Here is a 115,343-nt window from a genome sequence, read left to right as displayed (position 1 = left end):
AAATTTTTCGTGAAAGTTGCCGACGGTCGCGTCGGCGTGACGACCCGTCACCTCGTCGGTATCGACGGGATTTTTGAAAATTTGAGGCTAGTGAACGAGCAATGGTCATGGCGTATCCCTTGACTATAACTTCTCAAGTCAAGCATAACACTACGATGCGATTGCCCCAGAATTTACTCATTATGAGCCAGAGACTCTTGAATTGTGACTGCATTGATTTTTTCAACTTTGATCTTGGTTGGTTCTATATACTCAGTAACTTCCGATTTTTTATAAAGTGAGGGGCTAGCTGAAGAGAAATAAATAATGCACACAGCACCGGCAATTATTGTGTTAGTCAACAACCACACGAGAATATAACAATTTCTTTTTTTGTTAATATAGCGTTTTTCTTTCTTGCTGACGTTGTCTACGTCAAAAATCTTATCGAGATCATTTTTATTTAATAGATCCTTGTATCGATTCCTTATATCAGCATATTTCCCAAGTAATCTATCCCTATCTGAATTAATCTCGAATATAGAAATCAATAAATAGATGAAAGATATTGCTATTAAAAGCATACTGACAACAAACACCTCGAAACTAAATGCACCTTCTATAGTTCCTTTATTCACAACTCTTAATAAAAAGACAGTTATGAAGAATGTTGTGAATGTCCATAGGCCAGTCTTAAACATTGAAAACATGTTTTTAGTCATTTCCAATGCTTTATCTGACTGATTTTGTATGAATTCTGAAATCTTATTCTTAATTTCGATGTATTGTTTAACATTATCTTTAAGGTATAGGTCATAGCCGGACTGTACAGAATTAGCCGCTCCACTTTCAATTGAGAGTAGAGTTTCATTCTCTAAATGAATAGATAAGACATTTCGAGCTAAACCGATTTTATCGGTATAGTTTCCCTCTAGAAAGGTCCATTCATAAATACTGCTTAACTCCTTGGAGTTATGCGCAATCAATTGGTCCAGACTTACTGTCTCAGACAGTAATTTATAACCTTTAAGACGATACTTCAAAGTATTATCAGAAATGGATGAAAAGTCTGACAAATAAACAATCAAGAGTGCATTAAATAAACCATTAAAGTAATGCCCTAGTTCTGCATTACTATCAATGCAAACCTTGAAGTCATCAGGTATGAAACAAAATTGTGCTGCATTAGCAAAATGCCCACACTTATCTCGTTTTTCTATTCGTGTAGCTCGGTCATGTACATATATTTTTGATAAAAAAGCATCATTATTTTCTGGTAATGACGGATAGACAGGTATAAATCTGATTGACTCTGTAGAGAAGTAATCTATATCCTCCCAAACATTAATATTTAAAGGGGATGATAAATCAAATTTACACCACGCCTCTAAACTTTCTTGTAAAGTTAATGTGCTTATGTGGCGGACAAATATTTCAAAGTCAAATATATCAAAATGTTTTGACAGGTCTTTATCAACTCTTAACTCAACACCTATATCTTCATCATGTAAATAGGATAGATGCTCAATAATTGAATCTGTTTTATGAGATAAGTTTTCGGTATTCTCCGATAATATTCTGACGGGTTCAGCAGTATTAACTGTTATCGTTAAATTCACACCAAGAGCATCTAGCCTCTTAAGAATAACCTCTAAATCATCATTCAGCTTATCTAGAGGTGATGATGATGAATTAAATGTATATTTAGCCTCGTATAAACAAAAGTTTTCTACGACACTAATCTTATTTATCTCACCAAATAACTCTAGTATCCGTTTGACGATAGACATTATTTTTCCTCAGAGGTTTTAAATTCCTCATATCCCTTATCAGTGTAAATCTTAATGAATTTACCTTTTTCATCTTTGCTTGCAGAAATTCGTGATTTTAAATCTTTTACTTCACCATTTATTCGTAATTCAAAGTTACTATCTAGCATAACCTTTCTAACAATTCTAGCCCTAATCACACTTGGCTCTAAGTCAAACTGTGTATCAAAAGGTCGAGGTGATGTTGTTGGTAGTGCTTCAAATTTTTCTACAAACGAACCAAACTTAGCCTTAAATTCTTCTGTTTCAGGTTTGTGAGATTTTACTTTATTAACAAGATCGTCATAGGCCAATGAGCTTTCATTTCTGAAATGATTGATTATATCATTTCTTAAGAACCAATAGTCTACCGGAGATACATTCTTTACTTCTTTGGAGAGCAAGTTATCGATAGCAGCAAAAGCATTTTTAGTATTTGTTTCAGAGTCCTGTAACTGCTCTGCAACTAGAAATGATAGATACCAGTATTCCGTAATTGTTGCTTTACTGTCTGATACAATAACTTCATCTACGGTAGATTCAGAATTAAATGTAATTACCGCCGTTTTCTGTAATCTGTCTTTAGATGTAGGTAAGCCAGATTTCAAAGAAAGATTAACTTCATCAAGGTAATCACTATTATCAATTTTGATAAGAACAAACTTCAGGCATCCATCGTGTTTAACTTTAAGCTGTAATAATCCACCAGCTTTAACGTTGGTCATTTGCTTGATTTTATCCTGCACTGTAATTTCGACATCATACAATTTACGTGCAATTTGATTCGATTTGGCTTTCCAGTCTGCCCCTTTTGATAAGGTCACAAGTGATGATGCAACCAGTTCATCCATGTCTTTAAATTTAAAGAAACGGCTACGAGGGCTTTCTAACAGGTCTTTCAAAACAAGTTCAGTATACGTTTTTAATCCTTCCGCAGTACCATCCAACGCCATAGGCACTGGTCCAGCAGATTTGACATCAACCTTATGTAACGAATATTCAAGTACTTCTAAATTTTCCATAGATAGAGGCAACCTAGTAACTGAACGGAAACACTGTCTTCACATAGAGTGATAATACACTCAAGATGCTGTAATCTTACAGATAATTCAATTCAAATGATAGAATTCTGACCCAATTGAGATCCTCTGACCTGAATCCATTTATGCAATCATAAGCAATAAATCGACACAAAATCGTTGACATTTCGACGCTTTCAACAATGTTTCAAAAGTTGCTGGCGGTTGCGTCGGCGTGACGACCGTCACCTCGTCGGCATCGACGCGATTTTTCGAGCTTTTGGCAAGAGTTGTGTTATCTGTGACAGATGCTGGTGATGGTCAGAGTAGGCTGTTACACATAATTATTTCAGATTCCAAGCCACCAGCACCGACACTATTTTTCCAAGTTCTAACGACAATAGTCTCTGCGTTCAAGATACGGGAGTGCTCTACTCGTGATCCCCCAGTTTTTCGGGGGATTGTCTTTCTAGGGTATCTGGAGAAGAGCGTTCCTAACCCGAAGGTGAACTTCTGTGGGGAGTTGTTTGTTTGCTAGAAGTTTCAAGTAGCTAGATGGCAGCGACGGATTGGGGACAATAGTTCCTTTGGCTGTGATGTGGAACTGCTTGCTGTCAAGTAGCCGATGTAGGTCTGCCCGGAGGAGGATTGCATTCTCCAATACCTCTTTGCCCCCATCAGCTGCGGAAATTATGTGTGCTGCATCGATAACCTCCGGCAGTTCCTCACCAGTGATAGCGCACTTTCTGTCTAAAGCTAACAATGCATTACGAAGTCGTTGTTGCTCACGTTTGATCCTGCTTACGGTTTCACGCTTCTTCACTTCTATCAGGTCTTGTTCAATACGGGTCCATTCAACGGAGCCGTCCCACTTTTTTGAGTGTTCGCCTTTCCATGTGGCTCTACCGGATTGCTTTTTAAGGTCTATTTCGATCAAAGACTCCCCCCAAAATTCTAGGTATTCCTTACCAGCAAAAGAGGGGTTGTTGGCTTCAAAGTATGACAGGGTGAGCTCGGCTCTTGTTCCCTCAATGTCCCAGTGCGGATCTACATTGAAAACGCGCAATTCGCCGGTGCTGTGGTCTACATCCAGGGTTTGCTTTACATGCGTGTCAAAGGGGTTTTGAAAATCTAGTCTGATCCACTCAGTACTAAACATCCATGGAATTGAGATGCCATGAGAAATCATTGATCGTGTTTCCTAATTGCTTAAAGCCTAGCTCGACCGTTGCTTTGCCAAAGCTATGAGGAGGGGGCTGGAACGCTTGGTCAGAGCACATGGTTGGAAGCATACCACTTTGTTGATAGCGATTTCTTCGCAAATTCAGATAGTAAGGACGATATCCAACGCGATTTTACTTAGGGATTTGTAGGCTGATTTTTTCCAAACAAACGGAAAATGCCGACGGTCGCGTCGGCGTGACGACCAGTCATCTCGTCGGCACCGACGCGACTTTGCACAACTCCGAGCAAACTCAGCCACAGCCCCAAAGACCGGATATGCCCCAGAGGCTGCTCCGGCCTTACCGCTAACCATTCCTCTTCCCTTGTCCCTCCTGAGCGTCTCCATCTTTCAATCCGCGTTATCTGTACGCCAGAGTCGCCTGCTCCGGTCTGACCATCCCCATGGTCTCTCAGCAGAAAGACCGGAAGCTGTGACCGGAGGTGTTGTCAGGGGGGGAGTTTACGTCAGGGAAGGGATAGGTTCTGCACGGGCAAATCCTTGAACAAATCACCTGCCGAGCTGACCGGATAGGGACCGGAGTAATCGTTAGTCGAATTTGAGTTGAGAAAAAACAGAGAGAGTAGATAGTTCACTGCGAGGGGATGTGCAAGAGCATGCGGGAAGGGATTGTAGACTCAGCTTGAAACTATGAAGAGCAGATATGAAAAAGCCCAGCCAAAAGGCTGGGCTTTAAAATGTGGCTCCCTCGACAGGACTTGAACCTGTGACATACGGATTAACAGTCCGCCGTTCTACCGACTGAACTACGAGGGAATTGGCTCCTCCAACTGGACTCGAACCAGTGACATACGGATTAACAGTCCGCCGTTCTACCGACTGAACTATGGAGGAATCACGTCTCTCACAAGACGGACGGCATAATAATGAGGGGGACGCTGGCTGTCAAGGCGCTGGGGAAATGGCACCATCATGTGAGCATTTTCAATACAATCAGAGGCTTAAATAAGCAAAACCCCTAAAGCGCCAAGCTGGAGAGGAATAAAACGAGAGAAATGCGTATTTCGCCATGAAAAGGGGGGAAAGGGGCGGGAAAGAGCGGTAACTTGATCCCGATCCTCGCCAATGAAGGGGAATCGGCGTATGGTGCAACCATTCCATCGTCGCGCCGACCCTGCTGCCGACGCCCTGATGATTCGGGTACCGGTACTGACCGGTGTATTGTTCTCTTCTGGTATTTCACGTCGATGCATAATCAAGCACAGCTACAGAGTGTGAGGCTAGGTGTTGCCCTTCGCCAAGCCTGTTTTAATGAACCTTATAGTCTGACCCGTCTGGGGCGTGATGTGGTGGCAGGCATTACTGTCGGCATCATCGCCATTCCGCTGGCCATGGCGCTGGCTATTGCGAGTGGTGTGCCGCCTCAACATGGTCTTTACACCGCAATCGTCGCAGGGGTAGTGATCGCGCTGACCGGTGGCTCGCGTTTTTCCATCTCGGGACCGACCGCCGCCTTCGTGGTGATCCTCTATCCGGTGGCCCAGCAGTTTGGCCTCTCCGGCCTGCTCATGGCCACGCTTATCTCCGGCATCTTCTTGGTGCTGATGGGGGTGGCGCGTCTGGGTCGTCTTATCGAATACATCCCCAACTCGGTGACCTTAGGTTTTACCGGGGGGATCGCGATTGTCATCGCCACGTTGCAGATCAAGGATTTCTTTGGCCTGAATGTGGCCGATATGCCCGAAACCTACCTGGGTAAGGTGGAGGCGCTGGCCCATGCCTTACCCACTTGGCAGTGGGGGGACTCCCTGGTCGGTGTGGTCACGCTCCTGGTGTTGTTGCTGTGGCCGCGACTTAAACTGCCGGTGCCAGGCCATTTGCCCGCCGTGCTGGTGGGGGTGGGTCTAGGTTATGGCCTGCACTTGGTGGGGATCGATGTCGCGACCATTGGTTCGCAGTTTCACTACACCCTGGCAGATGGTTCCCAGGGCAGCGGCATTCCACCGATCGCGCCCGAGCTGATCCTGCCTTGGTCACTGCCGGGGCCAGATGGTCAGCCGGTGGTGTGGAATCTTGCCACGCTGGAGCGCTTGTTGCCGGCCGCCTTCTCCATGGCCATGCTGGGAGCCATCGAGTCGCTGCTGTGCGCCGTGGTGCTCGATGGTATGACTGGCCGTAAGCACAGCTCCAATGCCGAGTTGGTGGGGCAGGGGATAGGCAATATCATGGCTCCCTTCTTTGGGGGGATCACCGCCACCGCCGCGATTGCGCGCTCAGCCGCCAACGTGCGTGCCGGCGCCACCTCGCCCATCTCAGGTATTATCCATGCCCTAGTGGTGCTGGCGGCCATTTTGGTGCTGGCGCCTTGGCTCTCTTGGTTGCCACTTTCGGCCATGGCGGCGCTGCTGCTGCTGGTGGCATGGAACATGAGTGAGGCACATAAGGCGTTTGATCTCATCCGCCGCGCCCCGCGCTCCGATGTACTGGTGCTGCTGGTATGCCTATCGCTGACCGTTATCTTCGACATGGTCATTGCCATCACCTTCGGCGTGATCCTGGCTTCGCTGCTGTTTATGCGTGAAGTGGCCAAGATGACCCGCTTGCACAACCTGACCGATGATCGTCGCCACGCCCATGCCGTGCCGGAAGGGGCCTTGCTGTATAAGATCAACGGGCCACTCTTCTTTGCCGCCGCCGAGCGGGTGTTCGGTGAGCTGATGAGCCTGATTGAGGGGCATCAGGTGCTGGTGTTGCAGATGGAGGCGGTCACTGTGCTCGATGCCGGTGGGCTGTCTGCCTTCTTGCAGTTTGAAAAGCAGTTAGCCAAGCAAGGAGTTGAGCTGCGGGTGGCCGAGTTGCAGTTCCAGCCGCTCAAGACCATGGCGCGGGCCAAGGTGCACCCGGTACCGGGCAAGCTCTCTTTTTACCCGACGCTGGAAGAGGCGCTGCTGGGCGGCGAGTAATCAAGGATGTGGGGTTTTTGCCCAGATGGCATGGTTTTTGAGCGAACGCGCCATTAAAGGCAAAATTGTGTTGACCCCACCTCTCTCATCCCCTACATTACGCCCCGTTCCGACGCACAGCGCGGTGCCGTGGAGATTGACCACGATAATCACAATCGACAATTTGGTGAGGTGTCCGAGTGGCTGAAGGAGCACGCCTGGAAAGTGTGTATACGGCAACGTATCGAGGGTTCGAATCCCTCCCTCACCGCCAAATGATAAGCCCAAGCAATTCAGTTGCTTGGGCTTTTTCTTTGTTTGCGATTTTATTATGTCATCTGATGTTGGCCGGTTCGGAACTATTCCTACCCCGTGGGGCTATTGGGTCGGCCGTCACCTACGTACCTAAGCCGTCATCATTGGCTTCAACTTGTCTGGCTGGCGCACAGGCTGCCCGATGAACTGATTCATGACGTTCACGTTAGCCAAGGCCTTGCCCATCAGCGCCTTGTAATTTCTTTGGTTCAGTGTCTGCCCAATGCATTGCTTGAGCCGGTATGCGGTCACCTCGGCTATCGGGCGTTGGTCAGAGCCGGAGCCTTTCTGGCCGATGGCATCCATGATCAGAGTTACTGCGCCAAGGCCCGCTTTTTATGCCTGTGCTCTTACCAAAGGCCGAACAGATTGCGGCCGGCCAGTGCACACCAGACGACGCCGTTGAGCGCCAGGGTAAGGAAGACCGCGGCCGAGCCGAGATCCTTGGCACGGCCAGAGAGCTCGTGGCGCTCATGACCGATGCGATCCACCACGGCTTCGATGGCGGAATTGATGATCTCGACGATGACCACCAGCCAAGCCAGTGCGATCAGCAGCAGGCTTTGTAGCAGGTCGTGGCCGACCACGAAGGCGAGCGGGGTCAACAGTAGAATGAGGATCAGCTCCTGGCGAAAGGCGGCCTCATGCCGCCAGGCTGACCCCAATCCCTGCATGCTGTAGCCGGTCGCGTGAATCACCCGGGTCAATCCCGTGGCGCCTGGCTTTGCCATCTTGCTCTCCTTTGTAGTTTCGATGTGGACGGCCGCCATCTTGGCATGGCCGGCTTAAGACTCTATTAAGCAGAGACGACACAGGGGAGCCGAGGCTCCCCTGTGTATGAATGTTGCGCTTAGCGCAGGATCATCTCGTCACGGCCCGGGCCGACGGAGACCATCGGCACCGGCACTCCGAGCAGCTCCTCGATGCGCAGCACGTACTTCTGAGCAGCCAGCGGCAGATCTTCAAAGGTGCGGCAGCCGGTGATGTCTTCGCTCCAGCTCTCCATCTGCTCGTAGACGGGCTTGAGGGCCGCCGTCTGCGGCCAGATCGGGTTCTCGGTATGGGCCCCCTCGTAGGCCACGCAGATCTTCAGATCCGGCAGGCCGGTCAGGCAGTCCAGCTTGGTCAGGGCCACCTCGGTGGCGGCTTGCAGCTCGACCCCGTTCTTGGTGGCGACGGCATCGAAGTAGCCAACGTCACGGGGGCGACCGGTGGTGGCGCCGAACTCGTTGGCGATCTTACGGAACTCGTCCTGGTTCTCCATGGCGGTCAGCAGGGTACCGGTACCGACGGAGGTGCTGAACGCCTTGGCGACCGCAATGACGCGCTCCGGACGCAGACCCGGCAGGCCGCCACCGATGCCGGCATAGGCACCGGAGACGTGGGAGGAGGTGACCCAGGGGTATTCGCCATAGATAAGGTCACGGCCGGCGCCAAGTTGGGCTTCGAACAGCAGGGTCTTGCCTTCAGCTTGCAGCGCTTTGAGCGGCATGCTGACGTTGCAGACTGAATCTATCCAAGGGGCGGAGACTTCCAGCAGCCAGTCGGCCATCTCTTGGGCACTCTGGGTGAACTCGAAGCTCGGGTAGAGGGCCTTGAGTTGCGGCAGTTTCCAGTCGAGGAAGAACTGGATCCGCTCGACCAGCACGTCAGGCTGTTTCAGCCAGCCCACCAGGATCGCCTTTTTCATGACCCGATCACCATAGGCCGGGGCGATGCCCTGACGGGTGGAGCCATAGGCGCCATCACCCAGACGCTGCTCTTCCAAGGTATCTTCCATGGCGTGCAGCGGCAGGCACAGGGTGGCACGATCGGAGATGGCGAGCTTAGGCGTCACGCCGGAGGCCTTCACTTCGTCGAGTTCGACGGTGAGTTTCTCGGGGCTGATCACCATACCGGGGCCGAGTACGACCAGGCAGTCCGGATTGAAGACACCACTCGGAACCTGGTGCAGCTTGAAGGTGCCCAGCTCGTTGACGACAGTGTGCCCGGCGTTGTTACCGCCCTGGAAGCGGATGCTGGCACCGGCTTGGCCGGCCAGATAATCCACGATGCGGCCCTTGCCTTCATCACCCCAGTTGGCTCCAACCACCACGATAGACGACATGCTGCTTTCTCCTAAAACGTGACACATCAAAACACGAAGTCTTCATCCTAGGTGCCCGGCAGGAATATGAAAAGTTAATTATCTTTATTCCTCCGATAAGCAACTCATATAATGAGAGCTGGCGCACGACCCGGTGACTCTTCATGCTCGACATCAACTGGCTCAATACCTTCGTTACGCTGGCGCGGCTCGGTCACTTCGGCCATGCCGCCGCCGAGCTGCACATGACCCAACCCAATGTGAGCCTGCACCTCAAACGTCTAGAAGAGGCCACCAAGGTGCGGCTCATCGAGCGCAGCCCGTTTCGCCTGACCCAGGCGGGTGAACGTTTGCTGGTGAGCGCCCAGCGCACCCTTAGCGAGTTGCAATTGTGTCAGTCCGATCTCAATGCGCTGGGGGATCTGGCGCAGGGCACCATCACCTTGGCGGCGAGCGATATCATCTCGCGGCTGCTGCTGATCCGCCCCTTTCAGCGTTTCAAGCAGGCCTATCCCGGCATCGATCTGGCGCTGTTTAATACCACCTCGGATCGCTCCGCCGAGCTGGTGCGCAGCGGCCGCGCCGATCTCGGCTTCGTGCTGGAGCAGCGGCAAAACGACTCGCTGCACTTTACTGCCCTGCGTGAGGTGGGGTGGTGCGCTTTGGGCGAGGGGCTCGACGAGGAGGAGCCGACCCTGATCCTGCTCGGCCACGATACCCGCACCCGGGCCTTACTCGACCCGGCGCTGCCGCAGCTTGGGCGCTACCGGGTGATGGAGGTGGGCAGTGTCGATGCCCAGCTCGACTGGGCCGAAGCGGGGTTCGGGGTGGCGGTGGTGCCTGATTTTGCCCTGCTGCGACGACGTGATGGCACGGTGCCGGTACGCCGGTTGGTTGAGTTTCCGACCGCCAGTCTCGGCTATATAGTGCGGCAGAACCAGATCCTCTCGCGTGCCATCAAGGCGCTGCTCGGTTGGGTTGAAGAAGAGATTGCGAGCCGCATGCCGGCCCCGTGATAAACAAACCGGCCCATGGCCGGTTTGTTTATCTTATCTGGGAACTGGCGGCTCCAGATGAGTTGTGGGAGGGAACGGCAGCTGAGCTTGCCGGCGCCGCACTGACCGCTTGAGACGGACGCGTGGTCTTGGGGGGCGTGCCGGCCAGAAAGGCGGCGCTACCCGGGTGGAAGGGGAGGAAGGCATTGGCCAGCATCTGTTCGCGCCGCAGGTGGGCAAACGCCGGGTGCAGCCGCTTGAACGCCTCGAACTGATTGAACACCTCCTCATCGATCCGATAGACCAGGGTGGCCGGCAACTGCTGACGGGCCACCAACAGCGCTGTGGTGCCAAAACTGGTCAGCGCCTGATCCTGCATGCGATAGAGGCCACCTGGGATCTGCACCTTGCTGTAGTAGGGGAAATTAGCGAGCAAGGTGTTGATGGCATCGCCCTCCAGCGGCACCAGTTTGGCGTTGCACTCGGTCACGGCCTCGGTCACGGTCTGGTTAGGGTGGGCGGCGACCATGAAGAAAGCATCCGTCTTGCCACTGCACAGCGCCTCGACCCGCTCGGCCGCCTTGCTTTCATCGACGGCGGCAAAGGTGTGGGCATCCCAGCCGAGCGCGGCCAGCAGGGCGTCGACGGTGGCCCTGTCCCCCGAGCCGGGGTTGCCGATGCCGACCCGCTTGCCTTTGAGATCCTCCACTTGCTGGATGTCGCTGTCACCGCGCACCACCAGATTGAGAGGCTCGACATAGAGCGAGAAGAGGGTGGTCATGTCGCGCAGCGGCTTGCCTGCGTACGCCCCCTGGCCGCGTACCGCCTCCCACAATAGATCCGATTGCACGAATGCCAGTTCGATCTCTCCCTTGGCCAGCAGCGACAAGTTATCGCGCGAGCCCCCTGTGCTTTCCACGGCGCAGCGGGTAGCGCTGTTTTCATCGCGGTTGAGCAGACGGCAGATGGCACCGCCAGCCGGGTAGTAGACGCCGGTGACGCTGCCGGTGCCAATGGTGATGACGCCGGGCTGCTCGTCGGCCTGAACGGGCAGGAGCGTGCTGAGCAGCAGCGGCAGGAGAAAGGTCGGTAATTTCACTGTGGTGTGGCCTCGCAGGCAAAACCCGGTTTCAAACTCTAGCCAAGGCCGGATAGCGAAGCAATCCGGCCTTGGCATCATCCCAGATGGGCCAACATCGCCTGCTCCATGCGCGCCAACGCCTGTTGCAGACGGGCGCGGGGGCAGCCGAAGTTGAGGCGCACACACTGGCCATCGCCAAACTGGGCGCCCGGCGAGAGGCCGACCCCGGCCTGCTCGAAGAAGGCGATGGGATCGCCTAGGCCAAGCGCCGTGACATCCAGCCATGCCAGGTAGGTGGCCTGATGGCGCGCCAGTCTGACACCTGGCCAGCGGGCCACCGTCTGCTCGATCAGGGCCAGGTTGCCGCGCAGGTAGTCAAGCTGGGCATCTAGCCACGCCTCGCCGCTCTCATAGGCGGCCTCGGCGGCCACAAACCCCAGTAGGTTGACGTCGGCACTGATACCGCGCATCGCCTGTTGCAGTTTGAGGCGCAGCCGCTCGTTGGGGATCACCGCAAACGAGCAGCACAGGCCGGCGATGTTGAAGGTCTTGCTCGGCGCCATCATCACCGCGCTGCGCTGGGCGGCCTCCTCGCTCAGGGCCCCGTAGGGAATGTGGCGGGCATCCGGGTCGAGGATGAGGTCGCAGTGAATTTCGTCGGAGCAGACCACCAGATTGTGGCGCGCGGCGATGGCATCAATGGCGGCCAGCTCGTCGCGGGTGAAGACGGTGCCTCCTGGGTTGTGCGGGTGGCACAATAGCAGCAGATCGGCGCCCGACGCCTGCAACTCGAGCTCGTCGAGATCGAGCACCCAGCGCCCAGCGACTTCCTGCATCGGCACCGTGAGCAGCGGACGCTCGTTAAATCCCGGCGCCTGCAAGAAGGGGTAGTAGACCGGCTTGGGCGTGATGACGCCACGGCCAGGGGCGGTCCAGGCGCGGCAGGCCAGGTTCAGCCCCGGCACGACCCCCGGCAGAAACACCAGCCACTCCGGCTCGATGTGCCAGCCATAGCGATCGGCCAGCCGGTTGATGATGAGTTCGATGAGGCGAGGGGAGGGGCGTGAGTAGCCAAAAATGCCGTGAGCGACACGCTGGGTGAGGGCCTCGATGACGCCGGGGGGGGAGAGAAAGTCGGTATCGGCCACCCACATGGGCAACACGTCACGACCCTTGTACTTGTCCCACTTCAGGCTCATGGTGTTGCTGCGATCAATTTCCTTATCAAAATCAAACATATCTTCATTCCGCGCTCGGTGTTTGTCCGCTCCACTCTACGGGGCAGGAGGGGGGAGGGCAAGGGGCGCGGCACAATTGACAGCGGGGGGAAATGCCCTCATAAAGCGAACTCCACGCCATTCATCCTCACGCTAGATGTGCCCATGAAACTTGTCTCAGCCCTGCGTCGCGGCAGCGATCCCGTCTCCCTCTCCTTTTTGGGAGTCACCTTTACCACCGGCATGGCGGTGGCCTTGCAGGTGCCGACCCTCTCCCTGTTTCTGGCCCAGGAGGTCGGGGTGCGCCCCTTTCTCATCGGCCTTTTTTACACCATCAACGCCGTGGTGGGGATCTTGGTCAGCCAATGGCTGGGGCAACGCTCCGATCTTCGTGGCGATCGCAAGCAGCTGATCCTGATCTGCTGCGGTGCCGGCGTGCTGGTCTCGCTGCTGTTTGCCTTCAACCGACATTACTGGCTGCTCGCCTCGCTCGGGGTTCTGCTTGGCAGCATCGCCGGTACTGCCAGTCCCCAGCTGTTTGCTTTGGCCCGTGAGCACGTGGATCGAGAGGGGCGCCGCGCCGACATGTTCAGCTCGGTGATGCGGGCCCAGTTCTCGCTGGCCTGGGTCATCGGCCCGCCGCTCGCCTTTGCTATCGCCATCGGTTACGGCTTCTCCTTCATGTATCTGGCCTCGGCGCTGGCTTTTCTGGTGTGCTGCGCCATTGTCTGGCGCTGGCTCCCCTCACTGCCGCTGCCGGCACCGCTCGGCGACCGACCCAAAGTAAGCAGTTGGCGCGATCGGGACGTGCGGGCGCTGTTTATCGCCTGCACCCTGATGTGGACTTGCAACAGCATGTACCTCATCAACATGCCGCTCTACATCACCCGCGAACTGGGGCTGGAGGAGCGTCTGGCGGGCCTGCTGATGGGCACGGCGGCAGCGCTGGAGATCCCTTTCATGCTGCTGGCCGGTCACTACACGGCGCGCTTTGGCAAGCGTCCCATGCTGCTGCTGGCGGTACTGGCGGGGGTTATCTTCTATGGTGGCCTGCTGTCGCTGACCGGGGAGCGCACCCTGCTGATGCTGCAACTGTTCAACGCCATCTTCATCGGTATCGTGGCGGGGATCGGCATGTCCTACTTTCAAGATCTGATGCCGGGCAGGGCGGGGGTGGCCACCACCCTCTTTACCAACAGCATCCGCACCGGCTCCATTCTGGCCGGCGCCATCGCCGGTCTGGTGGCCGAGTGGTGGAGCTTCCACGGGGTGTTTGTGGTGGCGGCCGGCTTGGCGGTGCTGGCCCTGCTCGGCTGCTTGCGGGTGCGTAACGTCTAGTGCGGGTATTCGCTGCGCAGCAGGCGCAGCAGCAGCTCGGCCGCCGGGCCCAGCTTGCTGGGATCGGGGGTCAGCAGGTAGGTATAGAGGCGTCGCTCGCTCCCTTCCACCGGGTGCAGTTGGTGCAGTGAGCCCAGCTCCAGCTCAGGTTGGATCAGATGGTGTGGCAGCCAGCCATAGCCGAGCCCCTGCCCGATCAGGGTCAGCGCCTCGGTGTAGTGGGTGACGGTCCAGGCGGTATCGCTGTGGCCCCAGTCGACGGCGCGGTGGATGGGGGGATGCAGCGCCAGCTCCGTGTGGTTGGCCAGATCGTTCACGCTCAGGTTGTCAGCCCGCTCGGCCAGAGGATGGGTTGGGGCGCAGACCGGGATCAGCAGCACTTCGTCAAGAGGTAGGCCGCTCTGATCGCCCGGCAGGTGTTCGGTCATCATCAGATCGCCCGGTTGCATGGCACTGAAGTGGCAGTGAATACGCTCGAACAGGTTGATGCGGCACCCGCGCGAGCGCGGGGCGAAGCGCGCCATGGCGCGGTAGAGCCGCTCGCGGGGTTGCAGTGCCGAGAGGTAGAGATTGATCTGCGGCTCCCACTGGCGCTCCAGATTCTGCGCCAGCCCTTCCAGCTCCTCCATCTGGGTGAGCAGTTGGCGCGAGCGCTGCAAGAAGAGCTGGCCGGCCGGGGTCAGCACCGCTTTGCGCCCGCGCACCTCAAGCAGGGCGACACCGAGGGATTGTTGCAGCTTGGCCACCGCATGGTTGAGGGAGGATTGGCTCTTGCACAGCGCCTCGGCGGCCTGGGTATAGCCGCCGAACTCCACGACGGCTTGGAAGATGCGCCACTGCTCGATGGTACTCTTGGGGCGAAACATAGGGTTACCTGACAAGAACTGTGCCTCAAGCATATCAAATGCCGGGAGGGAGCAAGGGGGCGGGCGACAGGAATGCTCGCGCCGTCACACCCTCGTCATTTCGGCTGTGCCACGAAGGTCTTGCCGCTCTGGCCACGGCTGTCTTTGCCCATCAAATAGAGATAAAGCGGCATCAAGTCGGCCGGCGTTTTGAGGCTCATGGGATTTTCGGCCGGGAAGGCGCTGGCCCGCATCTTGGTGCGAGTGCCGCCCGGGTTGATGGTGTTGACGCGCACCCCTGTGTGTTCCAGCTCGTCGGCCAGCACCTCCATCATCCCCTCCACGGCAAACTTAGAGACGGCGTAGCTGCCCCAGTAAGCGCGCCCCTTGCGGCCCACGCTCGATGAGGTGTAAAGCAGCACCGCCTCGCCCTGCGCCTTGGCGGTACGGCGCAGCAGTGGCAGCAGCGCCTGGGTCATCAAGAATTCGGACTTGACGTTGACCTGCATCACCTCGTCCCATTCGTGCTCCTTGATCTGCTCAAAGGGGCAGAGGGTGCCGAGCTGGCCGGCATTGAACAGCACGCCGTCGAGGCGGCCAAACTGGCGCTCGAAGGTGTCGGCCAGACCGCGGTAGTCGGCGGCCTTGGCGTGCATCAGATCGAGCGGCACGATGGCCGGCAGCGGCCCGCCGGCGGCCTCGATGGCGTCGAAAGTGGCTTCGAGCTTGGCCACGCTGCGCCCGAGCAGGATCAGGGTCGCGCCGTGGGCCGCATAGGTGAGGGCGGCCTCGCGGCCAATGCCGTCACCGGCGCCGGTGACCAGAATCACCTTGCCTGCCAGCAACTGCGGCGCTGCATGATACTCCAGCATGATCTTTTAACTCCTGTTTCGGGCGGGGCGAACCGGGCCAGTGTACTGATCCGCGCGCCGGCTTGACCAGTGCCTGGCATCAAAAAAGTGAAGGGAATTGAGGAGTTGTGTCATCATTCATCCCCATGAGACCCGCATTGAGAGACAGATGAACTGTCCTGGAGGAGAGAGTGGATTTTCTGAGTGAATATGGCCTGTTCCTGGCCAAGACGGTGACCCTGCTGCTGGCCCTTGGCGTGGCCGTGGTGCTGCTTACCCTGGCCGGCCGTGGTAGCAAGGGGGGCAAGGGGCAGCTGGACGTGACCGATCTCAGCGCCGATCTTGACGAGACCCGCACCCGTCTCAAGGCGCTGCTGGTGGGCAAGGAGGAGCGCAAGGCGCTGGAGAAGCAGCGCAAGTTGGAGGAAAAAGCGCGTAAAAACGACGATCCGCGCTCGCGCCTGTTTGTGATCGACTTCAAGGGGAGCATGGATGCCCGCGAGGTGAGCGGCCTGCGTGAAGAGGTGACCGCCATCCTGGCGGTGGCGACCCCGCAGGACGAGGTGCTGGTGCGCCTCGAATCGGGGGGCGGCGTGGTGCATGGCTACGGCCTGTGCGCCTCCCAGTTGCAACGCATCAAGAGCCATGAGATCCCGCTGACCGTGGCGGTCGACAAGGTGGCGGCCAGCGGCGGTTACATGATGGCCTGTGTGGCGGATCGCATCCTGGCGGCGCCGTTTGCCATTGTCGGCTCTATCGGTGTGGTGGCGCAGCTGCCCAACTTCAACAAGCTCTTGAAAAAGCACGATATCGAGTTTGAGATGCACACCGCTGGTGAGTACAAGCGCACCCTGACCCTGTTTGGCGAAAATGACGACGAGGGAAGGGAGAAGTTCCGTGAGGAGTTGGCAGCCATCCACGCACGTTTCAAGGCGTTCGTGCAGCAACACAGACCGGCGCTGGAGATCGACAAGGTCACCACGGGCGAGCACTGGTTGGCCAGCCAGGCCAAGGAGCTGGGGCTGGTGGACGAGCTCAAAACCAGCGATGACTACCTGATGGAGAGCGCCCGAACCCGCCGCGTGCTGGCGCTGCACTATCGCACCCGCAAAGGGCTGCTGGCGCGCCTTGGCAAGCAGGGGGCGGAAGGGGCGATCGAGGGGGCCAGTCGGCTGCTCGCTCGTCAATCGCCGTGGCAATGAGCCGCGTTATGCCTAAAAAGAACCCGCCATCGGCGGGTTCTTTTTCATGGGCTCAGCGCTGGAAGGGATAGACGGTGCCGAGTTTCAGGATCTGGGTCAGCTCGTCGAGGGCGGCGCGCGATTCGTGAACTAGGGCCGGGTCGCGTAGATCGTCGAACGAGAGGCGATCGCGGTAGTGCTGGTCGGCCCACTGGTTGAGGCGCACAAACAGCGCCTCGTTGAGCAGGCAGGCTGGATTGACCGCGGCCAGCTCCTGTTCGCTCAGGGCCACGCGCAGGCGCAGGCAGGCCGGGCCACCGCCGTTGCGCATGCTCTGCTTCACGTCCATGAAGTGCACCTGGCGGATCGGGGTACCCTGTTGCACCAGCTGGCCCAGATAGGCGGCTACCGCCGGTGTGTCGCGGCACTCGGTGGGGGCGATGATGGCCATCTCCCCCGAAGGGAGGGTGAGGATCTGGGTATTGAACAGGTAGGAGCGCACCGCGTCTTGCAGCCCCACTTCGGCGCTTGGCACCTCAATCAGGTGCAGCTCCCCCTCACCAAACTTGCGGCGCACCTCGTCCAGGGCCCCTTGCGTATCGAGAAACGCCTGCTGGTGGTAGAAGAGCACATTCTGGTTGCCCACCGCGATCACGTCGTTGTGAAACACCCCCTGATCGATCACCGCCGGATTCTGCTGGATGAAGACGCAGTGCTCCTCATCGAGCCCGTGCAGGCGAGCAACGGCCTGGCTGGCTTCCAGGGTTTGCCGCGCCGGGTAGCGGGTCGGGGCCGGGCGGGAGAGATCGAAGGCGCTGCGGCCATAGACGAACAGCTCTACCCCGGCCTGACCGTAATCGCGGCACAGGCGGGTGTGGTTGGCTGCCCCTTCATCCCCGAAGTGATCGTTCTCCGGCAGGTGCGGGTGGTGGCAAAAATGCGTCTCCCCAGGGAAGACGGCGCGAAGGATGCGACCGGTTACCTCGGGCTCGAGGGAGCGGTGGAACTTGTTGGTGAGGTTGGCTGGGGTAAAGTGGACGCGGCCATCCTGAGTGTCGGCGCTCGGCGATACGGTGGCGGCGTTGGCGGTCCACATGCTCGACGCCGAGTAGCAGGCGGCCAGCACGGCCGGGGCCTGGGCGGCCGCCTGCGCCAGCACGCTGGCATCACTACCACTGAAACCGAGGCGGCGCAGGGTGGCGAGATCCGGGCGCTCCTGGGGGGCCAATACCCCCTGAATCATGCCGAGCTCGGTCAACGCCTTCATCTTGGCCAATCCCTGCTTGACCGCTTCGCGGGGGTTGGAGGCTTCGTTCGCATTGTTTTGCGAGGCGACGTTGCCGTAGGAGAGACCGGCATAGTTGTGGGTGGGGCCGACTAGGCCGTCAAAGTTGACCTCGAAGTGCTTCATGCCATACATCCTTTTATGTGTGCACCATGGGGGCGAACGTAGTCCATTTCCCCATGAATGGGGGAATCGGCATCATCATATCCTGTTTTTTTATGATTGTAACAAGTTGATAACTGATATAACGCTCTATTGGCACTTCGGTATAAAAAGTCGGCGTTACTGACGAAACGGGAAAAAAGAGGTTGCCACCGGGGGCTTGGCTTCGCATTAATAAATATAAGTAAGGCGCTGAAGGCGAACCTTAGGGTTTGCTTTTTGCCCTTAAATCTCTTATACAGCCCCACAAAACTGCAGGCCCCCCCGACGGGGCGATAGGAAACGAGTCACAGCATGGGCAAATCACTGGTCATCGTGGAGTCTCCGGCCAAGGCCAAGACTATCAACAAATATCTGGGTAAGGACTACGTGGTGAAATCCAGCGTGGGCCATATCCGGGATCTGCCGACTGCCGGCAGCGGCTCTAGCGAGCCGAAGAAACCGGCCGTGCGCGGCGTCAAGCTGAGCGAGGCCGAGAAGGTGGCCAAGGAACGCCGTGCCCTGTTCAATCGCATGGGGATCAACCCCGAGCACGGCTGGGATGCCCACTATCAGATCCTGCCCGGCAAGGAGAAAGTGGTCTCCGAGCTGCAAACCCTGGCGGCCAAGGCCGACACCATCTATCTCGCAACCGACTTGGATAGAGAGGGGGAGGCGATCGCCTGGCACTTGCGCGAGGTGATTGGCGGTGATGACAGCCGCTACAAGCGGGTGGTGTTTAACGAGATCACCCAGAGCGCCATCAAGGAGGCCTTCTCGCAGCCCTCCGAGCTCAACATCGACCGGGTCAATGCCCAGCAGGCGCGCCGTTTCCTCGATCGCGTCGTGGGTTACATGGTCTCGCCGCTGCTGTGGAAGAAGCTGGCCCGTGGTCTCTCCGCCGGCCGCGTCCAGTCGGTGGCAGTGCGCCTCATCGTCGACAAGGAGCGCGAGATCAAGGCGTTCGTGCCGGTCGAGTTCTGGGATCTGCACGCCGATCTGCTGACCGGTGACAAATCGGCCCTGCGCATGGAGGTGCTCAGCCACCTTGGCAAGGAGTTCAAGCCGGTCACCGAGGCCGAGACGCAAGCCGCCGTCGCCGCCATCAAGGGTGCCCCCTTCGTGGTGCACAGCCGCGAAGACAAGCCGACCGGCTCCAAGCCTTCGGCGCCTTTTATCACCTCGACCCTGCAACAGGCGGCTTCGACCCGCCTCAGCTTTGGGGTGAAAAAGACCATGATGCTGGCCCAGCGCCTCTATGAGGCCGGCTACATCACTTACATGCGTACCGACTCGACCAACCTGAGTCAGGAAGCGGTGAGCGCGGTGCGCGACTTTATCGTCACCCAGTACGGCCAGCCCTACCTGCCGGCCGAGCCGAACCTGTACGGCTCCAAGGCCGGTGCCCAGGAGGCGCACGAGGCGATCCGTCCTTCCGACGTGAACGTCAGCGCCAGCGATCTGGAGGGGATGGAGGCTGATGCCCACAAGCTCTACGACCTCATCTGGCGTCAGTTTGTGGCCTGCCAGATGACCCCGGCCCAGTACGACGCCTCCACCCTGACGGTGCGGGCCGGTGACTACGAGCTCAAGGCCCGTGGCCGGATCTTGCGCTTTGCCGGTTGGACCAAGGCGCTGCCCCCCATGGGGCGCAAGGGTGAAGACATTCAACTGCCGGCGGTGGAGCCGGGCGAGGTGCTCGAGCTGGTTAAGCTCGATCCGCGCCAGCACTTCACCAAGCCGCCCGCCCGCTTCACCGAAGCGGCCCTGGTGCGCGAGCTGGAAAAACGCGGTATCGGCCGTCCTTCCACCTATGCCTCTATCATCTCCACCATCCAAGACCGAGGCTATGTGCGGGTCGAGAACCGCCGCTTCTTCGCCGAGAAGATGGGGGAGATCGTCACCGATCGCCTGGTCGAGAACTTCGTTGAGCTGATGAACTACGAGTTCACCGCCCGCATGGAGGGCAAGCTCGATGAGATCGCCGAGGGGCAGAGCGAGTGGAAGGCGGTGCTCGATGCGTTCTATCGCGAGTTCACCGAGGAGCTGGAGCAGGCCGGCAAGCCCGACGAGGATGGCGGCATGCGCGCCAACCAGATGGTGCTGACCGACATCGCCTGCCCGGATTGCGGCCGCCCCATGGGCATTCGCACCGCCACCACCGGCGTGTTCCTCGGCTGCTCCGGCTATGCCCTGCCGCCCAAGGAGCGTTGCAAGAAGACCATCAACCTGGTCAGCGCCGACGAGTTCGTCTCGGCCGGCGAGGAGGAAGAGGCCGAAACCAACGCCCTGCGCGCCATGCATCGCTGCAAGATCTGCGGCACTGCGATGGACTCCTACATCATCGACGAGACCCGCAAACTGCACGTCTGTGGCCGTAACCCGGACTGCGAGGGCTACGAGGTGGAGCAGGGGCAGTTCAAGCTCAAGGGCTACGAAGGCCCCTCTATTGAGTGCGATCGCTGCGGCGCTGAGATGCAGCTCAAAAATGGTCGCTTCGGCAAGTACATGGGGTGCACCAACCCGGAGTGCAAGAACACTCGCAAGATCTTGAAAAACGGTGAAATCGCACCGCCGAAGGAAGATCCGGTACCGCTGCCCGAGCTCAAGTGCAGCCAGTCCGACGCCTACTTCGTGCTGCGTGACGGCGCCGCCGGTCTGTTCCTGGCTGCCAGCAGCTTCCCCAAATCGCGCGAGACCCGCGCCCCGCTGGTGGAAGAGCTCAAGCGCTTTCGTGACCGCATCTCGCCCAAGCATTACTACTTGGCCGATGCACCGGCCTATGATGGCGAAGGGAATCCGGCCATCGTTCGCTTCAGTCGCAAGACTAAGGAGCAGTACGTGATGACCGAGGTGAATGGCAAGGCGACCGGCTGGACCGCTCACTTTGAGGGTGGTCGCTGGGTTGAGAGCCGTAAGGGGAAATAACCCGCTGCCCGACGGTGAACTGTGTGGAGGCTCCCAAAAGGAGCCTCTTTTTTTTCCTATACTAGCCCCGGGCCAGGAGGGCCTGCTGTTGAGGAAAGATGATATGGATATTCACGAGATCCGCCCAGGCATGTATTGCCAGACCCGTGAAGGGGCGGCTTGGGTGCTGGAGGTGGATCGCCAGAACCGCCTGGTGCTGTTGCAGCGCGAAGATGAGACGATACCGGTGCAGGTTCGCAGCGAAGAGATCCTGATGACCGATCTGCGCTGAGAAGTGTTACCAAAAAAAGAAGCCGCCCATGGGCGGCTTCACTGTTTGCGAAGAAGGGATCAGGCCGCGCTGCGCTCTGGCTCGAATCCCGCTTCTTGCAGGGTGCCTTCGCTCTTGGAGACCACGCTGGCGGCGATGGCATTGCCCAGCACATTGGTGGCGGAGCGGCCCATATCGAGGAAGTGGTCGATACCGAGCAGCAGCAGGATGCCCGCTTCCGGGATGTGGAACTGGTTCAGGGTCGCGGCAATCACGACCAGCGAGGCGCGCGGTACCCCGGCCATCCCCTTGGAGGTGACCATCAGCAACAGCAGCATGGTGATCTGCTGGCCGATGGAGAGCTCGATGCCATAGGCCTGGGCGATGAACATGACGGCGAAGGTGCAGTACATCATGGAGCCGTCGAGGTTGAACGAGTAGCCCATGGGCAGCACAAAGCTGGCAATGCGCTTGGAGCAACCGAACTCCTCCAGACGTTGCAGGGTCTTGGGGTAGGCGGACTCGGAGCTGGCGGTGGAGAAAGCCAGCAGGATCGGCTCACGGATCAGGCCGAGCAGCACCAGGATGCGGCGGCCGATAAACAGGCTGCCGAGCAGGGTTAGCACCAACCACAAGGTGCCGAGGGCCAGATAGAACTGGCTCATGAAGGTGCCGTAGGTGGCCAAGATAGTGAGCCCCTCCTTGGCGACCATGGCGCCGATGGCAGCAAACACCGCCAGTGGGGCGAAGTTCATCACATAACCGGTGACTTTCAACATGATTTCGGCGGCGCTGTCCATGACGGAGACCACCGGCTTGGCGGGATCACCGATGGCGGCGGCGGCCAGCCCGAAGAACAGGGAGAACACCACGATCTGCAAGATCTCGTTGGTGGCCATGGCTTCCACCACGCTCTTGGGAATGGCGTGGGAGACAAAGTCCTTCAGACTGATGGCGCCGGCGCTGATACCGCTGGAGCTGGCGCCGTCAGGCAGACTCAGATTGAGACCCACGCCCGGCGAGAGCAGGTGCACCATGATAAGGCCCAGGGTCAGCGAGAGCAGGGAGGCCATCATGAACCAGCCCAGGGTTTTGATGCCGATACGACCCACGGTGCGGGTGTCACCCATTTTGGCGATGCCGACCACCAGAGTGGTGAACACCAGAGGGGCGATGATCATCTTGATGAGACGCAGGAAGATATCGGTCAGTAGCGTGATGTTCTCGGCGAAGCTGGTTGCCAGTTCGGGGGTTAGCCAGCGCAATCCTTGGCCGGTAACGATCCCCAGCACCATGGCGATGAGGATGGCGATCGTCAGCTTATTCATTTTCATGTGAGGCTCCATTTACAGCAGGCCGTTCAGGGTCTTCTTTTGTGCCCAGCTTCGGCAGTCTATCCAGCTGGCTATGCCGCCGGAAAGCAGCAGAATGCCCAATATACACCGCTAAATCCAGCGGGTTTTAAGGGAAAAATTTAAGCGTGATCTGCTTGGTATAAGGCTGTTTTTAGGATGAAAACGGAGTGTTCCCAGGCTGTGTTGCAACTGAAACAGAAGGTTGTGCTGGCAGCGCGACCCAGCGGCGAGCCTGCCGTATTCTTGTACGGCAATGTTAAATGCTTGGGGGTCAAGGGAACGCGTTTATGAATTAATCAAGGTCGGGAAGCGGCAAATATGGCGCCTCACAGAGAGAGGAAAAAAAGAACCAGAATGGGGCCGAGTAGGCTCAGTATGAAGCCGGAAACGACCGCCACAGGCACCACGGCGATCCCGCCCGAACGCTGGATCACCGGCAGGGTGAAATCGAGCGAGGTGGCACCGCCATAGCCGATGGCGGCTGAGGGGTGACGGCGCATCAGCACCGGAATGAGCATGATGGCCAGCAATTCGCGGCCGAGATCCCCGAGAAAGGCCGCCGAGCCCATCACGGGGCCGAGGGCGTCGCTCACGAGAATGCCCGAGAGCGAATACCAGCCAAAACTTGAGGCCAGCGCCAGTGCATCGAAGGGGGGAAGGTCGAGCAACAGGGCGGCCAGCAGGGCACCGGCCCAGCTGCTCACCATGACGCACAGCGCAATGCTCATGCCCCAGCGGTTGAGCAGGATCTGGCGCAGGTGCATGCCGGAGTTGCGCATCTGGATGCCGATGAGCAGCAGTAGCAGCATCAGTGCCCATTCGCTCCACTGCTCGATAGGCAGCGCGCTCAGATCCAGCAGCAGCCCCATGAGAAAGCCCCCCAACACCACCAGCGCCAGTTGCAATGATTCGGCCATCATCTTGAGCTTGCTCGGTTGTGGGCCGGCAGATTCCTGCGGCGCACCACCACGGCGGCGATCCAGCCACCACAGCGCCGCCAGGTTGGCCAGCGTGATGCACCCGAGCATCACCGCAGAGACATTCAGGATCACCGCCATGTTGCTGCCCAGATTGTCTACACCCGCCAGACTCATCCCCATCAGGGCCAGGATCAGGTAGACCATCTTGCTGAGCGTACCTTGGATGAGTTGCAACACAGAGCGACTACGAACAGGAATGAGGTAACCGACGAAGAGGGGAAGCAGGATCAGCAGGGCATTGAGCAACATGGAAGAAACCATCGACGAAACGGAAAAATCACCCCCTATGCTGCCTGCCATCGATGTTAAGCGCAAATTAAATCCCGATCTTCCCCGGACAGGGGCGGATTTAAGGGGGAAAGAGAGTCATACGGAGTTTAATTGACCTGATAGAGAAGGAACTTGCTGTGAGAAAAGATGCAATTTGTGTTTTTGCCGGTTTTTTCACTGCATACTCTTTTATTCCATATGAAATATGGCATTCTTCGCTCTTGTTGGTAGAGGGTATGCTCTACCGATGAGATATTGTTATGCATTTAAAGCGAATTTAATTCTAAGTTGTTTCTCTTTTTTAGTCTGTTTTGGTGGTCAAACCGCTTGGATATTGTGTTTTAAGCACGCCGATGTTAATTTCGCAGTATACCGCCCGCTGTTGCGTTTTTGTTAATGCGGGTGTCTGGCCAAGATGGCCTGCTAGGGACAGCTAATAGGGTTCTAATGGATGAGCGACGTTGCCGCACTAGAAGTTCGTGATCTTCACAAGTATTTCGGGTCTCACGAGGTGCTCAAGGGCATCAGCCTGACGGCCAACAAGGGGGATGTCATCTCCTTGGTCGGCTCCTCCGGTTCGGGTAAATCCACCTTTTTGCGTTGCATCAATCTGCTGGAGACCCCTTCGTCGGGCTCAGTGGCGCTGCATGGCGAGCTGATCCGCATGAAGAGTCTGCGCAGTGGCGAGCGGGTGGCGGAAGACATGCGCCAAGTCGAGCGCATTCGCAGCCGCCTTGCCATGGTCTTTCAGAGCTTCAACCTCTGGTCACACATGACCATCATGCAAAACATCATCGAAGTGCCGATCCAGGTGCTCAAGGTGCCGCGTGCCGAGGCCATTGCCAAGGCCGAGCATCTGCTCAACCGGGTCGGCCTGTGGGAGCGGCGTGATTACTATCCCGGTCACCTCTCCGGTGGTCAGCAGCAACGTGCGGCGATTGCCCGCGCGTTGGCGGTCGACCCTGAGGTGATGCTGTTTGATGAACCCACTTCAGCCCTCGATCCCGAGCTGGTGGGCGAGGTGCTCGGTGTGATGCGCGAGCTGGCCGAAGAGGGGCGCACCATGCTGGTGGTGACCCATGAGATGGCGTTTGCCCGCGACGTCTCCAACCAGGTGTTGTTTTTGCATCAGGGCAAAGTAGAAGAAGAGGGCAATCCCAAGGAGATTTTTGCCCACCCCAAATCGGAACGCTTCAAGCAGTTCATATCCTCCATCTACTGATATCCCGGTTTTGCAGATCAAGGAGAGTGCAAGATGATGAAGAAAATGGTTCTGGCTGCCGCCGTGCTGGCGGTCATGGGCTCCTCCAGCGTCATGGCCAAGGAGTGGAAGCAAGTGCGTATCGGAGTCGAGGGGGCCTACCCTCCCTTCTCCTGGACTGAACCCAATGGTGAAGTGAAAGGTTTTGACATCGACATCGCCAACGCCCTGTGCGAGGAGATGAAGGTCAAGTGCACCCTCATCAAGCAGGATTGGGACGGCATCATACCGGCGCTGCTGTCGCGCAAATTTGACGCCATCATCGCCACCATGGACATCACCGAAGAGCGGCTGAAGAAGGTCGATTTCACTCAGAAGTACCAGCATATTCCGGCCCGTTTCGCCGCCAAGAAGGGGAGTGAGCTGAAGCTCGACAAGGCCTTCATGAGCAGCAAGACGGTGGCGGTGCAGCGCGCCACCTCGATGGATACTTACATCACCGACAACTTCCCCGAGGCGACCATCAAGCGCTACGGTACCGCTGATGAGGCTTACTTGGATCTGAAGTCGGGCCGTGTCGACTACGTGCTGGCCGACTCTGCGGCCATCACCGACGGCCTGCTTAAGAAGGAAGGGGGCGATGCCTTTGAGTTCATCGGGCCCAAGCTGACCGATCCCAAGTGGTTTGGCCAAGGAGCTGGGATTGCGGTGCGCAAAGCTGATAAGGATCTCAAAGAGAAGTTCAACCAGGCGATCCTGGCCCTGCGCGCGAACGGCAAGTACAAGGAGATCAACGACAAGTACTTCGACTTCGACGTCTACGGCGAATAAGCCGGATTCATCCGCTGTGTTCGGGCCCGCAGAGCGGGCCCGAAATCGATGGAGCGACTCATGCTGGATTTGAAAGGATATGAAGGCTCCCTGCTGGAAGGCGCAGGGGTCACGTTGCAGGTGGCGCTGGCCTCACTGCTGCTGGCCATGCTGCTTGGCATGCTGGGGGCCCTGGCCAAGCTCTCGCCCTATCGCTGGGCGCGCGGCATTGCCGATCTCTACACCACCATCATCCGCGGCATCCCCGATCTGGTGCTGATGATGCTGCTTTTTTTCGGCGGTCAGGTCTTCATCAACTTCGTGCTGACCTGGATCAACGAGAGCTATAACGCCTGGCTGCTCAAGAGCAACCCGAACCAGGAGTGGATCTCCCTGGTGCCCGATTATATCGACATCAGTCCGTTTGCCGCCGGGGTGGCCACCATCGGTTTCATCTTCGGCGCCTACATGGCCGAAACTTTCCGCGGCGCCATTCTGGCGGTCGACAAGGGCGAGCTGGAGGCGGCCCGCGCCTTTGGCATGCGGGCCCATCAGGTGTTCGTGCGCATTCTGTTCCCCCAGATGATGCGCCACGCGTTGCCGGGATTTGGCAACAACTGGCTGGTGCTGCTCAAGACCACGGCGCTGGTCTCGATCATCGGTCTCGACGACATGGTGAGAAAGGCGTCATTGGCCGCCGGCTCGACCCAGCTCCCCTTTACCTTCTACATGGCGGTGGCCCTCATCTTTTTGGTGTTCACCGCCGTTTCCACGTCGCTGCTCAAGTGGGCTGAGCGCCACTACGCCATCAAGACGAGGTAAGCCATGGATTTTTCGATCATTCTCGATGAGTGGCCCACCTACTGGCAGGGGCTCTATACCACGGTGGGGCTGGTGCTCGCCTCGCTGATCTTGGGTCTGGCGCTGGCGGTGCCCCTTGGGGTGCTGCGCACCAGCCGCAACTGGTTCATCCGTTTCCCGGTGTGGGCCTACATCTACTTCTTTCGCGGCACCCCGCTGCTGGTGCAGCTTTTTATCATCTACTACGGCGCCGCCCAGTGGGAGTGGCTGAAAAACAGCGCTGCCTGGGAGCTCTTCTCTCAAGCCTGGTTCTGCGCCCTGCTGGCGTTCACCCTCAACACCGGCGCCTATACCGCCGAGATAGTGCGTGGGGCGGTGAGCAACATGCCCAAGGGGCAGATCGAGGCGGCACTGGCCTTTGGCATGAACCGCTGGCAGACCCTGACCCGGGTGATCCTGCCCAACTCGTTCCGGCGTGCCCTGCCGGCCTACAGCAACGAGGTGATCTTCATGCTGCAAGGCTCGGCGGTGGCGGGCATCATCACCATCGTCGACTTGACCGGTGCCGCCCGTATCGTCAACTCCCGCTACTACAGCCCGTTTGAGGCCTTCATTACGGCCGGCCTGCTCTACATGGCGTTGACCTTCGTCATCGTCTGGCTGTTCAAACGGCTCGAAACCCGCTGGCACGCCCATCTCAAGCCACGCAGCCTCTGACGTAAGCATCACCTCAAGAGCGCCCATCAGGGCGCTCTTTTTTATGGTCGAGGGGGGCCGAGATAGACGTGGTCATGAAAGCTGTAGACCCAGTGGGGGCGGTAGACGGCGAGCAGGGTCATGGCCATGCCGTTGAGCAGCGCCTCGGGAAAGAGCAGTAACGGCCAGATGGTGAGGTAGTCGTCAGCGATCGTTTGCCAGGGATAAGCCCCGCTCATCCCCGTCCAGAGCGCGGTGGCCAGCAGCTTGACTGAGATGGCGGCGGCACCCCCGAGAAAGGCGGCCACAAACAGGTAGACAAACAGGTGGCGTGGCAACCAGGCCCAACTGGCTAGAAACAGCAGCTCGGTGGCCAGTATCGGCAGCAGCACCCCGAGTAGGGCGTGGCTGCCGAGCAGGGACCAAGGCACGCTGCCACAGGTGGTGAGGGTGAGCAAGGCCAGGCTGCCCGCCACCAGCGCCAGGCGCCAACCGAGCAGCAGGGTGAGGGCGGTCAGGCCGAGAAAATGCACCTCGAGTCCGGTATGCAGGCCGGCGCGCAGCCACCACAGCGGCAGCAGCGCCAGGGCGGCGCCGAGCAACAGATGCTGATAGAGGGGGGTGGCGAGCAGTTGTCGCCAGCGGGAACCACGCTGGCAGGCCAGTAGAATGGCCAGCCACAGCAGCAGGGCGGTGAATTCTGCATCGCTCATGAGCGGGCCCTTGCTATTTAAAAAACCTTGCTATCTAAAAAAACAGGGCGCCATAAGGCGCCCTGTTGTTATCAATATTTTACGTTGGGGTGGTACTTACTGAGGATCCCCTGGATGCGATCCATGGTCTCCTTTTTGGGCGGCTTGATCCCGTTGAGATCATAGGTGTCGCCCAACACCTCCCACTTGTGCTTGCCCAGCTCGTGATAGGGCAGCAGTTCGATCTTCTCGACGCACTCGCCGAGCGAGGCGATGAACTGACCCAGCCCCTCGGCACTTTCGTCATCGTCGCTCCAAGTCGGCACCACCACGTAACGGATCCACATCTTCTTGCCTTTCTGGGCCAGATAGCGGGCAAATTCCAGGGTGTAGCGGTTGCTGACGTGGGTCAGCGGGATGTGTTTCTCGTCGTTGATCTGTTTGATGTCGAGCAGCACCAGATCGGTGACGTCGAGAACGGCGTCGAGTTGGGCGTCGTAGTTGCGCACGAAGCCGTTGGTATCGAGGCAGGTGTGGATGCCTTCTGCCTGGCAGGCGGCAAACAGCTCGGCGACGAAGGCCTGCTGTAGCATGGCCTCACCGCCCGAGGCGGTAACCCCACCGCCCGAGGCATTGATGAAATGGCGATAGCTGGTGATGTCCTTCATTAGCTCGGGGACGGTGACCTCGCGGCCCCCTTCCGTGTCCCAGGTGTCGCGGTTGTGGCAGTACTTGCAGCGCATCAGACAGCCCTGCATGAAGACGATAAAACGGATGCCGGGACCGTCCACAGTACCGCAGGTCTCCACCGAGTGGATTCGACCAATCACAGACATATTGCGCTCCTGATAGTGTTGCTGGCGGCCATTTTATGCCAAAAGGCGGCGCCGATCACCCTGCTGTGGGGCAATCGGCAAGGAAGGCCTCCAAAGCCCGCACCGGCAGCGGCCGGCAGCGCAAGTACCCCTGGAAGTGCTGGCAGCCGATATCGGCGAGGATGGCGAGCTGATCCGGCTCCTCAACCCCCTCGGCGATCACGGTGAAATGGAACACCTTGGCCAGCTCCACCACGGCGCGTACCAGGGCCCTATCCTGCTCGCTGTGCACCAGGGTCAGGATGAAGGAGCGATCGAGTTTCACCTCGTTGGCCGGCAGATCGCGCAGGTAGGCGAGCGACGAGTAACCGGTGCCGAAGTCATCGATAGAGATGAGCACCCCGAGTGATCGCAGACGGCGCATCCGCTCTATGCTCTCCTCGCGGTGCTCGAGTACCACCGACTCGGTGATCTCCAGCATCAGGCGCGAGGGGGACAGACCCGTGTCGCGCAGCACGTATTCCACCTGTTGCAGGAAGGCAGGGTTGTGGAACTGGCGGGCGCTGACGTTGACCGAAAGGTGCGGGATGGCCACTCCCCGACTCAGCCAGTGGCTGAACTGGGCGCAGGCACTTTTGAGCACCCAGTAGCCGATGTCCTCAATAAGCCCGCTCTCCTCGGCCACCGGAATGAACTCACCCGGCGCCACCATGCTGCCATCGGCGCGTTGCCAGCGGATCAACGCCTCGATGCCGGTCAGCACGCCGTTGTCGACCCGGAACTGGGGCTGGTAGTGGAGCTGAAACTCGCCGCGGCGCAGGGCATCGCGCAGTTGGTTGCTGATGGCCAGCCGGCTCTTCTCCTGCTCAGCCATGTGATGGTTAAAGAAGGCGTATTGGCCGTGGCCGTTGCGCTTAGCCATGTGGGCGGCGGTATCGGCCTGCTGCATGACCACCAGATGATCGCGCTGCTCGGGGGAGAACAAGGCCACCCCGAGGGAGGCGCTGCAATGCAGCTTGTCGTGGCCGACATTAAACGGCTGGCGAAACAGCCTGATCACCTCGCGGGCAAAGTGTTCGGCCAGGATCTTGGCGGCAACCTGCCCCTGGCCGAGATCGGTGAACAGTAGCTGGAACTCATCCCCCGAGCTGCGTGCCAGCAGCAAGTTCTCTTGAGGCAGCTCGCGCAGCCGCTCGACCACCGCCAGCAGCAGCTCATCGCCGCGCTGGTGGCCGAGGGAGTCGTTGACCGACTTGAAGTTGTCGAGATCGATGTAGAGCAAGGCTCCCCATTGGCGGTTCGGCTCCTGTATGCGCTGTTGCAGCCGGGTGAGCATGCTGCGGCGATTGAGCAGGCCAGTCAGATCGTCATAGTAGGCGAGGCGCTCGATGTGTTGCTGCGCCTCCCGCTCCTCGGTGAGATCGTGGAAGCTGCTGACGTAGTGGGTCAGGCGGCCGGCGGCGTCGAACACGCCGCTCACCTGTAGCCGCACCGGGAAGAAACGTCCCTCGTGGTTGAGGCACTGCTCCTCGCCTTCCCAGAAGCGTTGCTGCTCGATGGCTTTGGTGATGCGGCTGGCCAGATCGTCGCCATAGTAGGGGGGGCGCAGCAGGCGGATATGCTGACCTACCACCTGCTCGGGGGGGTAACCCGTGGTGCGGGTGAAGGCCCGATTGGCCTTGAGGATCTGGCCGTTGGCGTCGCACACTACCATAGCGTCGTGGGTATCGAAGGCCACTTCGGCCAGGCGCAGCGCCTCCTCAAGCGACAGGCGCTGCATCTCGATGGCGAGGCGCGGTGCCAGCTCGCTTAGGCGATCGAGCAGGGGCAGGGGATCATCGAGGGTGTCGAGCGGCAGCAAGGTGAGCTGGCCGAGCGGCGTGCCGTCAGGTAGCAGCAGCGGCACGCCGATGTAGGCGGGGGTACCAAAGGCGAGCAGTTGGTGCGCCTTGGGATAACGGGTGGCGAGGTTATCCAGATAGAGGGCCTGGCCGCTTTGGTAAATGTCGTGGGCAGGGCCCGGCTCGAGGCGCTGCGGCAGCGAGCTGTGGGGCTGCCCTTCCAGCTCGACATAGCGCGGGATCAGCCACAGCTCCTCGCCACGGCGCTGATACTCGCCGACCCAGCCGGCGCGCAGTGGCAACTGCTGGCGGCACCACTGCAACAGGGCGCGGCAATACTCCAGACCCACGTGCAGCGCCAAGGGATGGGTATCGCTACTCGCCTCCTCAGTGTCGTTCTGCGCGGCGGGTTCGCTGGTGGGCGGTTGCCATTGGCCGAGCTGCTGGCTGCAAAAACGGGCCAGTTGCAGCAACTCTTCCCCAAGCGGCATGGGGTCGAGGTACTCGAGGCTCAGCATGCCGAGCAGACGATCCCCTTCGCGCAGCGCCGCGTCGAGACGGGCGGCCACCCCGTGGCTGGCCAGATAGTGATGCTGCGCCAGCATGGGTTGGTGGGCGCACTCGGAGAAGCTCAGCGAGCCGCGGCTGCGCAACGTACGCAGATAGCGGCTGTCGGCCTTGATGGGGAAGAGGGGGCCCTTGACCCCGAGCTGGTAGATGGGGGTGAGCAGATCATGGCTGTCAAAGTGCCACAGGATCAGGCGGTCAGCCTGGCTGCCTTCCCACAAGGCTTGCAGCATGGCGCCGTATTCGGCGCGGCTGGCCAGTTGGCCGAGGCGCGGCAGCAGTAAGGAGAGATCGGGCGGCGTATGGGGGCGCCCTATTTGCAGACAGATAAGCCAAAAGTGGCCCTGCTCGGGCGAAAGAGAGACCCGCCACACCTGTCCCAAGGCGCGGATGGTCAGTTGGCCTCCCTGGCCACTGGCGAGCTGGGATTCGATAGGTTCCCTTAATGACTTCGGCAGTTGGGCCGGCCAGGGGGAGCGCGGCTCATCGAGCCAGTAGAGCGGTGTTTGCATCACGTCCGTCAGGGCGACCAGCCGCTGTGAGCGCACATCGAGGCGAAAAAACAGTGGCATGGGGCGCACGGGCAACGGCAGAGTGAGGGCGGTAGACGACATGACCCGGTTAACATCCTGTTGGCAGAGAGGGCGCGCGCCAAAGAATACTCCAAATGCCCTTGAAACAAAAATTCATTGAAATCTAAATTAGAAAAAGCTAATTTTCACTGCATCATACTGGAAAAGGAGCCTTCACCATGACCCGCATCCTGATCGTCGGCGGCGTAGCCGGCGGCGCTTCGGCCGCCGCCCGTGCCCGCCGCATGGACGAACATGCCGAGATTATTCTGTTCGAACGCGGCGAGTTCATCAGCTTTGCCAACTGCGGTCTGCCTTATCACATCGGCGGCGACATTCCCTCCCGCGATGCCCTGCTGTTGCAAACGCCATTGAGTTTCAAGCGCCGCTTCAACGTCGAGGTGCGGGTCTTCAACGAGGTGGTGGCCATCGACCGCGCCGCTCGCACGGTGCGGGTGCGCGATCTGGCGCGCGGTGAAGAGTACGAGGAGCGCTATGACAAGCTGCTGCTGAGCCCCGGCGCCGCGCCGATCCGCCCGCCGCTGCCGGGCATCGATACCGCAGGCGTCTACACCCTGCGCAACATCCCCGACATGGATCGCATCCTCGCCGCGCTGACCCATGAGCCGCCGCGCCACGTGACCGTGGTCGGGGGAGGCTTCATCGGGCTTGAGATGATGGAGGCGCTGCACCAGCGCGGCCTGTCGGTGACTCAGCTTGAGCTCTCGGATCAGGTGATGGCACCGGTCGACCGAGAGATGGCCGCCATGCTGCACGAGCGCATTCGCGAGGCCGGTATCGATCTGCGGCTGCGCACCGGGCTCAATGCCATCGAGGCGCAGCCCGAGGGGGCGGCGCACCGCTTGCTGCTGCAACTGGGGGAGGGGGCCACGCTGGAAACGGATCTGCTGATCCTCGCCATCGGGGTCAAACCCGAGACCCTGCTCGCCGCCCAGGCCGGGCTGGAGCTGGGGCCGCGCGGTGGCATCAAGGTGGATGCCGCCATGCGCACTTCGGATCCCGATATCTTTGCGGTGGGGGATGCGGTGGAAGAGGTCGACTTTGTCACCGGTGACGCCGCCCTGATCCCACTCGCCGGCCCTGCCAACCGTCAGGGGCGTATCGCTGCCGACAACATGTTGGGACGTGCCGAGAGTTACAAAAAGACCCAGGGCACGGCGATCTGCAAGGTGTTCGATCTGGCGGTGGCCAGCACCGGGCTCAATGAGAAGCGCCTCAAGCAGCTCGGCATGGCCTATGAGAAGGTTTATGTGCATCCGGGCAGCCACGCCGGTTATTACCCCGGTGCCCATCCGGTCAGCCTCAAGCTGCTGTTCGCCCCCGATGGCCGCATCCTCGGCGCCCAGGCAGTGGGTAAAGATGGCATCGACAAGCGCATCGACGTGCTGGCGGTGGCCCAGCGGGCCGGCATGACGGTGTTCGATCTGCAAGATCTGGAGCTGACCTATGCGCCGCCGTTTGGCTCGGCCAAGGATGTCATCAACATGGCGGGCTTTGTGGCGAGCAATCACCTCAAGGGGGATTCGCCCATCTGCCACGTCAGCGACGTGCTGGCGCTGCGCCCCGATCAGCGGGTACTGGATGTGCGCAATCCCGCTGAGCTGGAGCGCCTCGGTGCCATCCCCGGCGCCATCAACATCCCCCTCGACGAGCTGCGCGGCCGTCTGGACGAGCTGCCCAAGGACAAGGAGTTGATCGTCAGTTGCCAGGTGGGGCTGCGTGGCCACGTGGCAAGCCGCATGCTCCAGCAGCACGGTTTTCGGGTGAAGAACCTCTCCGGTGGCTTCAAGACCTGGCTGATGGCGACCGCCGAGTAAGCGTGGTTCGTGAGTGGTAAAAAAGAGGGAGGGCATGGGCCCTCCCTCTCTTTTTATCAAGGATGCGGACTGAGTTCTCGGCACCGCAGAGCCAACAGGGTAAGCAGCATGGCCACCGTGGCCAGTGCCGCCATACCGAGATAGGTGGTGGCAAAGCCGAGTGAGAGCTCCTCCCTGGCATAACTTGCGATCGAGCCGGGGGGCAGGGGCAGGTGAAACAGGATGGCGCACAGGGCGACTCCGAGCGCCCCGCCCAGTTCGCGGCCGAAGTTGAACAGGGACATGCCGATGCCGCGATCTTGGGGCAGCAGGGCATTTTGCACCACCACAGAGAGCGCCGGCAGGGTGAGCCCGAGCCCGAGGCCGGCCAGCACCAGTGTCAGGGCGGCTGCCTCGCCGAGGTGGATCAGCCACAGGGCCAGCGCCGCCAGGGCAAACCCCGTCAGCACAAACCCCTTGTAGCGACCCCGGCGGGCGATCAGCTTGCCGGCGCTGAAGGCGCCCGCTGTGATGCTGGCCATGAAGATCACCATGGTGCGACCGCTCTCGGCCGGGCCCATGCCCTCCTGCCATTGCATTTGCAGCGGCAGGTAGACCAGCAGGGCAAACATCAGCATCTGGGCGATGAGGATCAGCAGCACGCTCACCAGATAGCCGCTCTGGTGGGCGAGCTGGGGCGGCAATATGGGGTCGCGGGCCCGCCGCTCTCTGAGCAGCAGCAGTGTCAGGGCCACGGCCAGCGCGCCGGCGAGCCAGCGTCCCGGCAGCGGCGCATCGGGTGAGAGCAAAAGCAGCAGCAGGGTGGTCGAGAGCATCAGCAGCAGGGCGCCAGGCCAGTCGAAGCGGCGGGCGTGGCGCTCATTGAGGTGGCCGAGATGGCAGTTGACCAGCCACAGCGCCAAGGCCCCGAGGGGCAGGTTGATCCAGAACACCCAGCGCCAGCTCAGGTGTTCGGCAAAGTAGCCCCCCAGCAGGGGGCCGGCAATGCTCGAGACCGCATAGACCGCTGAGATGTAACCCTGGTAGCGGCCCACCTCGCGCGGGGGAATGGTGTCGGCGATGACGGTGAAGGCGAGCGCGATGAGCCCGCCACCGCCGAGCCCTTGCAGCACCCGGGCGGCCAGCAGTTGGGGCAGGCTTTGGGCCAGGGCGCAGGCTAGCGAGCCGGCCAGAAACAGCCCCAGCCCGATGTTGAGCAGGCGCAGCCGGCCAAATTGATCGCTCAGCTTGCCATAGACGGGCAGCACGGCGGTGGCCGCCAGCAGATAGCTGGTCACCACCCAGGTGAGGGCGGCGCCAGCGTTCAGGGCTTGGCCGATGAGGGGGAGCGGGGTGGTGACGATGCTCTTTTCAAGCGAACCGAGGATGATGACCAGCGCGACGCTGGCAAAGACGGTCTTGGGGGACATGCCGGCTCCAGGTGGCAAGAGAGGGGGACGCGGTGTCGGCAAGGTAGCACATCTCAAGAGGCAGTGAGCTGGCGCAGGCTGCCAAGGCGCGTGAAGCCGTGGCGGCTGCGCGGGTGATGAAAATGGCTGCGCTTGATGGGCAAAAAGGCCAGGGCCGCCAGTTGCGCCTGCCAGGGGCCCTGGTAACCGCGCAGGGCATGCAGCATCGGCGCGGCCGGCAGTTGAGTACTGACCGAAAGGCACAGTGGCACGCTGACGCACTCGGGGCCCATCAACTGGCCGAGGGTGGCGTGGGCAGCGAGAAAATGCTCCAGCACCGCCAGCTCGGCATAGCCGGAGTCGAGCATGAGCAGCAGCGCCTCGAGGCGGGTGTGAAACGCCGCGAGGGTAGAGCGAAATCCTTGGCGCTGGCGCAAGGCGAGCAACTCGCTCATCGGCAGTGCGGCCAAGGTGCGCGGCACCGGCAGGGCGATCTCAAGCAGGAAGCAGTCCTGGCCGCCCCTGTGGTGATAGCGCGACTCGAGCAGGTGCAGCAGGCGGTCGAGGTAGTCGTGATCGGTGATGAGCACGCCCTCGTTGGCCAGCGCCCAGTCGCGCGCCAGCCGCATCGAGAGCAGGTTGGCCAGCCGGCGCGCCATCAGGATGCCGCCGGAGGTGGCGCTGGCAAAGCCCGCCTGTACGCAGAAGCGGTGCAGGGGTTCAAGGCCGGCCTGGGCCGGGCAGAAGCAGTCGTGGTTGCGCCCCTCGCGCCAGCGCGCGATCAGCTCGCGGTTGCCAAAGACCTTGTGGCGCTCGAAGTCGGGGGCGAGCAGGGCCTCAAGCTGGGTGATGGCCGAAGGAGCGGCGCGCATAAAAAAGTCGGCACCGGGGGATTGGCCCAGCAGGTCGCTGCCCCGCAGGCGCTCTAGCGCATCATGCAGTTCGCCGCTCTCGCTCACGGTGAAGACAAAGGCGAGCCGCTCCAACCAGAGCAGGGCGAATTTCAGCCAGAGCTCGTCCCGGACCTCCATGCCCGGGTAGTAGAGAAAGGTCTTCATGACGGTGTCCGGTGCGTGCGCGAGGGTTGCACTATAACGATTCGCTTTCGCAGCGGCAATTTCATGGGGAAGCGGCGGCCGATAGGATGAGCGCAAGCGTATTTTTGCCAGCGAAAACGGCGCTGGCCGCTCAAGAAATGGCCGCATTGGTGCTAGGTGATGGGCGGCTCCTTTGCTATAATCCGCGCCCTTGTTTCCCGCTCACCCGAGTTAATTCATGAAGTTCATCATCAAGCTGTTCCCGGAAATCACCATCAAGAGCAAGTCGGTTCGCCAGCGCTTCATCAAGATCCTGCAAGGCAACATCCGCAACGTGCTGCGCCGCTTCGACGAAGACGCCCGGGTGCGCATGGATTGGGACAAGCTGGTGGTGAGCTCGCGTAACGATCAATTCCGCGATCAGGCCATCGATGCGCTCGCCTGCATTCCCGGTATTCAAGCCTTCCTCGAGGTGCAGGCCAGCAAGTTCACCGACCTGCACGACATCTTCGAGCAGGTCAAGGCCGTGTGGGGCGAGCAGCTCCAGGGCAAGACTTTCTGCGTGCGCGCCAAGCGCCACGGCAAGCACGAGTTCTCTTCGCTCGAAGTAGAGCGCTACGTCGGCGGCGGCCTGAACCAGCACTGCGAGAGCAACGGCGTGCGCCTGAAAAACCCGGACGTGCAGATCAACCTCGAGATCGACGGCGAGGAGCTGTTCATCGTCAGCGCCATCCACCAAGGGCTCGGCGGCATGCCGATCGCCACCCAAGAAGACGTGCTGAGCCTGCTCTCTGGCGGTTTTGACTCCGGGGTGGCCTCCTACCAGTTCATCAAGCGTGGCTGCCGCGTGCACTACTGCTTCTTTAACCTCGGTGGCGCCGCCCACGAGATCGGGGTCAAGCAGGTGGCCTACCACCTGTGGAGCCGCTTTGGCTCGTCGCACCGGGTGCGTTTCACCGCGGTGGACTTCGAGCCAGTGGTGGCTGAGATCCTCGAGAAGATCGACAACGGCCAGATGGGGGTGGTGCTCAAGCGCATGATGATGCGCGCCGCCGCCAACATCGCCGACCGTTTCCAGATCCCGGCCCTGGTGACCGGCGAGTGTGTGGGTCAGGTGTCGAGCCAGACCCTGACCAACCTCAATGTCATCGACCGGGTGACCGACAAGGTGATCCTGCGCCCGCTCATCACCTGGGACAAGCCGGACATCATGAACCAGGCGCGCAAGATAGGCACCCTGGAGTTCGCCGAGACCATGCCCGAGTACTGCGGCGTCATCTCCAAGAAGCCGACCGTGAAGGCGGATCTGGCGCGTATCGAGGCCGAGGAGCAGAACTTCGATTTCGCCATCCTCGATAAGGTGGTGGACGAGGCGCGCTACCTCGATATTCGCCGCATCGGTGAAGAGACGGCCGAGCAGGTGCAGGAAGTGGAAACCACCGCCGAGACCGGTGACGACGAGGTGATCCTCGACATCCGCTCCATGGATGAGCATGAAGAGAAGCCGCTGGTCGTGGCCGGGCGCGACGTGCTGCACGTTCCCTTCTTCAAGCTGGCCACCGCCTTTGGCGATCTGCCCAAAGAGAAGACCTACCTGCTCTATTGCGATCGCGGCGTGATGAGCAAGTTGCAGGCGCTCTACCTCAAGGAGAAGGGCTTTGACAACGTCAAGGTCTACCGCCCGTAACGGAGCGCAGCAGAAAAAACCGGCCAGCAGGCCGGTTTTTTTATGGGCCCGGATCAGATCGCCTCGCGCCAGCGCTGGGTGCGGCGGCGCAAGGCCCGCCCGATCAGCAGCTCGAGCAGCTTGACGCCGGCGGCGGCCAGGGTGATGAGGGTCGCCATGGCGGCGGCGGCCGCCGTGTTGCCCGAGTCCTCCATGTTGAGCACGGCGACGGCGGCCAGCACGCTGTCGCTCGAGTAGAGGAAGATCACTGCCGAAGTGGTGGTCATGGCGTTGACGAACAGGTAGACGACGATCTCAAGCAAGGCGGGCAGCATGGCCGGCAGGGTGATCTTCAAAAAGGCCCGGCGCAGCGGGATGCGCAAGGAGAGGGCCACCAGCTCCAGCTCGCGTGGCAGTTGCTTGAGGGCGGTGAGCGCCGTCATGTGGCCCACCGTGTAGTAGTGCACCACGCAGGAGAGCACCAGCAGGATCAGGGTGCCATAGAGCGCCGAGAGGGGGTTGCCAGGCTGGTTGAAAAAGAAGATGTAGCCAAGCCCAAGCACCATGCCGGGCACCGCCAGCGACAGCATGGCCAGCAGGTGGAAAAGTTGGCGCAGCGGGGCGAAGTGGCGCCCCTTCTCTTGGGCCCAGGCGAGCAGCACGATAAGGCCGGTGCCGGTCAGCGCCGTGAGGGCGCCGAGCTTGAGGGTGTTGGCAAACGGAAGCCAGCCATAGACGCTGTTGGCATCGAAGCGGTAGTGGTCGAGGCTGAGCGTCAGGTTGTAGGGCCAGAACTGCACCAGCGAGCCGTAGACCGCCATGCCGAGCAGGGCGAGAAAGGCCAGCGCCCACAGCGAGCACCAGAGCAGTGCCAGGGTGTCGCGGACCCGGTGCGGAGCAGGCTGGTAGGGGACGGAGCGGGCACTCACCTGCTCCTGCATGCGCCGGCGCACCCGGTGCTCAAGCAGGAAGCTCAGCAGGGCCGGCAGCAGCAGCAGCAGGCTGGCCACGGCCCCCAGCGAGAAGTTTTGCATCCCGATCACCTGACGATAGATGTCGGTGGCCAGCACGTTGAACTGGCCCCCGATCACCTTGGCGACCCCGAAGTCACAGATGGCCAGGGTGAACACCGCGATGGCGGCGCCCAGCAGGCCATAGCGGGCCCCTGGCAGGGTGACGGTGATGAAGGTGCGCAAGGGGGAGGTGCCGAGAACCCGCGCCGCTTCATAGAGGCGGGCATCGCTGTGGCCAAGGGCGGTCACCAGGATCATCAGGGCGTGGGGAAAGCACCAAAAGCCCAGACCTATCACGATGCCAAGCGGCCCATAGATGCTCTGCCCGCCCAGCAGATCCCGCGCCATCCCCTGATTACCGAACCAGTAGACCAGGCTGATGGCGGGCAGCAGGGAGGGCATCAGGATCGGGATAAGACCGATCAAGCGAAACAGCCCCTTGGCCGGCATGCAGGTGCGCGTTAGCGCGTAGGCATAGCCAAAGGCGATAGTGACCACCAACACCGTGATGATACCGCCGAGCCACAGGGTATTGCCGATGGCGCGGTTGAGGGCGGGCTCGGCCAGGTAGTGGCGAAAGTTGGCCACCCCGACCCAGACCCCTTCGGCGTCTTGCAGGCTCTTTTGCAGCATGGCAAGCAAGGGGCCGAGCAGGCCGAGACAAAGCAGCAGGGTACCGAGCAGCAGCAGGGCGAGCAGGCCGAGGCGCTCGCCGCTGAGCAGGGCCGGCAGGCGCCCCTTAAGGGCATGCAACGTAAGCGGCGTGCGCTGGCGGGCGCTGAGGGTGCTCGTCATACCGCCTCCTGGGCAAAGGCCTGCATGGCCGAGGCGGGCCAGCCGAGATGGCAGCGACTGCCCACCCGGCTGTGGCGAGCCTCGTCAAACGGCCGCTGCACCGTGATGCGCTGGGGGCCGCAATAGGTGTCGGCCCGGCAGTGCAGGCGCAGGGCTGCACCGAGAAACTCTACCTGCTCGATGACGGCAGGGATGCCGCCTTCGGCATCGAGGGTGATCGCCTCGGGACGGATGGCCAGCTCAATGCATCCCCCGGCTCTGGCCTGGTTGGGCAGGGGCAGGGGATGGGAGCCGAGGCGCACCTCGCGCTCACTGAGCACCAGTGCCTCGAGAAAGTTCATGTTGCCGACGAAGCTCGCGACAAAGCGACTGGCGGGGTGATGGTAGATCTCGCTCGGGGTGCCGACCTGCACCACCTGGCCCTGCTCCATCACCACGATGCGATCAGCCATGGTCAGGGCCTCCTCCTGATCGTGGGTCACCATGATGGTGGTGATGCCAAGGCGCTGTTGCAGGGCACGGATCTCGGTACGCAGATGATGGCGTACCAGGGCGTCGAGGGCTGACAGCGGCTCGTCGAGCAGCAGCAGACCTGGCGAGAGGGCCAGGGCGCGGGCCAGCGCCACCCGCTGCTGCTGGCCACCCGAGATCTGGCTCGGGTACTTGTGGGACTCCCGGCTCAAGCCCACCAGACTCAACCACTCGGCGACCCGCAGGGCGACCTCCTCGCGCGGCAAGCCCCGGTTCTCGAGGCCAAAGGCGATATTTTGGGCCACGGTCAGGTTGGGAAACAGGGCGTAAGACTGAAACACGATGCCAAAATCGCGCTGCTGGGGCGGCAGTTGGGTGATGTTACGGCCATCTTGGTGGATGCTGCCGGCATCGGCCAGATCGAGGCCGGCGATGGCGCGCAGCAAGGTGGTCTTGCCACAGCCGGAGGGGCCGAGAAAGCAGATGAACTCCCCTTTCTCGATGGAAAGCGAGATGCTTCGCAAGGCCTGGAAGGCGCCAAAGTGCTTGTCGAGATACTCGATATGCAGATAGGAGTGGGTCATGGTGTGGACTCGCAATGCTTTTGGTATATACCAGTTTGCATTTGCCGTGTGACATCGGCATGACAGGCAGGAAGAAAAAAGGCCGGACAGGCCGGCCTTTTCATCACTGCTTGGCTTCTGATTTACCGTCGAAGCGCTGGGTCCACTCCTTGAGGATGGTGTCGCGTTCACTGGCGGCCCAGGCAAAGTCATTGTCGATCATCTGCCCCTGAATGTCGGCCGGATAATCGGCGCGTGCGATGGCGGCCTGCGGCACGGCCACCACGGCAAACGACTTGGCATAGAGGCGGTTGGCCTGCTCCGAGACGATGAAATCAAGCAGCTTGCGGGCCGCCTCCGGCTGTTTGCTGGCGCTCATGAGGGCGGCTGCCTCCATGTCCCACCCCGAGCCTTCGCTTGGGAAGATGACATCGATGGGGGCCCCCTTGGCCTTGAGGCTGGTGGCCGGGAAGTCAAAGGAGATGCCGATCACCGTCTCGCCGCTGGCGGCCAGCTTGCAGGGGGCGGAGCCCGAGTGGGTGTAGCGATCAATGTTCTGGTGCAGGGCGTCCATGTATTGCCAGCCGGCTCCTTGTGGCATGGTCTGTAGCCAGCCAGCCACGCTCAGAAAACCGGTGCCCGACGAGGCGGGGTTGGGCATCACTATCTTGCCGCGGTATACGGGCTTGGTCAGATCGGCCCAGCTAGTCGGGGCAGGAATGCCCTGCTTCTCGGCTTCCACCTTGTTAAAGCAGAGGGCACTGAAGAAGGCATCGAGACCGACCCAGTGCGGCTCGGCGCGGCTGTCACGGAAACGGCTATCGAGCTTGTCCAGCCCCTTGGGGGCATAGGCGGCCAGCATGCCCTGCTTGTCGAGTTGCAGCAGGCTGGTGGCGGCCAGCCCCCATACCACGTCGGCCTTGGGGTTGGCCTTCTCGGCCAGTAGGCGGGCGGTCATCACGCCGGTGGAGTCGCGCACCCACTTGATGCGGATCTCCGGTTGCTGGGCCTCGAACGCCTGCTTCAGCTCGGCCAACTGCTCCGGCTCGAAGGCGGTATAGACAGTCAGGTCGGTGGCCGCCTGAGCGGTAAATGCGGCCAGTAGACTGGCGGCAAGTAGGGTTCGTTTCATCCTTTTCTCCTGTAATTGGTCTAAACCAGATGGCATGGAGAGGCTAGCGATCGGCGATGACAGCGGGGTGACAGGGGGATGACCAAACCATGAAGGGTCACTCGGCGGTGTCGACCTCGATCTCCAGGCTATCGTGGCGCCAGTACTCGAGATCCACATCAAGCACTTGGCCGTGCTGATCGAAGTTGAGCCGCTCAAGGCGCAGCGCCGGCAACCCCGCCGTGGCGCCGAGCAGACGGGCCACCTCGTCGGGCAGGGCGGTGGGGTGGAAGGTGAGGCGCATGCGGGCGTAGTCGAGACCATAGTGCTCGCGGTAGATCTCGGTCAGGCTGCCGGCAAGATCCAGCTCCAGCAGACCCGGTACCCGGGTCGGTAGGCAGTGGTTCTCGCAGTAGCAGACGGCGCGGCCATCGGCGAAGCGCAGCCGGCGCAGCAGGTAGACGGTGTCGAGCGGCCTGAGCCCGAGGCGCTCGCGCAAGCCGGGGGGGACGGGGATGGCGCGTTTTTCGATGAGTTCGGTGCGCGGCACGCCCCCCTGCTCGCGCACTATCTGGTGGAAGTTGCTGGTATGGCGCGGGTTGAGGCGCAGCCTTGGCGGGGTGACAAACCAGCCGCGTCGGTCGGCGCGATAGATGAGGCCGCTCGACTCCAGTTGCACCAGTGCCTCGCGGATGGTGACCCGAGTGGTGGCAAACAGTTCGCACAGTTGGCGCTCGGAGGGGAGGCGGGTCAGGCCACCGGCCAGGATCTGGCTGCCCAGTTCGTCCTTGATACGCAGGTATTGGGGTTTGTTCATGATGCTCCTGAAAGGTGGTCGAGACCAGAAGGGCCCGGCGGCGGCCCGGCCTCCCATTATAGCCACCAAGATGAATTTTTTGTTGCACGTGGCCGCCCCCCTTTGACCCCACGCCCCCCTTTCACCACAATGCGCAGAGTTTCTGGTCTATACCAACTAGGAGTCTGTCATGACCGAGATCCCCGCTGCCCGTCCCGCCGTCGACTATCTGTTGCTTACCCCGGGCCCGTTGACCACCACTGCCACGGTGCGCGCCGCCATGCTGCAAGACAGTTGCACCTGGGACAGTGATTACAACCTGGGGGTGGTCGAGCCGGTGCGCCGCGAGCTGGTGCGCTTGGCAACGGCTCGCCATGGCGCCGACTACAGCTGCGTGTTGCTACAGGGGAGCGGCACCTATGTGGTCGAATGTGTGCTCGGCTGCGCCATCGGCAAGCAGGAGCGGCTGCTCATCATCAACAACGGGGCCTACGGGGCCCGCATGGTTGAGATGGCCCGCCTGCTCGGCCTCAACCATCTCGAGATCGACTGCGGTGAGACCCAGCGCCCGAACTTAGCCGAGATAGAGCAACAGCTCATCGCCCACCCCGACATCACCCACCTGGCCATGGTGCACTGCGAGACCACCACCGGCATGCTCAACCCGCTCGACGAGGTGGCGGCCCTGTGCCGCTTGCGGGGCATCCGGTTGATTGTCGATGCCATGAGCAGCTTTGGTGGCATTCCGATGGACATCGGCGAGCTGGGGGTGGAGTTTCTCATCAGCTCGGCCAACAAGTGCATTCAGGGGGTGCCGGGGTTTGGCTTTGTCGTGGCTAGGCGGCGTGCGCTTGAGGCGTGTGCCGGCCGGGCGCGCAGCCTCTCGCTCGATCTGCACGGGCAGTGGCACGCCATGGAGACCCAGGGGGGTAAGTGGCGCTTCACTTCGCCAACCCATGTGGTGCTCGCCTTTGCTCAGGCCCTGCGCGAACTGGAGCTGGAGGGGGGAATCAGCGCCCGCCACCGACGCTATAGCGAGAATCAGCAGCGGCTGGTGGAGGGGATGGAGCGGCTCGGTTTTCGCCCGCTGCTGGCCCGCCACTGGCATTCGCCCATCATCACCGCCTTCCACTCGCCGACCCACCCAGGCTATCGCTTTGCCGATTTCTATCAGGCGCTCAAGGGGCAGGGGTTTGTCATCTATCCGGGCAAGGTCTCTCAGGCCGATTGCTTTCGTATTGGCAACATAGGCGACGTTTCCCCTGCGCAGATCGATGCCCTGCTGGCGGCGGTAGCGAAGGCGTGTGAGCAGATCATGGCGTAACCCCTTTCGCCGGCCCAGGCCGGCATCTATCCGTTGGAGAAGACGATGAACAACCAGATTGAAGCCCTGATCCTCGACTGGGCCGGTACCGTGGTCGATTTTGGCTCCTTTGCCCCGACCGCCATCTTCGTGGAGGCCTTTGCCGAGGCGTTCGATTTTCCCATCTCGCTGGCCGAGGCTCGGGTCCCCATGGGGCTGGGCAAGTGGGATCATATCCATACCCTGGGCCAGCTGCCCGAGGTGGCGGCGCGTTGGCAGGCCCGCTTTGGCCGTCCCATGGGGACAAGTGACGTGGATTTCATCTACGCCACCTTCATGCCGCTACAGATAGAGGCGGTCGCCCGTTACAGCGCCCCCATCGCCGGGGTGCTGCCGGTGCTGGATCGCTTGCGCGAAAGGGGGATGAAACTGGGCTCCTGCTCCGGGTATCCGCGCGCCGTGATGGAGGCCTTGGTGCCGGCGGCGGCGGCCCATGGCTATCGCCCCGATCACTGGGTGGCCAGCGACGATCTGCCGGCCGGAGCCCGCCCTGGCCCCTGGATGGCGCTGGAAAATGTGGTGCGCCTTGGCATCGGAGATGTGGCCCACTGCATCAAGGTGGATGACGCGATTCCCGGTATCGAGGAGGGAAAGAGGGCCGGCATGTGGGCCGTGGGTCTAGCCCTCTCCGGCAATGAGTTTGGCGCCACCTGGGAGGCGTATCAGGCCATGAGTCCGGAAGAGGTAAGTCAGCGCCGTGAACGGGCGAGCGAGCGCCTCAAGGCGGCGGGGGCGCACTACGTGATAGACACCTTGGCCGATATCGAGCCGGTGATCGCCGAGATAGAGGGGCGGTTGGCGCGCGGCGAGCGTCCCTGAGCGGTCCCTAGAAAACCCCTCGCCCGGCGAATGCCGGGCGAGGGGTTTTTATGATTAGTGGACTTGCTCGTTGGGGCAGGGGACCGGGGTGAAGGCCATGGCCCCGGCACAGCGCCAGCCCATCTCGGCATTGCGCATCTGCCACAGGTTGTTTTGGCGGTAGAGGGTCAGGATGTAGAGCATGTCGCTCTGGTGGCTGCTGAGGGCGACCGAGAGGATCAGGTCGTTATCGAGTTGCTGGGCCTGGATCCGGCTGGGGAGATCGCGATTGATAAAGCGCAGCGCCACCTCGCGATAATCGTTGACCCATCCCTGACGGTGCGAGCCGGCTTCCTGGATCTGCTGGTTGAAATGCTGTACCGGCGCAGAGGCGAGCCGGCCGATCAACAGTTGGGATTGGGCATGGCATCCGGCCGATAGCAGCAGCAGGGAAGTGAAGAGACCTGATTTGAGCATCTGGGGTTCCGACTAGCAATAACCACAACCTATGACACCAGATCCTGCTCTTTGGTTCAATCCTGGCGACGCTCCAATGAGAAGGTAGGCAGAGAGAGGTGCCAATAAATAGCGGCCACCCGCAGGCTGAACACGGCGCCGATGCAGATGAGCATGGCCGACAGCCGATCCAGACCAAGGTGCAGCGCCAGGGAGTAGAGGATGCCGCCGAGGATGCAGGCGGTGGCGTAGATCTCCTTTTGCAGCACCATGGGCACCTCGCGGGCCAGCACGTCGCGGATCACCCCGCCGGCGACCCCGGTCATGGTGCCCATCAGGACGGCGATGATCCCAGAAGTACCGAAGTGGAGCGCCTTCTGGGCGCCGATCATGGTAAACAGGGCCAGCCCGAAGGCATCGGCCACCGGCAGCACATACCAAGGGAGACGGCGCGGCAGGCGCACCAGCCACATGCCAAAGAAGGCGGTGGCGAGCACCACCCAGATATAGAGCGGATCGCGCACCCAGAACACCGGGGTGGCGCCGAGGATCATGTCGCGGATGGTGCCACCACCGATAGCGGTCACTGCGGCCAGCACCAGCACGCCAAAGCCATCCATGCGCATACGACCGGCCACCAGTACCCCCGAGAAGGCGAACACGGCGGTGCCGAACATGTCACAGGCATAAACAATCTGATCCACTAGGGTCGTCATCGAGAGACTGCTCACACTCAAAGATTGGGCGGCGATTGTAGGGGAGGCAGCGCCGGCTGCCAACGGGGAGTGCAGGAATCGAGAGCGGCGCCACGATTTTTGTGCTGGCGCCGGGCTCAAAGGGGCTCAATCGGCCGTTCTGAGCGGGTGTTTGGCCTTCACCCAGCCCTGCCAGTCACCGGTCAGGTGATAGATCTGGGTGAAGCCTTGCTTCTCCAGCTGGGCCTCGACCAGGGCGGCGCGCCGTCCGCTGCGGCAGTAGACCACCACCGGCTGATGCTCGAATCCCTTGAGCTCACTTAGCCGGGTGCTGAGCTGGTCGCTTGAGAGGTTGCGGGCGCCGGGAATATGGCCTGCATCGAACTCGGCGGCGGTGCGCACGTCGAGCAGCAGGGGAGGGCGCTCCTTCTGCTGCCAGGCCAGCAGGGTCTGCGGGTCGATGGGGAGCGCCGCCAACGCGGGGGCGCAGAAGAGCATAAGAAGGGCAATGAGGGGACGCATGAAGGCTCCTTTAACGGTGGCGGACGGCATCGATGGCCTGACACAGTGCCTCGACGGCATTGAGGGCGCGCGGGGTGAAGCGGTGCAGTTGGTCGGGATTGACCAACACCAGGGCATCGCGGCGCACCGCCTCGAGCATAGGCCACTGGCGCCAGTGCTCCAACACCGCCTTATGTTGGCTGCCGGCGACAATCAGCTGCGGATTGGCGCGCAGCACCTCCTCCATCCCAATCTGCGGATAGGGGCTGGCCGCCTCGCCCACCACGTTGTTGCCACCGCACAGGGTGATGGCTTGGGCCGGCCAGGCGATGCCGCTGACGCTGGTGAGCGGCGGATTCCACAGCTGGTAGAAGACCCGCACCGGCTCCTTCTTGCTGTAGCGCTCGCGCAGTTGGGTCAGCCGGGCATCGAAGGCGTCGGCGGCGGCATTGGCCTGTGTCGTGACCCCCAGCAACTGGCCGAGGGCGCGCATCTCGCCGGAGAGAGAGGCAAAATCAGTGGGATCGGAATAGAAGACGGGCACGCCGAGGCGGGTCACCGGCTCGAGCATGCGGGCTTGGGCCGAGCGCCATGCCACCACCAGATCCGGTTGCTGTGCCAGCAGCGCCTCACTGTTGATGCTGCGGTAGTTGGCCACGTGGGGCAGCCGGCGCGCCTCGGGCGGCGTGTCGGAGGCATCATCGGTAGCGACGATGCGATCGCCGGCGCCGATGAGATAGAGCAGCTCAGTAATGTGGGGGGTGAGACTTACGATGCGCTGCGGTGTGGCGCCGGCCAGCGCACTGAACAGCAGCAGCAGGGGCAGCCATTTAGACAAACTCACCTCCCAGGGTGAGCAACAGGGTCAGCAGTAGCCAGCCCCAGCCTATCATCTGTAGCCGCGCCAGAGCGCGTGCTGGCGTGCTGGCCCTGGGTTCATCCCCCTCGCCGAGCACGGGGAAGCGCAGCTTGTCGCCGGCGTAGAAGCGCGGGCCGCCGAGGCGCACCCGCAGCCGGGCGGCCAGCAGGGCCAGCAGCACACCACCGGCCGGGAAGGGCCAGCGCAGGCCGCCGCGCGCCACCCGTCCCATGCCGCGTCCGGCCAGCAGGGGCAGCGCCAGCAGCAAGGCCGGCAGGGTGGCCAGTGCCTGGTAGAGGCGCGCTACCGGCAGGCCGAAGTGGGCAAAATCGGGCTCTTTGGGAGAGAAGGCTTGGGTCAGCAGGGAGGTAAGGCGCCACAGGAGTGCTCCCTGCACCCCGGCCAGCAGGAAGCCAAACAGGGGGCCGGCCCACTGGGCCACCAGACGCAGAGCTACCGTTTCGGTCACCGCCTTGCTTACCCCAAGGGCCGAGAGGCGCTCGGTGCCGCGTTTGAGCCAAGGGGCTGCCTGCAAGCGGGCCAGGGGTAGGGTCTCCCCTTGCGCCAGTTGGCGGTTGGCCTGCGCCAATTCACGCAAGGGGCGCGACTCGATCAGCAGCAGCAGGATCAGCAGATCGAAGAGGGGCTCAGAGAGGGCGAGATTACGCACCGACCAGAGCAGGGCCGCACACGGTAGCCACACCACCAGAGTCGCCAGTAGGCCGGAGCGTTGCTGCACCGCAGGGGTTCCGTCGGGACGGCGCACCTTGTGGCCAAGGCGGGTGAGCAGGGGCACCAGCGCCGACAGGCGCAGGTGCGCGGGCCATGGCAGCAGCGCCTCGAGCAGGGCCGCCCCGACGAGGATGGCGGCCGGGGTGGCCGCCAGGTGCTCAAGTGGGATCACAGCTTGGCGAGCAGCGCCAGGATCACTTCGGCAGAGTGCTGGCCGGCCACCTCGATGAAGGCATCGAAGGACTCCACCTGCTCCTTGCCGGCGATGTCAGACATGGCGCGTACCACCAGATAGGGGACGCCGAACATGTGGCACACCTGGCCGATGGCGGCCCCTTCCATCTCGACCGCCAGCATCTGCGGGAAGTCGGCGCGGGCCTTGGCGATGGCGTCGGGCTTGCACATGAACTGATCGCCAGTGCAGATGAGGCCGACCAGGCTCTGGTGCTTGCCCTGCTCGCGGATGCTCTCGGCGGCCAGCGCCATCAGCTTCTCATCGCACGGGAAGGCGGCTGGCTGCTGGGCCATCTGGCCCATCTCGTAGCCGAAGGCGGTGACGTCCACGTCGTGAAAGCGCATTTCGCTGGCGATCACCACGTCACCGATGTGCAGCTCCTGGGCGAAGCCGCCGGCGGAGCCGGTGTTGATGACGTAATCGGGGGCGAACTTCTCGATGAGCAAGCTGGTGGCCACGCTGGCGGCCACCTTGCCGATGCCAGAGCGGGTCAGGATCACCTCATGGCCGGCCAGTTGACCGCGGTAAAACTCGCAGCCACCCACCTTCAGAGTCTCGAGCCCTGCCAGCTGGCTGCGCAGCAGCGCCACTTCCTGCTCCATTGCCCCGATAATGCCTACTTTCATCGTCAACCTCGTCGTCATGGCCGTGTGGCCGGAAAATCTGGCGGCCATGATAGCAAAGGTTGGGTCGGGCGCCGAGTCCTGCCGGCGGGGTTAGCGCGGCGTTTCTGGCGTGCTGCCTGGCTCACGGATCTGATGCAGATGCTCGCCACAAGGGAGCGTACAGCCGCAAGGGCGCAGCGGCGCCTCTTCTTGCTTGCCACGGGAGAGATAGCGCTGGCGCGACCAGAGCAGCAGGAACAGGGCGGCAAACAGGCCCAGTGTGGCCGCCAGCGACCAGAGGAGCGTCATGGGGCCACCTTGCGGCGCAGGGGGATGAGTGGGGTGGCCGCGCGGCTGGCGCAGCAGTGGGTCTTCGCGTGGCACTCCCCATCCTGTCCTCCGCATTCGTGCGCCGCACCCTGATGGGAGGTGCAGTTGCGCTGCTGTTGTTGCCGGGAGGGGGCCCCCTGGCTGGCATCGCTCAGGCGCTCCCATTGTTCTGAGACACCCTGCCCCGGTTGCCAGCCACGCTCGGCACGCAGCACCACCAGGCCGGCGGCGAGCATACGCGCCAGCATCTTTTCACCGATGCGGCGCACCACCAAATGAGTGACGCCGCGGGCGATCAGTTGCTCGGGCAGGGCGCGCCGTCCTTGGCAGCCGTCGCCAGCCGGGTTGGCGAGCTGGCCGAGCAGACGACCGCTCTGATCTTGCAGTACAAATTCGGGGGCCTTGGCGCAGTGGGGGGTGAGGCGCAGGGCCTCGGTCGGGGTAGCGATGAGCATGTGGGCTCTCCTTATAAATAGCATATGCTATTTATAAGCCGGTTCGGGGTTCACATGCAAATAAAAAGCCCGCCAAAAAGGCGGGCTCGGGGGGAGGGCGTTAGGCGACGGGGAGCTGGTGGGAGGCGATGATCTCCAGCACGCCGTTGATGATGAACTGAACTCCCATGCAGACCAGCAGAAAGCCCATCAGGCGCGAGATGGCCTCGATACCACCCGGGCCGACCAGCCGCATGATGGCGTCGGAGCTGCGCAGACAGCCCCACAGGATCAGGCTGACCGAGAGAAAGATGAGCGGCGGTGCGGCCAGCAGTACCCAGGGCTGGTAGGCGGTGAGCTGATCGACGGTCGAGGCCGAGCTGATGATCATGGCGATGGTGCCGGGGCCGGCAGTGCTGGGCATTGCCAGGGGGATGAAGGCGATCTCCTTGGGGGCCTCGGCCTGTTCAGTGGCCACCTTGGGTGGGGGGAACAGCATGCGAAAGCCGATGAAGCTGACGATGAGGCCGCCGGCGATACGCAGGCCGGGGATCGAGATGCCGAAGGTGCTCATCACCATCTGGCCGGCGTAGTAGGCCACCATCATGATGATGAAAACGTACAGCGAGGCGCGCCAGGACTGGCGATGGCGCTCCTGATAGGACATGTCGCCACATAGGCCGAGCATGAGGGCGACCGTGGTGAGGGGGTTGGCCAGCGGCAGCAATACCATCAGGCCGAGCCCGATGACTTTGATGAGATCCAGCATGAACAGTTGTCTCAAGCAGTGGTGGGGGAGCAAAAGGGGGCATTCAAGCACACCCCGCCTGACTAGGGTCTGAATTGATCGCGAAATAAAAAAGGCCAGGCAGATGCCTGGCCTTTTGGGAGCAGAGCTTACACCTTGAGGTAGTCGAGGATCCCCTCGGCGGCCTTGCGCCCCTCGTAGATGGCGGTCACGACCAGATCCGAGCCACGTACTGCGTCGCCACCGGCGAACACCTTGGGGTTGCTGGTCTGGAAGGCGAACTCAGCCTGCTCCGGCGCCTGGATACGGCCACGGCTGTCAAGGCCGATGCCGTGCTGCGCCATCCAGGGGGAGGGGCTCGGCTGGAAGCCAAACGCCATCACCACCGCATCGGCGGCCAGCACCTGCTCGGAGCCGGCGATCACCACGGGGCTGCGGCGACCGTTGGCATCGGGGGCGCCGAGCTCGGTGCTCACCACCTTGATGCCGCAAGCCTGCCCGTCGGCATTGAGCTCGACTCCGACCGGTTGCAGGTTGAACATGAACTCCACCCCCTCTTCGCGGGCATTTTGCACCTCGCGCTTGGAGCCGGGCATGTTCTCTTCGTCACGGCGATAGGCACAGATGACGCGGGAAGCGCCCTGGCGGATGGCGGTGCGCACACAGTCCATGGCGGTGTCACCGCCACCGAGCACCACCACCTGCTTGCCGGCGAAGTCGATGTAGTCGCTTGGGCTCTTCTCAAAGCCGAGCAGCCGGTTGGCGTTGGCGATGAGGTAGGGCAGGGCGTCGTAGACCCCAGGCGCCGTCTCGTTGTCAAAGCCGCCCTTCATGTAGGTGTAGGTGCCGACCCCGAGGAAGACGGCGTCAAACTCGGTCACCAGATCGCTGAACTGGACATCCTTGCCCACCTCGACCCCGAGGCGGAACTCCACCCCCATCTCGGTGAAGATCTCGCGCCGGCGCTGCATCACCTCTTTTTCCAGCTTGAAGGAGGGGATGCCGAAGGTGAGCAGGCCACCGATCTCCGGGTTGCGGTCAAACACCACAGGGGTGGCGCCGCTGCGCACCAGCACGTCGGCACAGGCCAGCCCTGCCGGGCCGGCACCGATGATGGCAACGCGCTTGCCGTTCTTGACCACCTTGGAGAGATCGGGCTTCCAGCCCATCTCGAACGCCTTGTCGGTGATGTACTTTTCGATGTTGCCGATGGTGACGGCACCGAAGCGATCGCTCAGGGTGCAGGCCCCTTCGCACAGGCGATCCTGCGGGCAGACCCGGCCGCATACTTCCGGCAGGCTGTTGGTCTGGTGAGAGAGCTCCACCGCCTCCAGAATGCGCCCCTCGTTGGCCAGCTTCAGCCAGTTGGGGATGTAGTTGTGCACCGGGCACTTCCACTCGCAGTAGGGGTTGCCGCAGTCGAGGCAGCGATCTGCCTGCATCTGCACCTGGCTCTGGTTGAACGACTCGTAGATCTCCACAAATTCGATCTTGCGGATCTTGAGCGGCTTCTTCGGCGGGTCGACCCGCTGCACATCAATAAATTGGAATACGTTCTGGCTCATTTCATTGTTTCCTTACATCGCCGCCTTACATCGCCTGAACACGGAGTTCTGCACTCGACCGACTGGTGTGACCCAGCAGTGACTTGACGTCGCTGGACTTGGGTTTGACCAAGCGGAACTTGGGCACATAGGCGTCGAAATTCGCCAGGATCTCCTCGGCGCGGTGGCTGCCGGTCTCATTGAGGTGCGCTGTGATGATGCCGCGCAGGTGCTCCTGATGGATGGCCAGATCTGCCACCTCCAGCAGCTCGACCAGCTCCGGGTTGGTGCGCTTGGCAAAACTGCCGCTCTCGTCGAGCACGTAGGCGAAACCGCCGGTCATGCCCGCCGCGAAGTTGACGCCGGTGTCACCGAGGACGGTGACGATGCCGCCGGTCATGTATTCGCAGCCGTTGTCGCCGATCCCCTCGACCACCGCCAGGGCACCGGAGTTACGCACCGCGAAGCGCTCGCCGGCGGTGCCGGCCGCAAACAGCTTGCCACCGGTGGCGCCATAGAGGCAGGTGTTGCCGATGATGGCCGCCTCGTGAGACTTGAACGACACGCCGACGTGGGGCTTGATCACCAGCTTGCCGCCGGTCATCCCCTTGCCCACGTAGTCGTTGGCGTCACCGGTCAGGATCATCTCGAGACCGCCTGCGTTCCACACCCCGAAGCTTTGGCCGGCGGTGCCGTTGAAGTGCACCTTCACCGGATCGGCTGCCATCCCCTGGTTGCCGTGGCGTTTGGCAATCTCACCCGACAGGCGGGCGCCCACCGAGCGATCGGTGTTGCGGATGTCGTAGCGGAACTCGCCGCCGGACTTGTTCTCGACCGCCTGCAACAGATCCTCGACCATGCGCAGGTTGAGCGGCCCCTTGTCGAAGGTGTCGTTGGTCTGCTGGCAGAACAGGGACGAGCCCGGCACCGGCACCGGTTTGGCCAGGATGCCGGAGAGATCCAGCTTGCCGTGACGGGCGGTGATGCCCGGCAGCACTTCCAGCAGATCGGTGCGACCGATGAGGTCGGTCAGCTTGGCGACCCCAAGCTCAGCCATCAGCTCGCGGGTCTCCTCGGCGATGAAGCTGAAGTAGTTCATCACCATCTCCGGCAGGCCGATGAAGTGCTCGCGGCGCAGCTTCTCATCTTGCGTCGCCACCCCGGTGGCGCAGTTGTTGAGGTGGCAGATACGCAGGTATTTGCAACCGAGCGCCACCATGGGGCCGGTACCGAAGCCGAAGCTCTCGGCGCCGAGAATGGCCGCCTTGATGATGTCCAGACCGGTCTTGAGGCCGCCGTCCACTTGCAGGCGCACCTTGTGGCGCAGGCCGTTGGCGACCAGGGCCTGCTGGGTCTCGGCCAGCCCCAGCTCCCACGGGGAGCCGGCGTACTTGACCGAGGTGATTGGGCTGGCGCCGGTGCCGCCGTCATAACCTGAGATGGTGATGAGGTCTGCATAGGCCTTGGCCACGCCGCAGGCGATGGTGCCGACACCGGGCTCGGAGACCAGCTTGACCGACACCAGGCAGCTCGGGTTGATCTGTTTGATGTCGAAGATGAGCTGGGCCAAGTCTTCGATGGAGTAGATATCGTGGTGCGGCGGCGGGGAGATAAGGGTTACCCCCGGCACTGAGTAGCGCAGCTTGGCGATCTGCGCGGTCACCTTGTCACCGGGCAGCTGGCCACCTTCACCCGGTTTGGCGCCCTGGGCCACCTTGATCTGCACCACGTCGGCGTTCATCAGGTAGTGCGGCGTTACCCCGAAGCGGCCCGAGGCCACCTGCTTGATGCGCGAGTTCTTCTCAGTACCGAAGCGGCGCGGATCCTCGCCACCCTCACCGGAGTTGCTCTGACCGCCGAGGCGGTTCATGGCCACCGCCAGCGCCTCGTGGGCCTCGGGGCCGAGGGCACCGATGGACATGGCGGCGGAGTCAAAGCGCTTGAACAGCGCCTGCGCCGGCTCCACCTGCTCCACGGGCAGCGGGGTTTGACCGGTTTTGAGCACCATCAGGTCACGCAGGGTGGCCACCGGGCGCTCGTTGACCAGCTTGGCGTACTCCTTGTAGTCGGCATAGTTGCCAGAGCGCACCGCCTCTTGCAGGGTACGCACCACGTCCGGGTTATAGGTGTGGTACTCGCCACCGTGCACAAACTTGAGCAGGCCGCCCTGATTGAGGGGCTTGCGCTCAATCCAGGCGCGCTGGGAGAGGTTGTGCAGATCTTGCTGGATGTCGGCAAAGTCGGCGCCGGCAATCCGGCTCGAGACGCCGCGAAAACACAGATCAACGATGGACTTGGAGAGACCGACGGCCTCAAACAGTTGGGAGCAGCGGTAGCTGGCCACCGTGCTGATGCCCATCTTGGACATCACCTTGTAGAGCCCCTTGTTGATGCCGTTGCGGAAGTTCAGCATGGCATCGCGCAGGCTCATCTTCAGCACCCCTTCCTCGACCTGCTTGGCTAGGGTCTCGTAGGCGAGATAGGGGTAGATGGCGGTGGCGCCAAAGCCGAGCAGCACGGCGAAGTGGTGCGGGTCGCGGCAACTGGCGGTCTCAACCAGGATGTTGGCATCGCAGCGCAGGTTGTTGTCGACCAGGGTGCGCTGCACCGCACCCACCGCCATGGCGGCCGGAATGGGCAGGGTATCGGGGGAGATGTCGCGATCTGACAGCACGATCAGCACCACGCCCGAGCTGGCGGCCGCCTTGGCCTCTTCGGTGACGCGCACTATCGCGGCCTCGAGCCCCTCTTCGGGACGGTAATTGAGGCTGATCACCTGGTGGCGGTAGTGTTCGCTCTCGAGCGCCTTGAGCTGGTTGACGTCGGAGTAGAGCAGCACAGGGGACTGGAACAGCACCCGGTGGGCATGACCGAAGGTCTCGTTGAAGACGTTTTGCTCGCGACCGATACAGGTGGCCAGCGACATGACGTGGTTTTCCCGCAGCGGATCGATGGGCGGGTTGGTGACCTGGGCGAACATCTGACGGAAGTAGTCATAGAGGTTGCGCTGGGTGCCGGAGAGCACCGCCATCGGGGTGTCATCCCCCATGGAGCCGACCGCCTCCTGACCGTTCTCGCCGAGTACGCGGATCACCTGGTCTAGCTCCTCATAGGAGTAGCCAAACAGCTTCTGGTAGGTCTTGAGGATGTCATTGTCAAAGGTTCGGGCGCCGGTCTGGCTGTCGTCCATCTGCTCGAACGGCACCAGGCGCGTGCAGTGCTTGCCCATCCACTCTTTATAAGGGTGGCGGCTCTTGAGGTCGTCATCGATCTCGAAGCTGGTCCATACCTTGCCGTTGTAGGTGTCGACCACAAACAGTTCGCCCGGGCCGACCCGGCCCTTCTCCAGCACTTCGTCTGGGGTGTAGTCCCAAGTGCCCACTTCGGAGGCCAGCGTGATGAACTTGTCCTTGGTGATGACATAGCGGGCCGGGCGCAGGCCGTTACGATCCAGTGCGCAGGTGGCGAAGCGGCCGTCGGTCATGACGATGCCGGCCGGGCCGTCCCACGGCTCCATGTGCATGGAGTTGAAGTCGTAGAAGGCGCGCAGATCCTCGTCCATGTTGGGGTGCTTCTGCCATGCAGGCGGGATCAGCAGGCGCATGGCGCGGAACAGGTCCATACCGCCTGCGAGGAACAGCTCCAGCATGTTGTCGAGGCTGGAGGAGTCGGAGCCGGTGGTGTTGACGAAGGGAGCTGCGTCTTGCAGATCGGGGATCAGCGGGGTGGCAAACTTGTAACCACGGGCCTTGGCCCACTGGCGGTTGCCGGCGATGGTGTTGATCTCGCCGTTGTGAGCCAGGTAGCGGAAGGGCTGGGCCAGCGGCCAGCGCGGGCTGGTGTTGGTGGAGAAACGCTGGTGAAAGACGCAGATGGCCGACTGCATGCGGATATCGGCAAGGTCCAAGTAGAAGCGCGGCAGATCCACCGGCATGCACAGGCCTTTATAGACGGTGACCAGATTGGAGAGGCTGACCACGTAGAAGTAGTCATCCTTGACCCGTTGCTCGATGCGGCGACGCACGATATAGAGACGGCGCTCCAGATCCTTCATCACCCAGCCCGGGGGGGCGTTGACGAAGACCTGTTCGATGCTCGGCAGGGAGGCCTTGGCAATGTCACCCAGCACGTTGGTGTCGATAGGCACCTTGCGCCAGCCAACTAGGCTGAGGGTCTCTTTTTCCAGCTCTTCCTCGATGATGGCACGGGTCTGGGCGGCCAGCACCGGATCGGGGTTGATAAACAGCATCCCGACCGCGTATTTGCGGCCCAGGTGCCAGCCCTGCTCCTGCGCGATGGCGCGAAAGAAGCTGTCGGGCTTTTGCAGCAGCAGACCGCAGCCGTCGCCGGTCTTGCCGTCGGCGGAGATCCCGCCTCTGTGCTGCATGCGAGCCAATGCTGACATCGCGAGGCGGACAAGCTTGTGGCTGGCTTCCCCTTCCATGTGGGCCATCAGGCCGAAGCCACAGTTATCCCTCTCCAGCTTTGGATCATATAGTGACATTGCATTTCTCCCTTGCTCGGCCTTGCTCCGCAAACTGCATAAATTGCGAATGGCTCTTGTGGTTCCGTCTGCCTAAAGTGGCGAACGTTCAAACTAAAGGGATTTTTAACCAAGGTCAATCGACGAATTACGCTCTTTTTGTTGTTACAACTGAATAACAAAAAACCTTGAAAAACGTTTTTTTGGGTAGTAAATCCCAGATGATTTTGTTTTTATCGTTTTATTTAGTTTAATGCTCTGTATTTGAGCGGGGCGGTAACATAGGCTGTGGCGCTCTTGCAATGTAGTAAAATTACGCCTCAAGCCCCGGCTAATCCCGTTCCGATCACACTTTTAACGCGCTGGCTCCCAATCTGTTTGAAACTCTCCAAAAATTTTAAAAAATAAAATAAAACATATATTTATTGATGATTCATTCCGGTTTTTAGGGGAGGAAAGCGGCGAAAAAATGGTAAATGTGATGACTCAAAATTCTATTTTTTAGAGTGATTATGCACCATGTTCGGCTGCGGAGGAGTCCCTGCTTTGATCCAGCTCAGCATGGACGAATGTGAAGGCAGTACAATGCGCCTCCTGCAATCGAGGAGGCTGTATGCAGCTACACGAACTGGTCAACACCCTGGGTCAGGATCTCAAGCGCCGTCATGGTCAGAAGATCCACAAGCTGACCCTGCATGGTGCTTTCACCTGCCCGAACCGGGACGGCACGCTGGGCCGCGGAGGATGCACCTTCTGTAATGTGGCCTCCTTTGCTGATGAACAGGCGCAGCATCTCTCCATCGTGCAGCAGTTGGCGGCGCGCCGTGATGAGGTGACCCGCGCTCGCCGCTATCTGGCCTATTTCCAGGCCTATACCAGCACTTATGCCGAAGTCGAATATCTGCGCGCCATGTATGAAGAAGCATTGCAGTCCGCTGACATTGCAGGCTTGTGCGTCGGCACTCGGCCCGACTGCGTGCCTGATGCGGTGCTCGATCTACTGGCCCACTATCAGGCTCAGGGCTATGAGATTTGGCTTGAGCTGGGATTGCAGAGCGCCCATGATGCGACGCTCAGACGCATCAACCGTGGCCATGACTTTGCCGCTTATGTGGATACGGTGCAGCGCGCCCATGCCCGTGGCATCAAAGTTTGCGCGCACCTCATCGTCGGTCTGCCGGGTGAGCGGGCCATGGACAGCCTAGTGACGTTGAAGCGGGTCGTTGAGCAAGGGGTGGCCGGTATCAAGTTGCACCCACTGCATGTGGTCGCGGGCAGTACCCTTGGCAAGGCATGGCAGGCGGGCAGGCTTAGCGTGCTGACTCAGGAGGAGTATGTTGAGGCGGCGGTGGCCATGATCCAGCACACGCCGCCCGAGGTGGTGTATCACAGGGTGTCTGCTTCGGCGCGCAAACCTACCTTGCTGGCCCCTGAGTGGTGCGAGAACCGCTGGAGTGCGATGACTGCGATTGCAGCTGAACTGAACCTGAGTGGAGCACAAGGTTGTGCTATTGGACGCGTTTTTTTGAATTGTGAGAATGAGATCACATCGATTTAAGAGATGTCCGACTTGCGTGATGGTCTTGTCATTAAGCCTTTGTTATAGTTTTTTCGATTAATATCACGCTGAATTATTAGAGTAATTCTCCCATTTTTATATTTATATGGCCGTTTCTGCCGCTATAGGCATGATGTTGGCAATATATACTGAAAATACAGCATTGAGCAGGGATCGGGACCAGGATGCAAGCAGGTATGGCGCAGCAAGATGAGCTTTTGGAGGCTCTGGTTTTCCTCACCCGTTTCTATGGGGTACCCAACAGCCGCGATGCGCTGGTGACTGGGCTTCCCCTGCCATCTGGTCGTCTCAGTCCTGCTTTGTTCCCCCGTGCCGCCGAACGAGCCGGGCTGGCTGCGCGCCAGGCCTTGCAGCCATTGGCTCAGCTTTCTCCTCTTTTACTCCCCTGTGTGCTGCTGCTGCGTAGCGGCGGCGCCTGTATTCTGGTCGAGTGGGACGCCGAGCAAGGGCGTGCCAAGGTGATTTTTCCCCAGGCCGGTGATGCCGAGCAGACCCTCTCGGCAGGCCAGCTGGAGGAGGAGTACAGCGGACAACTTTTCTTTGTTAAAAAGCAGTTCCGCTTTGATGCCCGCTCGCCCAAGGTGCTGGAAACTCGGCACGGCCACTGGTTCTGGAGCACCTTGCTTGAGTCACGCGGCATCTACCGCGATGTGCTGGTAGCATCAATCCTCATCAACCTGTTTGCCATTGCTAGCCCGCTGTTCACCATGAACGTCTATGACAAAATTGTCCCTAACTTGGCCTTCGACTCGCTCTGGGTGCTGGCGGTGGGGGCCGTGGTGGTGTTCACGTTTGATTTTGTGATGCGCCAGTTGCGCAGTTATTTCATCGATGTGGCGGGGAAAAAGTCGGACATGCTGCTGTCGGCCAAGATCTTCGCCAAGGTGATGGGAATGCGGATGGAGGCGCGGCCTGCCTCGACTGGCGCCTTTGCCAAGCATTTGCAGGAGTTCGAGTCGATACGCGAGTTTTTCACCTCGGCCACGGTGTCGACGCTGATCGATCTGCCCTTTGCGTTTTTGTTTCTGTTTATTATCTGGATTTTCGCTGGCCCCATGGTGGTGGTACCCCTCGTGGCCATCGTGATCCTGGTCATCTACAGCATCTATATCCAGTCTCCGCTCAAACGCAGCATCGAAGAGGGCTCTAGGTTGGCGTCGCAAAAGAATGCCAACCTGATTGAGAGTATTGCCGGCCTCGAAACGGTGAAGATTTTCGGTGCCCAGAGCCTGTTTCAGTATCGCTGGGAGCAGGCCGTGGCCCATATCTCGACCTGGGGGGTGCAGACCCGCCGTATCACCAACACCATGTCTTCCCTAGCCAGCTACATCCAGCAGATGGTCACCGTCGGGCTGATCATCGTCGGGGTTTATCAAATTTCCGATGGGAATGTGACCATGGGGGGAATGATCGCGGCGGTCATGCTCTCTAGCCGTGCGATTGCGCCCATGGTGCAGCTCTCGGTGCTTTCCACTCGCTACAACCAGGCCAAGTCAGCGCTGCAAATCCTTGAGCAGATCATGGCCTCGCCCGATGAACAGGAAGAGGGGAAACAGTATGTACATCATCCCGTCATCGAGGGGCTGATCGAGTTTGACAATGTCTCTTTCAAGTATCCGGGGATGGAAACCAGCACCCTGCACAACATTAATCTGCGTATTCAACCCGGTGAGAAGGTGGCCATCATAGGGCGAATTGGAGCCGGTAAGACCACGCTCGAGAAGTTACTGATGGGGTTATACCGCCCCTCTGATGGCTCGGTTCGGCTCGATGGTTATGAGCTGGATCAGATCCCCCCCTCAGTGCTGCGCCGTAACATCGGTTGCGTACCGCAGGATGTGACCCTCTTCTTTGGAACCGTGCGTGACAATATCATGCTGGGCAACCCGCTGGTTGATGATCAGCAGGTGTTGCGCGCCGCCAAACGGGCCGGGGTCACCCAGTTTACTAACCAAGATCCCAACGGCTTGGATAAGCAGATCGGTGAAGGGGGACGTCAGTTATCCGGTGGTCAGCGCCAGGCGATCGTGCTGGCCCGTTCGCTGCTTAATGACCCCCCCGTCATGGTGCTTGATGAGCCCACGTCCAACATGGATAACCGCTCCGAGTTGCAGATAAAGAACGAACTCGCCCGATTGGGCAGTGAGACCACCTTACTGCTCATCACCCATAAGACCTCCATGCTGGATGTCGTCAATCGCGTCATCGTCATGGAGCAGGGGCAAATCGTGGCTGATGGCCCCAAGGAGCAGGTATTGCAGCAACTGCGTGAGGGCAAGGTGCGGGTGCGGGGGGAAGAGCAATGAATAAACCGATCTTGCCGCCACCGGAACATCTGGATTTCGTCGATGATGGCTCCGCGGCGGTGCTGCTCTCGACCCCGACCCGAGCCAGGGTTCTGCTCTGGTGCAGTTTTGCTTTTTTCGTCTCGGCTATTGTGTGGGCGGCATGGGCAAAATTGGATGAGGTGACACAGGGGCAGGGAAAGGTGATCCCGTCGATGCAATTGCAGGTCATCCAGAATCTGGAAGGGGGGATCGTCAAGGAGATCCTGGTTAAAGAGGGGCAGATCGTTGAAAAGAATCAGCCTTTGCTACGCATTGACGATACTCGTTTTCGCTCCGATTTTCGTGAGCGTGAACAGGAGGTGGTCACGCTCAAGGGGGATGTGGCTCGCCTGCGCGCCGAGATAGCCAGCGTCAAGGTCAATACTGCGGCTGATGTGCCCTGGCGTGATCAGGTCAAGGTCGAACCCATTGCCATCGAGTTTCCAGAAGGCTTCGAGAAGGTCTTTCCTGATAGAGCGGCTCGCCAGGTCTCTGCCCGGGATGAACGGCTGAATAATCTCTCCAACCAACTCTATATCCTGGGGCAACAAATCGAGCAGAAAGAGCAGGAGATGATTGAGCTCAATGCCAAGATCAAAACCGTTGGCCGTAGTGTGGATTTGGCCCGCCAGGAGCTCAATATCAGCCGTCCTCTCGCCAAGGAGGGGATTGTCCCCCAGGTTGAACTTATCAAGCTGGAGCGACAGGTTAACGAGATGAAAGGGGAGCTGGAAGCAAACCGGCTGTTGATCCCCAAACTGAACTCAGTCCTGCGGGAGACGGTGCTCAAGCGCAATGACATTGCACTCAAATACCGAGCTGACTCTCAGACGGAACTCAACCAGCAACAGGCCAAACTGAGTCAGCTTTCCGAAGGGCAGGTTGGCTTACGCGATAGGGTGGATCGCACCATAGTGGTTGCCCCACTCAAGGGCACGGTTAAGGCCATCAAGGTCAATACCGTCGGGGGGGTTGTTCAACCTGGCATGGATATGATGGAGATAGTGCCGCTGGAAGACACCTTACTGATTGAATCTAAAATATCTCCTAAAGACATAGCCTTCATCCGCCCCGGGCTGGATGCTGTGGTGAAGTTTACTGCCTATGATTTCACCATCTACGGTGGGTTGAAGGGCAAGGTGGAACAGATAAGTGCAGACTCCATCCAAGATGAAGATGGTAATACCTTTTATCTGGTGAGAGTTCGTACCGACAAGAGTTACTTGGGCGATGAGCAAAATGCACTTCCCATCATCCCCGGTATGTTGGCCAGTACAGACATTATTACTGGTAAGAAGAGTGTCCTCGAATATCTACTCAAACCCATACTGAGAGCGAAACAGACGGCACTGAGGGAACGATAGTCAACAACACAGTACAACGACATGACTGGAGATATCATGAAAAAGACGGTTGTTGCGATGTTAGTCGGTGGGGCCATGATGCTACCTGCCTTCCTGCAGGCTCAGACCTTGGAAGAAGCAGTGGCTCAGTCCCTGACTACACATCCTAAGATCAAGGAAGCCTTTGATCTCTATCAGGCGCGTATGTATCAGCATGATGGGGCCAAAGCCGGTTACTACCCTACCGTTGACCTGACGGGCGGTGTTGGTTACAGCGATGTCGACAATAACACGACCCGCAATGGTGCTGGAAACCCCAATGTGGATGCTACCCAGACGCGTAAAGAGGCCGGTATCAGTCTGCGGCAGATGATATTCGATGGGTTTAATACCAGCAGTAATGTGGCTCGAACTGAGGCTGAAGCGGGGGCCCAGCGGTTGGCTCTGGTTTCGGAAGCGGAAAACACGGCGTTGCGCACCGCTGAGGTATATATCAATATGCTGCGCCAGCAGGAGATCTTGGAACTTTCCAAGCGTAATCTGGAAGTTCATGAGCAGATCAAGTCTGACATCACCAAGCGAACCACGTCGGGACTGGGCTCTACCGCTGACCAGACTCAGATTGAAGGTCGCGTTGCCAGAGCCTATGCCAATATGGCAGCCGCAGAAAATAACTATCGCGATGCCGAGAGCGAATTCATCCGTGTGGTTAATATGCAGCCTAAGGATTTGGTGCAACCTGTTCCTGATGGAAGTAAGTTACCTGCGTCGTTGGATGGGGCTCTCAAGATTGCGACCGAGCAGCACCCGACACTGCTCTCCTCACTGCAAGATATTGAGGCGGCAAAATATCAGCATGAAGGCGCCAAATCCGGTTTTTACCCGAATGTCGCATTCGAGGTGAACCAGAATTGGAATGATGATGTAGGTGGGGTTAACGGGCGTGACGATGAGCTGACCGCCATGGTGCGCATGCGTTACAACTTGTTCCGTGGGGGGGCCGATGTCGCCGAGACTAAGGCCACCTCAGCGCTCTACTCTCAAGCGAAGGATATTCACATGAATGCCTTCCGTCAGGTAGAGGAAGGTACCCGTTTAGCTTGGAATGCCAAGGAGTCACTCGCCAAGCAAAAAGAGTATATTCAGCAGCACGTGGATGCGAGCTATGAGACTGTACAAGCCTATAAGAAACAGTTTGGGCTAGGGCAACGAACGTTGCTGGATGTGCTCAACACGGAAAACGAACTGTTCGAAGCAAGACGTAGCTATATCACTGCTGAATATGACGCCTTACTTGCCGATTATCGGGTCATGAATGCAATGGGAAGCCTGCTTGATGGCTTGCAATTCAAGAAGCCGGGCGAATGGTTGGCAGCGAAAAACTAAGTGGTATCAAGAATGGGGCGTACGAGATACGCCCCACTATTTTAAATTATATCAAGAGAGCTCGAGTTCTTGCCCTATCGCCATTATCTTATGCGAAAAGTGCGCAGTTACTGGTGGTGTCTGCTACTGGTATTGCCATGTCTAGTCCCGGCAGATGGGCGCCTCTCTGCTGATGATCAGCGCATGATAAAACGGGCTGAGCAGGTTTATGGGGTAAGGGCGGCACAAAGAGTGAGCGCTTGGCGCATGCTGGCTGAAGAAGGGCGGCGTTCTGCTTGGACTGAGCGGCAACGATTACAGAAAGTTAACACGTTTTTTAATCAACTTCAGTTTGTTGATGACAGTCGGTTGTGGCAAAAAAATGATTATTGGGCAACGCCATTGGAGTTTCTTGGCGCTGCTGGCGGTGACTGTGAGGATTTCAGTATCGCAAAATATTTTACGCTCTTGGAGTTAGGGATCCCAGATGAAAAAATGCGAATGGTTTATGTAAAGGCGTTGAGATATAACCAGTTTCATATGGTCGTTGCTTATTACGAAACACCAAGCTCTGTTCCTGTTATTTTGGACAATCTGATCCCAGATATACGGCCAGCAACGGCTCGCAATGATCTCATACCAATATACAGTTTTAATGGTCAGCACCTATGGCTGATGAAGGCTCGTGGTCAAGGTGAGATGGCTGGTAATGCATCACGGCTAGGCTCGTGGAACGAGCTGAGAAATCGTATGACAACAGGGAAGCTGGCACTACCTAAGCTTCGCTTGGAATGATACTCATGGAGTTGAATGAAAACTATGACCTTGTACAGACAACTGCTCGCCACAATGTTATTACTTTTTGGTCTATTGTTTCTCGCATCATACTGGGTTCAGTTCAACTCTACACGCAGTTATCTGGCGCAGCAGCAAGAGACCACGGTTATCAACACCGCGACTTCACTAGGCTTGGCGCTGACACCTTACCTTGAAACGGGTGATAAAGTCGGGGCCGAGTCAGTTATTAAAGCGGTCTTTGATGGTGGTTATTATCGTCAGATCCGCCTTGATCTATTGGCCTCTAATAATTTTATTGAGTTGAATAATACGACCAATATTAATGGCGTTCCCTCTTGGTTTGTCGGAATGAAACTTTTCCCTGACGTTTCTCATGAGTCAGTGTTAACTTCAGGCTGGTTACAGTTAGGTAAGCTGAGGGTTGTTGGCCATCCTGGGCAGGCATATTATGAACTTTGGGCTGGTATGAGTGAACTTGCCAGCTGGTTTTTAGTTGGGTTTCTTGTTACCGCATTACTCTTGATGCGAGCCTTACATTATCTACTTCGTCCATTAGAGCAGATCCGGAAACAGGCTGTTGAAATTGAGCTTCACCATTTTGGTCATTCAATACCACTGCCTAGAACGTTTGAATTACGTCAAGTTGTTCAGGCAATAAATACTCTTTCTAGTAAATTGGCAGGTCAATTCAAAGAGCAGGCTGAAGAGGCTGAGAAGTTAAGAGAAAGAGCTTATCTTGACGCTGTTTCGGGGTTAGGTAATCGAGCATATTTTGTTTCTCAAGTTAATGCGTGGATTGCTGAATCAGGACAAGGCGGGCTCTTGTTGATCGCTGTTGACTTGCTTGATGATATATACAGGGAGGAAGGATTCTCTGCTCGAGATAATATGGTTAAATCGATAGCCACTATACTTAAAGAGCTTATTCAAGTCAAAACTGATAGTGCTATTGCTAGAATTTCCGCAACAGAATATGCAGTTCTTTATCCAACAACGGAAAAAAATGAGTTGTTAACGTTGGCCGATAAAATTAACGAACGCATCATGGATTTAGTCGTTAATCCAATAGATGAGGGGCACCCTCTTTCTGTCATCGGTGTCGTTATTCGAGAGTGTAATGAAGATTTGCCAACTCTTCTGACTAAGGCTGATAATGCACTAGGCCGGGCTCGTAATGAGAGACGTGGAGCTATCGTTGTATCAGGTGATGATAGTACTAATGTAATGGGGCGTATGGCTTGGCGTGATTTAGTGCAGGAAGCTATTCGTGACCAACTACTACGCTTTAAGGCTCAGCCCGCTTGTCGTTTTGGTGATGGAGCTATTATTCACGAAGAGTTATTCACATTCATACATAAGAATGAACAAGATTTTTTTGCGAGTCAATTCATGCCAGCCATAGAGCAATTTAAAATGGGCTGTGATTTTGATCAAGCGGTGCTTACCATGGCATGTGATATTTTAGCTCGTCACACTGACTTGCATCTTGCAATTAATTTAATGCCAAATAGCATTGTATCTGAAGATTTTATAAAGTGGATCGATGGCCTCTTGGATAAAAAAGTCTCTTTAAAAGAGCGTCTGGTATTTGAGATCCCAGAAAGTGTTATTATGAAGCATCAATCTGAAGTTTCATTATTTGTTAAAATATTAAAGGATAAGGGGTTCAGTTGGGGGGTTGACTATTATGGTCGGCACTTCCACTCCCTTGGGTATTTAGAGCTGTTGCAGCCATCCTATGTAAAGGTTGATCATGGTTATACTAGTCAGATCCTTGAAGAGGGGGCTGACACTGCGTTTCTTGCTGCGGTATGCCGTACGGCCCGCAATGCGGGGGCCACAACGATTGCGACGAGAGTAGAGAGCGATGCTCAGGTTCAAGCTCTTGCCAAGTTGCATATAGATGGTTATCAGGGGTTTGTCAGAGCTGCACACCCTTTGAGTTAAATAAACAAAATAGAATAAAAAACGCCTTCGGGCGTTTTTTTTATTACTTTGTTAAGTCAAATGCTGTTTATGCTAACACGTCAATTCATAAAGTAATCCATAACAACATGATTTTTAATATGTTTTTTTACTATTTATTTTCTTCTCTATCGATGCCCATCTTGCGACTGGCTGTTCGATAAATTGATAAGGTTGTTTAGGTTGAGGTTTTCTACTTTTTAGTCTGGAGCGATTGAAAGCTGATAGGAGATCCACCGTGCGTACTCAAAAAGTAGAAAACACAGCGACCGTCACTGAGATCCAAGGACAGGCATGGGTCATGGCAGGCAACACCCATGGGAGTCAGATAAAGAAGGGTGATGTTTTGCAAAAAGGTGCCGTGATTGAACTGGCTGATGACGCGAAAATATTGTTGGCCCCAGTCGATCATGAGAATACCCCTCAGGAGCATGCTCCAGTAGAGCAAGCAATTGTTCCATCTCAGGAAGGGGCTTCCCAAGAGAACGGCGGTCAAACGGCGCAGGCAGCACCGACAAGTGATATTGCCGCATTGCAACAAGCAATATTGCAAGGTGTGGATCCGACTCAAGCATTTCAAGCCTCAGCGGCGGGTGGTGCGCCGGCTGCGGGACCTGGTGGCGGTGGTATTGGTGGTGTGGCCGGTTCCAGCGGGAACGGTGGTTTTGTGGTTATCGACCGCGTCGGTGATGCCACGATTGCAGAAGCGGGGTTTGATACAACCTATGGAACAGTACCTGTAATCGATCAGACCATCGATGCTAGCCCAATCTCGGATAATCAACTCTCTGATGGCAATGAAACGGTGACTGTTATTGAAGGGGAGAGTGTATCCGGTAATGTGCTCGATAATACGGTAAATCCGGATGGTCCTGATGAGTCAAGCGTACTGACTTACAACTGGGGGATTAATGTTGGTGTGCCAGCTGGTGTGCCTGCTACCCTGACAGGAATTGGTACGCTCATCATTAATGTTGATGGCTCTTTTACGTTTACTCCCGTTCCTAACTATGATGGCGACATCCCGTCCATCAGTTATGTCGTTTTTGATGGAGTAGCTCAAGTTGGGTCAACGTTGACGATTGTTATTGACCCAATAGATAGTCCCGTATCTATTAATAGTGAAGACCTTACGGTTAGTGAGAGCCATCTTCCCGATGGTTCTGATCCTAACCAAAATCAACTTAGCCAGAGTGGTGTTTTTACCTTTAGTGCGCAGGATGGGGTTCAAACCTTGTCTGTGGGTGGCACATTATTAATTAGCAATAATTCGGTTGCTTCCCTACCGATATCCATAACCACTCCTCTTGGAAATACGCTGGTTATCAATGCTGTCAATTTCAATGCCATTACTGGGCAAGGTTCCGTTTCTTATACCTACACTTTGCTTGATAGCGAACAGCATACGCAACCAGTTAGTGATTCGCAGTTACAAGAAACACTGAGCGTAGTATTGACCGATGTGAATGCTGATACCTCTAATGCTACTTTAAATATCAATGTTCTCGACGATGCCCCCTCTTTAAATATCATCGTCAATTCTCCAATCATAAATGGTTTGATGATTACCCTGGATGAAACTCAGGGTAACAGTGATCATTATGCTACTGGGGAGAATAACGATAGTTACGTTAATGACGATAATGGTCACTTGGCACAAGTAACGACAACTTTTAATGGTGGTCTGCTGGCGTTGTTTTCCATCGGTGGCAGTTATGGCGCGGACGGGGCTGGCAGCCTCAGCAGCAGCCTACGTCTGGTGGGGATCCCCACCGGCGGCACGCTCGCGACGACCTTATCGGCGACCAACGGCGGGCCCATCCACTTGGCGATGGCGGGCAATGACGTGGTCGGGCTGGACAGCGACGGGCACGTGGTGCTGCGTCTGGCCATCGTGGACGTGGGCGAGGGGGTGTACCAGCTGCAGACCACCCAGTACGAGGCGCTCGATCACGGCGACAACGCCACCTTTGACGAGGCGGTGAGCCTGCTGCTGGCGGTGGGGGGCAGCCTGAGCCTGCAATACAGCGTGACCCGGGTGGACGGCGATGGCGACAGCATCACCCGCAGCGCCAGCATTCCGCTGGTGACGGCGACCGACTCGGTGTTCAGCTTTGACGACGACGGCCCGACCCAGAGCGTGGCGGTGGCCGGGCAGGCCGACCTGGCGGGGTTGGCGGTCAACCTGGATGAGACACAAGGGGAGAGCGATCACTACGCGAACGGGGAGAGCCCCGACAGCTACAGCAACGACGACCACGGCCACTGGGCGCAGGTCACCACCACCCTGAGCGGCGGCCTGCTGGCGCTGTTCAGCGCCAGCGGGGAGGACGGGGCGGACGGGGCTGGCAGCCTCAGCAGCAGCCTGCGTCTGGTGGGGATCCCCACCGGCGGCACGCTCGAGACGACCTTATCGGCGACCAACGGCGGGCCCATCCACTTGGCGATGGCGGGCAATGACGTGGTCGGGCTGGACAGCGACGGGCACGTGGTGCTGCGTCTGGCCATCGTGGACGTGGGCGATGGGGTGTACCAGCTGCAGACCACCCAGTACGAGGCGCTCGATCACGGCGACAACGCCACCTTTGACGAGGCGGTGAGCCTGCTGCTGGCGGCGGGGGGCAGCCTGAGCCTGCAATACAGCGTGACCCGGGTGGACGGCGATGGCGACAGCATCACCCGCAGCGCCAGCATTCCGCTGGTGACGGCGACCGACTCGGTGTTCAGCTTTGACGACGACGGCCCGACCCAGAGCGTGGTGGTGGCCGGGCAGGCCGACCTGGCGGGGCTGGCGGTCAACCTGGACGAGACGCAAGGGGAGAGCGATCACTACGCGAACGGGGAGAGCCCCGACAGCTACAGCAACGACGACCACGGCCACTTGGCGAAGGTCTCCACCACCCTGAGCGGCGGCCTGCTGGCGCTGTTCAGCGCCAGCGGGGAGGACGGGGCGGACGGGGCTGGCAGCCTCAGCAGCAGCCTGCGTCTGGTGGGGATCCCCACCGGCGGCACGCTCGAGACGACCTTATCGGCGACCAACGGCGGGCCCATCCACTTGGCGATGGCGGGCAATGACGTGGTCGGGCTGGACAGCGACGGGCACGTGGTGCTGCGTCTGGCCATCGTGGACGTGGGCGAGGGGGTGTACCAGCTGCAGACCACCCAGTACGAGGCGCTCGATCACGGCGACAACGCCACCTTTGACGAGGCGGTGAGCCTGCTGCTGGCGGCGGGGGGCAGCCTGAGCCTGCAATACAGCGTGACCCGGGTGGACGGCGATGGCGACAGCATCACCCGCAGCGCCAGCATTCCGCTGGTGACGGCGACCGACTCGGTGTTCAGCTTTGACGACGATGGCCCGATCCAGAGCGTGGTAGTGGCTGGGCAGGCCGACCTGGCGGGGCTGGCGGTCAACCTGGACGAGACACAAGGGGAGAGCGATCACTACGCGAACGGGGAGAGCCCCGACAGCTACAGCAACGACGACCACGGCCACTTGGCGAAGGTCTCCACCACCCTGAGCGGCGGCCTGCTGGCGCTGTTTAGCGCCAGCGGGGAGGACGGGGCGGACGGGGCTGGCAGCCTCAGCAGCAGCCTGCGTCTGGTGGGGATCCCCACCGGCGGCACGCTCGAGACGACCTTATCGGCGACCAACGGCGGGCCCATCCACTTGGCGATGGAGGGCAATGACGTGGTCGGGCTGGACAGCGACGGGCACGTGGTGCTGCGTCTGGCCATCGTGGAGGTGGGCGATGGGGTGTACCAGCTGCAGACCACCCAGTACGAGGCGCTCGATCACGGCGACAACGCCACCTTTGACGAGGCGGTGAGCCTGCTGCTGGCGGCGGGGGGCAGCCTGAGCCTGCAATACAGCGTGACCCGGGTGGACGGCGATGGCGACAGCATCACCCGCAGCGCCAGCATTCCGCTGGTGACGGCGACCGACTCGGTGTTCAGCTTTGACGACGACGGCCCGAGCGTGGTGGTCAGCCTCAATACCGGCGCGGTGGTGGCCCTCGATGAGAGCGCCACCAGTAGCCAAACCAGCGGCATCGATACCCTGACCTACCCCAAGGGGGACGATTTCCACGTCGCGGGCAATGGTGTCATCAGCAAGGCGACCAGTGGCGCGCCGATTGTGACCGTGAGCTCGGAGGCGTATGGCGCGGACGGCCCGGCGGCCCTCCATGCCAGGGTGTTCGAGTTGGTGGTCAACAACAGCAACTCGGGCCTGAAGGTGACGGACGGCTCGCCCATTACTCTGCAACTGCTGAGTAACGGGGTGGTCATCGGCATCGTGGCGGGGGGCGCCTTCAATGGTCAGGTGGCGTTTGCAGTGAACATCAGCGCCACAGGTGTGGTGGCGGTCGAGCAGTACCTGTCGCTGCAACACCCGCTCTCGGCAGATCCGGACGACACGGTGTCGCTGCTGGCTGGCGCCCTGGGGGTCAAGGTGACACTGACCGACGGGGACGGTGATCAGGTGGCCAGCAGCGTCGATATCTCGGGCAGTGTGCGCTTCGACGACGACGGCCCGAGCGTGGTCAAGCCCGATACAGCGGTGATGATGAATGGTGTGGGCAGTGCTTCTTTCTTGCTCGATCTGGATGGTGCAGTGGTCAACAACTATGGTGCCGATGGCGGCAGCCTGCGCTTTAGTTCGAGTCTCAATGGCGCCAATAGTGGCCTGACTTCGGGTGGGTTACCGATCACTTATACCCTCTCGCTGGATGGGTTAACCCTGACGGCGGCTACGGGGGCCGGCACAACGTTTACCGTTGTACTTAATCCTGCTAACGGTACTTACACCGTTAATATGGTGGGCTCGGTAGATGGTGGCAGCACCAGCGTAGACTTTGATAATGGGGGGTATAACTTCGTCGGTGGAAACACGGCATGGGCGGGATTTGTGACTGCCGCGAATGATGACAGTAAAGATCTCCTGCTTACCCCTATGGGGGATGGCACCGTCAATACCACGGCCTCGACTGGCGGTATCGGTGGCGGGGCCTCAGTCGGAGATGGGGAAGCCATGCGAGTGGATTTTGTCGTCGACTTAGCGGGTTCCCCCAGCAGTGGGGGTAGTGGTTATCTTGACCCAACGAATCACACCCATAGCTTCGATGGTCACTATAACGTGAATGGTGGCTCTGCCCTTTTTACCGGCATTAAGGCCGAGGGAAGCTCGGTCAAGGTCATCGCGCGTCAGGATACCAATTCGCCTAGCTCGGTGAATAACGTCATCGGTGACGGAATGATGGAGTCTCTGACCGCGATTGCGATTGCCTATGGCGGGTTTACTCAGATCGTGAGCCTCTCTGGAGGGTTAAGCCAACCCGTGACGGTTGGCGGCCATAACTTTACGGTCACCTTCAGCGATGCAGACCCCGGGGCTGGAGTGACCTATGTGGCGACCGTGGATGGGGTGAATGATGGAACTCGACTCTCGGCTTATACGGCCGATGGCTATAACAGCCTTGAGTTCCACTACGCGGGTGGCAGCGACTTTAAAATCGGGGATTTCGGTACATCCATACCGACTCCTGGATTACCGGTTAGCTTCGATCTCGGTCTGGCTGTGACGGATGGGGATGGCGATGTCGCCAACTCCAGCCTGAATATCAATCTAATGCCGGATCCTCCCTTCACGGTTGATATGCATGGCGCCGACAGCGATACGGTGATTACGTTGACCGGGAGTCAGCTCGATGCCATCGGCTCTGTTCATGATGACACCATCACGGGGAATAGCCTCGACAACATACTGTTTGGAGGCGACGGAGACGACATCCTCAAAGGGATGAGCGGTGCAGACAAGCTGATCGGTGGTGCTGGCAACGACACGCTGATAGGAGGGATCGGGGCGGATATCCTGACGGGGAACAGCGGTAGCGATACCTTCAAATGGGGGAGCAGTGATGCCAGTGCCGGAGTGGATATCATCAAAGACTTCCAAGTTGGCATCGGTGGCGATGTGTTGGATCTTAGCGATCTGCTCAGTAGTGAGCATGCGAATGCCGCATCACTGGATCTGTATTTCACCTTCAGCCAAGGGCCGGGAAGTGGCAAGTCGACCCTGACTATCGATATGGATGGCAGTGGAGGCGGTATGACGACCCAAACCATCCAGTTCGATAATATCGATCTGACCATGAATGGAACCCGCACCGATCAACAGATCATTGATGATCTGCTGGCGCAGGGTAATCTGAAGGTCGATCCGTAACAAAAGTGGGGGCTTTGCCCCCCACTTTTTGAGAGAAGACAGAGAGTATGGCGCTCGCTAGAATGCGGATGCTTGGAGGAGAGATGATGGATCGGCTAAGTTGGGTTGAAATTGATGGTGTGAAATATAGCTGGGATGGCAATCAAATCGATTGTTATGGCCAGTTTGGTTATCATTCGACCTTGGCCGGTCATCGCCTCGAACGGCTCGAAATAGAGAGCTCGACAGGTGAGCCGGCAGGAACGCTGGATGTGGATTTTGCAACAGGTTCTCTGGCGTTTTTGCCCGCACTGGGCTCTGAGCTGACCACCCAATCCATCCTCGTTGGCTCCGATCTGGGAGAGAGTGAAATACCTTTGGTGAATTTGGCCGATCCAAAGTGGAGTGATTTACTCAGCCAGAGCGATGAACTGCTGATTTGGGAACCTCAAGCGGAGGTCAGTGCTGTGGCTCCTCACAGCAGCCAGTTCCTGTCGTGGGAAGCGTTCGGCCTCATAGAAGGGACGGATGACTTGATGGGGGCAAACCCTGTGTCGGCGAGTAGCAACGGTATGGATGATGTCATCTTGCTGGGAGAGCTGGATAATGGTTACATTTCCCTCGATATACCGCCTCCCTATCACGACGTTTAGCACAATGTCATAATCGGACCTCGACTCATTTCCTCTCGAGGCCTGTCATGCGCAAGCACCTTCTTTCCCTTTCTTTTCTGGCGATGAGCCTGCCGGCGTTGTCTCTGGAAGCTCCAACCGCTCCTCACATTATTGTCAATGGTATGGCTGAATATAAGAGTGAGCCCGATATGGCGACGCTCTCTGTGTCGGTGAGTGCCTTGCAAAAAGAGGGACTCAAGGCCAAACAGCAGGTTGATAGTAAGGTGGCGGCCTTCTTTAGCAAGCTTGAAGCAATGGGTATCGAGCGTAGTGATGTCGAGGCCGGTAATCTGGTGGTGTCACCGGAATATCAATATGAAGCGAATAAACGCCCCCAACTCATCGGGCATCGTGCTCAACGTCAGTTGGCAATCAAGCTTTACCAGATGGATAAGCTGAGTGAACTAATTGATACCGCATTGGCGGCCGGGCTCGAGTCGGTTTCCCAAGTGGTGTATGGCCTTAAGAATGCACAGGATGCAAAGGATAAAGTGCGTCTCGAAGCGGTGAATGATGCAAAGCATAAGGCTGAAATGCTGGCACAAAGTTTTGGGATGAAGCTCGGTAAGGTGTATTCGGTTGAATATCGCAGTGCCATGCCTATGCCTGTCTACGCCCGCTCTCTCAAGATGATGGCGCCAGCTGCGCAAAATGAGTCTGCTGACACTGGATATCAGCAGCAGTCGATCACGTTTACCGATTCGGTAGATGCTGTATTTACGCTCGAATAATCGTCATAACGGGTAAAACGCCTACCTTCGGGTAGGCGTGTTATTTAGCGGGTGAGTGCTGATGCGCTGGGATGATGGCGGCTTCCATTGAGCTGGCTTCTCTAACATGGAGGCTTTCCAGCTTCAGGGGCATCAGAAAATGCTGTGCTGGTGTTATGTGTTGCCATGAGCAATAAATTGCTTAGTTTCTAGTTTTTTATTTTAAAGGTGCAAGTTTTTGTAGTGGTATGGGTTGGTTTGAATCGCCCCGGCTTCTCTAGACACTTTCGAGCCGTTCGAAATATTGCTTTTCACACTCTACTGGCGATAGCCCATTGTTGAAACTGTGCCGACATTTGGGGTTGTAAAACATTTCAATGTAATCGAACACATCCTGCCGAGCCTCCTCGCGATCCACATAGGTTTTACGTCGGATCCGCTCGCGTTTGAGGAGCTGGAAGAAACTCTCCGCAACCGCGTTATCATGACAATTGCCGCGTCTGCTCATGCTGGCCTTGAGCTGGTGCTCCCGCAAAAAATCCTGCCAGTCATGACTGCTAAACTGGCTCCCTTGATCAGAATGAACCAGCACTTCCTGCTCGGGTTGCCGTCGCCACACCGCCATCAGTAACGCGCTGATGGCCAACTCTCGGTCGATCCGTGGCCCCATTGACCACCCAATGACTTGTCGTGAAAACAAATCCAATACCGCGGCCAGATAGAGCCAGCCTTCATGGGTTCGAATATAAGTGATGTCCGTTACCCAGACTTTGTTTGGCTCAGTCACATCGAACTGGCGCTCAAGATAATTCGGTGCAACCACCGTTGGCCGGCCACCATAATGACCGGGACGGCGACGATAACCGGTTTGTGAACGTAAACCCTCATGACGCATTAATCGCGCCACCCGGTGTTTCCCGCAGGTCTCGCCCATCTCTCGCAGGTCGTCCCGGATCTTGCGATAACCATAGACGCCGCCGCTTTCTAGCCAACATTGCTTGATCTGGCCTAGGAGGCGTTGGTCTTCCAGAGCTCGGGTAGATAAAGGCTGGTGCTGCCAGGCGTAATAACCGCTCGGGTGGACATTCATCATCCAGCACAGTCGGCGGATGGGATGTGTGGACGCGTGCTCCCGGATGAAGGCGTACCTTACCCTGACAGCTTGGCAAAGTACGCGGCGGCCTTTTTTAAGATATCTCGCTCATCGGTGATGCGGCGCAGTTCAGCCTTGAGGCGCCGAATTTCGGCTTGCTGGCTGGAGTCATGCTGTTGCTGCGCTTCGGGTTGGCTGTAGCGTTTGATCCAGACATAAAGACTGTAGCTGGAAACACCAAGTCGTTCAGCGACCTCTGCCACTGGGTAATGGCGCTCAGTCACCTGCTTGACGGCGGCCAGTTTGAATTCTTCCGTGTAACGTTGCTGCTTGCTCATAACACCTCCTGAATGACCTCAGTTTGAGGCTCTTGGGGTGTCTAGGAAAGTAGGGGCGATTCAGTCAACGGTCAGGGGGGAGATATGACCTGTAGCACTCAAAATACTAGCTGTGATTGCGAAGGTCCCAAGCATTATCGCATCAAGGCTGCCCGTTTCCCATCCTGCACCTTAGTGGCTGTTTTGCTACTGGGGTTATTGTTTCAAACAGTGCAGGCTACCGACTGTACCTACCGCAAAGACAGCCTCGGTAATACTCGCTACCAGTGTGACGATGGCAAGAGCGGCACCCTGCGCAAAGACAGTCTCGGCAACGTCAGAGACTCGCAAAGCGGTACCACCTGGCGGAAAGAGTCCCTCGGCAATGTCCGCAGCAGCGAAGGCACCACCTACCGCAAAGACAGTCTGGGCAATGTGCGCGTCAGCAGACCCAGCACCGGCGATACGGTCACCTGGCGCAAGGATAGCCTCGGCAATCTGCGCTCCTCCGATGGCACTACCTGCCGCACCAACTCATTGGGACAAGTCAGGTGTGATGGTCCGAGTACGCCACCGGCATTATTGGGTCAATAAACAAAAAACAGGTGAAATTGTCACCAAGTGGGCTACCTAAGGGGGCTAACTGTGCGCCGGGTTAAAGGCATTGTGACCCGAATCGCGTATCATAACGCCGTTTGTAGACCCCTGTTCTGGAGTAGTTATGACGGCCAAAGCGTATCTGGGTGACATCATCGGCGGCAGCATCATGCTGCGCGAAAGCAGAGTGATTGCCGCACTGCTGTTGAGGCAACCTGATGAGGCGCAATGGATAGATGCCATTGTGAATGAGAATGCCCTGCAGAAGCCCTCGTTGCACAGTGCCAAACGCATGGCATCGACCCTGCGCAAGCGGCTAGCGCCGATGGGGCCTGCATTCTGGGAACAACTGCTCATCGTATCGGATGATTTAGCCAAGCAGATGCTGCTGTTGGCGACCATGTGTCACTCGCCGGTACTGACCGATTTTATGGCCACCGCCTTTGCTGATGCCCGCCGCATGTATCGTGAGTCACTGCGCAATGACGATTGGCACGAGTTTATCGTCTCACGTCAGCGGGTGATTGAGGGCCTTGATAGCTATTCAGAGAGTTCAATCCAGAAGATGGGGAACAATGTCTTCAAGATCCTGGCGGATGTGGGTTATATCGAGTCAGGCCGTTCCCGAAAGCTACAGAATATTTACCTGATGCCAGAGCTGCGGGAGTGGGCGACTCGGCTTGATTGCCAAAAAGCCTATGATGCCATGGAGTCTGCACGATGAAGGTTCAATTGGACAGCAAGCCGCAGCTGATTGCCCGCCTCGAACAGATAGAGACGCGATTGAAAAGCGAGAGCTTCCTGCACAATCGGGAGCTCGGGGGAGAGATAGGTTTTTACATCTTCGACTATCCGCCACAGTTCGAATTGGATGTGCGGGAATATCTGGATTTGAGTCTGCAACGCCTTGCCAAGCAGGGATTGAGCTTTGTGCACATCAACCTGTTTGAAGCGTTGCTAGCTATCTTGCAGGAGCGAAAACTGCTGGATAAAGCCTTCGAACTTGAGCTGAAAAAAGGAACAGACGAACTTGCCAAGTCCCTTAAAGGGCCGCTTGAGCAAGGCCGTGTCGCCAAACACCTGATGGAGAAAATTCACGCGGTATCTCCACAATTTGTGGTGTTGAGCGGTTTAGGCCAATGCTGGCCCTTGCTGCGTGGCCATAGCCTGCTCAACGCGCTTCATGCCCACATGGGCGCAATACCCTTGGTGCTTTTTTATCCTGGCCGTTACAACGGTCTTGAGCTTTATCCGTTTGACCTGGACCGTGCTGAAGTGGCGACAGCCAACTACTACCGCGCTTTCCAACTGGTACCGCATTCGTTCAAGTATTGATATTGAGCGGTTGAAGGCGTTACTAACCGACGAAAAACAAAAGCAGAAATTGGAATATCTAGTGGCAACAAACACGGGATCATCAATGCAAATTAAAGAGCTGTTTACCAAACAACTGGACAGGCCGATCAATGGCGTGGTGAAAGCAGAGCAGTTGGATGAGCAAATCATCTGGGCTGAACTTGATGAGTATGTGGTGACCCGCGAGCTTGATCGCCACCTGCGCCACTTCTTCGAGACCTATTTGCCGGGGGTCACTCACCCGGATGATCCCAGCGTGGCTGGCAAGATAGGCATCTGGGTATCCGGTTATTTCGGCTCGGGTAAGTCGCACTTCATCAAGATCCTCTCCTATCTGCTGGGCAATCAGCAAGCGATTCACGGCAGCCAGACCAAGACGGCGATTGAGTTTTTCAAAGAGAAGATCAACGACAACCTGCTTTATAGCGATATTCATGCGGCGGTGAATCGCCAGACTGAAGTGATCCTGTTCAATATTGACAGCCGTGCCGATACCGAAGACAAGGAGGACGCGATCCTAAAGGTGTTCTTACGAGTCTTCAATGAGCGGCTGGGGTATTGCGCGGATCATCCTCATATTGCCCACCTAGAACGTGAACTGGATGCGCGTAACCAATATCAGGCATTCAAAGCCAAATTTGCCGAACTGACCGACTCGACGTGGGAAGAAGAGCGAGATGCTTATGGTTTCCGTCGTGATGAAATGGCGGAGGCTTGGGCTCATGCAACCGGCCAGTCGGAAGCTTCCTCGGTGCAGAGCATGGAAAACCTCGAATCCATGTTTACCCTCGACATCAGCAATTTCTGTAAATGGGTAAGGGAGTATCTGGATCGTAGCGCCCAAGAGAGTGGCGGGGATGGTAAACGAATCGTCTTCTTAGTCGATGAAGTGGGCCAGTTCATCGGCAACAACACCCAGATGATGCTCAAATTGCAAACCATCACCGAGAATCTTGGTACTGCTTGTGGTGGCCGCGCTTGGGTGATTGTGACGTCTCAAGAGGATATCGATGCCGTACTTGGGGATCTCAGCGCCAAAAAAGGTCAGGACTTCTCCAAGATCCAGGGGCGTTTCCATACCCGGATCTCCCTCTCGTCGTCCAACACCAACGAAGTGATCCAGAAGCGTCTGCTGGAAAAAACCGCAGCGGCTAAAGATGAACTGGCCGATCTGTTTATCCAAAAAGGCGATATTCTGCGTAACCAGCTGGCCTTTGACGCGACCACCACCGCAGAGTTGGCCAACTATCGCGACAATGTCGAATTTGTCGATCACTATCCGTTCATCCCTTACCAGTATCTGCTGGTGCAGAAGGTGTTCGAGGCCATTCGCAAGGTCGGGGCAACCGGTAAACACCTTTCTCGTGGTGAACGCTCCTTGCTTGATGCTTTCCAGAATGCAGCGCGTCAGCAGATGAATAAAGGGGTGGGCGTACTGGTGCCGTTCCACTCGTTTTATCCGGCCATCGAGTCGTTTCTCGACACCAACGTCAAACGTATCTTCGAGCAGGCTGCCGAGAAGAGCACCCTTTTTGCGGAAGATATCGACATTCTCAAGTCGCTATTCCTGATCCGTTATGTCGATCTCGTGAAGTCCACGCTAGATAACCTGGTAACTCTCTCAATTGAAGAGATCGATACCGACAAAGTGGCGCTCAAGCGGCGTATCGAAGCGAGCCTGCATCGTCTTGAAAATCAGCTTCTGATTGCCCGCAATGGCGACGAGTATGTGTTCCTGACTAATGAAGAGAAAGAGGTTGAGCAGGAGATCAAGCACACTCAGGTTGAATTAACCGAAGTGAATAGACAGCTGTCGAAGTGGATCTTTGAAGAGGTAATGGGCAATCGTCGGCAGTATCGTTATGCCGTCAACAAGCAGGATTATCCGCTAAGTCGCTTCTGCAATGGGCACCCATTTGATGGCAGTGTTCAGACTGATCTCGTGCTCAAAGTCATCTCGCCGCTTGACGCCAATTTCGAGGATTATCATGAGCAGGGATGCAAATCACTGAGCTTGGAAGGGAAAGGTTGCGTGTTGATCCGTCTGCCCGACGAAAAGCGGCTCTGGGATGAATTCGATACCTGGCTAAAAACCGAGAAATTCCTCGCTAATAATCGTAGCCAACGGCCGGAGCAGGAGAAACTGCTGACTGAAAAGGCAATGGAGAATACCAAACGTCGCAACCGGTTGAAGTCTCTGTTTGAAGAGCTGGTCAAGCAAGCGCAGGTGTATGCCATCGGTAACGAGCTACAGCTCAAATCTGGCAGTGTCAGCAATATACTGGATGAGGCGCTTGGCTACGTCATTGAAAACTCGTTTTCAAAACTGTCATTGCTCAAGAGTTGCGGCACAAATCCGTTGCAGGAACTTAAAAGCGTCATCATGGCCGACGACATGGCGCAGCTCAATATGCACTTGGGCGAGCAAGATCCTAACGGTGGGGCCAAGCAAGAGATCGAGCTCTACCTCAATGTCTCTGAAGAAACCAATAAACCGGTCTATCTCAAAGAGATGCTCGATCGTTTCAGTGCCAGGCCCTATGGCTGGAATCGTGATGAGGTCATGCTGCAACTGGCCCATCTGGTATTGCTGGGGAAAGCGGCCCTCTCGACCCCTAATGGCGACCTGCCCCTCAAGCGCAGCTATGACCAGTTCACCTCGGTGCGCAGCCACACCACGCTGCGTATTCGACGGGTGCGCCAGCACAGTGAGCAGCAAGTAGTCAAAGCGGCCCGCCTTGCCAAAGACATTTTCCGCAAGCCGTTCGATAGCAGCGAGAAAGAGCTGGCCAAAAAGCTGCTCGACGAGTTGGCCCAGTTGCAGCGACTGCTCAACGATTTTGAGTTCAAGGGTAAGCAAGGGCGTTGTCCGGGGCTAGCCGTACTAGAGAGCGGTAAACGGCTGGTCGCAGGCTCGCTGGAGCTTGGCAATAACAGCTACGCCCTGATAGAGGCGCTCTGCCAACAGGGGAACGAGTGGCAGGACTTTGCCGAAGACTTTGAAGAGGTGGAGGAATTCTTCACTCGCCAGTTCGACACCTGGCAGCAACTCAGTCGTGCCTTGGGCGAGCAGTTCAGCGTCAATAAGCATGCTCTGGAGCAAGATCCGGCAGCAGCAAAACTCATTGAGCAGTTGCGAGCGATCCATGAAGACGCGCAGCCCTATGGCAAGTTGCGCAATGTCGGTACCTTGGTCGAACAGCTGGCGGCGATCAATCAACGCCTCATCGAGCAAAAACGCGCCTTCAGCTTACAGGCCATCGAACAGACCCAGCAGGGGATCCAATCCTCGGTCAGTGAGTTGCCAAGCGAGCTGCAAAATAAAGCGATGCGCCCCTTTGTATTGCTCAAGGAGCGGGTGGCGAAGAGCGTCTCGCTCCATGAGCTGGTCAGTCTGGTGAAAGAGGCTGACGATCAGGAAGATGAGGTCATCGCGCTGATCAACCGCTATAGCGCCGAGCAAACGGCCCGTCAGTCGGAAGTACCAGTAGTTCCCCCATCACAAGTTCAGGAACCCGCTGTAGGGAACCGTGGGGCCTCGACTGTTGAAAACACGACTGTCGAGAAGCCGGTTGCCAAGCCTAAACCCGTGCTTAAACCCATTGAACTGGTCTCGCCGACCGAGTTGCTGGGGGGCAGCCATCTCTTTATTGAGACCGAGCAGGATATTGACGCTTACCTCAGCAAACTGCGCAGTCGCCTGCATCAGGCCATCGTTGATGGCAAACGGGTGCGGATAAAATAACGAGCGAATAGCCCCCTCTTGTCCGCATAGGCAAGAGGGGGCTACTGAACAATCAAAAAAGGAGCAGCGGATGCTGACCCGTTTTGAAATAGATAACTTCAAATCGCTGGTGGGTTTTAGCCTGCCACTCTCACGCTTTAACTGCGTGATTGGCCTGAATGGTGCGGGTAAGACCACCCTGCTGCAAGCGCTCGATTTCGCCTCTCATGTGATGAGTGGTGAAGTGAAGGATTGGTTGAACGCTCGTGGCTGGTCGGCAGCAGACCTGGCCAGCCGCTTAGGTAATAAATCCAATATTGAGCTGGCGTTAGAGTTAGACATCGATGGGCTGTTACTGCGTTGGGAAGCAACGTTTAATCGCGTTCGGCTTGCATGCACACGGGAGGAGGTGAAAGTAAAAAGCTCAATATTGGAGGGTGCCAGGCAATACGAAATCATTGTTCGTGTAGATGGTGCTATCTATGAGCTTAAATCGGGAAAATATTGGCACCGCTCGGAAAGCGCCGAACCATCACAATGGAACGAGATCCCCTTCATCTATGAAGGCTCACTGCTGTCACAGCTCAAAGATAACCAGCTCTCGCCATTGCTGCGCGAACTGCGCGAACGGATCAAGGCGATCCGCTCTCTCGATCTGCTCTCACCAGAACAGTTACGGCGTAAAACCCGGCTCTCGGATCTGACGGATGACATCGGAAGTGGTGGCCAGCAATTGGGCGCTTTTATTCACCAATTGAACCTCACTGAGCGCGAGCAATTGCTACAAAATTTGCAACGCTACTACCCGCAAGTCACCAAGATACACACGAGTGTATTGCGCAGCGGTGCCATCAAACTGGAATTACATGAACGTTATCAAACTACTACGGACATGAATGGGCAGGCTAGTCTATTTGAGAGCGACATGGTCACCGAGGCCCGCCATATCAATGATGGCATGCTGCGTCTGTTGGCCATTCTGGCCCAGCAATTCAGCCCTTATGAGTTTGTGCTGTTTGACGAGATAGAGAACGGAGTCAATCCAGAGATCACTGAAGCGTTGGTGGATGCGCTGGTTGGTTCCGCCAAGCAACTGTTGGTGACCACCCATAGCCCTCTGGTACTGAACTATCTGGAAGATGACGTTGCCCGCCAGAGCGTGCTGTTGATCTACAAGCGGCCTGATGGCGTTAGCCGGGCTGTCCGCTTGTTCGACGTACCGATGGCAGCAGAGCGGCTCGAATGTCTCTCACCAGGAGAGTCGATGCTTGATCTGTCGCTTACCCGAGTTGCAGAGGCTGCAGAGCAGATGGACGCACCCTCCCATGGGGAGGTGTAACCATGCTGCAAACCCTGTTCTTTGGTGAAGGCCCGACCGATATGGGCCGCAGTCGTAATGCCCAAGCCTATGCTCATGGTGACGATCTGGAGGTCGGTCCCATGTTACGCCTGGCTCATCGGTTGTTGGGGCGTCATTTACCAGACTGGAATGCTGACCTGTTCGACTTGCAGCAGGAGCACGCCATTCCCTCGGTATTGGTGGCCCCGGCAGAGATGAAGTCCTTGGTAAAAAGCTCTGCCATCAAATTGCCCAGTAAAAAGACCAAGCAAGGCTATCTCATTCATAGCAAGCGAGGCGCAGTATTGGGTGAGTTGGCGCAGCAGATTGGTTCACTCACCGAGGCCCAGCTGGCGATCTACTTTCACGACACAGACGGTACCAATCGTGATCCTCATGACCCGCACGATTTGGTACAGGCTGTGAACGAAGGGTTTCGCGCCGCAGGCTTTGCGGGTCAAGGCGTTGCCATGGTGCCGCAACCGACTTCAGAAGCCTGGCTTATCTGTTCGTGTAAGTCTGATGCCTATCAGCATTGTGCCCAGCTTGAAACCCAGCTATCCGGCAATGATCGCTCACCTGCTCGCGCGCCCAAGCAGGTGCTAGGGCACCATTTGGGAAATCCCGATTATCACCGCGGTGATCTCTTGCCAGTGGTGAATGCCATCGAACTCGACCAGCTTGATATGCCGACGTTTAACCAATTTCGCATTGCTCTGTGTCACAGCATCGGGCAAGTGTGCGGAAGCTATCAGAATCAGTAGCTATTCTAAAAATTACTACGGGATAAGAAGAACATGTACCAAGCCGGTGGAACTATCAAGGATTTGCTGACCAAGGTTGAGCAGCATGATTATATTTTACCCGCAATTCAGCGCGAATTTGTCTGGAAGCCAGAGCAAATTTGCCAGTTATTCGACTCTTTGCTGCAGGGCTATCCCTTCGGAACCTTCCTCTTTTGGAAAATAAAGTCTACTCATCAGCGTGAGTATCAGTTCTACGACTTCATGCGTCACTATCACCAGCGTGATCGGGTGCATTGTGAAAAGCTTGATCTCATTGGTGAGCAGGATCGCGTTGCCGTACTCGATGGTCAGCAGCGCATGACAGCCCTCAACATTGGTCTGCGCGGATCCTACAGCTGGAAGACGCAGGGAAAGTGGTGGTCCAGCCCAGATGCATTTATCGAGCGTCGCCTATATCTTAACTTGCTGGTGGCCGGTGAAGTTGAAGGGGGAGCTCGTTATGATTTTCGTTTCTTGAGTGAAGAGGAAGCGGCTCGTCAAGACCATGAGCACCACTGGTTTCTGGTCAGTCGGATCATGGCCATTGATATAGATGAATTAACCGATGAACTAGATGATATCGAGCTGGACAAAGAAAGCCGTAAAATCGCGCGCAATACCCTGCGTTTGCTGCATCGCACTATCCATCTGCAAGACAAAATCTCTTATTACGAAGAGTCAGAGCAGAGCCTGGAGAAGGTTCTCAATATCTTTATTCGGATGAATAGCGGGGGGACTGCGCTCTCCTATTCTGATCTGCTGCTATCTATCGCTGTGGCACAGTGGAGCAAGCTGGACGCCCGGGAAGAGATCCACAAATTGGTGGATGAGCTCAACCAAATTGGTGATGGCTTTAACTTTAGTAAAGATCTAGTGCTTAAAGCTGGGCTTATGCTCTGTGATATTGGCAGTGTCGGCTTCAAGGTTGAAAACTTCAGTAAAGAGAATATGGCCAAGCTGGAGGAGAACTGGGAGCCAATCCGTAAGGCGTTGCAACTGGCCGTCAACCTGCTCGCCAGCTTTGGCTTTAATGGCTACAACCTAGGAGCCGATAGCGCACTATTGCCGATAGCTTACTACCTCTTTAGGCGTGAACTTGGCGACAGCTACCTGACTCGCAGTGAGTATGCAGCAGATAAACAAGATCTGAGGGGGTGGTTGATCCGTTCTGTCCTCAAACAATCCGGGATCTGGGGGAGTGGCCTCGATACGCTGCTGACAACCTTGCGTAGTAAAATCAAAGAGCATGGTCAGCATGGATTCCCGCTCACCGAGATTAATACGGCGATGACAGAGCGCGGCAAGAGCCTGCGTTTTGAAGAAGAAGAGCTTCAAACCTTGGTTGAACTCGACTACGGCAACCGCCGCACTTTTGCGCTGTTGTCATTGCTCTTTCCCGGCCATGACTTTAGTCGTCACTTCCATGTAGATCATATCTTTCCCAAAGGTCGCTTTACTCGCGCACAGTTGAAAAAGGCGGGGATCTCCGATGAAGGGCAGATTGATGAGTGGTGCCAAATGGCCAATTGTCTGCCTAATCTGCAGCTTCTCGAAGGAAGCCTGAACAATGAAAAGCGGGAAAAGCTGCCACATGAGTGGTACGCCATGATGTGGCCAGATCCGGCCGCGAGAGCGAACCATCTGCAGTTACAAGCCATCCACACCTTGCCTGAATCCCTGCTTGGATTTGCTGAGTTTTATCAAGAACGCCGTGAAACACTATTGGGTCGGCTGCGTCATGTCCTTCAAACACCACAGGTTTGAGCTACGTGCCTTTCTAACCAGTTATGTTAGCCGGGCCTCTGCGAAGGCCGGGTGTGAGACGAGAAAAAAATGAATACCAACAACCTGAAAAAAGTCGCCCCACGGGCTCGAACCGCTTTTATTGCCGCCATCAAGGCTCGCGCCGCCGAATTTGGTATCACCGCCAAGGGACATGTCGAGTATCAACTCAGCGGTGAAGTGTTGCAGGTCGCAGGTTTCACCCACCCGGCACGCATCGCCCCGGCTCTCAAACGCCTGCAACAGCGGCTTGAACACGAAGGCTTCGAGAACCTGATGGAGCAGATGGCCTACACCTGGTTTAACCGCTTCTGTGCTATTCGCTTTATGGAGCTAAAAAGCGACGAGGGCTATCTCGAACACGGCGTGCGCCTGGTCTCCCATCCGAGCCAGGCACAGGGTTTCGAGGTGCTGGACCGTGCCCCAGAGGTGATCGACTCCCTGATAGGCGAGGGGGTGGAGCTCAATAAGGCGGTGCTGCTCGACCTGCTGCTGGCGGGTAACGAGCAGGAGGCTCTGTTCCGTGAGCTGTTGCTCGGCCAGTGCCACCGCCTGCATCAGGCCATGCCCTTCTTGTTTGAAGCCATCGATGATGAGACCGAACTGCTGCTGCCAAGCGGCCTCACCCGCACCGATGCCTTCTGGCGCGAGTTGGTCGATGGGATCCCGGAAGCAGACTGGCAACAGGTGGAGGTGATCGGCTGGCTCTATCAGTTCTATATCAGCGAGAAGAAGGACGAAGTGATCGGCAAGGTGGTCAAATCGGAGGATATTCCCGCCGCTACACAGCTCTTTACCCCCAACTGGATCGTGCAGTATCTGGTGCAAAACTCGGTGGGTCGCTACTGGCTGCAAACCTATCCTGATTCGGCGTTGCCTCGTGCCATGCCTTACTTTGTTTTCCCTGGTGAGCAACCTATCGAAGTTCAGGATGAATATGCTCGTTTCACGCCTGATAGTATCGAGCCCGAATCGATCAAGGTACTCGACCCGGCCTGTGGCTCCGGCCATATTCTGGTGGAAGCCTACAACCTGCTCTATCGCATCTACGAGGAGCGCGGCTATCGCAGTCGCGAGATCCCCGAACTTATTCTCAAGCACAACCTGTTTGGCCTCGATATCGACGACCGCGCCGCCCAACTGGCGGGGTTCGCCCTGCTGATGCGGGCCCGTCAGGATGATCGTCGTCTGTTCACTCGTGATCTCACCCTGCATATTCACGCCCTGCAGGAGAGCCGCCACCTCAATATTCCTAAGCTTTGGCAGGCGCTAAACCTCAATGCCGACTGGGATCGTGGTCAGGTACAAGATATGTTTGCCGTGGCTCCCGCCACCCTCGCCGCTAATGACCCGCGCTTGAGCCTGCTTAACGACCTGCACCGCAGTTTCTTGGCTGCCAAAACCTTGGGGTCGCTTATCGAAGTACCCGCCGAGCAGGTGCAGGCCATCGACGATCTCTATGCCACCTTGCAAACTTTGAGTATCAGCGGTGATGCGATGCAAAAGCCCGCCGCCAAGGAATTGCTACCGCTGTTGGCACAAGCTGCGGTACTGGCTCGTCGTTACGATGCGGTGATTGCCAACCCGCCCTATATGGGCAGCAAGGGGATGAACGGAGATCTGAAAGAGTTTGCCAAAAAGCAGTTCCCAAACAGCAAATCGGATCTGTTCGCCATCTTTATCGAACGCAATCTCGACTTGACCACCGCAGCAGGCGTGGTCGCCATGATCACCATGCAAAGCTGGATGTTCCTCTCCTCTTACGAGGCGCTGCGAGCCCGTATTCTGGGTCAACACACCATCTTGGGCATGGCGCACTTGGGCGCACGTGCTTTTGACAGTATTGGCGGTGAGGTGGTATCGACCACCGCCTTTGTGCTGGCCCGGCCTCATCTACCCACCTATCAGGGGGCTTATTTCAGGCTGGTGGATGGGAACTCGGAAGCCGAAAAAGCGGCGATGTTTAAAGAGGCGTTGGCATGAGCGGGACACCTAAAAATTACATCAAAGTTCGCGATGATAAGCGACCGATAGAGTTTGTAACCGACGAAAACGGATTCAAACTGAGTGAGGGGCAGGAGACATCTTGGGTAAGCGGTGACACTTTTACCCAAAAGGAGCTTCGTTCCCGTATCGAGCCTTGGCTGACCTCACTGTTCCAGTCAGAACACCTTTCGCTGTTGGCGGGTTCTGGGCTGACGCATGCCGTGCATTATCTTGCTGCAGGAAAGGGCGCTGCCGGTATGGGGGCGCTGACATTGAGCAACCATCATACCGCTATCACTCAAGCCGCAGAGAAAGCTGCGGATGCTGCCGGGCGAGAGAAAGGTAACCTGGAAGATCAACTGCGCGTCGCCAACGAGTTGTTGCGTGGTTTGGAGATCATGCAGGACAGCAAGGCTGATGCTCTGCGAAGCGAACTTGAAGGTGGCATGAAGACATTCGCACACTCAATTCTGCAGAGCGAATCAGGCATTGCTACAGCAGAAGAAGCCAAGCGCGAGCAGGCCTTCAATACCTTGGTAACATTCCTGATGAGCTTCGCCAGCCGCACCGGGGTACGCGACCGTCTCAATATCTTTACCACTAACTACGATCGATTGATTGAGGCGGGGGCCGAACTGGCTGGACTGCACCTGCTGGACCGATTCTTGGGCAACCTGATGCCGATTTTCCGCTCCTCTCGACTCGATCTGGATATGCATTACAACCCGCCTGGTATTCGAGGAGAGCCGCGTTATCTGGAGGGCGTAGCACGCTATACCAAGTTGCATGGTTCGGTGGACTGGGTGCAGACAGGCAAGGACATTCGCCGCATCGGCCTGCCGTTTGGAGCCGAGAAGGTTACTCCTTACATACAGGCACCGGGCCTTGATGGAGTAACTGCCAATAAGTTGATGATTTATCCGAATGCAGCCAAAGACCGTGAAACCGCCGATTACCCCTATGTAGAGCTGTTTCGCGATCTGGCTGCTGCCGTGTGTCGCCCTAACAGCACCTTGGTGACCTATGGCTACAGCTTTGGCGATGAGCATATCAACCGCGTGATCCGCGACATGCTGACCATCCCTTCAACCCATCTGGTCGTTATTTCTTACGACGATCCGCTTGGGCGCATCATGAAAACCTATGAAGATATGGGCAGACCCTCGCAAATCAGCCTGTTGATTGGCCCGGCATTGGCTGATCTGGCGATACTGACCGAAAGCTACCTGCCCAAAGCCGCCATCGATAAGACCACCTTCCGCATGAGCGAGCTGCTCAAACAGCGTTGGGGCACATCACAGACCGAAGATAAAAAACCACCGGAGAGTGTGACGCTATCAGCTGGAGGGCTACCGGAATGAGACTCTCCCCATTGGCGTATGCCGACTCTTTGCGTATTGGCACCATCGACTTCGTCTCGCCAGACGAAATCAAGGTGCTGATCGATATCGAAGCTCCCGATGGTGTGGCGCTCAATACCGGTACACCACGCCCGTTCCCGCGCATCAACGGCTATGTACTGATCCCCAGCGATGAGGGATATCTGGTAGCCCAAGTGGAATGGATCACCATCGAGCGTTCCCAGTACCCCAAACGTAAAGGGATGCAGGATTTTGGTCTGGTAGATTTGCCCTATCCCCTACGCAAGATGAGCTTGAACCCGCTGGGCGTATTGGCTTACGAGGGGAGGGATAAGAACGATGAAGACTCTTATCGCTTCCGGCGTGGCGTAGAGAGCTATCCTACGGTCGGTGAAGCGGTGTTGTTACCGACCCCAAGCCAGCTGCGGGCCATCGTCGAGTCGGGTGACAACCGTCGTATCAAGATTGGCACCAGCCCACTCGCAGCTAATGCCGAGGTGAGAATTGACCCCGATCGCCTGTTTGGCCGCCATTTAGCCGTATTGGGTAACACAGGTAGTGGTAAATCCTGCTCGGTGGCCGGGCTTATTCGCTGGTCCATGGATGAAGCCCGCAAAGCTCGTGGCGGTGAAGACCCCAATGCCCGTTTTATTGTGCTCGATCCCAACGGCGAATACGCCAACACCTTCCGCGATATGAGTAAGGTGCGGGTGTTTGCCGTCGAGCCCTCCGAAGGCATTGAGCAACTGCAAGTCCCCCTCTGGTTCTGGAACAGTGCCGAATGGAGTGCGTTTACTCAAGCCAGCGCTAAGGCGCAGCGGCCGACCCTAGTACAGGCATTGAGAGCGGTTCGTGACGGGGCGTTATCTTCAGTTGCCACACCCAGCCATGAGATGCGTCGTTATCTTAGGACTCTCGTTTCTGCCATTCAGATTGAAAAAAATACAGGTAATCCTTGGAAGGGGGCTGGGCCCGCAAAGGGTTTCCGTGATCGATTGATCAAATGGAAAGAAGGTTTGGTGGATAGTGCCGCTTTTCATCAGACAGAAAGTGATGCAATTACAGGGTTGATTCAACACATCACCCAGCTCTTGAGCTCACATCAAGGTGATTGGCCAGCGATATTTACCTTGCAAGAAATCAGTACGCTATTTAATCAGTTGAGCCTGACGCACTCTGTGTTTGGTGGCAGCGACACCGACATCTTGCCCATCGATGCAGACGTACCGCGCCCGTTTACCGGCGATCAGTTGCTACGAAGCGTCGAAGCCACGGCGGAACTACTCAGTGTGTCCGAGTATGTCGAGACCATGCTAATGCGTATCCGTACCATCTTATCTGACAGTCGCATGAAGGTTGTCTCAGGCGATGCCAATGGACTGACACTGGATGAGTGGCTGCGCGACTATATCGGTGACAATCAAGCCTCCAACGGCTCAGTGACTATTATCGATCTCTCGCTAGTTCCTGCCGAAGTGGTGCATATCATCACCGCCGTGATTGCGCGGATGACGCTCGAATCTTTGCAGCGCTATCGAAAATTAAACCACGGTAAAACGTTGCCCACCGTGCTGGTGATGGAAGAGGCGCACACCTTTATCAAGCGCTATCACGACGACGCGGAAAACCAGAACTCGGCCGCCATCTGTTGTCAGGTATTTGAGAAGATCGCCCGTGAAGGTCGTAAGTTTGGGCTCGGTTTGGTGCTCTCCTCGCAGCGTCCCAGTGAGCTCTCGCCGACCGTGCTCTCCCAATGCAACAGCTATCTGCTGCACCGCATCAGCAACGATCGCGATCAAGAGTTGGTACACAAGCTGGTGCCTGACAACCTGCGCGGCTTGCTGCGAGATCTCCCCTCACTGCCTTCCCGCCACGCGATTCTACTCGGTTGGGCATCCGAACTGCCGGTCTTGGTCCAGATGAATGCTCTGCCTGAAAAACACAGACCAAAATCGGATGATCCTGATTTCTGGGCAGTTTGGTCAGGCGAAGGGCTGGCTATCGACGAACAGGGTGAGCCGCAAGAGCGCGCCGTTAATTGGAAAACCGTTGCGGATGATTGGCAGCAAAACAGCGGTGAAGTTGAACAACCAGATTTGCATCAAGGGGAAGCAGAATGAGCCAGCAAGATAATAAAGAGATGGCTAAACACTTTTACCGTGCTTCAGCAGCGGATTTTGGAAAGATTCCAGGTAGCCCGATTGCATATTGGGTTAGTAATAAGATTAGAACCATTTTTGCTGAAGAAAATAGCATCTCACAACGCATTGATGCTAGACAAGGTCTCGGTACAGGAGCTGATTCAGTATATTTTCGTTTTTTCTGGGAGGTGAGTTTTTCAACGATGGCCATTGGCTTTCCCTCTGCAAATGAAGTTTGGAAAAATAAAAATCTTAAATGGATTCCTTTGAATAAAGGCGGTTCGTTTAGAAAGTGGTCTGGAAATCGTGATTTTGTTATAGCTTTTGATGAAGTATCTAGAAATAAGCTTAAAGAAATTGGCAACCACTTGCCATCAGAAGATAGATACTTTAAGTCTTTTGTCTCATGGTCAGACATTACATCTGCGACCAATTCGTTTCGATATTTTGAACAGGGTTATCTGTTCTCAAATACGGGGCATTGCGCATTCCCTAAAGATGAGTTTGAAAGTTTTCTATTGTTAGCCTATTGCAATAATCGCTTTGTCGATAAAATGACGAAGATATTAAATCCAACAATTCACTTTCATGTTGGATACTTCAACTTACTTCCTTATCCAACACGGTTGTTTGAAAGAAGTGAACGTTTGGTATCAATGGTTAGGCAACTAGTTGAATTTGCGTCTAATGATTGGATTTCTTACGAAAATACTTGGGATTTTCGATCCTCGCCATTGCTCGTCTTAGACAATACAGAGAAAAATCTTAGATCAGCGTTTCAAAAATGTTGTAAGCACTGGTTGGATACCACCCTCGAAATGCAGCGCCTCGAAGAGGAAAACAACCGCCTGTTTATCGACGCCTATGGCTTGCAGGATGAACTGACACCCGAGGTGCCGTTATCCGAAATCACCCTGACCTGTAACCCGCACTATCGCTATGGCGGCAATCTAACTGATGAAGAGCGGGAAGCCAGACTGCAATCGGACACCCTCGCCGAGCTGATTTCCTATGCCATCGGTTGCATGATGGGCCGCTATTCGCTGGATCGTGAAGGCTTGGTGTACGCCCATGCCGGCAACGAAGGCTTTAAAGCGCTGGTGGAGGAGGGGGCCTACGCCACCTTTGCCGCCGATGAGGATGGCATCCTGCCGCTCACTTCAGATAACTGGTTCCCCGACGATGTGGCGGCGCGATTCGAGGCGTTTATCCGCACCGTCTGGGGCGCTGAAACCTTGGAAGAGAACCTGCAATTTATCGCCGATAGCCTCTGCCTTGCTGCCATCAAACCGGTGAAAAAAGGGGGCGAGACGGCCCGCGAGACCATCCGCCGCTATCTCTCGACCCAGTTCTTCAAAGACCACCTGAAGACCTACAAGAAGCGCCCCATCTACTGGCTGTTTAGTTCAGGCAAAGAGAAGGCCTTTGAGTGTCTGGTCTATCTGCACCGCTACAACGAAGCCACCCTGCCACGGATGCGCACCGAATATGTGACTCCGCTGCTCGGCCAGATGGCCGGCCGCATCGATCGCCTGCGACTGCAACAGGCCGAAGCAGGTACGGCGGAGGCCAAGCGCATCGGTAAGGAGATCGACACGTTGTCCAAGCAACTGACCGAGTTGCGTGCCTTTGACGATGAGCTGAAGCACCACGCCGATATGCGCATCCGCCTGGATCTCGATGACGGCGTCAAGGTCAACTACGGCAAATTCGGCACCCTGCTCAGCGATGTGAAAGCTATCACCGGCGATAAGGGCGAGTGATCGACCTATCGTCCATGAAATCAAGGCGAGAGCTGCCGCTTGTGCGGCAGCTCTCATTTTGCTTATTGCCGTTCAAGGTAGAGGGTTATCCCTTGGACTTGACTGGTGAGAGCGTAGTATTTTATTGATATTTATCATGAATCGGTGGCGTGAATATGGATATTAATATTGCAAGCAGATATTACAAGTACAGAGAAGATGAAGATCTGGCATTTATTGCTCACTGCACCCATGAGCAACTCGCGCCACTGGTTAGTTATTTGACTATTGATCGTGATGGCAAGCCAAGATTGGCTGAAACCTTGACCAATAACCCCGAATTTAAAGCAAACAAGCATGATTTTTCTCGGGCATGGCAAGCCATCTGCACTGAACTGCAAACATATGGCAACTCGACAGCATTAAATATCGTGACCAGAAAGGGGGCTGCGTATAAGGATATTGTGCAGTTCACTGCAAAATCCGTTGGCTGCGCGATAGACAAGCAGAGTGATGTGCAGACCCTCGAGCAGGCGATAGTAGCCAAAGTGCTGGAGTTGCAGATGGATAAGATGACGCAGGCTGAACGGGAAGCGTTTATTAAAACCATGAAGAATGACTATCAAGTGAATAATGTCGATCCTTTAAAGTGGACGGTCAGGGATTTTAGTGTGATATCGGGCGTACTAGCGGGGGCATTCGGTGGGGCTGCTGCGGCTGGAGCTATGCTGCTGCCAAGAGCATTATTATTTTCTAGTCCACTTGGGCTAGTTGGCGGATTATTCAGTGCTGTGGTTGAGGGGCCAGCACTGCGAGTCACCTTGCCCTGTGTGATCCATATCACCATGTTGCGTGAATTCCATCGCCACGGTAACCCATTTAAATAATGTTGACAACACAAGGAGATTGTGATGCTTGAAGAGACGATCAAAGTCATTATGGTGCCAGATTGGGATAAGGTTGACCCTGAAATTATTAAGTTGATCAAAACTGGCCATATGCATCTTCGGGAAGGTGTTGTCTATTGGGCCAAGGGTAAAAAATTATCAGAAGGGGCGGGAAGTATTGTAAAACACCTCCCATTTAAGGAAATGACGGTAGATGTCAGCCAGGGCGTTAATGTCGAGCAGTTGATGAAAGCAACCGCCGCCATGCAGAAAAGCATCGGCCTAGCGGTCGGATTATCAACCGGAATTATTCTCGCTGCAATAGTGATTCAAACCGCCTATCTCTCTCAAAAGCTCAATAAAATCCAGGCGTCGATAGACAAAATTGCTGTTGAAATTCAAACTCAAAATCAGCTCTTTTATCTTGAAAAACTTTCATCGTATATGGGTAGCATTATGGCGGCCCATGAAATGTTGGCTGTTTCAAAAGATAGCGAGGCATACCCTGAGGTGATTGCACCATTATTGGCAACACTTGCTCAGCAAAGAAATGAATTGTGTACATTCTTGATGAACCTGATTGGCTGGATCGATCACAGTAAAGCAATCGAGAATAAAATTACCGATGAACATGCTGCATTGATTGTTGATTTTGTGACAAGCGTATTGGACGTCATGCCGAAATCAATATATGTGGAGTCTGCTCTTTATACCATTCTTGGTAAATATCATCATGCAGATGCACTTGTTGAATCGGCAGCAATAAAATACAAATCTGTTTTGAACTCTTATCGACTTTGGGCAAGTGATGGTTATGATAAGTGGTTGGTAGGGCAAGGCAGTCGTAGCAGTCATCTGCTGGTTAATAAATTTCCTGACATTAAAAACTTGTTACACTCTATTGAAAATCAGCTGCTGTTGGGTGATAGCCAGCAATTATGCAAACAGCAACTGGAGTGTTTTGTGACACCGTAACATAGCACGGGATTGTCAGATGTTATCAAGAGGACAGGTAGCTGACCTGTCTTCTCTACTTCCTAGCCGAGTCCACTGGTTGCGCTTGACAAAGCGGACTATACGATGAACTCAGATCCTACGCTATACGGATTGCTCCATGAACTCTAAGAGCATTTCGATTACCATACGGTTTTGTTGTAAATCGGAGCCTAACGGCTTGTCGTGACGGATTTTTATGGATATCACTCAGCTCCAAACCGGGCTAAACAAGAAATTCGAACAGAGCCGGATCGTCTTTTGGCATGATCCCGAGCAGAGCTTTACAGCACAGCTGGCAGAGCTTGCCGATCCCCAGGCCGGTTTGACCCGCGAAGGCCAGCCTGTGGTGGTGCTCAACATGTCACAGCACTCCCAATTACAGGTGAGAAGGCGCATAGAACTCGATGAGCCTACCACGCCATTTCTGCTCTACTGGCCAAGCCTTGAGCCTGCAGCAGCCAAAGATTGGCTGCTCGATATGCGTCGCTATAGCGTCACCTTCTACGCCGATGCGGCCTCGATCCTGCTCAACGAGTTGGGGCTCGCCAATATGTCGCTGCGCGACTACATCGCATCCCGTCACAGCTTTTTTGCCAGCAAAGAGCGCACTGTCGCGCTCAAGCGTCGGCTGGATGGTCGCAGTGGCATAGAAGATGAGTTGTCGCTCGATCTCAAGATGATGAGCGTGTTGCTCGGTTGCCACGCCCAACTCGCTGACTTGATAAAGGCCTTGGGCGAACGTTTGCTGGATGAGGTTGATAGCGACAGCGATGGCGTTACTGCCACGGCATTAGCTCCTTTGGAACAACATGGTTTGTTGCCCAGTTTTTGGCAGTTGATGGCCCGCGATTATGGCTACCAGGTGGCGGAGGAGACAGAACCTTCGTTGCGTGAACTGGTGCGCAAGCTATTTGTCAGCGAGTGTTATGAACAACTCGATGCCGCCGGTGTTGCCGGTCGCCCCGCCTGGTTGCAGTCACAGTTGCTGGCTACGCCGACCGGACGTGCCAATGCCATGGCGTTGTTGGCCAGTTGGCGTGATTCTACCCAGTACAGCGGTCAGTTTGCCGCTCTTTCGGCCAAAGTGGCCGCACAACTTGAGCTTCATTCCCGCCTCGCCAGTCTGGCTACCCAGGATATCTGGCTGTGGGCCGAGGTAAGTGGCTTTGAGGCTGTCGAACAGGCGTTGATCCGTGAGCTGGTGAGTGGATTGATGAGCGGCGATTTGGCATTAGGCCGGGTCGAGTTTAGTCAGCTTATTTCCCGTCGTCGGCAAGGTTTTTGGGTAAGCACCGATCCCAAATATGCCCATCTCTATCAGGCGCTACAACAGGCCGAGATCCTGTTGGAACTGCGCCGCGCTTACCCGGACGGTTTTCATTATCCCACTGCTCAGGCGATGTACCTCGCTTATGAGGCCGAGTTGTTCCTGTTTGATGCGGCCTATCGTCTCTTCAACGAGGCGCTGTTGCACTTACAGGAGCAATCGGTCGAGGTGTTGGCGGCCTTGGCTGACAAGATTGAGGATCTGTACGTCAACTGGTATCTCTACCAGCTCGGTTTAGCGTGGGATGGCTTGCTTGCCAAAGAGCAGCAAATGGCCCGTTGGGAGATGGGGATCCCGGCTCAATCACGCTTCTACGAGACAGTGATTAAGCAGCGCCTGAGCCAGGCCGGTGTGAAGCGGCAGTTTGTGATCATCAGCGATGCCTTGCGCTATGAAGTTGCCCATGAGTTGCAAGGTGAGATCAATGAAGGCAAGCGTTTCTCGGCGCAGCTGAAAAGCCAGTTGGGGGTGTTGCCAAGTTACACTCAGCTCGGGATGGCGGCCCTGTTACCCCATCAGCAGCTGGATTATGCGCAAGGGAACTCCACCGTGTTGGTGGATGGCCAGAGCAGCGCAGGGCTGGACAATCGCAGCGCCATTCTGGCCAAGGTGGGTGGGATCGCCATCTCTGCCAAGGCGCTAAAAGGCTGGACTCGGGCCCAGGCCAATGAGGCCATTGGTGATGCGCGGGTGATCTATATCTACCACGATATTATCGATGCGATAGGTGACAAGCTGGCGACCGAGCAGCAGACCTTTATGGCGGTACGTCAGGCCATCGAGGAGCTCAATGGCTTGGTCAGTCGAGTCATCAACGGATTTGGGGTGACTCGGGTGGTGATCACCGCCGATCATGGCTTCCTGTTCCAGCGGGTTGCGCCGGAAGTCGCGGTAAAATCCCAGCTAACACATGAGCCAACCGGAACGCTTGAGGCCAAGAAGCGTTACCTGATAGGCCGCAATCTGCCCACCAATGACGATGTATGGCATGGCCGGATCGGTGATACTACCAAAGGCCAATCCGATGTGGCCTTCTGGTTGCCCAAGGGGGTGAGTCGCTTCCATTTTGTCGGCGGTGCTAGATTCGTTCATGGTGGGGCCATGTTGCAGGAGGTCTGCGTGCCACTGCTTGAGGTGCAGGAATTGCGCGGCAAGAAGCAGGCGCAGCATGAGAAGACGAAGGTTAACATTGTGCCTGTGTATCAACCCATCAAGCTGGTCAATGCCATCGACAAGATCCGTTTCCTGCAAACCGATGCGGTGGATGAGCGCCATAAGCCACGGACGTTGCGCTTTGTGGTCGTCGATAGTACCGGGCAGTCGGTATCGGCCCTCGAAAAGTTAACCTTTGATGCGACCTCCGGTAGTCTGGAACAACGTCAGCAGGATGTGCGCTTGAAGCTCACCGGTACGGATTTTGACCGTAAGGCGCAGTATCAGCTGCTGCTGCAAGATGATGAAGATGGCATTGAGCTGGCCCGTTATCCGGTAACCATCGATCTGGCCATCCAGAATGATTTCGGTTTTTGATCTCGGGCAATGAGAGTCACTCAGATGCACTCACGCTTGTGTTCACGTTAAGCCAATAGACGTGGGGCCCTGACAGGTTTGTGCCCCGGAGTAACCCTGATGTCACATCATGATCGTCCCTCCACCGAGGGAGAGTTTTTAGGAAAAGAGACGCCGCAAGGGCAGGCGGCGTCGGTAACACATATCACGAACAATGTGGTGATCCAGCAGATGGATGTGTATCCCGGTGATAGCGGATACAGCGCTGACCATGGGGAGCAGGAGCAATACGGCGTTCAGGCTAGTCTGAGCCCAGAGGATGAGTTGGCTCAGCATGTCAGCCTGGATCTGGATGCCCGTTTGAACCGCTACTTCAAGGGAAAGGTGGTTCGCAAGGATTTGACCAAACAGCTCAAGGAAGGGGCGAACGTCCCTGTCTATGTGCTGGAATACCTGCTCGGCATGTATTGTGCCTCCGATGATGATGAGGTCGTGCGGGAGGGGCTGGAGAACGTCAAAAAAATCCTGGCCGAGAACTACGTGCGTCCCGATGAGGCAGAGAAGGTCAAGTCGCTGATCCGTGAACGCGGCAGTTTCAAAGTGATCGACAAGGTGGGAGTCAAACTTAACCAGAAGAAAGATGTTTACGAGGCGCAGCTCTCCAACCTCGGCATCAAGGATGCGGTTATCCCGGCCAATATCGTCAAGCAAAACGAGAAACTGCTCACTGGCGGGATCTGGTGCATCATCACTCTCAATTACTTCTATGAAGAGGGGCAGAAGATCTCGCCCTTCTCCATTTTCACCCTGAAGCCGATCCAGATGCCCTCCATGGACATGGAGGAGTTGTTTGCGGCTCGTGCTCATTTCAATACCGATCAGTGGCTGGATGTGTTGATCCGCTCCATCGGCATGGAGCCGACCAACTTGCAGCAACGGGTTAAGTGGCATCTGTTGACTCGGATGATCCCCTTCGTCGAGAACAACTACAACGTCTGTGAGTTGGGGCCACGCGGCACTGGTAAGAGCCATGTTTACAAAGAGTGCTCGCCCAACTCCCTGCTGGTATCGGGTGGCCAGACGACAGTGGCTAACCTGTTTTACAACATGAGTTCGCGTCAGGTTGGTCTGGTGGGAATGTGGGATGTGGTGGCCTTTGATGAGGTGGCGGGGATCACCTTCAAGGATAAAGACGGCGTACAGATCATGAAGGATTACATGGCTTCGGGATCCTTCTCCCGTGGTCGTGATTCAATCGAGGCAAAAGCCTCCATGGTGTTTGTCGGCAACATCAACCAGAGTGTCGAGACCCTGGTCAAGACCAGCCATCTGCTGGCGCCGTTCCCTGAAGCGATGATCGATACGGCCTTCTTTGATCGCTTCCATGCCTATATTCCCGGCTGGGACATCCCCAAGATGAGGCCGGAGTTTTTCACCAATAGCTATGGTCTGATCACCGATTATCTTGCCGAGTATATGCGCGAGATGCGTAAGCGCAGTTTCTCCGACGCCATCGATCGTTACTTCAAGCTGGGCAATAACCTGAATCAGCGCGATGTGATCGCGGTACGTCGTACCGTTTCAGGTCTGCTCAAGTTGCTGCATCCGCACGGGGTATTCGACAAGGAAGATGTGCGCCGTTGTTTGACTTATGCCCTAGAGCTGCGTCGTCGCATCAAAGAGCAGTTGAAGAAGCTCGGTGGCATGGAGTTTTTTGATGTGCATTTCAGCTACCTCGATAACCAGACACTCGAAGAGTTCTTCGTCAATGTGCCAGAGCAAGGTGGCAGCCAGCTGATCCCGGAGGGGTTAGGCAAGCCCGGTGTGGTTCACATGGTCACCAAAGGAGGGGCCGGGCAATTGGGTCTCTATCGTTTCGAAACCCAGATGACGCCCGGCAACGGCAAGCATTCGACCTCTGGGCTGGGTTCCAATACGCCAGCGAAGGAGGCGATCCGGGTCGGTTTCGATTACTTCAAAGGAAATCTGAATCGGATCAGCGCAACGGCCAAGTTCTCCGAGCATGAGTACCATCTGCATGTGGTCGAGCTACATAACTCAGGCCCCAGCACCAAAACCAGTCTGGCTGCCTTGGTCGCATTCTGTTCCATCTTGATAGGCAAGCCGGTGCAGGAACAGATGGTCGTGTTGGGAGACATGACCTTGGGGGGCGTTGTTAATCCGGTCGAAGATTTGGCGGGGAGCTTGCAGCTGGCCATGGACAGTGGCGGAAAACGGGTATTGCTGCCCATGGCATCGGCATCCGACATACCGACAGTGCCAGCTGAGATTTTCTCCAAGTTTCAGATCAGCTTCTATGCCGATCCAGTGGATGCCGTTTACAAGGCATTAGGGGTTCAGTAGAGAGCCAAAAAAAGAAGTCTTGGGCAAAGGGTGAGCATGTGGTTCACCCTTTGCCAGCGTTACGCCGCCGTGCCGATTTTACGCCTCTGTTGTTTGAACATTGCCGCTTTCTTGCCGGTAGACATCCAGATAGAGGTAACCATAGCTGGCCCTTGGATTGGCCAGGCAGACCCAATCCCCCTGCCTCAACGTCACCAATTTATCTTGGTCACTCAGCAGCTCCCCTTGTTGAAAGAGTTTGCTAAGGCGCTCAATAAACCCCGGTAAAACGGTGTCGATGTCGGTGATCCACTGCTCGTCGGCCTCGCCATAGACGCCGCTGCGATCCCAGAGTAGGGAGACTCCGTTTCGTTCGACAATGGCCCGTGCGCCAAAACGGGGTTGAACCTGGGTATGTAATCCCCAACTGCCTATCGTGCTCATGTTCTTTACTCCAATTGATGTTCGGTCGTCATACAGGTCACCGCTGGACCCTGGTTTATCACCCGTGTCCCAAGCGGACCTCTTGACTGGCGTAACCGTTACAAATGCCCACGCTCTGCCAGCGACACCACGCCCTCCGCCCCCACCACCAGATGATCCAGCGTGCGGATATCGACCAGCGCTAGGGCGCTTTGCAGTCGCTGAGTGATCTCGATATCTGCACGGCTGGGTTCTGGGTAACCTGAGGGATGGTTGTGGACCAGCATCAGCGCGGCGGCATTGTGGTGCAGCGCCCGCTTGACCACGTCGCGGGGGTAGACGGTCGCAGCGGAGAGGGTGCCGAGAAACAGCTCCTAGTAGGCCAAGATCCGGTGCTGGTTATCGAGGAACAGTGCGGCGAACACTTCGCGATCCCGCGTTTGCAGCAGCCCTTGTAGCGCTTGGTGGGCCAGATGCTTGTCGGTGAGGGCTACGCCTTTGGCGAGCTTCTGGCTGGCCAACGCCTGGGCGATGGTGAGCAAGTCGTCGTCGGTGACTAAGTCGGTCACCCGATAGGTGCCGGGTTGCTCCCCGGCGGTGAGTTTCTGATGCAACATGATTGATCCTCCAAAGCGTTCGCCCCACTGGCCGATGGGCCGGTGGGGTGTATTTTTTTGCGATAAAGGTGTGGTGATTGCGGTGGGTGGGTCAGTGGGGGCCTGGGCCAGTCCTTGCGGTGTCAGGTTGTGCAACGGGAGGTGGTAACTGGTGGCCAGCAGGTTCCCGATGCCATAAAGCCACTCCAGTTCCGGGTGATCGCACAGCCATTCGGCCAGTGCGTCGCCTCGTTCGGTCTGGTAGCGTAGGTAGAGGGGGTAGCCATCGACCCGTAGGCCGTAGTCCCGCACCACCTGAATGTGCCCGCCACTGTCGTGAACCCCTCCAGCTCAAGGGCAAGCGGTAATTCGTGAGTCATCACACACCTCCTAATCTCCGCTGACAGTGACGCTGAAGCATTTCAGCCCGCAGTAGGCGATGAAGTTGCGCTGCCACAGCTCGAACAGCTCTCGCGCTTCTGCCAGTCGCAGCGGCCCCCAGCCCTGCATAAAGTGCTCGCCGTCGAGGAAGTTGAAATCGAGTTCCTTACACAGCCCCGCATCCTGGCCAAGTCCCTGGTAACTGAAATCGGTCACGTAGTCGAACAGCCTAGATTGGCCCCTTGAAGATCCAGACACTTCGCCCCTCTTAACTTAAGAGGTAGTCTTGGAGCTATGTTCAGTACTAGTCACAACGAGAAGATGGTCGAAGTGTTAACAGGGGCCGAGCGCCGTCGACGCCGGACTCCACAAGAAAAGATCGCCATCGTGCAGCAGACCTTTGAGCCCGGGATGACCGTCTCTCATGTTGCTCGCTTGCACGACGTCAACGCAAACCAGCTTTTCAAATGGCGTAAGCAATTCCAAGAAGGGTCTCTCACGGCGATCACCGCCGGTGAGGATGTTGTTCCTGCTTCCGAGTTGGCTGCTGCCATCAAGCAGATCCGAGAGCTTCAGCGTCTGCTCGGGAAGAAGACCATGGAGAACGAGATCCTCAAAGAAGCCGTGGAGTATGGTCGAGCAAAAAAATGGATTGCGCATGCGCCCTTGTTGCCGGGGGACGACGATTAAGTGCTGTGAGCCAGGCTCTTAATGTATCGCGTGCGCAGCTATCCGTTCGTGTTCATCGAAAACCGGGTTGGCAAGATGGTCGTCATCATCGCCAGCGTGATGATGCAGCCTTACTTGGCCGTATCATGGAGGCGATGGCAGAGCTTCCCTCCTATGGCTATCGCCGGGTCTGGGCGCTGTTACGGCGTCAGTCTGAGGCAACAGAACAACCTGTGGTAAACGCTAAGCGGGTATATCGCGTCATGCGCGAACATGGCTTGCTGCTGGAAAGAAAACCAGCTGCACCATTGGCCCAGCAGGCACATAAGGGGCGTGTTGCCGTCAAGGAGAGCAATCGACGGTGGTGCTCAGATGGCTTCGAGTTTCGCTGCGATAACGGTGAAAAACTACGTGTCACGTTCGCCATGGATTGCTGCGATAGGGAAGCGTTGGACTGGGCGGCCAGTACTGGGGGTTACGATAGTGACACTGTGCAAGATGTCATGCTGAGGTCTGTCGAACATCGCTTTGGGGATTCGTTGCCGGCATCACCGGTGGAGTGGCTGACTGATAATGGCTCGGCGTATCGAGCCCATGAGACCCGCGCGTTTGCACGAGAAATCGGGTTGGAGCCCAGAACGACAGCAGTGAGAAGCCCACAGAGTAACGGTATAGCGGAGAGCTTCGTGAAGACGATGAAGCGAGACTATATCGAGATGATGCCAAAACCGGATAGCCGAACAGCGGTAGGCAATTTGGCTATCGCGTTTGAGCATTATAACGAGCACCACCCGCACAGCGCCTTGGGATACCGTTCACCACGGGAATTTCTGCGCAGTCGGGTATCACAACCCTAAGCGGGAAAAAGTGTCTGGACCTATGGGGTCAAATCCACAGCCAGTCATCGAGACCACACACTAGGCGGATCTCGACCGGGTGAACGCCGCCTTGTTCGGCGCTATAACCGGGGTTGCGGAAGTTGAAGGTGAGCTGGGTGCAGCGACTCAGGTCGAGGTTGGTACGCTCTACTTCCTGGCTGAGCAGGATCAGCAGCGCCTGACTAACGGGCAGGTTGATGCCGTCTCGGTTGAAGATAATGGTCATGGGATTGCTCCTTGCGTGGTGATTAAGGGGTTAGAGCGATGAATGAAGGGGGGTTAGTCGTCGGTGAGCCATTTGAACAACCGGTGTGTGCCATAGGCGACCGCAACGCCCACGGCCAGCGGTGCCCATGCCGGTGCGCTGACGGCGGTGACAGACAAGATGGTGCCGCTGGTCGCCGGAGCGCTGGCCAAGCTGACTGAGGCCCCCATCAAGCCGCTGGTGATGGCCTGACTACCTTGGCTGGATTTGAGCAACTGGCTGCCGGTGGCCGCGAGGGCGGTGGTAGCGTAATTCACCTGGGGTGAGCTGTGCCGGTCCTCAATGCACCACAGTACGAAGTGCTCGCAGTTGTTAAAGAGCAGGTGATAGTCCTGCTCACCCAAGCGGGAGAACGCCCGAGCCACGCATTCTTCTGGGCTGAATGGACAGCTTGGGTGAGAGACCACCTGCAGCGACTGCTCGCCGTGAAAATCATCGAGCACGCTCAGGACGATCTGGCCCGTTTGGCCATCGTTGGCAAACGGTCCCTGGTAGTGGATCACCTGCCCGTCTCCGACATAAAGGCCGTGGTGGCTGTAGCCGAGGCGCTGGACGGAGAGGTGGTCGCCGAGGTTGAGAGGGGGCATGGTCATAGCGGTTCCTTATGAACTGAAAATGAAAAAGGGCGTCACCATGTGGTGACGCCCTGTGGGATTTATGTTGTCGAACGAGTGAGGCTTACTGTTTGGTGAAGGTGAGCTGGGTACGCTCGAATGGGGCCTCCCGGTAGATGTTGGCGCCATCGGCAAAGAATTGCAGCTCTGCCTGGAAGGTTGTGCCGTTGAACGGTGTGGTCACGCGCAACAGATATTGCTGCGCCACATCGACACCATCGCAGACCACGCTCACTACCATGTCCCCGCCAACCGGTGCGAACAGCAATTCCTGACGCACGGTGGCGGGGTCGCCGCCACAGATACCCTGGCTGATACCCGCCTCACGGCTGGCCTTGAAGCTCAGCGGCGCGGTGCCAAACAGCAGTTCGGCGAACTCTTGGCCATCTGGGCTGGTATCGCTGCTCTGCACGCTCCAGCGCAGCGGCGAGCTGAAGAGCCCTTCTGCTAAAGTGGGCGTGCTGATGGCATTACCGCCATCAACCGCCGTGGTCTGCGTGGCGCTGGGCAAGCCGTTGGATTGCACGAGCTTGACGGTTGCCTTCAGTTCCAACGCGTCACCTTGCATGACCTGGTGTGGCAGTGGCCAGACATCGGCAAGGTCGGCAACGGGGGTGTAGTGATGGGTGGCAGTCAGGGTCTGGCTGGCACTATCAAACTGCCAGTCCTGAGTCATAAACGGCGTGCTATTGCCCGCGTATTTCAAGAACAATGGCTTGGTCAGCCCATCAGGCTGCTGTACATCCAACTGGTAGAAGCGATTAGCGAGGGTGAAGCCATTCGCCTGCTTCTGGTGATCCTGCTCCAGATAGGCCCCGGCCAGCGAGCGCCAGCGGGTCGGGTTGTAGTTTTGCAGCTCGACCTTGCCAAAGCCGGGGATGCTGCTGTCGAGTTCGGTCGCCGCGCACCCGCCACAAATCGGCTGGGCCAATTTGATGGCGCTGTCACCGGTATGGCTCAGCTTGTCATCGCGGGTGAGGTTGAAGGGAGACTGACCCAACGCTGGGGCGTTGATGGTCAGAGCCTGGTTATCCAGTTGGTTCACAAACTGCGTATCCCCTTGCACAGTGACAACGCTGGTGCGGGTTTCGTAGCTGCTGGGGGGGGCATTGGGATTGATGGGGTCTTCCCCTCTGAGCCAGAAGGTCAGGGCGCGGTGCTGTGTCCATGCGCCCTGGCTGTCGAGGTTCTCCTGGTCATCGCTTTGCAGGACATTGCCTACACACTGGTCGAGCGCCGTCAGGCTTGGATTGGCTTGCCAGCGGGCGAACTCGGCCTGGATGTCGAAGCCTTCGCAATAACTATCCTCAGGCAACGGGGCCGTGTCATGGGGAACGGGCGTGCCCTCGTTGGTGAACTCCGTGGTGTGGTAGCTGTAGAGACCATTCGCATCCTGACTGAAGGTGCCGCTGCGGATACTCTCGCCTTTGACGGTGGCATTGCCGCTCTCGTCGTAGGTCCAGTCCCAAGCGGAGTGCAGGTTATAATGCTTGCTGTCCCAGTTCTTGTGCTCCTCGTCGATAAAGCGGCGCAGTGGCTGCTGGGCATCGTAGCCTCCCTGCTCATCGAGCAGCCAGCGGGTGCTCTCGGTACGGGTCGTCTCGATGGCCTCAACCCGTTTGGTGTAGACAACCTCTTGCAGGCGGATTAGCTGCCAGATGTCCTGATTGCGGTTGTACTCGCGCAGATTGCGAATGCTGACCGTGACCGATTGCCATCCTTGCGGGTTGTTGGTGGCAAGGGCCGCCGCCAGCTTGGCTTGCAGGGTGCTTGCCTCAACGAGTTGCTGCTCTTTGGTGGCTGCCTCTTCAGCCAGGGCCGCACTGTGTTCGTCACCCGCCGCCAGATAGTCGCCAAACAGCTTCTGTTCGCTGGCCTCCTGCGTCGTCAGCCCCAGCTCGCTGGCAATCAGTTGTTTCTCCTTGGTGGCGATGCTGGATTGATACTGGGTCTTGCGCTCCCCAGGGGCGGTGCTGGTGACCAGTTGGTGGGTATAGGGGCTGACCACAAACTCGGCACCGTCAACGTAACCGAACAGGGTTGGGGTAGCGGCGGCCCGAGCAGCAGCCTTCAGCGAGGTGGCAGGAGCAGCAAGAATAGCCCATGCCTGACGGGCGTCGGCTTGCTGCGTTTCTGGCAGGGTGAAGCTGAAACGCCCCTGACTGTCGGTGGTGGTCTGCGGTTCGCCGTTGTCACATTGCTGGTTGGCGTTGAGGTCCAGGCAGGCGGCTTGCCCAGCCAGATAGTCGCCGGAGAGGGCGCGACCGGTTAGGGTGATATCGGCAGGAGCGCCATTGCCGCCATTATCACTACTGCTGTTGTCGCTGCCACCGCCGCAAGCACTGAGGACCAACGCGGCGATTAACGAGAGATGATGATGTTTTTTCATTATTTTTCTTCCTTGTGTTGAATACGAATCCGATGCGCCGGGAGATACCCCGGCATTATTTTTCTGTTGTCCTGAGGATGCGTTGCACGCTGGAAATGCTGATCCCCGTCTGCCTCGCGATCTCGGCCCTGGGTAACCCGCGCTTGGCTAGCGCCAGCACCTCGCGCCCCTTTGCCATCGCGGTGGGCTTGCGGCCCTTGTAGGCCCCACGCCGTTTGGCGAGCTCAATCCCCTCGGCTTGGCGTTCCAGCATCAACTCCCGCTCGAAGGTGGCGATGGCGCCGATCATGGTCAGCATCAACTTGCCGGTCGGGGTTGAGGTGTCGACGCCTAGGTTCAAGATGCGCAGGGCCACTTGTCGCTGTTGCAGGTACTCCGAAATTTCCAACAGGTGGCGAGTGTTGCGTGCCAGGCGATCCAGCTTGGTCACCATCACCACATCCCCCTCATTCACACAATCCAGCAGCAGGGCGAGCTGGGGCCGGTCATCGCTGGCGCCGCTCACCTTCTCCTGGAAAATCTTGCTGCACTCGGCCAGCGCTTGAAGCTGGGTATCCAGGCTCTGGCCTACCGTGCTCACGCGTGCATAACCTACCAGTGCCATGTTCTCCTCCCGGTCAATAGGGCAAGGTACACTGACACCCCTGGTCAAAAGCCTCAAAGAGACCTTATTGACCTGAAATGGGTGGGGAATAGCTGAAAAAGGTGCCTATTTCGTGAGGGGCAATAGGGCTTGATCTATTGACCCCAAACCAGTGATGGGAATACGCGACGGGCCGTTTTGTGACAGACGTCCCGTCGTGAGGTCGCAGCCGAACGCATCGCTACGAATTGATTTGAAAGGATTTAACGGTCGGTAGTACCGAGTTCAGGCATGGGGTGACGAAGGGTCAGCACCGCTGCCTAGCTTGTTGGTCAAGGGGGAGGGGCGAGGGCGGGAGCGTGCTGGCGTCGTTACTACCGCTGTTGCCATCGGCGGTGAGACTGATGATGCCTCGCCCGCCTCTGGCTCGGGATAGAACTCCTCCAGCAGCATCGGCACCTCTTCATCGATATCCTCAAATTGGCCATTGCGCAGCAGGTCGCGAGCGGCCTGCTCCATCTGGTCGATGGCGAGCCCCGCCTCTTGGTCTCGCCGGGCGGCCTCCTGTGCTTGCCTGACTGCCTCAGTCAGGTTGGTTTCTTCCCGCAAGGTCAAATCCACGTAGTAGACCGGTGTGCGGTACGACTGGGTGGTGCTCTTGGCCCGCAGCCGCAACGTGAGCGGCAGATAGCGGGTCAGACCGCCACTGACTGCCTCCAGGTACTTGAGCCGTGCCGCCAGGGTGCGTACCGAGTTGTAGCCGGTGGTGCGGAAGATAAAGCTGCCCAGCTCATCCCCTTGCCCCTCCACAAACAGGTTCAGTCGCCCGTACAGCTTGCAGCCCTGTTGCCCTGCAAAGGCGCAGCGCTCTGGTCCAGGGCAGCTGACCTCCTCCATGCCTTGCGCCCCCACACGTCTTGCCACCTCCCCATTCCCGACACAGAGCGGCCTGCCGGTTTGCCGGTCAAACGCACTGTATTCCGCCCGCAGGTTCAGGTCGCTGTCGTTGAACAGCACTCGCACCGGAATGGCGCGGATCTTGGTTTGTTCCTGACCTTGGCCACTCTTTTGCGATGAGTAGTGTTGATGCAGGGGATGGAGCAACCATCCCCCCTTTTGCTGTATCTGGGTGGTGAGGGTGAAGCTGTCATCCTTCTCCGGTACCCACTTATCCTGTTTTTGCACCAGCTTGCCGATGCAGATCCGCCCGATCACGGGCGGGGTGATCGCCAGTCCTTTGATCATGGTGTTTGCCTCAAGGGTTGAATGGTGAAACGGCGTACGCCGGGTACCGGTTTGACGTAACGGGTGAGCAGGTCAGGATGATCCTGACCGAGCTTATCCAGATCCGGTGCCAGGCGGTCTTTGCTGCGCTTCCAGGTGATCTTGCCATCGGCAAACAACCCGGCTGTCGCTTCACCCAAGGTGGCTTGCAGCCGCTGTTTGAGTTGTGACTCCTGCTGCTCGACGGCTTCCTTTTGCTGACGCAATCGCAGTAGCTCGCCAAACAGCTGGTTGAACTCGGGAGAATCGGAAAGATCCACCGTCTGACCATCGTCACGCGGAAACAGCCAGCTCAGGGCATTGGCGGCATCACTGGAGCCGTCAGGCTCAGGCTGCTGATCTTGTTGCACCATCTGCCAGAACTGCGCTTCCCGCTCGGTGAGATCTTGGATCTTCTCCTCATCACGTTCGATGCGGTAAATCCGAAAATCCTGGCCGCCGATGAGCACTGCCACCTCAGCCCAGGCATGGCCGGTAACAGCCAGCTGATGCAGTACCTGACACTGGTAAGCCACCGGCACTCCTTCCTCCCACTGGGGAGCGCTGTGATAGCTGGCAGTTTTGATCTCCAGAATGCCAGGCCCATCGGGGTGGCCGACTACCTCCCGATCGAGGTTGGCGAGCATGAAGGGATGCTCGGGGTGTTGCAGCACAGCATTGACCTGGCGCACCTTGTAGCCAGTGCGTTTGGCATAGACCTGCGCCAAGACCGGCTCCAGCTCAATGCCCCACAGTACCGCTTCCTTGTGGGAGATATCTTCCGGCTCCTTGCGACCGGTCTTCTCTAACCACAGGCTGAGCGGGCATTTGTAAGGGGAGAGTCCCACTGCCACGGCGGCATCGGAGGAACCAATGCCGAGTTTGCGGATAGCGAGCCACTGCTCGCGGGTTAATTGGGTAGTGGAGGCCAGCCGCAGGGCTTGGCCATATTTGGCTTTTGCTTTCATGACGACTCCTTGTTGACGGCATAAATGGCGACGCCCGGATTGGCTTGCGCCAATCCGGGTGAGGTCGTTATGCGGTTTGAATGAGTAAGCGGAATGACTGCAGCAGAGTGAGTGCTTGGCTCAGGGCTTGGGATTTGAGTTGAGCGCCCTGACCAAACCAGGCGGAATCGAGCCGGTGATCTTGGCTGCGAGCACGGCGATGATGGTCCACGTATTCTGTGACCGCATTGACCAGTCCCCAGGCGGTATTGCGGGAGCTGGCAAGCTCTGAGCCCATACCCGCGCCCTGATAGAGCTCATGCAGGCGTTGTACCGGCTTGGTGAGGATGATGCTCTCCTCATCGAGCGGTTGCGCCAACAGGTCGCTGAAAAAGCGTAGCGCCTCTTCGGGGGCGACTGGCCGTTGTGCCAATTCCTTAGTCTGTGCCTTGAACTCATCCCAATGAGAGAGCCCCAGCCCGAGCGACTCTTTGACGGTCGCCGCATCGAACTGAGTGGAGTGGGGCACCTTGATGGCACCGGTAGCACCGCGCAGTGTCATCTGCAGGGTGTTGTTGCATACCACCCGCAGCGAGGTGAACTGCGCCGTGGTGCAGAGTGTGCCGTCGCAGCTGGTCGCCAACAGCAGATAGGGCTTTACCAAGTCATTGCCTTTGAGTTTTAGATCCTGGCCGGTCTTAGCCAGTGCCCACAGCTTGCGACCACCTTTGAGCGAGCCTGCTGTTTCCAGCTCAAAGCCACCGGCTTCCACCAAGTCTTGATAGAAGTGCAGCACCTCGTGAGGCTGTACCACGTTGTAGCGGCTTGAGACCACCGACAGGGGGGCGAGGGTATCGGAGCGATAAAGCACCTTGCTGTCGCTGTAGGGGCGAATATGCAACGCATCGGAGGCGACGTTAAACATCACGTCGCTCTGCTCGATGGTCCAATTCATCCCGGCTGCCTGCAGCCAGATATCGAGAGATTGTTGCGGGGGCAAGACATTGCCAAGGCCATGCCAAGGGGTTTGGCCGGTGTAGGCCATCGTATCGATAAGGTGAGCCATGGGAGATCTCCAATGAAAAAGGGACTGCTCTGTGCAGTCCCTTGGGTAGGTTCATGGAAATAACATATATCTGTAAAATAATGTAATGAGACGTATTCAGTACTTGAAACAAGGGGAAGTGTATTTTGGACGTAGCCGGATCAGAAAGTGAAGGACAGGAGGGTAATGAAGAACAAAAGCGGGGTATGGGGAGGGGTATAGAGCTAAAAAGCACAAAGACTTAGTATCATCACAATGCTAAGTCTTTGTTTTGTTTGGTGCCGGTAATAGGAGTCGAACCTACGACCTTCGCATTACGAATGCGCTGCTCTACCAACTGAGCTATACCGGCGTGGTTCCCGATCATAGGAAAAAACCATTCTCAGTCAATGGCTTGTTCTAAAAAATTTACCTTGGTAGCTAGATCGCCTGATTTTTATTCAGCGAAAAATATCAAATTCAGCAATGCGGGGATGGCCGCGGCGCTCCAGAAAACCGAGCAGGCTCTCCGGGCTGGTAGCCAGCAGGCGCTCGCGGGGGAAGCGAGCGGCGTCCACCAGAGCGTGGCAGTGTTCGAAGTCCCCCAGGGTAAAGGCGACGTGAGAATCAGAGCCAAAGGCGAGCCAGGCACCGAGATCGCGCGCCGCCTCGACGATGGCGCGGCAGTTGGCTTCGCTGCCCTTGCGTGAGTGGGCGAAGGAGGAGTTGTTGATCTCAAGGGCGACCTGGTGCTCGGCGGCGGCCCTGACGACGGCGTCGATATCGATGGGGAAGGCGGGGTTACCTGGGTGGCTGATGATATCGACCTTGCCACTGCGGATGGTGTTGATCATGGCCCGGGTGTGACTCTCTCTGTCGCGAGGGGGGAAGACGGGCTCGTGGAAGCCGGCCAGCACGATGTCGAGCTCTTGCAAGTGGGGATCGCCGAAGTCGATCTCGCCCTGTTCGTTTTTGATGTTGGCCTCGATGCCACGCAGGATCCCCACCCCATCAACCACGCGTGGTAACACCCTGAGGTTCACAAAGTGCCAGTAGTGGGGGGCATCGGCCATGGCCGGCCCGTGATCCGTGGTGGCAAACAAGGTGATCCCTTTGGCCTTGGCAACCGGCAGATAGTCGTGGATGGTGCTGTAGGCGTGGGTGCTGGCGACGGTGTGGGTATGGGTATCGACACGGTACATGAGGGCCTCCTCTCTCTTGGCGAGGGGCTGCTCACACCCCGTTACGACTGGTCTTGGCGGTGGACCTGCGAGTGGACGCCGGAAGGCTTGTTATGGTGTCGGCCTTCCGGCAATCAGAGCGTTTACTTCTTGAGCATGTGGTCCAGCTTGCTGGCCTTGGTGTTGAGGTAGAACTCGTTGTAGGGGTTGCGTCCCTCTTGCAGCGGTACTCGCTCAGCCACGGGAATGCCGTAGGATTCCATTGCCTTGACCTTGCGCGGGTTGTTGGTCATCAGCTTGAGGGATTTGACTTCCAGCAACTTGAGCATGTCGGCGCAGATGGTGTAGTCGCGCATGTCGGCGGCAAAGCCGAGCGCAACGTTGGCCTCAACGGTATCGGCGCCTTGATCTTGCAGGTGATAGGCACGGATCTTGTTCAAAAGGCCAATGCCACGCCCTTCCTGGCGAACATAAAGCAAGACACCGCGGCCTGCTTTGGCAATGTTTTGCAAGGCGGCTTGCAGTTGGAAACCACAATCGCAGCGCAGGCTGAACAGGGCATCACCAGTCAGGCATTCAGAGTGAATGCGGCCAAGCACGGGCTCATCGCCCTTGATATCGCCCATGACCAGGGCGACGTGATCCTTGCCACTGCCGGCTTCTTGGAAACCGACCATGGTAAAGACCCCCCAGGGGGTGGGAAGTTTGGATTGCGCGACCAAGGTTACGCTACTCACGTGTGGCTCCTTTACTGCTGCCAAATTCGAGTGAAGGGGTGCAGTTTAACGCGGGCATTGAGGATGAGCTACCACAACAAAGCCATGAAAAAACTCGGGTCTTGTCGTTGCGATGGCTAAAAAGGAGGCGACTGAGCCGCTGATGATGCAATCGGTTCTCCCTCGGGCGACGGTTTCCGATATAATCCCGCTCCATGATCACCTGCCGCTTGCCGGCCTTTGTTGAGGAGGATGTATGCCCAATCAGGCTCCCGTTATGACCATTGATGGCCCCAGTGGGGCAGGTAAGGGAACCCTTTGTCTGTTGCTTGCCGAACGGCTGGGCTGGCATCTGCTCGACTCGGGCGCCATCTATCGAGTACTGGCGCTGGCGGCACTGCACCATGACGTCGATGTGGAGTCAGAAGAGGCGTTGGCCCCGCTGGCGGCCCACCTCGATATCCAGTTTGTGGTGGAAGAGGGGCAGGTGCGTGCCGTGCTGGAAGGCGAAGATGTCTCTCGTACCATCCGCACCGAGCAGGTCGGCAATGCGGCGAGCAAGGTGGCCGCCTTCCCTCGTGTACGCGAAGCCTTACTGCGCCGTCAGCGGGCGTTTCGTCAGGCGCCCGGGCTCATCGCCGATGGTCGCGATATGGGGACGGTCGTCTTCCCCGATGCTGAGGTGAAAATTTTCCTCGACGCCAGCGCCGAGGAGAGGGCCCAGCGGCGACTCAAGCAGTTGCAAGAAAAGGGTTTTGATGTTAATTTTGAGCGTCTTTTGACCGAGATTAAGGAGCGTGACGACCGCGATCGCAATCGTGCCGTTGCGCCGCTGCGTCCGGCCGAGGACGCACTGGTGGTGGATTCCACCAGCATGACCATCGACGAGGTAGTGGCCGAGGTCATGGCTTACGCTGTGAGTAAATTAGGTGATGCCAGTTCGCGCTGACATCGGTTGTCTGATCCAAGGAGTGGATCAGACTAGTAAAAACAGCCCCGCTTGAGCCGGATTGCCAAGTGGATGTTTACATTTGTGACATAAACAATGACTGAATCTTTTGCTCAACTCTTTGAAGAGTCCCTGAAAGCCGTAGAAACCCGTCAGGGCTCTATCGTTAAGGGTACCGTAGTTGCCATCGAGAACGGTTTCGTTCTGGTTGACGCTGGTCTGAAGTCCGAATCCGCCATCCCGGCAGAAGAGTTCAAGAACGCCGCTGGCGAGCTGGAAATCAATGTTGGTGATCTGGTTGATGTGGCTCTGGACTCCATCGAAGATGGTTTCGGCGAAACCAAGCTGTCCCGTGAAAAAGCCAAGCGCCACGAAGCTTGGCTGCAGCTGGAGAAGGCCTACGAAGAGCAGGCTACCGTTGTCGGTATCATCAACGGCAAGGTCAAGGGTGGTTTCACCGTTGAACTGAACGGCATCCGTGCCTTCCTGCCGGGCTCCCTGGTTGACGTGCGTCCGATCCGTGACACCGCTCACCTGGAAAACAAAGAGCTGGAATTCAAGGTCATCAAGCTGGACCAGAAGCGCAACAACGTTGTGGTTTCCCGTCGTGCCGTGATCGAGACCGAGAACACCTCCGAGCGCGAAAGCCTGCTGGCTAACCTGCAAGAAGGTCAAGAAGTTAAGGGTATCGTTAAGAACCTGACCGACTACGGTGCCTTCGTTGATCTGGGCGGCGTTGACGGCCTGCTGCACATCACCGACATGGCGTGGAAGCGCGTTAAGCATCCGTCCGAGATCGTGAACGTCGGCGACGAAATCACCGTCAAGGTACTGAAGTTCGACCGCGAGCGTACCCGTGTATCCCTGGGTCTGAAGCAACTGGGCGAAGATCCCTGGGTTGCTATCGCCAAGCGCTACCCGGAAAGCACCCGCCTGACCGGTCGCGTGACCAACCTGACCGACTACGGCTGCTTCGTTGAGATCGAAGAAGGCGTTGAAGGCTTGGTTCACGTTTCCGAGATGGATTGGACCAACAAGAACATCCACCCGTCCAAGGTTGTTAACGTTGGTGACGTGGTAGAAGTCATGGTTCTGGACATCGACGAAGAGCGTCGTCGTATCTCCCTGGGTCTGAAGCAGTGCAAGGCCAACCCGTGGCAGCAGTTCGCTGAAACCCACGCCAAGGGTGACCGTGTCTCCGGTAAGATCAAGTCCATCACCGACTTCGGTATCTTCATCGGTCTGGACGGCGGCATCGACGGTCTGGTTCACCTCTCCGACATCTCCTGGAACAACCAGGGCGAAGAAGCTGTTCGCGAGTTCAAGAAGGGTGACGAGATCGAAGCCGTTGTGCTGCAAGTGGATCCGGAGCGTGAGCGCATCTCCCTGGGCGTGAAGCAGATCGAAGAAGACCCCTTCAATAAGTACCTGTCTGACAACAAGAAAGGTGCTATCGTGAAGGGCAAGGTAACTGAAGTTGACGCTAAGGGGGCAGTGATCGAGCTGGCCGACGGCGTTGAAGGTTACCTGCGTGCTTCCGACGCTGCTCGTGACCGCGTAGAGGATGCCACTCTGATCCTGTCCGTTGGTGACGAAGTTGAAGCCAAGTTCATGGGCGTTGACCGTAAGAACCGCACCGTAAGCCTGTCTGTCCGTGCTAAGGACGAGGCTGACGAGCGTGTTGCTATGGACAACCTGAACCAGCAAGATGATGCCGTGTTCAGCAACGCTATGGCTGAGGCTTTCAAGGCCGCTAAGGGTGAATAAACCCTGAAGCCATAAAAAGGGCGGCACTGCGCCGCCCTTTTTTATCTCGGACTTCAGTTGTGATTGGGAGAGGAGATTGAACGCCATGACCAAATCAGACCTCATCGAGCTACTGGCAGCCAGCCGCATGCACATGCCGGCCAAGGATGTTGAGGCCGCCGTCAAGGAGATCCTGGAACAGATGGCATCGACCCTGCAAAAGGGTGATCGTATCGAGATCCGGGGCTTTGGCAGTTTCTCCCTGCATTATCGTGCTCCGCGCGTCGGGCGTAATCCCAAGACGGGCGACAAGGTGGAACTGACCGGTAAGTATGTTCCTCACTTTAAGCCGGGCAAAGAGTTGCGCGAGCGGGTCAATTTCTCCGAGTGAGTGTTGCAGGAAACGGCATACGAAAGTATGCCTTTTTTGTTTTTACCAGACGGTTTTCTCCCTCCTGTGGCCTGTTTCCCCTGCCAGATCTGCTTTCTTGCTAGAGTCCGCTCCCTTTTTTAGGGATAATCATTAAGTTAACTGTCGCAACGGGGAAAACCTATGAAACGTATCGTGGCCCTGCTTGTTCTGGCCCTGGTGTTTATCGCGGCGCTGGCGTTAGGCTCTCAAAACGGCCAGACCGTGGTCTTTAACTACCTGCTTGCACAGGGTGAATTTTCCTTAGCCGCGCTGCTTGGCCTGTTCTTCGGCCTTGGTTTTGTGGTGGGTTGGGTGGTCTTTGCCATTCTGCTGCTGCGCCTCAAGCTGGAAAACCGGGCGCTTGGCCGCAGTGTGCGCCGCCAGTCCCGCGAGCTGGATGCCATGCACAGACCCGAGGCCGCCAAGGAATAATCGTCCTCGATGCTAGAACTACTCTTCCTGCTGCTGCCGATCGCTGCCGGCTATGGCTGGTACATGGGGCGCAGGAGCGTTCGCCAGGATACCCAGAAGCAGAGCAACCAGTTCTCCCGCCAATATGTGGCGGGTCTGAACTATCTGCTGTCTGATCAATCGGATAAGGCGGTTGACCTCTTCATCCAGTTGCTTGAGGTAGACAGCGAAACCATTGAGACCCACCTCTCTCTCGGCAACCTGTTTCGCCAACGTGGTGAAGTTGACCGTGCCATCAAGATCCATCAGAACCTCATCACCCGCCAGCTCACCATGGAGCAGCGCCAACTCGCGTTGCAGGAGCTGGCGCGCGACTTTCTGGCCGCCGGTCTGCTCGATCGGGCCGAGAAGCTGTGGCTGGAGCTGACCGAAGACAGCGACTTTGAAGAGACGGCGTTCTCCCAACTGCAACTCATCTATCAGCAGCTGCGCGACTGGGAGAAGGCGATCGGGGTTGCTGAGCGGTTGATGAAGTTTCAAGGCAAGAAACTGGCCCCTACCGTCGCCCATTACCACTGTGAGCTGGCCGATACGCAGCTACGTGACAACCAGCGCAAGCAGGCCCATGCCCGTTTTCGTAAGGCGCTATCGGTCGATCCCGGCTGTGTTCGCGCCTCCCTTGGCTTGGGCTGGCTGGCGCTGGGGGAGGGCGATCATGCTACCGCTGCCCGTGAGTTTACTCGGGTGCTGGATCAGGATGTGGACTTTGCCGGTGAGGCGTTGGGCCCGTTGTGCGAGTCGCTGGAAAAAAGCGGTGAGCCGGAGCGGATCCGCCCCTTGTTGCAGCAAGCTCAAGAGGAGAAGGCGGGCTTTTGTGTCACCCTCAAGCTGGCTGAATATGTCGAGCGGGAAGAGGGGCGCCAGTCCGCCTCCGAGCTGGTGCTGCGCCAACTTCGGCGCACCCCGTCCCTGCGTGGCTTCCACCACCTGATGGTGCTGCAACTGCGCGGCGCCGAAGAGGGGCAGGCCAAGGAGAGTCTCGCCATGCTCAAGGATCTGGTCGGCGAGCAGATCAAGATCAAAGCGACCCACAAGTGCCGTCAGTGCGGTTTTGCCACTCACTCCTTGTTCTGGCAATGC

At 57.6% G+C, this 115,343-nt stretch carries 89 protein-coding genes, 4 tRNA genes and 2 pseudogenes (1 of these 95 only partly in view); 46 read left to right on the top strand and 49 right to left on the bottom strand.

Going from position 1 to position 115,343, the window contains the following annotated elements:
* Positions 1–173: 173 nt before the first annotated feature.
* The 5 genes from FE240_RS11070 to FE240_RS11050 all read right to left on the bottom strand — a co-directional run bounded on the left by FE240_RS11070 (position 174) and on the right by FE240_RS11050 (position 4,883).
* A complete protein-coding gene (locus FE240_RS11070; RefSeq protein WP_193000959.1) occupies positions 174–1,769 on the bottom strand; it encodes a hypothetical protein in 1,596 nt (531 codons plus the stop codon).
* Positions 1,769–2,809 (bottom strand): nucleoid-associated protein, encoded by a 1,041-nt coding sequence (locus FE240_RS11065; protein ID WP_193000957.1) that lies wholly within the window; start codon positions 2,807–2,809, stop codon positions 1,769–1,771. The genes FE240_RS11070 and FE240_RS11065 overlap by 1 nt, the downstream gene beginning before the upstream one ends.
* 466 nt (positions 2,810–3,275) lie before the next feature.
* Positions 3,276–3,995 carry an HNH endonuclease gene (locus tag FE240_RS11060; protein WP_193000955.1) on the bottom strand — a complete coding sequence of 240 codons (720 nt, stop codon included), beginning with the start codon at positions 3,993–3,995 and terminating at the stop codon, positions 3,276–3,278.
* A gap of 734 nt (positions 3,996–4,729) precedes the next feature.
* Positions 4,730–4,805 (bottom strand) — tRNA-Asn (locus FE240_RS11055).
* A gap of 2 nt (positions 4,806–4,807) precedes the next feature.
* Positions 4,808–4,883: transfer RNA gene (locus FE240_RS11050), tRNA-Asn, on the bottom strand.
* Between the two features lie 353 nt (positions 4,884–5,236).
* On the opposite strand from FE240_RS11050, the gene dauA reads away from it, so the two are divergent.
* Both dauA and FE240_RS11040 read left to right on the top strand, forming a co-directional pair.
* Positions 5,237–6,952, top strand: a complete 1,716-nt coding sequence (gene dauA, locus FE240_RS11045) for a C4-dicarboxylic acid transporter DauA (RefSeq protein ID WP_193000952.1) — start codon at positions 5,237–5,239, stop codon at positions 6,950–6,952.
* 165 nt (positions 6,953–7,117) lie between these two features.
* Positions 7,118–7,205 (top strand) — tRNA-Ser (locus tag FE240_RS11040).
* 131 nt (positions 7,206–7,336) lie between these two features.
* Here FE240_RS11040 and FE240_RS11035 read toward each other — a convergent pair.
* The 3 genes from FE240_RS11035 to FE240_RS11025 form a co-directional block, all read right to left on the bottom strand.
* A complete protein-coding gene (locus tag FE240_RS11035) occupies positions 7,337–7,552 on the bottom strand; it encodes a hypothetical protein (RefSeq protein WP_193000950.1) in 216 nt (71 codons plus the stop codon).
* A gap of 44 nt (positions 7,553–7,596) precedes the next feature.
* Positions 7,597–7,977, bottom strand: a complete 381-nt coding sequence (locus FE240_RS11030) for a diacylglycerol kinase (RefSeq protein ID WP_193000948.1) — start codon at positions 7,975–7,977, stop codon at positions 7,597–7,599.
* Positions 7,978–8,096: 119 nt separating this feature from the next.
* The gene (locus tag FE240_RS11025) at positions 8,097–9,353 is read right to left on the bottom strand and encodes an adenylosuccinate synthetase (protein ID WP_193000946.1); all 1,257 of its coding nucleotides are present in this window, start codon (positions 9,351–9,353) and stop codon (positions 8,097–8,099) included.
* Between the two features lie 143 nt (positions 9,354–9,496).
* On the opposite strand from FE240_RS11025, the gene FE240_RS11020 reads away from it, so the two are divergent.
* Positions 9,497–10,348, top strand: a complete 852-nt coding sequence (locus tag FE240_RS11020) for a LysR family transcriptional regulator (RefSeq protein ID WP_193000944.1) — start codon at positions 9,497–9,499, stop codon at positions 10,346–10,348.
* 28 nt (positions 10,349–10,376) lie between these two features.
* Here the strand turns inward: FE240_RS11020 and FE240_RS11015 are convergent, their stop codons facing one another.
* On the bottom strand, positions 10,377–11,426 hold the full coding sequence (locus FE240_RS11015; protein ID WP_193000942.1) for a TAXI family TRAP transporter solute-binding subunit: 1,050 nt from the start codon (positions 11,424–11,426) through the stop codon (positions 10,377–10,379).
* 77 nt (positions 11,427–11,503) lie between these two features.
* Positions 11,504–12,646 (bottom strand): MalY/PatB family protein, encoded by a 1,143-nt coding sequence (locus tag FE240_RS11010; protein ID WP_193000940.1) that lies wholly within the window; start codon positions 12,644–12,646, stop codon positions 11,504–11,506.
* Between the two features lie 144 nt (positions 12,647–12,790).
* On the opposite strand from FE240_RS11010, the gene FE240_RS11005 reads away from it, so the two are divergent.
* On the top strand, positions 12,791–13,963 hold the full coding sequence (locus FE240_RS11005; protein WP_193000937.1) for an MFS transporter: 1,173 nt from the start codon (positions 12,791–12,793) through the stop codon (positions 13,961–13,963).
* On the opposite strand, the gene FE240_RS11000 is transcribed toward FE240_RS11005, so the two are convergent.
* Both FE240_RS11000 and FE240_RS10995 read right to left on the bottom strand, forming a co-directional pair.
* Entirely contained in the window at positions 13,960–14,829 is an 870-nt protein-coding gene (locus FE240_RS11000) for a LysR family transcriptional regulator (protein ID WP_193000935.1), read from the bottom strand. The genes FE240_RS11005 and FE240_RS11000 overlap by 4 nt on opposite strands.
* A 95-nt stretch (positions 14,830–14,924) precedes the next feature.
* On the bottom strand, positions 14,925–15,680 hold the full coding sequence (locus FE240_RS10995) for a YciK family oxidoreductase (RefSeq protein WP_193000933.1): 756 nt from the start codon (positions 15,678–15,680) through the stop codon (positions 14,925–14,927).
* Positions 15,681–15,850: 170 nt separating this feature from the next.
* Between FE240_RS10995 and sohB the strand changes: the two genes are divergently transcribed.
* Positions 15,851–16,861, top strand: a complete 1,011-nt coding sequence (gene sohB, locus FE240_RS10990; RefSeq protein ID WP_193000931.1) for a protease SohB — start codon at positions 15,851–15,853, stop codon at positions 16,859–16,861.
* Positions 16,862–16,913: 52 nt separating this feature from the next.
* Here the strand turns inward: sohB and astB are convergent, their stop codons facing one another.
* Positions 16,914–18,251, bottom strand: coding sequence for an N-succinylarginine dihydrolase (astB, locus tag FE240_RS10985; RefSeq protein WP_193000929.1), 1,338 nt, complete (start codon positions 18,249–18,251; stop codon positions 16,914–16,916).
* Between the two features lie 330 nt (positions 18,252–18,581).
* Between astB and topA the strand changes: the two genes are divergently transcribed.
* Complete coding sequence (gene topA / locus FE240_RS10980) at positions 18,582–21,194, top strand: type I DNA topoisomerase (protein WP_193000927.1); 2,613 nt, start codon at positions 18,582–18,584, stop codon at positions 21,192–21,194.
* Positions 21,195–21,297: 103 nt separating this feature from the next.
* On the top strand, positions 21,298–21,465 hold the full coding sequence (locus FE240_RS10975) for a hypothetical protein (RefSeq protein ID WP_193000925.1): 168 nt from the start codon (positions 21,298–21,300) through the stop codon (positions 21,463–21,465).
* Positions 21,466–21,524: 59 nt separating this feature from the next.
* Here the strand turns inward: FE240_RS10975 and FE240_RS10970 are convergent, their stop codons facing one another.
* Positions 21,525–22,778: a dicarboxylate/amino acid:cation symporter gene (locus FE240_RS10970; RefSeq protein WP_193000923.1), complete on the bottom strand. Its 1,254-nt coding sequence runs from the start codon at positions 22,776–22,778 to the stop codon at positions 21,525–21,527.
* A gap of 347 nt (positions 22,779–23,125) precedes the next feature.
* Positions 23,126–24,028 (bottom strand): lysine exporter LysO family protein, encoded by a 903-nt coding sequence (locus FE240_RS10965; protein WP_193000921.1) that lies wholly within the window; start codon positions 24,026–24,028, stop codon positions 23,126–23,128.
* Here FE240_RS10965 and FE240_RS10960 point away from each other — a divergent pair.
* From FE240_RS10960 to FE240_RS10940, 5 genes are all read left to right on the top strand, one after another.
* Positions 24,027–24,164, top strand: a complete 138-nt coding sequence (locus FE240_RS10960; protein ID WP_193000918.1) for a hypothetical protein — start codon at positions 24,027–24,029, stop codon at positions 24,162–24,164. The genes FE240_RS10965 and FE240_RS10960 overlap by 2 nt on opposite strands.
* A 336-nt stretch (positions 24,165–24,500) precedes the next feature.
* Positions 24,501–25,271: an ABC transporter ATP-binding protein gene (locus FE240_RS10955; protein ID WP_042048620.1), complete on the top strand. Its 771-nt coding sequence runs from the start codon at positions 24,501–24,503 to the stop codon at positions 25,269–25,271.
* Between the two features lie 36 nt (positions 25,272–25,307).
* The gene (locus FE240_RS10950) at positions 25,308–26,081 is read left to right on the top strand and encodes an ABC transporter substrate-binding protein (RefSeq protein ID WP_042048678.1); all 774 of its coding nucleotides are present in this window, start codon (positions 25,308–25,310) and stop codon (positions 26,079–26,081) included.
* A 60-nt stretch (positions 26,082–26,141) separates the two neighbouring features.
* Positions 26,142–26,882, top strand: a complete 741-nt coding sequence (locus FE240_RS10945) for an ABC transporter permease (protein ID WP_193000916.1) — start codon at positions 26,142–26,144, stop codon at positions 26,880–26,882.
* 3 nt (positions 26,883–26,885) lie between these two features.
* Complete coding sequence (locus tag FE240_RS10940) at positions 26,886–27,578, top strand: ABC transporter permease (RefSeq protein ID WP_042048618.1); 693 nt, start codon at positions 26,886–26,888, stop codon at positions 27,576–27,578.
* Positions 27,579–27,619: 41 nt separating this feature from the next.
* Here FE240_RS10940 and FE240_RS10935 read toward each other — a convergent pair whose 3' ends face one another.
* From FE240_RS10935 to FE240_RS10925, 3 genes are all read right to left on the bottom strand, one after another.
* A complete protein-coding gene (locus FE240_RS10935) occupies positions 27,620–28,270 on the bottom strand; it encodes an energy-coupling factor ABC transporter permease (protein WP_193000914.1) in 651 nt (216 codons plus the stop codon).
* A gap of 71 nt (positions 28,271–28,341) precedes the next feature.
* Entirely contained in the window at positions 28,342–29,085 is a 744-nt protein-coding gene (gene pflA, locus FE240_RS10930) for a pyruvate formate lyase 1-activating protein (RefSeq protein ID WP_193000912.1), read from the bottom strand.
* Between the two features lie 55 nt (positions 29,086–29,140).
* Positions 29,141–32,086 carry a sensor domain-containing phosphodiesterase gene (locus FE240_RS10925; RefSeq protein WP_193000910.1) on the bottom strand — a complete coding sequence of 982 codons (2,946 nt, stop codon included), beginning with the start codon at positions 32,084–32,086 and terminating at the stop codon, positions 29,141–29,143.
* A gap of 137 nt (positions 32,087–32,223) precedes the next feature.
* On the opposite strand from FE240_RS10925, the gene FE240_RS10920 reads away from it, so the two are divergent.
* On the top strand, positions 32,224–33,882 hold the full coding sequence (locus FE240_RS10920; protein ID WP_193000908.1) for an FAD-dependent oxidoreductase: 1,659 nt from the start codon (positions 32,224–32,226) through the stop codon (positions 33,880–33,882).
* A 56-nt stretch (positions 33,883–33,938) separates the two neighbouring features.
* On the opposite strand, the gene FE240_RS10915 is transcribed toward FE240_RS10920, so the two are convergent.
* Both FE240_RS10915 and FE240_RS10910 read right to left on the bottom strand, forming a co-directional pair.
* Positions 33,939–35,291: an MDR family MFS transporter gene (locus tag FE240_RS10915; protein WP_193000906.1), complete on the bottom strand. Its 1,353-nt coding sequence runs from the start codon at positions 35,289–35,291 to the stop codon at positions 33,939–33,941.
* A 53-nt stretch (positions 35,292–35,344) separates the two neighbouring features.
* The gene (locus FE240_RS10910; RefSeq protein ID WP_193000904.1) at positions 35,345–36,328 is read right to left on the bottom strand and encodes a hypothetical protein; all 984 of its coding nucleotides are present in this window, start codon (positions 36,326–36,328) and stop codon (positions 35,345–35,347) included.
* 217 nt (positions 36,329–36,545) lie between these two features.
* On the opposite strand from FE240_RS10910, the gene thiI reads away from it, so the two are divergent.
* Complete coding sequence (gene thiI / locus FE240_RS10905; RefSeq protein ID WP_193000902.1) at positions 36,546–37,994, top strand: tRNA uracil 4-sulfurtransferase ThiI; 1,449 nt, start codon at positions 36,546–36,548, stop codon at positions 37,992–37,994.
* A gap of 53 nt (positions 37,995–38,047) precedes the next feature.
* On the opposite strand, the gene FE240_RS10900 is transcribed toward thiI, so the two are convergent.
* The 4 genes from FE240_RS10900 to phnR form a co-directional block, all read right to left on the bottom strand.
* Positions 38,048–39,781 (bottom strand): putative 2-aminoethylphosphonate ABC transporter permease subunit, encoded by a 1,734-nt coding sequence (locus FE240_RS10900; RefSeq protein ID WP_193000900.1) that lies wholly within the window; start codon positions 39,779–39,781, stop codon positions 38,048–38,050.
* Positions 39,778–40,836 carry a putative 2-aminoethylphosphonate ABC transporter ATP-binding protein gene (locus FE240_RS10895; RefSeq protein ID WP_193000898.1) on the bottom strand — a complete coding sequence of 353 codons (1,059 nt, stop codon included), beginning with the start codon at positions 40,834–40,836 and terminating at the stop codon, positions 39,778–39,780. Before FE240_RS10895 ends, FE240_RS10900 begins: the two co-directional genes overlap by 4 nt.
* A gap of 103 nt (positions 40,837–40,939) precedes the next feature.
* On the bottom strand, positions 40,940–41,947 hold the full coding sequence (locus FE240_RS10890) for a putative 2-aminoethylphosphonate ABC transporter substrate-binding protein (RefSeq protein WP_193000896.1): 1,008 nt from the start codon (positions 41,945–41,947) through the stop codon (positions 40,940–40,942).
* Positions 41,948–42,044: 97 nt separating this feature from the next.
* Entirely contained in the window at positions 42,045–42,743 is a 699-nt protein-coding gene (gene phnR / locus FE240_RS10885) for a phosphonate utilization transcriptional regulator PhnR (protein ID WP_193000894.1), read from the bottom strand.
* Between the two features lie 169 nt (positions 42,744–42,912).
* On the opposite strand from phnR, the gene phnW reads away from it, so the two are divergent.
* Both phnW and phnX read left to right on the top strand, forming a co-directional pair.
* Complete coding sequence (phnW, locus tag FE240_RS10880; protein ID WP_193000892.1) at positions 42,913–44,046, top strand: 2-aminoethylphosphonate--pyruvate transaminase; 1,134 nt, start codon at positions 42,913–42,915, stop codon at positions 44,044–44,046.
* A 45-nt stretch (positions 44,047–44,091) separates the two neighbouring features.
* Positions 44,092–44,904, top strand: a complete 813-nt coding sequence (gene phnX, locus FE240_RS10875; RefSeq protein WP_193000890.1) for a phosphonoacetaldehyde hydrolase — start codon at positions 44,092–44,094, stop codon at positions 44,902–44,904.
* Between the two features lie 54 nt (positions 44,905–44,958).
* Here the strand turns inward: phnX and FE240_RS10870 are convergent, their stop codons facing one another.
* From FE240_RS10870 to gltB, 11 genes are all read right to left on the bottom strand, one after another.
* Positions 44,959–45,360 (bottom strand): hypothetical protein, encoded by a 402-nt coding sequence (locus FE240_RS10870; RefSeq protein ID WP_193000888.1) that lies wholly within the window; start codon positions 45,358–45,360, stop codon positions 44,959–44,961.
* A 56-nt stretch (positions 45,361–45,416) separates the two neighbouring features.
* Positions 45,417–46,055, bottom strand: coding sequence for a trimeric intracellular cation channel family protein (locus FE240_RS10865; RefSeq protein WP_193000886.1), 639 nt, complete (start codon positions 46,053–46,055; stop codon positions 45,417–45,419).
* Between the two features lie 126 nt (positions 46,056–46,181).
* Positions 46,182–46,556 (bottom strand): rhodanese-like domain-containing protein, encoded by a 375-nt coding sequence (locus FE240_RS10860; protein WP_193000884.1) that lies wholly within the window; start codon positions 46,554–46,556, stop codon positions 46,182–46,184.
* A 10-nt stretch (positions 46,557–46,566) separates the two neighbouring features.
* The gene (locus FE240_RS10855; protein ID WP_193000882.1) at positions 46,567–47,373 is read right to left on the bottom strand and encodes a cobalamin-binding protein; all 807 of its coding nucleotides are present in this window, start codon (positions 47,371–47,373) and stop codon (positions 46,567–46,569) included.
* Positions 47,366–48,298, bottom strand: a complete 933-nt coding sequence (locus FE240_RS10850; protein WP_193000880.1) for a cobalamin biosynthesis protein — start codon at positions 48,296–48,298, stop codon at positions 47,366–47,368. The genes FE240_RS10855 and FE240_RS10850 overlap by 8 nt, the downstream gene beginning before the upstream one ends.
* Positions 48,295–48,987: a 5'-methylthioadenosine/S-adenosylhomocysteine nucleosidase gene (gene mtnN, locus FE240_RS10845; RefSeq protein ID WP_042045060.1), complete on the bottom strand. Its 693-nt coding sequence runs from the start codon at positions 48,985–48,987 to the stop codon at positions 48,295–48,297. The genes FE240_RS10850 and mtnN overlap by 4 nt, the downstream gene beginning before the upstream one ends.
* 90 nt (positions 48,988–49,077) lie before the next feature.
* Complete coding sequence (locus tag FE240_RS10840) at positions 49,078–49,275, bottom strand: hypothetical protein (protein WP_193000878.1); 198 nt, start codon at positions 49,273–49,275, stop codon at positions 49,078–49,080.
* Entirely contained in the window at positions 49,272–49,751 is a 480-nt protein-coding gene (locus tag FE240_RS10835) for a NifB/NifX family molybdenum-iron cluster-binding protein (RefSeq protein WP_193000876.1), read from the bottom strand. Before FE240_RS10835 ends, FE240_RS10840 begins: the two co-directional genes overlap by 4 nt.
* Positions 49,752–49,851: 100 nt before the next feature.
* Positions 49,852–50,499, bottom strand: coding sequence for a MarC family NAAT transporter (locus FE240_RS10830; RefSeq protein WP_193000874.1), 648 nt, complete (start codon positions 50,497–50,499; stop codon positions 49,852–49,854).
* A 128-nt stretch (positions 50,500–50,627) separates the two neighbouring features.
* On the bottom strand, positions 50,628–52,043 hold the full coding sequence (locus FE240_RS10825; RefSeq protein ID WP_193000872.1) for an FAD-dependent oxidoreductase: 1,416 nt from the start codon (positions 52,041–52,043) through the stop codon (positions 50,628–50,630).
* A gap of 25 nt (positions 52,044–52,068) precedes the next feature.
* A complete protein-coding gene (gene gltB, locus FE240_RS10820) occupies positions 52,069–56,526 on the bottom strand; it encodes a glutamate synthase large subunit (protein ID WP_193000869.1) in 4,458 nt (1,485 codons plus the stop codon).
* Positions 56,527–57,118: 592 nt separating this feature from the next.
* Between gltB and FE240_RS10815 the strand changes: the two genes are divergently transcribed.
* From FE240_RS10815 to FE240_RS10770, 9 genes are all read left to right on the top strand, one after another.
* A complete protein-coding gene (locus FE240_RS10815; RefSeq protein WP_193000867.1) occupies positions 57,119–58,063 on the top strand; it encodes a TIGR01212 family radical SAM protein in 945 nt (314 codons plus the stop codon).
* Positions 58,064–58,260: 197 nt separating this feature from the next.
* Entirely contained in the window at positions 58,261–60,390 is a 2,130-nt protein-coding gene (locus FE240_RS10810) for a type I secretion system permease/ATPase (RefSeq protein ID WP_404800021.1), read from the top strand.
* Positions 60,387–61,775: an HlyD family type I secretion periplasmic adaptor subunit gene (locus tag FE240_RS10805; protein WP_193000863.1), complete on the top strand. Its 1,389-nt coding sequence runs from the start codon at positions 60,387–60,389 to the stop codon at positions 61,773–61,775. Before FE240_RS10810 ends, FE240_RS10805 begins: the two co-directional genes overlap by 4 nt.
* A 36-nt stretch (positions 61,776–61,811) precedes the next feature.
* A complete protein-coding gene (locus FE240_RS10800; RefSeq protein ID WP_193000861.1) occupies positions 61,812–63,140 on the top strand; it encodes a TolC family outer membrane protein in 1,329 nt (442 codons plus the stop codon).
* 90 nt (positions 63,141–63,230) lie between these two features.
* Positions 63,231–63,914 carry a transglutaminase-like cysteine peptidase gene (locus FE240_RS10795; RefSeq protein WP_226799139.1) on the top strand — a complete coding sequence of 228 codons (684 nt, stop codon included), beginning with the start codon at positions 63,231–63,233 and terminating at the stop codon, positions 63,912–63,914.
* A gap of 24 nt (positions 63,915–63,938) precedes the next feature.
* Positions 63,939–65,864, top strand: a complete 1,926-nt coding sequence (locus FE240_RS10790) for a bifunctional diguanylate cyclase/phosphodiesterase (protein WP_193004535.1) — start codon at positions 63,939–63,941, stop codon at positions 65,862–65,864.
* 319 nt (positions 65,865–66,183) lie between these two features.
* Positions 66,184–72,108: a retention module-containing protein gene (locus FE240_RS18945; protein WP_264293207.1), complete on the top strand. Its 5,925-nt coding sequence runs from the start codon at positions 66,184–66,186 to the stop codon at positions 72,106–72,108.
* An 83-nt stretch (positions 72,109–72,191) separates the two neighbouring features.
* Positions 72,192–72,740: a hypothetical protein gene (locus tag FE240_RS10775; protein WP_193000858.1), complete on the top strand. Its 549-nt coding sequence runs from the start codon at positions 72,192–72,194 to the stop codon at positions 72,738–72,740.
* 47 nt (positions 72,741–72,787) lie between these two features.
* Complete coding sequence (locus FE240_RS10770) at positions 72,788–73,492, top strand: SIMPL domain-containing protein (protein ID WP_193000856.1); 705 nt, start codon at positions 72,788–72,790, stop codon at positions 73,490–73,492.
* Positions 73,493–73,748: 256 nt separating this feature from the next.
* Here FE240_RS10770 and FE240_RS10765 read toward each other — a convergent pair.
* Positions 73,749–74,902, bottom strand: a protein-coding gene (locus tag FE240_RS10765; RefSeq protein WP_193000854.1) for an IS3 family transposase whose coding sequence is annotated in 2 segments (ribosomal slippage) — positions 73,749–74,665 and positions 74,665–74,902 — 1,155 coding nt in all. Because the reading frame shifts where the segments join, the coding sequence is not laid out codon by codon here.
* 198 nt (positions 74,903–75,100) lie between these two features.
* Between FE240_RS10765 and FE240_RS10760 the strand changes: the two genes are divergently transcribed.
* From FE240_RS10760 to brxL, 15 genes are all read left to right on the top strand, one after another.
* Entirely contained in the window at positions 75,101–75,475 is a 375-nt protein-coding gene (locus tag FE240_RS10760; protein WP_226798791.1) for a hypothetical protein, read from the top strand.
* 127 nt (positions 75,476–75,602) lie between these two features.
* Positions 75,603–76,202: a DUF1819 family protein gene (locus FE240_RS10755; RefSeq protein WP_193000852.1), complete on the top strand. Its 600-nt coding sequence runs from the start codon at positions 75,603–75,605 to the stop codon at positions 76,200–76,202.
* A complete protein-coding gene (locus FE240_RS10750) occupies positions 76,199–76,813 on the top strand; it encodes a DUF1788 domain-containing protein (RefSeq protein WP_193000850.1) in 615 nt (204 codons plus the stop codon). Before FE240_RS10755 ends, FE240_RS10750 begins: the two co-directional genes overlap by 4 nt.
* Before the next feature lie 85 nt (positions 76,814–76,898).
* Positions 76,899–80,579 carry a BREX system P-loop protein BrxC gene (brxC, locus tag FE240_RS10745; RefSeq protein WP_193000848.1) on the top strand — a complete coding sequence of 1,227 codons (3,681 nt, stop codon included), beginning with the start codon at positions 76,899–76,901 and terminating at the stop codon, positions 80,577–80,579.
* Positions 80,580–80,649: 70 nt separating this feature from the next.
* Positions 80,650–81,897: an AAA family ATPase gene (locus FE240_RS10740; RefSeq protein WP_193000846.1), complete on the top strand. Its 1,248-nt coding sequence runs from the start codon at positions 80,650–80,652 to the stop codon at positions 81,895–81,897.
* 2 nt (positions 81,898–81,899) lie between these two features.
* Positions 81,900–82,661: a hypothetical protein gene (locus FE240_RS10735; RefSeq protein ID WP_193000844.1), complete on the top strand. Its 762-nt coding sequence runs from the start codon at positions 81,900–81,902 to the stop codon at positions 82,659–82,661.
* 33 nt (positions 82,662–82,694) lie between these two features.
* A complete protein-coding gene (locus FE240_RS10730; protein ID WP_193000842.1) occupies positions 82,695–84,446 on the top strand; it encodes a DUF262 domain-containing protein in 1,752 nt (583 codons plus the stop codon).
* A gap of 69 nt (positions 84,447–84,515) precedes the next feature.
* Positions 84,516–86,447, top strand: a complete 1,932-nt coding sequence (gene pglX / locus FE240_RS10725; RefSeq protein WP_190283727.1) for a BREX-1 system adenine-specific DNA-methyltransferase PglX — start codon at positions 84,516–84,518, stop codon at positions 86,445–86,447.
* The gene (locus tag FE240_RS10720) at positions 86,444–87,811 is read left to right on the top strand and encodes an SIR2 family protein (RefSeq protein ID WP_193000840.1); all 1,368 of its coding nucleotides are present in this window, start codon (positions 86,444–86,446) and stop codon (positions 87,809–87,811) included. Before pglX (FE240_RS10725) ends, FE240_RS10720 begins: the two co-directional genes overlap by 4 nt.
* Entirely contained in the window at positions 87,808–89,931 is a 2,124-nt protein-coding gene (locus FE240_RS10715) for an ATP-binding protein (RefSeq protein ID WP_193000838.1), read from the top strand. Before FE240_RS10720 ends, FE240_RS10715 begins: the two co-directional genes overlap by 4 nt.
* Positions 89,928–91,715 (top strand): BREX-1 system adenine-specific DNA-methyltransferase PglX, encoded by a 1,788-nt coding sequence (gene pglX / locus FE240_RS10710; protein ID WP_193000836.1) that lies wholly within the window; start codon positions 89,928–89,930, stop codon positions 91,713–91,715. The genes FE240_RS10715 and pglX (FE240_RS10710) overlap by 4 nt, the downstream gene beginning before the upstream one ends.
* A gap of 155 nt (positions 91,716–91,870) precedes the next feature.
* Positions 91,871–92,581 carry a DUF3944 domain-containing protein gene (locus FE240_RS10705; RefSeq protein ID WP_193000834.1) on the top strand — a complete coding sequence of 237 codons (711 nt, stop codon included), beginning with the start codon at positions 91,871–91,873 and terminating at the stop codon, positions 92,579–92,581.
* Between the two features lie 24 nt (positions 92,582–92,605).
* Positions 92,606–93,556 carry a hypothetical protein gene (locus FE240_RS10700; protein WP_193000832.1) on the top strand — a complete coding sequence of 317 codons (951 nt, stop codon included), beginning with the start codon at positions 92,606–92,608 and terminating at the stop codon, positions 93,554–93,556.
* 217 nt (positions 93,557–93,773) lie between these two features.
* Positions 93,774–96,434: a BREX-1 system phosphatase PglZ type A gene (gene pglZ, locus FE240_RS10695; protein WP_193000830.1), complete on the top strand. Its 2,661-nt coding sequence runs from the start codon at positions 93,774–93,776 to the stop codon at positions 96,432–96,434.
* Positions 96,435–96,533: 99 nt separating this feature from the next.
* A complete protein-coding gene (gene brxL / locus FE240_RS10690; RefSeq protein ID WP_226798790.1) occupies positions 96,534–98,777 on the top strand; it encodes a protease Lon-related BREX system protein BrxL in 2,244 nt (747 codons plus the stop codon).
* A gap of 78 nt (positions 98,778–98,855) precedes the next feature.
* Here brxL and FE240_RS10685 read toward each other — a convergent pair whose 3' ends face one another.
* From FE240_RS10685 to FE240_RS10675, 3 genes and pseudogenes are all read right to left on the bottom strand, one after another.
* Positions 98,856–99,200 (bottom strand): type IV toxin-antitoxin system YeeU family antitoxin, encoded by a 345-nt coding sequence (locus FE240_RS10685; RefSeq protein ID WP_193000828.1) that lies wholly within the window; start codon positions 99,198–99,200, stop codon positions 98,856–98,858.
* A gap of 98 nt (positions 99,201–99,298) precedes the next feature.
* Positions 99,299–99,796: pseudogene (gene radC, locus FE240_RS10680) on the bottom strand (RadC family protein).
* A gap of 369 nt (positions 99,797–100,165) precedes the next feature.
* A pseudogene (locus FE240_RS10675) lies at positions 100,166–100,384 on the bottom strand (DUF2787 family protein); the annotation flags it as partial.
* Positions 100,385–100,477: 93 nt separating this feature from the next.
* Between FE240_RS10675 and FE240_RS10670 the strand changes: the two are divergent.
* A protein-coding gene (locus FE240_RS10670) for an IS3 family transposase (protein ID WP_102948393.1) occupies positions 100,478–101,682 on the top strand; the annotation gives its coding sequence in 2 pieces (ribosomal slippage) (positions 100,478–100,796 and positions 100,796–101,682; 1,206 coding nt in all).
* Positions 101,683–101,710: 28 nt separating this feature from the next.
* On the opposite strand, the gene FE240_RS10665 is transcribed toward FE240_RS10670, so the two are convergent.
* From FE240_RS10665 to ribA, 10 genes are all read right to left on the bottom strand, one after another.
* On the bottom strand, positions 101,711–101,929 hold the full coding sequence (locus FE240_RS10665; RefSeq protein ID WP_193000826.1) for a DUF2787 family protein: 219 nt from the start codon (positions 101,927–101,929) through the stop codon (positions 101,711–101,713).
* 53 nt (positions 101,930–101,982) lie between these two features.
* Positions 101,983–102,561: a lecithin retinol acyltransferase family protein gene (locus FE240_RS10660; RefSeq protein ID WP_193000824.1), complete on the bottom strand. Its 579-nt coding sequence runs from the start codon at positions 102,559–102,561 to the stop codon at positions 101,983–101,985.
* A gap of 85 nt (positions 102,562–102,646) precedes the next feature.
* Positions 102,647–104,971 carry a hypothetical protein gene (locus FE240_RS10655; protein ID WP_193000822.1) on the bottom strand — a complete coding sequence of 775 codons (2,325 nt, stop codon included), beginning with the start codon at positions 104,969–104,971 and terminating at the stop codon, positions 102,647–102,649.
* Between the two features lie 55 nt (positions 104,972–105,026).
* Entirely contained in the window at positions 105,027–105,575 is a 549-nt protein-coding gene (locus FE240_RS10650; RefSeq protein WP_043851123.1) for a recombinase family protein, read from the bottom strand.
* Positions 105,576–105,839: 264 nt separating this feature from the next.
* Positions 105,840–106,799 (bottom strand): recombination directionality factor, encoded by a 960-nt coding sequence (locus FE240_RS10645; RefSeq protein ID WP_193000820.1) that lies wholly within the window; start codon positions 106,797–106,799, stop codon positions 105,840–105,842.
* A complete protein-coding gene (locus FE240_RS10640; protein ID WP_193000818.1) occupies positions 106,796–107,785 on the bottom strand; it encodes a YqaJ viral recombinase family nuclease in 990 nt (329 codons plus the stop codon). Before FE240_RS10640 ends, FE240_RS10645 begins: the two co-directional genes overlap by 4 nt.
* Before the next feature lie 67 nt (positions 107,786–107,852).
* Positions 107,853–108,830: a DUF932 domain-containing protein gene (locus tag FE240_RS10635; protein WP_193000816.1), complete on the bottom strand. Its 978-nt coding sequence runs from the start codon at positions 108,828–108,830 to the stop codon at positions 107,853–107,855.
* Positions 108,831–109,085: 255 nt separating this feature from the next.
* Positions 109,086–109,161: transfer RNA gene (locus tag FE240_RS10630), tRNA-Thr, on the bottom strand.
* An 88-nt stretch (positions 109,162–109,249) separates the two neighbouring features.
* On the bottom strand, positions 109,250–109,990 hold the full coding sequence (locus FE240_RS10625; RefSeq protein ID WP_193000814.1) for a phosphatase: 741 nt from the start codon (positions 109,988–109,990) through the stop codon (positions 109,250–109,252).
* Between the two features lie 122 nt (positions 109,991–110,112).
* Complete coding sequence (gene ribA, locus FE240_RS10620; protein ID WP_193000812.1) at positions 110,113–110,706, bottom strand: GTP cyclohydrolase II; 594 nt, start codon at positions 110,704–110,706, stop codon at positions 110,113–110,115.
* 235 nt (positions 110,707–110,941) lie between these two features.
* On the opposite strand from ribA, the gene cmk reads away from it, so the two are divergent.
* The 5 genes from cmk to lapB form a co-directional block, all read left to right on the top strand.
* Positions 110,942–111,634: a (d)CMP kinase gene (cmk, locus tag FE240_RS10615; RefSeq protein WP_193000810.1), complete on the top strand. Its 693-nt coding sequence runs from the start codon at positions 110,942–110,944 to the stop codon at positions 111,632–111,634.
* Positions 111,635–111,730: 96 nt separating this feature from the next.
* On the top strand, positions 111,731–113,401 hold the full coding sequence (gene rpsA, locus FE240_RS10610) for a 30S ribosomal protein S1 (RefSeq protein ID WP_042044650.1): 1,671 nt from the start codon (positions 111,731–111,733) through the stop codon (positions 113,399–113,401).
* Positions 113,402–113,486: 85 nt separating this feature from the next.
* Complete coding sequence (gene ihfB / locus FE240_RS10605) at positions 113,487–113,771, top strand: integration host factor subunit beta (RefSeq protein WP_042044651.1); 285 nt, start codon at positions 113,487–113,489, stop codon at positions 113,769–113,771.
* A gap of 162 nt (positions 113,772–113,933) precedes the next feature.
* Positions 113,934–114,224, top strand: a complete 291-nt coding sequence (locus FE240_RS10600) for a LapA family protein (protein WP_193000808.1) — start codon at positions 113,934–113,936, stop codon at positions 114,222–114,224.
* Positions 114,225–114,233: 9 nt separating this feature from the next.
* Positions 114,234–115,343, top strand: the 5' portion of a protein-coding gene (gene lapB, locus FE240_RS10595; RefSeq protein WP_193000806.1) for a lipopolysaccharide assembly protein LapB. Its footprint extends 57 nt past the window's final position; 1,110 of the gene's 1,167 nt are visible here — the first part of the coding sequence; it begins with the start codon at positions 114,234–114,236; its stop codon lies beyond the right edge, outside the window.

The organism is Aeromonas simiae, assembly GCF_014892695.1.
Classification (GTDB): domain Bacteria; phylum Pseudomonadota; class Gammaproteobacteria; order Enterobacterales; family Aeromonadaceae; genus Aeromonas; species Aeromonas simiae.
The sequence above is the reverse complement of the archived record's forward strand: the minus strand, read 5'-3'. Positions and strand labels throughout refer to the sequence as shown.

Coding starts and splice junctions, on each gene's coding strand:
- ihfB (WP_042044651.1), top strand. CDS start 113,487: ATGACCAAATCAGACCTCATCGAGCTACTGGCAGCCAGCCGCATGCAC.
- FE240_RS10735 (WP_193000844.1), top strand. CDS start 81,900: ATGCTGCAAACCCTGTTCTTTGGTGAAGGCCCGACCGATATGGGCCGC.
- rpsA (WP_042044650.1), top strand. CDS start 111,731: ATGACTGAATCTTTTGCTCAACTCTTTGAAGAGTCCCTGAAAGCCGTA.
- FE240_RS10790 (WP_193004535.1), top strand. CDS start 63,939: ATGACCTTGTACAGACAACTGCTCGCCACAATGTTATTACTTTTTGGT.
- FE240_RS10910 (WP_193000904.1), bottom strand. CDS start 36,328: ATGAAGACCTTTCTCTACTACCCGGGCATGGAGGTCCGGGACGAGCTC.
- FE240_RS10965 (WP_193000921.1), bottom strand. CDS start 24,028: ATGTTGCTCAATGCCCTGCTGATCCTGCTTCCCCTCTTCGTCGGTTAC.
- thiI (WP_193000902.1), top strand. CDS start 36,546: ATGAAGTTCATCATCAAGCTGTTCCCGGAAATCACCATCAAGAGCAAG.
- FE240_RS11025 (WP_193000946.1), bottom strand. CDS start 9,353: ATGTCGTCTATCGTGGTGGTTGGAGCCAACTGGGGTGATGAAGGCAAG.
- FE240_RS10755 (WP_193000852.1), top strand. CDS start 75,603: ATGACGGCCAAAGCGTATCTGGGTGACATCATCGGCGGCAGCATCATG.
- FE240_RS10825 (WP_193000872.1), bottom strand. CDS start 52,043: ATGAGCCAGAACGTATTCCAATTTATTGATGTGCAGCGGGTCGACCCG.
- FE240_RS10775 (WP_193000858.1), top strand. CDS start 72,192: ATGATGGATCGGCTAAGTTGGGTTGAAATTGATGGTGTGAAATATAGC.
- FE240_RS10840 (WP_193000878.1), bottom strand. CDS start 49,275: ATGACGCTCCTCTGGTCGCTGGCGGCCACACTGGGCCTGTTTGCCGCC.
- FE240_RS10935 (WP_193000914.1), bottom strand. CDS start 28,270: ATGAGCGATGCAGAATTCACCGCCCTGCTGCTGTGGCTGGCCATTCTA.
- topA (WP_193000927.1), top strand. CDS start 18,582: ATGGGCAAATCACTGGTCATCGTGGAGTCTCCGGCCAAGGCCAAGACT.
- FE240_RS10740 (WP_193000846.1), top strand. CDS start 80,650: ATGCTGACCCGTTTTGAAATAGATAACTTCAAATCGCTGGTGGGTTTT.
- FE240_RS10975 (WP_193000925.1), top strand. CDS start 21,298: ATGGATATTCACGAGATCCGCCCAGGCATGTATTGCCAGACCCGTGAA.
- FE240_RS10795 (WP_226799139.1), top strand. CDS start 63,231: ATGCGAAAAGTGCGCAGTTACTGGTGGTGTCTGCTACTGGTATTGCCA.
- FE240_RS11060 (WP_193000955.1), bottom strand. CDS start 3,995: ATGATTTCTCATGGCATCTCAATTCCATGGATGTTTAGTACTGAGTGG.
- FE240_RS10705 (WP_193000834.1), top strand. CDS start 91,871: ATGGATATTAATATTGCAAGCAGATATTACAAGTACAGAGAAGATGAA.
- FE240_RS10640 (WP_193000818.1), bottom strand. CDS start 107,785: ATGAAAGCAAAAGCCAAATATGGCCAAGCCCTGCGGCTGGCCTCCACT.
- phnX (WP_193000890.1), top strand. CDS start 44,092: ATGAACAACCAGATTGAAGCCCTGATCCTCGACTGGGCCGGTACCGTG.
- FE240_RS10995 (WP_193000933.1), bottom strand. CDS start 15,680: ATGCTGGAGTATCATGCAGCGCCGCAGTTGCTGGCAGGCAAGGTGATT.
- FE240_RS11020 (WP_193000944.1), top strand. CDS start 9,497: ATGCTCGACATCAACTGGCTCAATACCTTCGTTACGCTGGCGCGGCTC.
- pflA (WP_193000912.1), bottom strand. CDS start 29,085: ATGTCTGTGATTGGTCGAATCCACTCGGTGGAGACCTGCGGTACTGTG.
- FE240_RS10655 (WP_193000822.1), bottom strand. CDS start 104,971: ATGAAAAAACATCATCATCTCTCGTTAATCGCCGCGTTGGTCCTCAGT.
- gltB (WP_193000869.1), bottom strand. CDS start 56,526: ATGTCACTATATGATCCAAAGCTGGAGAGGGATAACTGTGGCTTCGGC.
- FE240_RS10960 (WP_193000918.1), top strand. CDS start 24,027: ATGGAAGAAACCATCGACGAAACGGAAAAATCACCCCCTATGCTGCCT.
- FE240_RS10715 (WP_193000838.1), top strand. CDS start 87,808: ATGAGACTCTCCCCATTGGCGTATGCCGACTCTTTGCGTATTGGCACC.
- FE240_RS10950 (WP_042048678.1), top strand. CDS start 25,308: ATGAAGAAAATGGTTCTGGCTGCCGCCGTGCTGGCGGTCATGGGCTCC.
- astB (WP_193000929.1), bottom strand. CDS start 18,251: ATGAAGCACTTCGAGGTCAACTTTGACGGCCTAGTCGGCCCCACCCAC.
- pglX (WP_190283727.1), top strand. CDS start 84,516: ATGAATACCAACAACCTGAAAAAAGTCGCCCCACGGGCTCGAACCGCT.
- FE240_RS10915 (WP_193000906.1), bottom strand. CDS start 35,291: ATGTCCCCCAAGACCGTCTTTGCCAGCGTCGCGCTGGTCATCATCCTC.
- FE240_RS10645 (WP_193000820.1), bottom strand. CDS start 106,799: ATGATCAAAGGACTGGCGATCACCCCGCCCGTGATCGGGCGGATCTGC.
- brxL (WP_226798790.1), top strand. CDS start 96,534: ATGTCACATCATGATCGTCCCTCCACCGAGGGAGAGTTTTTAGGAAAA.
- FE240_RS10700 (WP_193000832.1), top strand. CDS start 92,606: ATGCTTGAAGAGACGATCAAAGTCATTATGGTGCCAGATTGGGATAAG.
- FE240_RS11030 (WP_193000948.1), bottom strand. CDS start 7,977: ATGGCAAAGCCAGGCGCCACGGGATTGACCCGGGTGATTCACGCGACC.
- FE240_RS10810 (WP_404800021.1), top strand. CDS start 58,261: ATGGCGCAGCAAGATGAGCTTTTGGAGGCTCTGGTTTTCCTCACCCGT.
- FE240_RS10730 (WP_193000842.1), top strand. CDS start 82,695: ATGTACCAAGCCGGTGGAACTATCAAGGATTTGCTGACCAAGGTTGAG.
- pglZ (WP_193000830.1), top strand. CDS start 93,774: ATGGATATCACTCAGCTCCAAACCGGGCTAAACAAGAAATTCGAACAG.
- phnW (WP_193000892.1), top strand. CDS start 42,913: ATGACCGAGATCCCCGCTGCCCGTCCCGCCGTCGACTATCTGTTGCTT.
- FE240_RS10860 (WP_193000884.1), bottom strand. CDS start 46,556: ATGCGTCCCCTCATTGCCCTTCTTATGCTCTTCTGCGCCCCCGCGTTG.
- FE240_RS10830 (WP_193000874.1), bottom strand. CDS start 50,499: ATGCTGGATCTCATCAAAGTCATCGGGCTCGGCCTGATGGTATTGCTG.
- FE240_RS10815 (WP_193000867.1), top strand. CDS start 57,119: ATGCAGCTACACGAACTGGTCAACACCCTGGGTCAGGATCTCAAGCGC.
- FE240_RS10925 (WP_193000910.1), bottom strand. CDS start 32,086: ATGTCGTCTACCGCCCTCACTCTGCCGTTGCCCGTGCGCCCCATGCCA.
- FE240_RS10870 (WP_193000888.1), bottom strand. CDS start 45,360: ATGCTCAAATCAGGTCTCTTCACTTCCCTGCTGCTGCTATCGGCCGGA.
- FE240_RS11065 (WP_193000957.1), bottom strand. CDS start 2,809: ATGGAAAATTTAGAAGTACTTGAATATTCGTTACATAAGGTTGATGTC.
- FE240_RS10665 (WP_193000826.1), bottom strand. CDS start 101,929: ATGACCATTATCTTCAACCGAGACGGCATCAACCTGCCCGTTAGTCAG.
- dauA (WP_193000952.1), top strand. CDS start 5,237: ATGCATAATCAAGCACAGCTACAGAGTGTGAGGCTAGGTGTTGCCCTT.
- FE240_RS10685 (WP_193000828.1), bottom strand. CDS start 99,200: ATGAGCACGATAGGCAGTTGGGGATTACATACCCAGGTTCAACCCCGT.
- mtnN (WP_042045060.1), bottom strand. CDS start 48,987: ATGAAAGTAGGCATTATCGGGGCAATGGAGCAGGAAGTGGCGCTGCTG.
- cmk (WP_193000810.1), top strand. CDS start 110,942: ATGCCCAATCAGGCTCCCGTTATGACCATTGATGGCCCCAGTGGGGCA.
- FE240_RS10720 (WP_193000840.1), top strand. CDS start 86,444: ATGAGCGGGACACCTAAAAATTACATCAAAGTTCGCGATGATAAGCGA.
- FE240_RS10865 (WP_193000886.1), bottom strand. CDS start 46,055: ATGACGACCCTAGTGGATCAGATTGTTTATGCCTGTGACATGTTCGGC.
- FE240_RS10650 (WP_043851123.1), bottom strand. CDS start 105,575: ATGGCACTGGTAGGTTATGCACGCGTGAGCACGGTAGGCCAGAGCCTG.
- FE240_RS10800 (WP_193000861.1), top strand. CDS start 61,812: ATGAAAAAGACGGTTGTTGCGATGTTAGTCGGTGGGGCCATGATGCTA.
- FE240_RS10945 (WP_193000916.1), top strand. CDS start 26,142: ATGCTGGATTTGAAAGGATATGAAGGCTCCCTGCTGGAAGGCGCAGGG.
- FE240_RS10660 (WP_193000824.1), bottom strand. CDS start 102,561: ATGACCATGCCCCCTCTCAACCTCGGCGACCACCTCTCCGTCCAGCGC.
- FE240_RS10920 (WP_193000908.1), top strand. CDS start 32,224: ATGACCCGCATCCTGATCGTCGGCGGCGTAGCCGGCGGCGCTTCGGCC.
- FE240_RS10895 (WP_193000898.1), bottom strand. CDS start 40,836: ATGACCCACTCCTATCTGCATATCGAGTATCTCGACAAGCACTTTGGC.
- FE240_RS18945 (WP_264293207.1), top strand. CDS start 66,184: ATGGCAGGCAACACCCATGGGAGTCAGATAAAGAAGGGTGATGTTTTG.
- FE240_RS11005 (WP_193000937.1), top strand. CDS start 12,791: ATGAAACTTGTCTCAGCCCTGCGTCGCGGCAGCGATCCCGTCTCCCTC.
- FE240_RS10770 (WP_193000856.1), top strand. CDS start 72,788: ATGCGCAAGCACCTTCTTTCCCTTTCTTTTCTGGCGATGAGCCTGCCG.
- FE240_RS11070 (WP_193000959.1), bottom strand. CDS start 1,769: ATGTCTATCGTCAAACGGATACTAGAGTTATTTGGTGAGATAAATAAG.
- FE240_RS10955 (WP_042048620.1), top strand. CDS start 24,501: ATGAGCGACGTTGCCGCACTAGAAGTTCGTGATCTTCACAAGTATTTC.
- FE240_RS10890 (WP_193000896.1), bottom strand. CDS start 41,947: ATGAAACGAACCCTACTTGCCGCCAGTCTACTGGCCGCATTTACCGCT.
- FE240_RS10805 (WP_193000863.1), top strand. CDS start 60,387: ATGAATAAACCGATCTTGCCGCCACCGGAACATCTGGATTTCGTCGAT.
- FE240_RS10970 (WP_193000923.1), bottom strand. CDS start 22,778: ATGAAAATGAATAAGCTGACGATCGCCATCCTCATCGCCATGGTGCTG.
- FE240_RS10600 (WP_193000808.1), top strand. CDS start 113,934: ATGAAACGTATCGTGGCCCTGCTTGTTCTGGCCCTGGTGTTTATCGCG.
- FE240_RS10635 (WP_193000816.1), bottom strand. CDS start 108,830: ATGGCTCACCTTATCGATACGATGGCCTACACCGGCCAAACCCCTTGG.
- FE240_RS11010 (WP_193000940.1), bottom strand. CDS start 12,646: ATGTTTGATTTTGATAAGGAAATTGATCGCAGCAACACCATGAGCCTG.
- FE240_RS10625 (WP_193000814.1), bottom strand. CDS start 109,990: ATGTACCGTGTCGATACCCATACCCACACCGTCGCCAGCACCCACGCC.
- FE240_RS10900 (WP_193000900.1), bottom strand. CDS start 39,781: ATGACGAGCACCCTCAGCGCCCGCCAGCGCACGCCGCTTACGTTGCAT.
- FE240_RS10940 (WP_042048618.1), top strand. CDS start 26,886: ATGGATTTTTCGATCATTCTCGATGAGTGGCCCACCTACTGGCAGGGG.
- pglX (WP_193000836.1), top strand. CDS start 89,928: ATGAGCCAGCAAGATAATAAAGAGATGGCTAAACACTTTTACCGTGCT.
- FE240_RS10750 (WP_193000850.1), top strand. CDS start 76,199: ATGAAGGTTCAATTGGACAGCAAGCCGCAGCTGATTGCCCGCCTCGAA.
- FE240_RS10835 (WP_193000876.1), bottom strand. CDS start 49,751: ATGCTCATCGCTACCCCGACCGAGGCCCTGCGCCTCACCCCCCACTGC.
- phnR (WP_193000894.1), bottom strand. CDS start 42,743: ATGAACAAACCCCAATACCTGCGTATCAAGGACGAACTGGGCAGCCAG.
- FE240_RS11035 (WP_193000950.1), bottom strand. CDS start 7,552: ATGGATGCCATCGGCCAGAAAGGCTCCGGCTCTGACCAACGCCCGATA.
- FE240_RS11000 (WP_193000935.1), bottom strand. CDS start 14,829: ATGTTTCGCCCCAAGAGTACCATCGAGCAGTGGCGCATCTTCCAAGCC.
- brxC (WP_193000848.1), top strand. CDS start 76,899: ATGCAAATTAAAGAGCTGTTTACCAAACAACTGGACAGGCCGATCAAT.